We start from the raw sequence: 112,484 nt of genomic DNA on the forward strand, positions 1-112,484 counted from the left end.
CTCACCCTGCTTACGGAAGGCGAAGGTCGCCTGGGCGAAGGAGCTCCCCGGCACCGTGGAGACCAGCTCGGCGCGGCCGTCCTGGGTGGTGGTGTTGCCCAGGCTCAGAGTCGGCTTGGGGCCGCTGGCATCGGCGGGGAGGGCGGTCCGGCTGCGGTAGACCATGGCGCTCAGCGGCGGCAGAGTGAGCTTGACGGTGGCGTCAGTGCTCGTCACCTGCGTGATACCGGCCGTCTGCAAGGCGGGACGGATCCGCTCGTACTGTGCACCCGAAGCGCCTACCGGTACGTCGACGGTCTTCGCCGCCGTGGATGCGTTGGCGACCACGAGGAACTCGCGACCCGTCGTACGGTCGATCCGGCTGTAGGCGAGCACGTCGCCGGAGGCGAGGCGCAGTACCTGGTTGCCGCGTTTCCACACCGGATCCGACGCGGTGAAGTCGGCCAGCGAACGCAGCTGGCGGTAGAGCGGGTGCGTGGGGTCGCAGTTGTCGTCGGCCGGCGTCTTGTCGGTGCCGAGCATGTCCTGACCGACGTGGTCGGCGACCTGCGTCGGGAACATGTCCTGCCGCGTCTCGGCGTCCCCACCGGTACCGATGAAGCCCTGCTCGTCGCCGTAGTAGACGACCGGGTTGCCGCGCCACAGGAACAGCAGCTCGTTGCTGAGCTTCACCCGGGCCAGCAGCTCCTGTTCGCTGATCTCCGGGTGGTCCTGCTTCAGCATCATCGCGACGCGGCCCATGTCGTGGTTGCCCGTGAAGGTGGCCAGCGAGTAGGCGTTCGAGTCGGCATCGGTGTAGAGGTCGTCGGAGTCGAGCACTTGGCCGAGCAGCGACGAGCCCTTGCCGGAGACGAAGTCCCGGGCCGCGCCCTGGTACGGGAAGTCCAGCACCGACTGCATCTTCGCCACCGTGCTGTAGTGCGACGTCAGCTCCGGGTCACCGCTGTAGACCTCGCCGAAGATGAAGAAGTCCTTCTTGCCGCGAGCAACGGCATGGGCCCGGACGGCGGGCGCGAACGCCTGCCAGAACTCGTCGTTCACGTGCTTGGTGGTGTCGACCCGGTAGCCGTCGATGTTCATCTGGTCGATCCACGACGAGTAGACCTGCTCCATCCCGGCGACCACGCGCGGATGCTCGGTCATCAGGTCGTCCAGGCCGAAGAAGTCGCCGTACAGCAACTGCTCGCCCTCGTAGACGGTCGCGTCGCCGCGGTTGTGGTAGAGCGTCGGGTCGTTCAGCCAGGCCGGCTTCTTCAGCTTGGCCGCCTCCGGTGAGGCCAAGACCGGCTTGTACGGAAAGGATTTGTCGACAGAGAGCTTCGGGAAGTCCGCCCGCCCGGCCATCGCCGCGAGGTCGAAAGGCTTGCCGTCGGCATCCTTGTACGGGGCCTCAAGCAACGACTTGTACGGGTGCTCGCCGGCGAAGGTGATCACGTCCGCCGTGTACTGCGCGGTGATGTCGAAGAACACCTTGATCCCGCGGGCGTGCGCCTTGTCGACCAGCGCGCGCATCTCCTTCGCCGTCCCGAAGTGCGGGTCGAAGCTGGTGAAGTCGGTGATCGCGTAGCCGTGGTACGCCGCGAACGCGCCGGCCGGACCGAGGTCGACGACCCAGCGGTTGCGGAACGGCGGGTTGACCCACAGGGCCTTTACGCCGAGCCCGGCCAGGTAGTCCACCTTCGACGACAGCCCGGTCAGGTCGCCGCCGTGGAAGAACTGCTTGTCCGTCGGGTCGAACCCGTTCTGCAGCCTGGTCCCGGAGTCCAGGCCACCGCGGTCGTTGCGCTTGTCGCCGTTCGCGTAGCGGTCGATCATCGCCAGGTAGAACGGCACGCCGGTCAGGTCCGAGCGCAGCGAGTCGCGCGCCAGGGCGGCGTCACCAGGCTCGGTGGCTGCCGCAGTACCGGCCAGACCCAGGATGAGTGTGCTTGCGGTGAGCAACGAGACCACTACAGAGCGCTTCACCTGAGCAGGTTATCCCGGGCCGGGACCACTTCCGGCAGGATGACCAGCACAGGACACCACTGAAGGAGCGGAATGCAGCCTACGATCGTCGACCGCAAGGACCACGCCGGCCAGCCCGAACTTCGCGGCTGATCGGGTTGCCGACGATCCTGGCCGGGGTGAGCCGGCTCGATCCGGAGCGGATCCGGCACGTCGCCTCGCCGCTGATCGAGCTCGGTTGCGCCCTGCACGTCCTCGCCGAGCCACGCCACCACGACCGTACCGAGTGGGCCGAGCAGGTCCGCGCCGCGATGCCCGCAGTACTGCGGGACGAGCTAGCCGCCTGGGCCTGGACGGTCCGCGCCGTCCGGGCCCGGTTCTTCGCGACCAGCCCGGCGACCGGGCTGCCGTCCTTCACCGACGAGCTCGCCGTACTGCGCTCCCGCCCGCCGGAAGACCTGGCGGCCGAGCTGATCAGGCCGCTGCGTGGGCGGCCGCTGGCCACGCAGAACACCGACCTCGACGCCGTACGCCGCTGGGCCCTGAGCCGGGGAAGGCCGATCGCCGAGCTGGTCGAGTCGCTGCTCACGTCGCCGGCCGAGCCTGTCGAGCGGTTCCTCGACTTCCTCGACGCGTGCTGGCAAGGCTGGTTCGGTGAGATCTGGGTGGCGTCGCGGGACCAGTTGGCCGCGCGGGGCCGGCAGGACCGGGACCTGGCCAAGCGCGACGGCCTGAGCGTGATGCTGTGTTCCCTGGACGGATCGGTCGCGGCCAGAGACCCCGACAACCTGGTCGTGCAGAAGATCCAGAACAAGCGGATCGACCTGGCCCAGCACTCGCTGCTGCTGGTGCCGAGCAACTTCATCGCTCCGCACCTGTTCCTCGGCGAGGTTCCGGGGGAGCCGCTGACGATCATCTATCCCGCGGCAGGTCGCGGGCAGTCCGCAGTACCGACAGCGCAGGCGATCCGGCATCGGCTGGAGGCGCTGGCGGTCCCCGACCGACTGCAGGTCTGCCGGGCCGTCGCGAGCGAGTCGCGGACCGCGGGGGAGATCGCGACCCTCTGGAATCTCAACCCGACCCAGGTCACCAGGCACCTGCGGGCACTGACCAGGGCGGGACTGGTGACGGCCGAGCGGCAGGGCAGGTTCGTCGCCTATCGGCTGGACGAGCAGGTGATGCGCAGTATCGGCACAGATTTGCTCGACCTCGTGATGCGCTGACGACTTCCGTCAATCCAAGGGCGGCACCGCTGGGCGGGCTGTTGGCTGGTGGCCATGAGTTCCTCCCTCCCGCCCGAGGTGCGCCGGCTGGTCGCCGCGACCCTGGTCAACACCTTCGGCAACGGCGTCTACGCCGCGGTCGGCGCGCTGTACCTGACCCGGATGGCCGGCCTTTCGGTCGGGCACGTCGGGATCGGCCTGACGATCGCCGGCCTGGCCGGTCTGATCGTGAGTACGCCGCTCGGCGTCGTCGCCGACCGCCTCGGCCCCAACCGTGCGTACATCGCCTTCCTGCTGCTCCAGGCGGTCATGATGGCGACGCTGACCCAGGTGCGCTCCTTCCCCCTGTACGTCGGTGTCGCGGCGCTGACCGCGATCGCTGACTCCGGCCAGCGCGGGGCGAAGGGCGCCCTGATCGCCGGCCTGGTTCCGTCCGACCAGCGGGTTCGCACCCTGGCGATGCTGCGGGTGACGACGAATATCGGGATGGGCGTCGGGATGGGCCTGGCCGGGATCGTGCTCGCCGTCGACCGGCGGGAGGTCTACATCGTCGCGCTGCTCGCCAACGCGGCGACGTACCTGATCACGGCCGGGCTCGTGCGCTGGGGCATGCCCAGGCTGGCGCCGGTGCCGTCGGCAACAGGCCCGTCCGGATTCACCGCGCTGAAGGACCGGGCGTTCCTGATCTTCGTCGGGCTCGACGGCCTGCTCAGCATGCACAACGCGATGGCCCAGATCGCCATCCCGCTCTGGGTGGCGACCGCGACCGATGCTCCGACCTGGTTGATCTCGGTCCTGCTGGTGACGAACTCGGTGGCGGTGATCCTGCTGCAGGTCAGAGTTGCCCGCGGCACCGAACACCTGGCCGGTGCCGCCCGAGCCGGCCGCCGGGCGGGACTTCTGCTCGCCCTGGCCTGTGGCGTTCTGGCCGTGACCGACGTGACTTCGGGCGCGGTGACGATCGTGCTTCTGCTGGTGGCCGCGGTGGTCCACGTGCTGGGGGAGATGTTGCAGTCGGCCGGCGGCTGGGGGATCAGCTTCGGCCTGGCGCCTGCCGGCGCGCAGGGGCAGTACCAAGGTGCCTACGCGATGGGTCATCAATTCGGCGACCTGATCGCGCCGTTCGTCCTGACGGTGGTCGCGGTCAGCTGGGGCTGGCCAGGATGGTTGCTGACGGCCACGATCTTCCTGCTGGCCGGAGCCTTCATCCCAGTCGTCGTCGGCCGGCGCAGCTCAGACCGGGACGGGCTGCAAGAGGTCGCGGAGCTGGCGGGCGGCTGCGAAGCCCGCCCGGTTGCCGCCGATCGTGCTGGCTGACGGGCCGTAGCCGACCAGGTGCACGCGGGGCTCGAGGACCGTATGGGTGCCGTCCATCCGGATTCCGCCGGAGGGCTCGCGCAGGTGCAACCGCGCGAGGTGCGCCAGGTCGGCGCGGAAACCGGTCGCCCAGAGGATCGCATCGACGGACTCGGTGCGGCCGTCCGCCCACTCGACGCCCGCCGGCGTGATCCGGCTGAACATCGGCAGTCGCGTGTACACACCCTTGCGGTACGCCGCCTGCTCCTGCTCGCGCAACTGCAGACCCGTCACCGCGACCACACTCTTGGGCGGCAACCCGGCCCGGACGCGTTCCTCCACCTTGGCGATGATCTGCCGCCCGATCTCCGGCCCGAACTCCTCGCCCGGCGTCCGCCACTCCGGCGGCCTCCGCGTCACCCACGTCGTCGTCGCGACCTCGGAGATCTCGGCGAGCAACTGCACGGCCGACGCGCCGCCGCCCACCACGAGCACATGCTTCCCGGCGAACTCGCCGGCGCCGTTGTAGTCGGCGGTATGGAGCTGCCGCCCCTTGAACGTCTCGATCCCCGGATACCAGGGGATGAAGGGACGGTTCCAGGTGCCGGTCGCGTTGACGATCGCCTCGGCCCGGTACGTGTCGTGGTCGGTCGTCAGCTCGAACAGCTCACCGTCGTGCCGCACGCTCTCCACGATCACCGGCCGTACCACCGGGAGCTCGAATCGCGTTTCGTAGTCCGCGAAGTACTGCGGGACGAACGCGTTGGCACGCTCGTCGCCGGCGCTCTCCGGTACCGCGACGCCGGGCAGGTTGGCGATGCCGTGCACGTCATGCATGGAGAGCGAGTCCCAGCGGTGCTGCCAGGCGCCACCCGGTGCCGGGTTGCGGTCGAGCACCACCACCCCGTCGTACCGGCTGAACCCCATCCTGACCAGGTGATATGCCGCCGACAGCCCGGCCTGCCCGGCTCCGATCACCGCCACCTGGGTTCTCTTCACACCAGGTGCAACAGCCGGGCAGCCCGGGTTTACTCCCAGCTGTTGTCGATCCGCTTGTGGTAGCGCTGGCCGGCCTTGCCACCGATCACCGCGGCCAGCAGGCTGACCACCAGCACCATGGCCGCCAGGATCAGGCTGCCCGTGGTCAGGTCCTCGTCCGCGATCGGGATGGACGGCAGGTCCACGCGGTCCAGTACGTCGTACTGCGACCCCGCCAGCGCGCCGATTCCGGCGACGACGAGCGTCACGATCAGCCCGATACCCCAGACGCCGAACCCCTGCCGCGCTCCGTCGAAGCGCGCGAGCCGGCCGGCGACGTACCCGCCGTTGTAGTAGGCGATCGCCATCATCACGACGAGCAGGACGGCGGAGACGATACCGATGGTGCCGGCGTTGTCCTCGGCCATCGACCGGTCGATGGTGATCGCGTAGTCGACCGCGGCCGCGATCGCGCCGATCACCCCGGTCAACAGCACCGTCAGACCGATCGCGATCAGCCAGCCGAAGAACGCGGCGCCGGACTTGAAGCCCCGGTACGCCGGATCGACCTCGGCCGCGGTGGAGGTCTTGACGTCGGCACGGTGGGTCGCCGACGTCCGCTCGACCGCCGTGTCCTCGGTGAACTGCTTGGCCGGGCCGGTGAACTGCTGGGTGTCAGGGTCGTCCCGATATTGCTGAACCATCTCGCCGTCTCCTTACCTCGACAGCCCCGTCTCCGTACCCCGTACCCGTGCGTATTCGCCTCAACCCAGAAGGTGGTCGATCTTGTCGTGATAGCGCTGGCCCGTCTTGCCGCCGAGCAGCGCGGCGAGCAGCGGGAGCATCAGCAGCGCGGCGGCCGTGATGAGCCCACCGGTCAGCAGGTGGTCGTTCGTGATCGGTACGTCGGGGCGCTCGATCCGGCCGGTCAGGTCGTACTGGCTGTTCAGGAACGCACCGATGGACGACGCGAAGATGATCAGCAGCAAGGTGATCATCCAGACGCCGAACCCCTGCCGGACGCCGTCGAAGCGCGCGAGCCGGCCCGCGACGTACCCGCCGGTGTAGAAGGCGAGGCTCAGCATCAGGACCAGAACGGCCGCCGCGGTGATGGCCGCGGTGCCGGCCTGCCGTTCGGCGTCGGCTCTGGTGTAGTCCAGAACGTACGTCGTACCGGCGGCGGCGCCGGTGACGAGAGCGGTCAGCAGGACGACCATCGAGCCCATGATCAGCCAGCCGAAGAACGCGGCGCCGAACTTGAAACCCCGGTACGACAGGCGCTCGGGCTCCGTCTCGGCCACGGGCTTGTCGGGGACCAGTTTGACGCTGGTCATCGCCTGGTGAGCGGCCGCGCGGGCCTGTTCGTACCGCTGGGTCGTCGTCTCGACCTCAGGCTGACTCAAGATGCTCTGTTCCACTGCCGTTTCCCCTCACGAATCTGCCCTGCTGCGAGCCTCTACCCGGGGAATACCGCTTTACTCCTTCACCCGGAGGAATTAACCCTTCTCTGCGTTCGGGTAGCGACGGGGAGTGAAGACCAGGGGACCGGCTGGGCGGTCGACTGTCAGGGTCTGCGAGGAGCCGATCAGCAGGAGGCAGCGCATGTCCACCTGCTCGGGGTCCAGGTCCGCCAGCGTCGTGACGGTGACGGACTCGTTCACACCGCCGACATCGCGTCCGACGATCACAGGGGTCGTTGGTGCACGGTGTCCGAGCAGGAGGTCGCGGGTAGCGCCGACCTGCCAGGTGCGCGACTTCGAGGCCGGGTTGTAGATAGCGATGGCGAGGTCGGCCGCAGCTGCCGCTGTCAGGCGGGCAGCGATCACATCCCATGGCTTGAGCCGGTCGGAGAGCGACAGCACGCAGTAGTCGTGGCCGAGCGGCGCACCGACGCGGCTCGCCACCGCCTGCGCCGCGGTCATCCCGGGCAGCACGGTGACGGCGATGTCGGCGTACTCGGGCTCGGAGGCGACCTCGGTGACCGCGCTCGCCATGGCGAACACACCGGGGTCGCCCGACGACACTACGACGACCCGCGAGCCCTTGCGGGCCAGGTCGAGGGCGAAGGCGGCTCGCTCGGACTCCACCTTGTTGTCCGACCCGTGCTTGCGCTGGCGGGCACGGTCGGGCAGCCGGTCGACGTACGGGCCGTAGCCGATCAGGTCGTCGGCCTCGGCGATCGCGGATCGCACCTCCGGCGTCATCCACTCCGGCCCGGCCGGTCCTAGCCCAACCACGGTGACTGAGCCTTCAGTGCTTTCACTGAGCACCTTGGGCTCCGGGGCCTGGTTGTTGATCGGGCTGGGGAGCAGGGCCAGCGAGAAGTACGGCACAGAGTCCGGGTCAACGTCGGCCAGGGGAGCGGTGCGCTGGGCGTCGGTGGTCGCGCGTTCGACGTACCAGGCCTCGTCTGCCCGGCCGGCGAGCTCGAAAGCCTCGCGTACGTTGGCGAAAGTCCTGCCGAGCTTCATCACTGCCGCAGCATCGGTCGTACGAAGCCGCTCGGCCAGTACGTCGGTCGGCAGCGTGCCCGGGAGGATGGTGAGGATCTCGTCGCGCTCACACAGCGGCCGGCCGAGCACTGCGGCTGCAGCGTTCACAGAGGTCACACCTGGCACGACCTCGCAGTCGTAGCGGTCAGTGAGCCGCTTGTGCATGTGCATGTAGGAGCCGTAGAACAGTGGGTCGCCCTCAGCCAGTACTACGACGTTGCGCCCGGCATCGAGATGCGCGGCCAGCCGGGCGGCGCACTCGGCGTAGAAGTCGTCCATCGCACCCTGGTAGCCACCGGGGTGATCGGTGGTCTCCGTGGTCAGCGGGTACATCAGGAGCTCTTCGACCTGGCCTTCGCGCAGGTACGGTGCTGCCACCGAGCGCGCGATGCTCCGGCCGTGGCGGGCGCTGTGGTACGCGATGACGTCCGCCTCGCCGATCAGCCGGGCCGCCTTCACGGTCACGAGTTCGGGGTCGCCCGGGCCGAGCCCGACACCCCAGAGCCGTCCGGTCATTCTTCCTCGCTCGCGATCGCGTTGACGGCGGCAGCGGTGATCGCGCTGCCGCCCCGGCGGCCGCGCACGACGAGGAACTCCAGCCCCAGGTCGTTGGCGGCCAAAGCTTCCTTGGACTCCGCGGCGCCGATGAACCCGACCGGAATCCCCAGTACCGCGGCCGGCCGCGGCGCACCGTCGCGGATCAGCTCGAGCAACCGGAACAACGCGGTCGGAGCGTTGCCGATAGCAACCACTGAGCCGGCCAGCCGGTCGCCCCAAAGGTCGATCGCCGCCGCGCTCCTGGTCGTTTCGAGCCGCTTGGCCAGCTCGGGCACCGACGGGTCGCTCAATGTGCAGACGACCTCGTTGTCCGCCGGCAGCCGCTTGCGGGTGATGCCGGCCGCGACCATCGCCGCGTCGCAGAAGATCGGTGCTCCACCCTGCAACGCCGCCCGCGCTGCCTTCACCACTGAGTCGGACCAGGCAAGGTCCTTGACGAGATCGGTCATCCCGCAGGCGTGGATCATCCGCACGGCAACCTGTGCCACGTCACCCGGTAACCCGTCCAGCGCGGCTTCGGCGCGAATCGTCGCGAACGACCGGCGGTAGATCTCCGCGCCCTCGGTCACGTACTCGTACTGCTCACTCATCGCGCCCTCACCTCGTCAACCTCCATCACAACCCCGTCGACCGCATACCCGCCGCCCGCCAGCGCCAGCACATCCACAAACTCCCCACCAGGCCGCCCGCACCGCCGCTCACACCCCGACCAGTGCACCACCCGGCCGCCACCGCCCCACCCCGGCACCACTCGCCGGGCATCCCCCCGCACATCAGCCAACGCCTTTCCACACCCAGGCCGCCCCGCACAGGAAGTAACCCCATTCCAAGGCGACCCTGCCTCCAACACCAGCCCCACACCGGTCAGCCGTTCGACCGCCGCGTCAGCATCCACCACCCGCACCACTACCGACCGCCAAGGCGTAACCCGCAGTTGCCCGCCAGCCCCGCCCGGAGCCGCCACCTGCGATCGCCCAGCGGGCTCGCCCAGAGTCGCCGCCTGCGGATGCTCAGCAAGCTCGAGTAGGGCTGCGGCCTGCTCAGCAGTCAGCACACCGAGCGGGACTGCCACAACCAGCGACACCTTCCCGTCGGGCCCCTCATAGCGCCCCGCTCGCGCCCTCGGGCCGCTGGCCGCCCGCAGTTCCAGCACTTCGCGTGTCTGTACGAGTCCCAGCCGTGCCAGCACATGCTGCGGACCCTCCAGCAGCTCCCCGAGCCGCCACGCCTCGGACTCCTGCACAGCCCGCTCCGCCAGGAACGCCTCAGCTGCAGCAACCATGACCTCAGGGGCCCGCTCCGCCTCCAGCAGCACTCCGGTGGGGGCTCCGGCGAGGAGTAGCTCGGCTTGTGAGTTGTCGACCATCTGTACGGCGACATCCGCCTTCGCTGAGGCGAGGTCGCCGCGCCCGTCGTCCAGGGCGAACAGGAAGCGTCCGGGCAGCTCGGCCAGCCCGGGACGTGCACACAGCAACCGGTCCAGCTCGGCCGCCAGTGGCAGTACGTCGTACCGGCCGTGTTGGTCGAGTCCGGAGAGAGGTGAAGCGAGGATGTTGCGGACGCGCTCATGGCTGATCGATGGCAGTAGTCCCGCCGCGTACAGCCGGTCAGACAACTCCACCGGCGCACCGGGCTGCAGCGCCCGGATCTGTACGTTCGCGCGCGACGTCAGCTCCAGATGCCCGTCCCCGAGGTCGACAGCCGCCGCAACCAGCACCCGAAGCTGCTCCGCGCTCAGCACCCCGCCAGGCAGCCGCACCCGCGCCAGCCCGCCGTCGGCCGCCTCATGCACAGCCAGCACCCCCGGACACCGATCCGGCTGCCTCCGCCCACCACGAACCTCCACGGCCGTGATGCTACTTCCCGCCTCCGCCCTGTGTTCCGCACCACCATCCCCCTCAAGCTCACCGCTTGGCGCGGGATGGGCACCACCTTGTGCACGACGTGAGCGTCCAGGCGGCGCCAGAACGCTCACGTCGTGCACAAAGTGGCTGCCTGGCTGCTTGGCGCGGAGCCAAGTCAGCGGAGCGGTGTGCCCGTCAGAGGTGGGCGTGCGGGTGCTCGGGGGAGCGGTGCTGGAAGGTGAGGATGCCCGGGTTGCGGATCTTGCCGGCCTCGATCTCGATGGCGCGCTGGATCGTGGTGTCGGCGTGCCAGGCCTCGGGGCCGTCGAGGACCGTCCGCAGGTAGGGGAGCAGGGCCTCGCTGATCTCCCAGGTCGCCGAGTTCCACAGGTACGACGGGGTGTGGTCGACGCCGTAGTACGTGATGTTGTCCCCGACGATGAAGGTCGGCTCGGCGAAGCCGGTCGGCCGGGCCCAGCTGAACCCCATCCCGAGGTCGCAGGAGACGTCGATGATCAGGCTGCCGGACGCGAACTGGTCCAGGTCGTCCTCGATCAGGAACGTCAGCGGCGCGTCCGGGTCCTGCAGGACGCAGTTCACGATGATGTCGTGCTCGGCCAGGAATCCGGCGAGCGGGATCCGGCCCGGGTCTGTCAGCGCGTAGCTGCGCCGGGGGTCGGAGGTGTCGTCCGCGTCGTCGTGGTCGAACTGGATCATCCGCGCCGAGTGGATCGGCGCGCTGACCGCCGTCACGCCGCGTCCGGTCAGGATGTCGACGTCGTGGATCCCGTGCGCCGCCAGCGCGGTCACCGCACCACGTGCGGTCGCACCGAAGCCGATCACCGCGGCGTTGAGCCGGCGGCCGTAGTCACCGGTCGAGCCGATCAGCTCCAGCGCGTGCAGGACGGAGCAGTACCCGGCCAGCTCGTTGTTCTTGTGGAAGACGTGCAGGTTGAACCGGCCGTCGGCGGTCCAGTGGTTCATCGCCTCGAAGGCGATCAGGGTGAGCTCGCGGTCGATCGCGAGCTGGGTCACCTTGTCGTCCTGGACGCAGTGCGGCCACCCCCAGAGCACCTGGCCGTTGCGGAGCTCGGCGAGGTCCTCGTGCTGGGGCTTGGGCAGTAGTACGACGTCGGTCCTGGCGATCAGCTGTTCCCGGTCGAGGACGCCGGCTACGGACTGGGACAGCTGAACGTCGGAGACGCCGAACTGTTCGCCGTACCCGGACTCGAGGAAGATGCGCTGCCGCAGGTCCTCGTCGATCTTGTCGAAGTGGTGCGGATGAATCGGCAGCCGATGCTCGTTCTCTTTACGGGAACGGCCGATGACGCCGAGGGTTAATTGGTCCACGATGGGGCCCCTTTGGTTACCGCCTGTTTAGCACAGGCGGCCGATAGTTCGTTAGCGGGATCATCCGGAAGTAGATGATCCCGCGCTAGAATGAACGTATGGCTGAGACACCGTTGCGGACCGTGCCGGATCTGACCGGCATGCTGAAACACGCCGGGCACGTGCTGGAGACCCAGCTGACCGCCGCCCTGGCCGAGATCGGCCTGTCGCCGCGGATGCAGTGCGTGCTCGTCTACGCGCTCGAGGAGGAGCGGACGCAGATCCAGCTCGCCGAGCTCGCCTACCTCGACAAGACGACCATGGTCGGCACCGTGGACGCCTTGGAGAAGGCCGGTTTCGCCGAACGGAAGCCCTCGGAGACCGACCGTCGCGCCCGGATCATCGCCGTCACCCCCGAAGGCGTGAAGGCCGCCGTCGACGGCCAGCGGATCGTCGACCAGGTCCACGGCGACGCCCTGGCCGCCCTCGCCGCCTCCCAGCGCAAGCTGTTCGCGGACTCCCTGGCCGAGCTGGTCGGCGGCCAGCTCGCGACGCCGGTCGAGGCGCAGCCGGTCAGACGGACCCGTCAGCGGTCATAATCCGCTAAAAGATCGTCTACTACGGAACTATCTGCTAACGTCTTACTTGTCCTGCCTCGCAGCCAAGGAGACGACCGATGACCGCGACGATCGAGCCGACCAGCTCAAGCCCCACCCGCCGGCCGGGACAGCCGGGCCGCGCGAAAGCACTCGCCGTGCTGTGCGTGATGCAGCTGATGATCATCCTCGACGGCACCGTCGTGACGGTGGCGTTGCCGACCATCCAGGGCGACCTCGGCTTCTCCCAGGCCGGCCTCGCCTGGGTGATGAACTCCTACCTGATCGCCTTCGCCGGTCTGCTCCTGCTCGCCGGCCGGATCGGCGACCTGGTCGGCAGCAAGCGGGTCTTCCTCGCCGGCCTGGGCGTCTTCACCGCCGCCTCCCTGCTCTGCGGGGTCGCCACCAGCTCCGAAGTGCTGATCGCAGGCCGTTTCCTGCAAGGTGTCGGCGGCGCACTCGCCTCCGCGGTGATCCTCGGCATGATCGTCGGCCTCTACCCGGCGGCGGGCGAGCAGGCGCGCGCGATGGGCGTCTACGGCTTCACCTCCGCCGGTGGCGCGTCGATCGGCCTCATCCTCGGCGGGGTGATCACCCAGACCGTCGGCTGGCACTGGTCGTTCCTGATCAACGTGCCCATCGGCCTAGTCGCACTGGTGCTCGCCTCACGCCTGCTGACCAAGCAACGCGGGCTAGGCCTCGGAAGAGGCGCCGACGTACTAGGCGCACTCCTGGTCACCGCAGGCCTCTCACTGGCCGTCTACACAATCGTCCAGACCGCTGAGCCGACGGCAGCCCTGTCGCGGACGCTAGTGCTGGCAGCCGTCTCGATAGTCCTCCTTGCAGGCTTCGTACTACGCCAGGCCCGCGCCACGCAGCCCCTGCTCTCCCTGCACATCTTCCGCAACCGCCAGGTGACTCTGTCCAACCTGGTTGTCGTACTACTCTTCGCAGCCGGCTTCGGCTTCCAGTTCATGACCGCCCTCTACCTGCAGCGAGTACTGGGCTTCGACTCGCTCCACACCGGCCTGGCGTTCCTCCCGGCGCCGATCGTGGGCGCAGTGATGTCCCTGTTCATCGGCCCGCGGCTGATGGCGCGCTTCGGCAGCCGCGCTCTCCTGCTAGCCGGCCTGACGGCCCTCCTCGCAGCACTCCTGGTGATGAGCCAGGCGCCCGTCCACGGCTCGTACGTCGTCAACGTGGTCACCCCACTGCTCCTGGTGGGCGCCGGTACAGGCGTGGCGATCCCGGCGGCGATCATGCTCGCCATGTCCGGCGCCGAGCCGAGTGACGCCGGGTTGGCCTCCGGCCTGAACAACACGGCCCAGCAGGCAGGAGCAGCAATCGGTACTGCGGTATTGGCGACGCTGGCCGCCTCGCGGACCGCAGTACGGGTCGCTGATGGGGCGAACCCGGTCACTGCGCTGCGGGACGGGTACAGCGTGGCGTTCGTTGCCGCGTCGGCCTTTGTCCTCGCCGCACTGGTCGTCGGTACGACGTTGTTGCTGCGCTACCGTGGTCGCCCGTGAGCATGACGAGGAACCCCGACCGGCTGGTGCTCTTCACCGACGCGGTGGTGGCGATCGCGGTCACGCTGCTGATCCTGCCGCTGGTCGAGGTGGTGACCGAGTCCAGGGGCGAGGGTCTGGACGCGCAGGCGGTGATCACCGACCACCAGGCTCAGATCTTTGGTTTCCTGCTGAGTTTCGTGGTGATCTCGCGGTTCTGGCTGACCCACCACAAGATGTTCGAGCACGTGAAGGCCTACAACTCACGCCTGGTCCAGCTGAACATGCTCTGGCTGCTCACCATCGTGGTGATGCCGTTCCCCACCGAGATCGTCGGCACCTACCCGAGCACGAAGTTCACCGCCGGCCTCTACATCGGCAACCTGCTTGCCCTGAGCATCGTCCAGCTGGCCTTGACGCTGCTGATCCGCAACCACCAGGAACTCGAGCAGGAGGCGAACCCGATCACCCGTCGTGAGGTGATCGGGGCCGCCATCTTCACGATCCTCGCCGCGGTGTCCTTCCTGCTCGCGGCCTTCGTACCGGGAGTGAAGTTCTACGCACTCCTGCTGCTGATCCTGACCGGGTTCGACGGCGTGGTCGACCGCCTCACCAAAAACCTCTTCACCAAGAACGCAAGCTAGGTCTCAGCAGTAGAGGTTGCTGCCGGGGGAGACCCCCAGGATGCCGGTGATCCGGTTGTAGGCGTCGACCCGGCTCTGGACCTGGGCGGGGTTGCCGCCGTTGCACTCGATCGAGCCGTTGATGCTGCGGATGGTCTCGCCGAAGCCGGCGCCGTTCACCATCGCGTTGTGCGGCGTCATCGTGCCCGGCCCGGTCTGGGTGTTCCAGTACCAGAGCCCGGTCTTCCAGGCGATCGCCGAGTTCTGCTCGACCTGCCACGGGTTGCCGAGCAGGTCGATGCCGAGGGCGTCACCCGCGGCCTTGTAGTTGAAGTTCCAGCTCAGCTGGATCGGGCCGCGGCCGTAGTACGCCGCCTGACCGGCCGGGCAGCCGTACGGCTGACCCCAGTCGCAGTAGTGCGGGTAGTTCGCCTCGTTGATCTCCTTGATGTAGACCAGCCCGCCGGTCTCGTGGTTCACGTTCGCCAGGAACGCGGCGGCCTCGCGCTTCTTGGTGGTGTCGTCACCGGTGTTCGCGAACCCCGGGTAGGCACCGAGCGCGGCGACCAGGCCGGAGTAGCTGTAGAACGAGTTCCGGTTCGGGAACATCGAGTTGAACTGCGACTCGCTGACCGGGAATCCGCCGGCCGGCGGATTCGGGCCGCCGCTGCAGGTGTAGGGATCCCAGTACCAGGTGCTGACCGTGGGGTCGTAGCCCGGGTTGTCGTGTTCGGCGATGTAGTACAGGCCGTTGGTGTACTTGACGATGTTGCCGGTGACGTAGTTCGCGCCCGCGACCCAGTTCGGGTAGCTACAGGCCGGCGGCGCGGGATCCCCGCTGCAGCTGAACGGATCCCAGAACCAGGTGCTGACGATCGGGTCGTAGCCGGGGTTGTCGTGTTCGGCGATGTAGTACAGGCCGTTGCTGTACTTCGCGACGTTTCCGGTGACGTAGTTGGCGCCCGCGACCCAGTTCGGGTAGTTGCAGGCCTGGGTTGCGGTCGGCGCTTGCTCGCGGGCGTCGGCCGGTGCTGTGACCAGCATCGACAAGACGACGCCGAGGGCGGCGAGGAGGGGGAGAACGCGGACGGCACGGGGCATCTTCATGACGGAACTCCTCTGTCCTGACCGTGGCGCAGTGGGGGCGCGCGCAACGGTCGTGGGGGCGGTGGACAAATGGCGTCGTCAGGTTAGAGCCGCCGAAGCGGAGAGCAGAAGAGCGTGCGCTCTGGACTTTCTAAAGATCCTTTGGTAATTATTTCCGGTAGCGGCGCAAAAGATACGTATCCATGATCCAGCCTTTGCGCCGGCGCGCTTCCGCGCGCTTTTCGATGATCTCGCCGGCCACCTCGGCCAGTGGTCCGGCGACCAGGATCTCGTCCGGCGTGCCGAGGTAGGCGCCCCAGAAGATGTCGGCATCCTGGTCGGTGTGCTCGGTGAAAGCGGTCTGCGCGTCGAGCATCACCACGACGTCGTCGACGTCGGCGGGCCAGCTCTTGGCCAACTGCCGCCCGGTGGTGATCTGGATCGGCCGGCCCACCTGGTTGAGCCCGACCCGATGCCGGGCCGCGAGCGCAGAGACGCTGCTGATACCGGGGATGACGTCGATCTCGAAGCTCAGCTGCCCACGCTCGAGGATGTCGTCGAGGATCGCCAGCGTGCTGTCGTACAGGGATGGGTCGCCCCAGACCAGGAAGGCGCCGACCTGGCCGTCCTTCAGCTCGGTCGCGATCAGCTCGGCGCAGACGTCCGCGCGACGCCGGCGCCAGTCGTCGACCGACTCGACGTAGGCGTCACTACCGCGGTCGCGCTCCGGATCCTGCCCGAAGACGACCCGGTACTCGCGCTCGCCGGCGTGCGTCCGGAGGATCTCCGCCCGGAGGTCGACCAACTGCTGTTTGACCTCGCCCTTGTCGAGCACGAAGAACACGTCGACCTGGTTCAGCGCCTTCACGGCCTGAATCGTCACGTGATCCGGATCGCCGGCTCCGACCCCGATCACCTTCATCTCCATCATGGCGCCGAGGGTAGTTGGGGTCGGGGTTTGGCTGTCCGGTCGGTGACTGCTAATTTGAAAGTAACTTCGTCGAGAGGTCTTCGTGCCCACTGCGGAAGAAATGCTCAGTACTGCGTCTGTGGTCGCCCTCGGCGCCTGCCTGAGCGCGGTGGCTCCGGAGCTGGAGCTGACGGAGACCCGCGCGGCGCCGTCACAGCTGGCCGGCCTGGCGTTCAGCGAGCGCGGTCGGCTGGTCCGCGACGCGCTGCTGGCCGACCTGCCCCCGGGGTACGGGCCGATCGAGAAGATCTTCCGCGCGGCCCTCGACGATCCCGCCTTCACCGGCTGGATGATCTGGCCGGTCACCGAGGCGGTCGCCGTCCGAGCCGTTGAGAGCGACGAATTCGAGGCCGGTCTGGACCTGCTGGCGGAGCTCACGTCGAGGCTCACCGGGGAGTTCGCCTTGCGAACCTTCCTGACGGCGGACCTGGATCGCACGCTGGCCGTCGTCGCCGGCTGGACCGGGAGTGCTGACGAGCACGTCCGTCGGCTCGCGAGCGAAGGCACCCGGGCGCGGTTGCCCTGGGCGAAGCGCGTGCCCGGGCTGATCGAGCGACCCGCTGTCACGCGGTCGATCCTCGAAGCGCTGCGACGCGACGATTCGGAGTACGTGCGCCGCTCGGTCGCGAACCATCTCAACGACCTGAGCCGGCTCGATCCGGCGCTGGCCGTCGCGATCGCGGGCGAATGGCTGGCATCCCCCGCGCCGACGACCGAGCGGTTGGTGCGGCACGCTTTGCGCACCTTGATCAAGGCGGCGGACCCGGGAGCCCTTGCGTTACTGGGGTTCGAGCCGCCCGCCGGGTTGGTGGTCGACGGGCCGCTGCTCGCAGTACCGGCTGTTGCGGTGGGGGAGTCGCTGGCTTTCGAGTTCAGTGCGCACAACAGGGGCGCCGACGAGTTGCGGCTGGCGATCGACTACGTCGTCCACCACGTCAAGGCGAACGGCACGCTCGCGCCGAAGGTCTTCAAGCTCACCACCCGCACGCTCGCGCCGGGGGAGTCGGCGACGATCGGCAAACAACACTCGTTCAAGCCGATCTCGACCCGCCGGTACTACCCGGGCGAGCACGTGCTCGAACTCCAGATCAACGGCCGTACCTTCGGCCGCTCCACCTTCATCCTGTCGACGGAAGGCACCTCATGACCATCCCCACGCCGCCCGACCCCACTGCCGCCGAGGCCGCGAAGCATCTGCCGCACTCGATCACCACGTACCTCCGCGAGGCGGACCCGGCCCACCGCGCCAACGCCCACGACCTCCTCTCGGCCTTCGCCCCCGACGCCGTGGTCATCGACGAAGACAAGACCTACACCGGCCACGACGAGATCCACCGCTGGCGCGAGACAGCCGCTACCGAGTACACCTACACCGTCGAGCTGACCCACGTAGAAAAGCTCGACGACATCCACTACGTCCTCACCAATCACCTGGAAGGCAACTTCCCCGGCGGCGTAGTGGACCTCATCTACCGCTTCACCCTGAACGCGGACAGCCTCATCACCAACCTCGAAATCGCCCCCTGATGCGGGCACGCACCTGACTTATCCGGCGATGACCGCGACGCCCAGGCGGCCGCCGTCCACGTCCAGGACGGTGCCGTGGATGAAGGAAGCGTCGTCGCTGGCCAGGTAGACGGCTGCTTGGGCGATGGAGTCCGGGGCGCCGATCCGGCCGTACGGTGTGCCGGCCATCATCGCGGTCGCCGGGTGGTTCGGGTCGGTATGGACGACGCCGGGGGAGATGGCGTTGACGCGGACGCCGGACGGGCCGAACTCGGCCGACCAGGCGCGCGTCAGCGTCTCGAGCGCACCCTTGCTCGCGGCGTACACGGCGCCGATCGGGATGGCCAGCCGCGCCACCCACGAACCGAGGTTGATGATCACGCCGCCGCCGGCCGCCGCCATCGCCGGGGCGATCGCCGCGGTCAGGAAGTACGGCGACTTCACGTTCACCGCGAAGACCTCGTCGAAGGTCGCTTCATCGGTCTCGGCGGTCGTCCCGCCGTCGATCGCACCCGCGTTGTTCACCAGTACGTCGATCCGGCCACCGAGCAACCGCGTCGCCTCGTCCGCCAAGGCTCCGGCGGACACCTTGCTGCCGTCGAGGTCGACCGCGACGAAGTCCGCCTGACCGCCGGCCGCACGGATCTCCGCGACCACCTCGTCACCGCGCTCCTTGTTGCGCCCGGCAACGACGACCTGCGCGCCCTGCGCAGCCAGCGCGATGGCGATCGCGCGACCGATGTTGCTGGTGGCACCGGTGACCAGTGCCGTCTTGCCTGCCAACCGCATGAGTTTCTCCTCAACCAAAGAATGGACCGTTGAGTCCAGAGTAGCATCCAGAATGGACCGCCCAGTCCATACGGTCAACCACGCTAGGCTGGCAGGCATGGAGCGAGTTCTGACCGCGAAAGGCGCGGCGACCCGGCAACGGATCGTCGAGGGCGCCGCGGGGCTGATCCGTGAGCGCGGGGTCTCGACCGTCGGGCTCGACGACATCCGCGCGAGCACCGCGACGAGCAAGAGCCAGCTCTTCCACTACTTCCCCGACGGCAAGGCCGACCTGATGCTCGCCGTCGCCAGATACGAGGCAGAGCAGGTGATCGCCGACCAGCTACCGCAGCTCGGCGACCTCACGACCTGGCGCAAGTGGCAGGCCTGGCGGCGCCGGGTGATCCAGATCTACGACGCGCAACGACAGGCCTGCCCGCTCTCATCGCTGACCGCCCAGCTCGGTCCGGCCACCGCGGAGATCGTCAACGGGCTCACCAGCGAATGGGTCGGCTACCTGGCGGCCGGCGTACAGGCTCTGAAGGACTCCGGCGAGATCGACGGCAGCGTCGACGTGCAGCGAACCGCCAACTCGATCCTGGCCGCCGTCACCGGCGGCGCGACCCTGCTCCAGTCGACCGACAGCCTCACCTACCTGGAAGACGGCCTGACCGAAGCACTGGAGAACATGCGCCGCACTCGCCGCTAGCGCCCTAGTCCTCCTCGGCGGCCGGCTTGCCCTCGCGCCATTCGCGCTCGAACGGAAGCCGCCAGGCGTGCGGTGCGATCAGCTGGTGGATGGCGTTGGGGCCCCAGGTGCCCGGCGCGTAGGTCTTGACCGGCGGCGGGTCCTCCAGCAGGAGGGTGGAGTTCTCCCAGAGCGACTCGATGCCCTCGGCGGTCGTGAACAGCGTGTGGTCGCCGCGCATCGCGTCCAGGATCAGCCGCTCGTACGCCTCCAGTACGTCGCCCGCCGTCTCGGTCTCCTGGGTCGAGAACTGCATCGACAGCTTCTCCAGCCGCATCCCGGGGCCGGGGCGCTTGCCGTAGAAGGACAGCGACACCCGCGAGGAGTCGGCCAGGTCGAAGGTCAGGTGGTCCGGGCCCTGCGACCCGACGCCGGAGCCGACCGGGAACATCGTCTTCGGCGCCTCCTTGAAGGCGATCGAGATGATCCGCATCCCCTCCGCCATCTTCTTGCCGGTGCGTAGGTAGAACGGCACTCCGGCCCAGCGCCAGTTGTCGATCCCGACCTTCATCGCGATGAACGTCTCGGTGTCGGAGTCCGGCGCGACCCCCTCCTCGCTGCGGTAGCCGCCGTACTGGCCGCGGACCACATCGCTCGGCTGGATCATCAGCATCGAGCGGAAGACCTTGTTCTTCTCCTCGGAGATGGCCCGTGGCTCCAGTGCCGTCGGCGGCTCCATCGCGACGAACGCGAGCACCTGCAGGACGTGCGTGACGACCATGTCCTTGAACGCGCCGGTCGGTTCGTAGAAGGTGGCCCGCTGGTCCAGGCCGAGCGACTCGGGGATGTCGATCTGGATGTGGTCGATGAAGTTGCGGTTCCAGATCGGTTCGAACAGCCCGTTGGCGAACCGGAAGGCGAGGATGTTCTGCGCCGCCTCCTTGCCGAGGAAGTGGTCGATCCGGAAGATCTGCGACTCGTCGAAGGTCTCGTGCACGAAGTCGTTCAGCTCGATCGCGCTCTGCAGGTCGTCACCGAACGGCTTCTCCATCACCACCCGCGACCGATCGACGAGGTCGGCGTCGCGCAACATCTGGATCACCGACCGCGCAGCCTTCGGCGGCACCGACAAGTAGTGCAGCCGGCGGGCGTCCGGCCCCAGCGCCAACTCGGCCGTCTTCACCGCGGCGGCGAGCGCGTCCGGCCCGGCGACGGTCGAGACATACTCGAGTCGCTCGGAGAACTGCGCCCACTCCTCCTCGGTGATCGTGTGCGTCCCGTAGGTGTCCACCGCAAGCCGCGCCCGGGCCCGGAACTCGTCCGACGTGAGCTCCTCCATCGCCGTACCGATGATCCGTAGGTCGGGCGCGAACCGGTTCTGTTGCAGATAGGCCAGACCAGGCAGCAGCTTGCGCTTGGCCAGGTCACCGGTCGCCCCGAACAACACGATCACGTGCGGCGCCAACGGCTCAGGATCACGCCGCGACGGCCGCGAGCCGGGCGCCGGATAGGCGATCGTCTGAGTACGCGAATCGGGCATTTCAGAGTCCTCCTACGGACGACCGGCCATACGACGATGTCAGTGTAGGCGGGCCGCCTGGAAGATCGCCTGCACGAACGCCTGTGGCTTTTCCTGCGGCAGGTTGTGACCGGCACCCTGTACTACGTGGTGCACCCGGGGGCCGGTGAAGTGGAAGGCGGACGGCTTGCCGTCGGTCCAGGGGAAGTTGCCGTCGTCCTTGCCGTCGAGCGTCACGGTGGGGACGGTGATCGGCGGCTGCTTGCGGAGCAGAGCCTCCAGGCGGTCGTACCGGGGGTCGCCCGGCTCGGTGAGGCGGCGGTGGCGGTAGACGTGGAGCACGACGGCGACGTAGTCCGGGTTGGTCATCAGCGAGGCCGCGCGGTCCAGGTCGGCTTCGGTGTAGCGCCAGGTGGGGGAGTTCTTGGTCCAGACGACCCGGGCGATCTCCTTGCGGTTCTGGGTCAGGCCGTTCTTGCCGCGCTCAGTGGTGAGGTAGTCGAAGTACCACTGGGCGGCCTCGACCGCCGGTGCCGCCGGGTTCACGGCGAGCTTGGGATCCAGGTTCTGGACCAGGTAGCTGTTCACCGAGACCAGTGCGGCGCAGCGCTCGGGCCAGAGGGCAGCAGCGACGCACAGGCCGCGACCGCCCCAGTCGTAGCCGGCGAAAACCGCGCGCGGGATCTTCAGCGCGTCCATAAAAGCGATCCAGTCCGAGCCGAGCGCTGCCTGCTGCCCGGAGCGGAACGTGTCCGCCGACAGGAAGATGGTCTGCCCGTGACCGCGCAGGAAGGGCGTCAGTACGCGGTACCCACGGCGTACCAGCTCGGGTACGACCTCGACGAAGGCGTACGGGCTGTATGGCCAGCCGTGTCCCAGCAGTACCACGGGACCGGTCGCGGGCCCGGCTTCGTAGTACGCGATCTCCAGCAGCTCGGTACGGACCTTCTTGAGCTGTCCGAGCCCGTGCACGTACGACCCACCGGAGCCGGAGGCCGACGCGGAGGTGGTGGTCATCCCGGCCAGTGACGCGGTCGCCGCTGTGGCGCCGACCGCTTTACCGAATGTTCTTCTGGTGATCATGAAAACGGTCCTCTCGGTCAGCGCAAGGAGCGGAAGGCGGCGCGGATTTCGCGGCTGAACAGCTCGGGTTCTTCCCAGGCGGCGAAGTGGCCGCCCTTGTCGACCTCGTTGAAGTAGATGAGGTCGTGGTAGGCGCGGTCGGCCCAGCTGCGCGGGGTCTGGTAGATCTCGCCCGGGAAGACGGTGATCGCCGCCGGGATCGAGATGTCGACGGCGTTGAAGTTGTTCTCGCCGTTCTCCAGGTAGAGCTGGGACGACGAGACCTCGGAGTTAGTGACCCAGTACAGCGTGATGTCGTCGAGCATCTCGTCCTTGGTCAGCGACCGCTCCGGGTCACCACCGCTGTAGGTCCACTGCGCGAACTTGTCGTACATCCACGCGGCGAGGCCGGCCGGCGAGTCGGTCAGGCCGTAGCCGAGCGTCTGCGGGCGGGTCGCCATCATCTGCGAGTAGCCCGCGTTCAGGGTGTAGAAGGTCTTCAGGGTGTCGAAGGCCTTCTTCTCCACCGGCCCCAGCCCGGCGGGTGCGGGATCGCCATCGTTGAGCGCCTTCGCCACGTCCGCCGGCACGGTCGCGGGCATGTTGACGTGGATGCCGAGCAGCCCCGGGAAGGCGCGGCGCGCCATCTTGTCCGAGACGACCGCACCCCAGTCGCCGCCCTGCGAGACGTACTTCGAGTAGCCCAGCCGCTTCATCAGCACGTCCCAGGCCAGGCCGATCCGGTCGGCGTTCCAGCCCTTCGCCTTCGGCTGCTCGGAGAAGCCGTAGCCGGGCATCGACGGGATGACCAGGTGGAACGCGTCGGCCGCGCGGCCGCCGTACGAGGTGGGATCGGTGAGGGGGCCGATCACCTTCTGCAGTTCGAGGATCGAGCCGGGCCAGCCGTGCGTGATGATGAGCGGCAGCGCGTTCGCGTGCTTGGAGCGGATGTGGGTGAAGTGGATGTCCAGACCGTCGATCCTGGTCACGAACTGCGGCTGCGCGTTGAGCTTGCGCTCGATCTTGCGCCAGTCGTAGCGCGAGCCCCAGTAGTGCACGAGCTCCTGCAGTTTGGCGAGCTGGACGCCTTGGGCCTGGTCGTTGACGGTCTCCTTGGCGGGCCAGCGGGTGGCCTTGATCCGGTGCCGCAGATCGGTGAGCACGGAGTCGGGGACGTTCACCCGGAACTTCCGGATCGCCGCGTCGCCGCCGCTGGTCGTGGCGGCTGCTTCGGAGCTGGAAAGGACGCCGGAGGACGCCGCGGTGACGGCGGCGGCAGCGGCTGACGTGGCGAGGAAGGTCCGCCGCGATGGTTCAGGCATGGTGGTCTCCTACGAGGGTTCAGCGCGTTCAGAAGCACAAACGCTTGAAACCTAGGCTGGCCCGGGCAGCCACCGCGCCCGTCAGGTGACGCTGACGGTGTACGTCAAGCGGGGGAGTTCCGCAGTACTGCGGGGAGATCCGCGCGCGACGTGATGCCGAGCTTGGGGAAGATCCGGTGCAGGTGGGTGCTGACCGTCCGGTGCGACAGGTAGAGGCGCTGGCCGATCTCGCGGTTGGTCAGGCCCTCGGCGGCGAGCTGGGCGATGCTCAGCTCGTGCGGAGTGAGCTGCTCGCGGGCATCCGGCGTACGGCGGGGGCTGGTCTCGCCGGCCGCCCGCAGCTCACTGCGGGCGCGTTCGCTCCACGGGATCAGGCCGAGCGCGTCGAATGTCTCGCGTGCTGCTCGCAGGTGCACGCGCGACTCCGCCGCTTGCCGGTGCCGTCGCAGCCACTCGCCGTAGGCGAGCTGCAGCCGCCCGCGCTCCAGCGGCCAGCCGGTCAGGTCGGCGGCCAGCGCGGTCTGGAAGAGCTTCTCCGCCTCGTCGTCGTTCGCGAGCACCGCGCGGACGTAGCGCAGCCCGATGTGCAGTGAGGGCGACGCGGACTGTTGTGCGTCCTTCTCCAGCCTCTTCACGATCTTGCGGACCGCGTCCTCCTGCCCGCAGCGGATCGCCGCCTCGGCGAGCTCGGCGATCACGTAGCAGCGCAGCGCGAGCTGGTACGACGGCTCGGCGGGATCGAAGATGCGGTGCAGATCGGCGAAAGCGTCGGCATGCCGGCCTTCGCCGAGGGCGACCAGGCCGCGGGCCAGCTGGACGGTGGCGAGCACGGGCCGGGCGCCTGCCGCAAGGCCGACCTGCTCGGCTTCGGCGATGAGCTCCGCGGCTTCGGCGTACTGGCCACGGAGGGCCGCCACCTCGGCCTGGGCAGAGACGGCGAAGCCGTACATGAAGGTCTGGTTGGTTTCCTTGGCGAGCCGGGCGGCCTCCTCGGCCGCGGGCATCGCGATGTCGAGGTTGCCCAGGCGCACCGCGCTGCAGGCGTGCACCGCGAGCGCGCGGGCGAGCAGGCCGAGCCGGCCCTGCTCGCGCAGCCCGGCCGCGGCGGACGACGAGAACCGCGCCGACAGTTCGAAGGCGCCGATCTGCAGTGCCGCGCTGCCGAGGAACCGCTCGACCATCGGATTGCCACCGGTCTGCCCGGCCAGGTCCATCAGGCCGGCCGCGACCACCTTGCCGCGCTCGATCGGCGCGACATAGGCGAGGATCGCGATCAGCCGCGGATCGCCGTCGTCCAGCGGCAGGCTGTCCGCGACGTCGAGCAGGTGCTGGCGCCCCTCGGCACCGGGCTCGGACCAGAAGCAGCGCATCCCCGCGCCCCACAGGATCCGCATCGCCAGGTCGAGATCGCCGTCCTCGTAGACCGATCGCGCGAGCTTGGCCAGCTCGGTCGGCCCCGCGGTGTCGTCGACCAGCCCGTCGTCGAAACTGCTGCGGACCCAGGTCGCGCGCGCCTGATCCTGCTGGGAGAGGTCACCTTGGGAGGCTTCGATCAGCAGCCGCTTGACGACGTCGGGCCGGCCGGCCTCGACGCCGAGATCCGCCGCCCGCAGCAGCCGGTCGGCGCGCAGGTCAGCGGTCTCGCTGAGCCTGGCGGCCTCCTCCAGCGACGCGATGGCCGCTTCGACACCACCCCTGTACTGTGCTCGCTCGGCCGCCTTGACCAGGGCGCTCGCGATGTTCTCGTCAGGCGTCGGAGTCGCTGCGGCGAGGTGCCAGACCTGTCGCTCGGGCTCCTGGTGCAAGGCGTCGGCCAATGCGCGGTGGGCTGCCTGGCGCTCGGTGGCCGTCGAGGTCTGGACGATCGCGGATCGCATCAACGGATGCCGGAAGGTCAGCCTGCCGGCCTCCAGCTCGATCAGGCGGGCTTCCGTGGCCGGAGTGAGCGCGTCCGCGTCGACCGGCACGCCGAGCGCGGCCGCCGCGGCGTCGAGAGTTTCGGCGAGCGAGCCACGGTCGTTGAGGGAGGCAACCAACAGGCACATCCGGGTCGCCGCCGGCAGGGCCGAGGTCCTTGCCCCGAAGGCCTGTTCGAGCCGGGTGTTCAACGGCACGGTTGCCTTCAGCAATGAATCTGCCGAGAGCGTGCCGGGGAGCTCGGTCAGCGCGAGCGGGTTACCGGCCGACTCGCTCAGCAGCCGCTCCCGGACCGACTGCTCCAGTTTCGGGGCGACCTCGTCGAGCAAGGTGGCCGACACCTCGTCGGTGAGCGGCTCGACCTGCAGGGATGGCAGGGCAGCAGCGTCCAGTTGGGAGGGAACGCCGTCGCGCACGGTGGCGAGCAGCACGATCGGCTCGGACTCCAGCCGGCGGGCCACGAAGGCGAGCACGTCGGCGCTCGCCTGGTCGAGCCAGTGCGCATCCTCGGCCAGCAGCAGCAGCGGCGTACCGGTGTCGGACAGGAGGTTGAGCGTTGCGAGGGCGACCACGTAGAGATCCGGGATATCGCCGTCGGCGAGGCACAGTGCGACTCGGAGCGCGTCGCGTTGCCGGCCGGGGAGCGCGTCGATGTCCTTGCGAAGTGGGTGCAGGAGCTGATGCAACCCGGCGTACGGGAAGTTCTGTTCGGACTCGGCGCCGGTGACCGAAAGAACTTTCAGCCCGGCTGCCCTGGCCTGCGCGGCCGCCTCGCTGAGCAGAGCGGACTTCCCGATCCCTGCCTGGCCACGGATCAGGAGCGCTCCGCCGACCTCGGTGACTCCGGCAACGAGCGTGGCCAAGCGCTGCTGTTCTGGTCCCCGTCCGAGGAGCGTCGTTGTCCGCACCCTGCCGAGTGTGGCATGCCAAAACAATGCCGCGCGACGTTACGTAAGGCCTTCATAAGTTGCCAACAAGATGCCCAGCCCCCGGTCGTCCCCGAGCGGACCTTCCTCCAGCATCTGGTTCATCACGTAGGCCACCGTGAGCTGCTTTTCCAGGTCGACCAGCACCAGCGAGCCGCCCCAGCCACCCCAGCTACAGGTCCGCGCCTGCATCAGGCCGTAGCCCATCCCGTACCGAATCGTCCGGCCCAGCACCGCGTCCTCACCGAAGAACTGCTGCTCCAGCACGCGCTCGCACCCGGCCTCCGACAGCAGCCGCACTCCACGAGCCTCTCCACCACAGGCCAGCACCGACTGCACGGCAGCCACCGACCGAGCGTTCCCGAACCCGCCGGCCGACGGAATGTCCGCCCGCCGCCATGCCTCGGTATTGGCGAGCTCGGCCGGAATCTCAGGGTTCCCGGCACCCAGCGCCGCCAACTTCGCCGCTCTGGTCGTGGCCGGGATCACCGGCGCGACCCGATGATCGTGCTCAGGCGCCAACTCCAGATGGAAGTCAGCCTCCAGCGGCCCCGCAACCTCCTCGGCGAAGAAGGCACCCAGGCTGCGCCCGGTGGTCCGCCGAACGACCTCACCGATCAGATACCCCTGCGTGATCGAGTGATAGGCCCCCACCACACCAGGCTCCGAACCCAACTCCTGCTCAGCCAGCAACCTCGTCATCAACGGCCAGTCGAAAAGCTGCTCGGCTCGCAGTTTCTCCTGCCAGGTCGGCAACCCGGCCGTATGCCCGAGCACATGCCGGACCAACACCTTGTCCTTGCCCAAGGCCCCGAACTCCGGCCAGTACTCCACCACCGGCGCATCCAGATCGACCACCCCGCGATCAGCCAGGATCAGCGCACACAGAGCGGCCATCGTCTTCGTCGTGGAGAAGACGCAGGTGATCGTGTCGCTTTCCCAGGACCTGGTGCGCGCCGCATCGGAGTACCCACCCCAGAGATCGACCACCGGCTCGTCACCCAGATAGACGGCGACAGAAGCCCCGACGTCCTTGTCGTCCAAAGACGCCGCCAGCACGTCCCGCACGGCCTCGAACCGCGCGTCGCAGATCCCCTGAACCTCAGCCATCAGGTCATCAAACCCGGCTTCCGCGCCCGCACCAACCGATTTGTCAGGAAGGCACCAGGATTTCATCACTGTGACAGCAGGTGCTGCTACAACCAGTGAATGCGCAAACTGGGGATCGTCTTCGCGGCGGCGCTGACCGCCCTGCTCATACCTCTTCAAGCCCAGGCCGTCACCGGCTGGCGAATCGTCGGATCCGACAACGCCCGGCCACTCGACGAAGGCCAGGGACTGGCCACCGTGACCCGTGGTGGCGCCACGACGTACCGCTACACCGGTGCCACGACCATTCCACTCGATCTGCTGCTCGGTGGCTGGAACCACGTCGGCGATCCGGGTGCCGCCGGCGGTTGGTACGTGGAGCCCTACCAGCGTGACGACCGTGGCGCGAAGCTGTACCGGGTGCAGTCGCCGGCCGGTAAGTGGGCCAACTACAAGCACGCGCTGGAGTCCTGGGAGGCCAGCAACAACAGCTTCGCCGCGGTGTCGCCGGATCTGCGCTGGATGGTGACCGGCGAGTGGGGAACGATGGACCGGCTGCTGGTGCTGCCGATGCCCGGGGTCGCCGCCACCAACCCGGCGCAGAACCTGCCGTATGCCTCGGCGATCCGGCTGAACCATCAGGTCCGGGACATCCAGGGCTGCGACTTCGTCACCGCGACCCAACTGCTCTGCTCTTCAGACGACCCCGACGGAACACTCTTCGGTACTACGAAGCCGCTGCTGCAGGTCGATCTGTCCGGCCCGGTCGGAAGTGCCGACGTCACCGGAACAGTCACGTCACTCGGCCAACTCCCGTTGCAGAGCGGCTGTACCGGCGCATTCGAGGTCGAAGGCATCGACTACCACGAGCCCGACGGCACCCTCCGCGTCATCGTCCTGTCCCCAGGCCTCTGCCTAGCAATAGACAGCAAGACCTACCGCTTCCAGCGCTGACAGCAGCACCGGCAACCGCTGGGGGGCCGGGGGGCGAAGCCCCTCCGGGTGGGGTGTGGGGGCTTCGCCCCCACAAAACGGCGGGCGATCCAAACTCGCGCTTTCCGCGAGTATGAATCGCCCAGATCGTCCGCGCCCCCGGCAGGATTCGAACCTGCGCACCCGCCTCCGGAGGGCGGTGCTCTATCCCCTGAGCTACGGGGGCTCAGGAACGAGCAGAACCCTAGCAGGAAATTCGGGTGGGGTTTGCACCGGGGAGACCCTGACGGGCCCCTGGGTCTTCCGCGTGGCGGGATCCCAGCGTGCGGACGAGTCGTCATAGTGGTCGTAAGCCCAACCACCGAAAGGAAAAGTGAACTCATGGCCAGCTCTTTGGTCCGACCGTCCGGCAACCGATGGATCGGTGGTGTGTGCGCCGGTCTCGCGCGCCGGTTCGGGATGTCCGCGAACACGATGCGGCTGCTCTTCGTGATCAGCTGCGTGCTGCCCGGTCCGCAGTTCCTGATCTACATCGTGCTCTGGGTGCTGATGCCGTCCGAGGACTGACGTGAAACCCTGCTCCCCATGAGAGCGGGTCTGCTGGTGGTCGCCGTGGCGCTGAGCCTGGTCCCCGTGGTGAGCGGCTGCCAGGTCGGCCCCGCGCAACCGGGGCCGGCGGAGCTGAGAACCAGTGCGCCGCCGTGGACCGCGCCGCGGGACGCGGTCTCGTACGTCGACAAGGCCGGGTTCGAGCGGTTGCCGCTCGACTTCAGCGGCCCGGCGCCGTACACGCTGAAGCTGTCCGTCTCGATCGACGGGAAGCCGGTGCAGATCCCAGCGGATATCGGCGTCGACCGGATCCGCGCCGAGCAGGCGGCGGTGCACACGCACGGTACCGACGGGGTGCTCTGGGTCGAGGCGAAGACGAAGGCCGAGCGGCCGACGCTGAACCAGTTCTTCACCCTCTGGGGAGTCCGGTACGACGACCGCTGCCTGGCGGACGCCTGTGGCTCGCTGACCGTCGTCGTCAACGGCGAGCCGGCCTCCTGGGACACCAAACTGCCGCGCGAGAGCGTGATCCAGGTGGAAGCCAAGCACTGACGGCGGGCTGGTTCGATGGCAGGAAGGTGGCAAGCCACCCGCGAGAGCCCTCAAGGCGCGGTTGACTGCTGTGATGAACAGCAAGCTCGCACTCGTGGCAACCGCGATCGCAGCGCTCACCTTGACCGGCTGCGGCGGCGGCCAGGACGACAAGGGCACTTCGAACCCCGCCCCGACCTCGAACCCCACGTCTCAGAGCCCCCCAGCCACGCCAACCGCAGCCCCCGGCGACACCCCAACCCCAGGTACGACGCCGTCAAGCCCGCCCGTCGCCCCGCCGACCACCGCGCCGCCGAAGCCGACCAAACCGGCTCCCACCGCGGCCGACGGCACCAACTACAAGTCGTGCACCGACGGCCGCTGTGAGGTCTCGGTCCGCACCGGCACCCGGATCCCGGCCAAACAGAGCCTGCTGGGCTTCAAGACCCTCACCATCACCAGAGTCAGCGCCGGCACCGTCGACTTCGCCGCCAAAAGCGGCTGCTGCAGCCTCAGCGGCGGCGGCCAGAGCCCCGGCAGCGTCTTCCACATGAACAACCTCAAGATCGTCACCATCGCCGTCGCCGGCAAAACCGCCATCCTCCGCCTCAGCCCCGCCTGATAGCACTGCCGCTAGTGCTATCATTGATGGCAACATTCGTGGAGGAGGAATTCATGGCTGCGATCACCGTCCGTAACTTAGACGACCACACGAAGCACAGGCTGCGGGTCCGGGCCGCGCGCAACGGCCGCTCGATGGAGGCGGAGGCGCGGTTGATTCTGCTCGACGCGGTGAGCGACGAGGAGGAGCCGAAGAACTTCTTCCTGATGCTGCACGAGCAGTTCGCGGCGATCGGTGGAGTGGAGCTCGACCTGCCGGAGCGGACCGGCACGCATCGGGTGATCGAGTTCGAGTGATGATCGTTCTCGACACCAACCTCGTCTCGGAGCTGATGAAGGCCGCACCGGACGAAACCGTCTGGTCCTGGTTCCAGCAGCAGCTGCGGCAGGACCTCCATACGACGGCGATCACCGTGGCCGAGGTCCACACCGGGCTCCAGCGACTGCCTTACGGCCGGCGCCGGGAGGAGATCCGGGCGACGGTCGACACGGTGTTCGGAGCCGTGACCGACGAAGTGTTGTCGTTCACGGCAGAAGCAGCGATGGCCTATTCAGTTGTGGTGGACCGCCGGATGCGGGCAGGTCTGCCGATTGAGCCGCTCGACGCTCAGATCGCGGCGATCTGTCTGGTCGAGCAGGCGACGCTGGCGACCCGGAACACGAAGGATTTCGTCGAGACCGGCGTGCAGCTCGTCAATCCCTGGGAGTGAGTCCGTACCGGGCTGTGGATACTGAGTCAAGGGTTTGGGCCGGGGGCCATTAGGCTGGGCCGGTGACTCCGGAACAGCTCGCTGAGAAGATTTTGTTGGCTTTGACCGCGCTCGTGGACGACGAGACGATCACGGTCGAGGGTGGCCTGCCTGGCGAGCTCAAGGTGGAGCGACCCAAGAACCCCGAGCACGGGGACTACGCGACCAATATCGCGATGCAGCTGGGCAAGCGCTCCAGCCTGGGCAATCCGCGCAAGCTGGCCGAGCTGCTGGCGGCCAGACTGCAGGACGACGACGCCATCACGGCGGTCGAGATCGCCGGGCCGGGGTTCATCAACATCCGGGTCGCGGCCGATGCCCAGGGCAGGATCGCCGCCCAGATCCTGGAGGCCGGCGCGGCGTACGGGGCGAGCGACTCGCTCCAGGGCCAGCCGATCAACCTGGAGTTCATCTCCGCCAACCCGACCGGCCCGCTGCACCTGGGGCACACCCGCTGGGCCGCCGTCGGCGACGCGCTGGCCCGGGTGCTGATCGCGGCCGGCGCCAAGGTGACGCGCGAGTTCTACGTCAACGACCGTGGCGCCCAGATGGACAAGTTCGGCGCCTCGCTGATGGCCTCCGCGAACGGCGTACCGGTGCCCGAGGACGGGTATCACGGGGAGTACATCAACGACCTCGCCGCGCGGATCGTCGCCGAGGAGCCGGGGATCAAGGAGCTGCCCGAGGCCGAGCAGTCGGTCGCGTTCCGCGAGGCCGGTTACGTCCGGCAACTCAAGGAGCAGCAGGACCAGCTCGCGCACTTCCGGACCGAGTTCGACGTCTGGATGTCGGAGCGCAGCCTGCACGGGCAGAACGGCGTCGGCCACGCGATCGACAAGCTCCGCGAGCAGGGCCACCTGTATGAGGCCGACGACGCGCTCTGGATGCGCACCACCGACTTCACCGACGACAAGGACCGGGTGCTGATCCGGACCAACGGCGAGCCGACCTACTTCGCCTCCGACGCCGCGTACTACGTGAACAAGCGCGACCGTGGCTTCGAGGTCTGTATCTACCTGCTCGGCGCCGACCACCACGGCTACGTGAACCGGCTGAAGGCGATCGCGGCCTGCGCCGGCGACGACCCCGAGCACAACATCGAGATCCTGATCGGCCAGCTCGTCAAGATCCTCAAGAACGGTGAGGAGATGAAGCTGTCCAAGCGCGCGGGCACGATCGTCACCCTCGCCGAGCTGGTCGAGGAGAGCGGCGTCGACCCGCTGCGGTACACGCTGTGCCGCTACCCGGTCGACTCGCCGCTGACGCTGGACATCGAGGAGATGACCCGCCAGGTCAGCGAGAACCCGGTGTACTACGTGCAGTACGCGCACGCCCGGCTGGCCTCGATCCTGCGCAACGCCGACGAGCTCGGGATCAAGCTGGACGAGTTCGAGCCCGGTCTGCTCAGCCACGAGAAGGAGGGCGACCTGCTCCGCGCGCTCGCCGACTTCCCGCGCGTGGTCGCCACCTCGGCCGAGCTGCGCGAGCCGCACCGGGTCGCCCGCTACCTCGAGGACACCGCTTCGGCGTTCCACAAGTTCTACGACGTCTGCCGGGTGCTCCCGCGCGGCGACGAGGAGCTGGAGCCGGTGCACAAGGCCCGCCTGACCCTGGTCGGCGCGACCAAGACCGTGCTCGCCAACGGGCTCGACCTGCTCGGCGTCTCCGCCCCGGAGCGGATGTGAGGGCGCACGAGGCGGGCACGCTGCACGCCGACCTCGGCCACAACTCACCGCCGTGGCTGCGCGCGCCGGGTGACCCCAACGACCTGGTCACTTCGCTGTGGTCGACCACGGCGAAGAAGAACGGCGACGGCGCCCTCGAGGTCGGCGGGGTCGACCTGCGCGAGCTCGTCGCCGAGCACGGCAGCCCGGCGTACGTGCTGGACGAGGACGACTTCCGGGCCCGGGCGCGCGCGTTCAAACTCGGCTTCAAGGACTTCGACGTCTACTACGCGGGCAAGGCCTTCCTCTGTACGACGGTCGTCCGCTGGGTGATGGAGGAGGGGCTCAACCTGGACATCTGTTCGGGTGGCGAGCTCGCTGTCGCACTCCGGGCCGGCGCCGATCCGAAGCGGCTCGGGTTCCATGGCAACAACAAGTCCGAGCAGGAGCTGGCCCGCGCGCTGGACGCCGGGGTCGGCCGGATCATCGTCGACTCCGAGTACGAGATCTCCCGGCTGATCGAGCTGGCCAAGGAGCGCGGCGTCGTCGCGCCGGTGATGGTCCGGGTCACCGCGGGCGTCGAGGCGCACACCCACGCCTACATCGCGACCGCGCACGAGGACCAGAAGTTCGGCTTCTCGATCACCTCGGGAGCGGCGTACGAGGCCGTTGCCCGGATCAACGAAGCGGCCGAGCTGGAGCTGCTCGGCCTGCACTCGCACATCGGCTCGCAGATCTTCGACTCGTCCGGCTTCGAGGTCGCGGCCAAGCGGGTGATCGCCTTGCACGCAAGGGTTTCCGACGAGCTCGGCGTCGATATGCCGGAGCTCGACCTGGGCGGCGGTTTCGGCATCGCCTACACCACCCAGGACGACCCGTCCGACCCCGCGCAACTGGCCACCGAGATGGGCAAGATCGTCGAGCACGAGTGCCGCGGGCACGGCATCGACGTCCCCCGGGTCTCGATCGAGCCCGGCCGGGCGATCGTCGGCCCGGCGATGTGCACGATCTACTCGGTCGGCACCGTCAAGGAGGTGTCGCTCGACGCGGACGCCTACCGCACCTACGTCTCGGTCGACGGCGGGATGAGCGACAACATCCGCACCGCGCTGTACGACGCCGACTACTCCTGCACCCTCGCCAACCGGTACTCCGACGCCGGCCCGACGCTGGCCCGGGTGGTCGGCAAACACTGCGAGTCGGGCGACATCGTGGTGAAGGACGAGTTCCTGCCGGCCGACGTCACGCCGGGCGACCTGGTCGCCGTACCGGGTACCGGCGCGTACTGCCGGTCGATGGCGAGCAACTACAACCACGTACCGCGGCCACCGGTGATCGCGGTCAAGGACGGGCAGACGCGGGTCGTGCTCCGTCGCGAGACCGAGGACGACATGCTTGCACTGGACATGGGGGCCGAGTGAAACCGTCAGGCAAACCCTTGAAGGTGGCGCTGCTGGGTTGCGGCGTCGTCGGGACCGAGGTGGTCCGCATCCTCACCGAGCGGGCCGACGACCTCGCCGCCCGCGTCGGGGCTCCGCTGGAGATCGCCGGCATCGCCGTCCGCCGGGCCGGCCGGGCGCGCGACATCGCGGTCGACCCCGCCCTCGTCACGACCGACGCCCAGGCGCTCGTCTCCCGCGGCGACCTGGACCTGGTGATCGAGGTGATCGGCGGGATCGAGCCGGCCCGCAGCCTGATCCTGACCGCGCTCGAGCACGGCGCCTCGGTCATCACGGCCAACAAGGCGCTGCTCGCCGAAGACGGCCCGACGCTGTTCGCCGCCGCCGAGAAGTACGAGCGCGACCTGTACTTCGAGGCGGCCGTGGCCGGGGCGATCCCGATCCTGCGGCCGCTGCGCGAGTCGCTGGCCGGTGACGACGTGACCCGGGTGATGGGCATCGTCAACGGCACCACGAACTACATCCTCGACAAGATGGACTCCACCGGCGCCGGTTTCGACGAGGCGCTCGAGGAGGCCCAGGCTCTCGGGTACGCCGAGGCCGACCCGACCGCCGACATCGAGGGTTTCGACGCTGCGGCCAAGGCTGCACTGCTGGCCAGTTTGGCCTTCCACACCAGGGTTTCCATCACCGACGTGCACCGCGAGGGCATCACCGAGGTGTCCGCGACGGACATCGCCTCGGCCCGCGAGATGGGCTGCGTGGTGAAGTTCCTGGCGATCTGTGAGCTGGACGAGGTGAACGACTCGGTCAGCGCCCGGGTCTATCCGGCGATGATCCCGCTGAGCCACCCGCTGGCCTCGGTCCGGGACGCGTACAACGCCGTCTTCGTGGAATCCAAAGCGGCCGGCCAGCTGATGTTCTATGGTCGTGGTGCCGGCGGTGCCCCGACGGCCAGCGCTGTCCTCGGGGATCTGGTAACCGCTGCGCGCAACCGGCTCAAGGGCGTGCCGGGGGTCGGCGAGTCGTCGTACACCCAGCGGGCCGCTCGTCCGATGGGTGCCACCCGGACTCGCTATCACGTGTCGCTGGACGTGGCCGACAAGGCCGGCGTGCTGGCGGCGGTGGCCCTGGCCTTCTCCGATCACGGCGTGTCGATCCAGACCGTCCGGCAGGAAGGCCGCGGCGGTGAGGCGCAACTGGTCGTCGTCACCCACACCGCCACCGACGCCGCACTCTCCGCGACCGTGGAAGCCCTGCGCGAGATGGACATCGTGCGTGAAGTCAGCAGTGTGATGCGGGTAGAAGGAGATTGAGCCATGGCTCAGCAGCGGCGGCCTCATCAATGGCGAGGCGTGATCGAGGAATACCGCGACCGGTTGCCGGTCTCGGCGGACACTCCGGTGGTCACCCTCGGCGAGGGCGGTACGCCGCTGGTGGCCGCGCAGTGGCTGAGCGAGCAGACCAACTGCGAGGTCTGGCTCAAGGTCGAGGGCAACAACCCGACCGGCTCGTTCAAGGACCGAGGGATGACGGTGGCGATCTCGCTGGCCGCGCAGGCCGGTGACAAGGCGGTCGTCTGCGCGTCGACGGGCAACACGTCGGCGTCAGCCGCGGCGTACGCCGTCCGGGCGGGCATGCTGCCGCTCGTGCTGATCCCCGCCGGGCGGATCGCGAAGGGCAAGCTCGCGCAGGCGATCGTGCACGGCGCGAAGCTCGTCTCGATCGACGGCGGCTTCGACGACTGCCTGCGGATCGTGCGCGAGCTGGGCAAGCACTACCCGGTCGCGCTGGTGAACTCGGTCAACCCGGTCCGGCTGGAAGGCCAGAAGACCGCGGCGTTCGAGGTGGTCGACGCGCTCGGCGACGCACCCGACCTGCACCTGCTCCCGGTCGGCAACGCGGGCAACATCGCGGCGTACTGGAAGGGCTACCTGGAATACAAGAAGGACAAGATCTCCTCGAAGGCCCCACAGATGTGGGGGTTCCAGGCCGAGGGGGCCGCGCCGATCGTGACCGGCCGGATCGTCGAGAAGCCGGACACGCAGGCGACCGCGATCCGGGTCGGCAACCCGGCGTCCTGGACACTCGCCGAGGCCGCGCGGGACGAGTCGGGCGGCCGGATCGAGGCCGTCAGCGATGACCAGATCCTGTCCGCACAGCGCGATCTCGCCGCGCGCGAAGGAGTTTTCGTCGAGCCTGCCTCGGCCGCCGGTGTGGCCGGGCTGCTCGCGACCAAGGCCGCGGGCCGCCTCGACGGAGGCCAGACGATCGTGATTACCGTCACGGGCCACGGACTCAAGGACATCGACACCGCACTGGCGTACGCGACCGTCACCGAGTCTCCCGTGACCCCGGCCGACACCGACGCGGTCGCCCGCGTCGCCGGGTTGGTGTGAGTTGAGCCCGGCCAGCGACGGGCCGGCCGTGGACGGGCCGGTCCACGGCGGATCCGGGCGGGGTGGACCGGTTCGGGTGCGGGTCCCGGCGACCAGTGCGAATCTGGGCCCGGGGTTCGACGCGTTCGGGCTGGCGCTGACCCGGTACGACGAACTGATGGTGATCCCCGGCGGTTCCGGGGTGACCGTGGAGGTGACCGGGCCAGGGGAGGGCGAGGTTGCGCTGGACGAGTCGCACCTGGTGGTGCGGTCGATCCAGGCCGGCCTGGATGCGCTCGGTGTCTCGGTTTCCGGCTTCACCTTGCGCTGCGAGAACCGGATCCCGCACGGTCGCGGACTGGGATCCTCATCGGCCGCGATCGTCGGCGGTATCGCCGCGGCGTACGGGCTGGCGGGGGAGCCGCTGGACCGCGATCACGTGCTGCAGCTCGCGAACGAGATCGAGGGCCACCCGGACAACGTGGCTGCCTGCGCGTTGGGTGGGTTCACGATCGCGTGGACCGATGGCGAGACCGGCCGCGCGATCCGGCTGGAGCCACTGGCCGAGTTGTCGGTGGTGGCCTACGTGCCGTCGACGCGAGTGCTGACCAAGGAGGCTCGCGGGTTGCTGCCTGCCGCAGTACCGCATGCGGATGCGTCGGCGAACGCAGGAAGAGCAGCGTTGCTCGTTGCCGCGTTGACCTCGCGACCCGAGTTGCTGATGACGGCGACCGAGGACTGGCTGCACCAGGAGTACAGGCAGCCTGCGATGCCCGAGAGTCTTGCCCTTGTGCACAAGCTCCGGGGAAGTGGTCTGGCCGCAGTGGTGAGTGGTGCCGGTCCGACGGTGCTGGTGCTGGGTGAGGAGCCCGAAGGGGCCGGCGAGGCGCCGGACGGCTGGCACCGGTACGAACTCGGGATCGATCCACTCGGCGTACAGGTCTGGCCGGGGGATGCGGAAGAACTGCTCGCGGAGGGCGGGAATGAACGATCCCGGACACGCGTTGAACACCTCGAGGCAGCAGACTGACCCTGAGGGGTGCTAGTCTCGACTCACCCGATCCCCTCCAGGTGATCGGCGAACTCTCGCCGCATCGGGCTTTGTTCCCGGCACCCCAGGTGTACGTGGCGATCTCCCAGAGAAGAACTTGCGCCGCCTGCGCCGGAGATTTCCGGGAGACCCCAGATTCAGCGAGAGCCGCCTCTTTGTTACCCCGCGTCGCCGTTTCGTCGGTCGCGGGAGATGATTCCGGGCGATGAGCCTCTCAGGACATCGTCCATCCGTGTGGGAAGGACCTCACGTGACAGAAACTGTTGAAGCCTCCAGCGGAGCCGGTACTTCGGCCCCGGGCGCCGACGCGACGGCTACCGCCGGAACGCGGCGCCGCAAGACCGGAGGCGGCCTCGAAGGCATGCTGCTCCCCGAGCTCAAGCAGCTCGCCGGGACGCTTGGCATCAAGGGCACCGGCGCGCTGCGCAAGGGCCAGCTGATCGAGGCGATCAAGGCGACCCAGAAGGGTGTTGGCCCGGCGGGCGGTTCCCGTTCGCGCTCGAGTCAGCCGACCCTGGACGAGGCCGCCGCGGAGCCCGTGGCCGTCAGGACCAAGGCGAAGACCGAGGTCAAGGCCGAGGCTCCCGCTCAGGACGCACCGCAGCGGGCCGGCAGTCGCCGGACGCGCGCCGCCGCCACTCAGAACGGCGCGGAGACGGCCGAGCAGAACGGCGCCGCCACCAGCGGCGCGAGCAGCGTGGCCGAGCCGAGCCCGGTCGCGGCGCAGAACGGCGCAGCGACGGCCGAGGCCGTCCAGGCGCCGGAGAAGACCCGCGAGGCCGACAGCGCGCCGGCTGAGCAGACCGCTGACCGTGGCGACAGCCGCAACGAGGGCACCCGCGACCGCAACCGTGGCCGCGACAACCAGCGCGACACCCAGGCCCGCGACGGCCAGGCTCGTGATGGCCAAGCCCGCGACAGCCAGGCTCGCGACAGTCAGGCCCGTGATGGCCAGGCTCGTGACGGTCAGCAGAACCGCGGCGAGAGCCAGCGCGACGGCAACCGTGACGGTCAGCGCACCGATCGCGACCGGCAGAACCAGGTCGACCGGGGCGAGGAGGGCGACGGTCGTCGTCGTCGCCGTCGGGGCCGCGATCGTGACCGCGTCACCACCGATCGCCCCACCAACGACCGGAACGATCGCACCGACCGTACCGATCGCAATGACCGTGGCGGCCGGGACAACCAGCGCAACCGCGGCCGCAACGACCGCTTCGAGCCGGAGCCGACCATCAACGAGGACGACGTCCTCGTGCCGGCGGCCGGCATCCTCGACGTGCTCGACAACTACGCCTTCGTCCGGACCAGCGGCTACCTGCCGGGCCCGAACGACGTGTACGTCGCGCTGTCGATGGTGAAGCGCTACGGCCTGCGCAAGGGTGACGCGATCACCGGCGCGGTGAAGCAGCCGTCGGACGGCGAGCGCAAGGAGAAGTTCAACCCGCTGGTCCGGATCGACACCGTCAACGGGTCGGACCCGGAGGTCGCCAAGCAGCGTCCGGACTTCAACAAGCTGACCCCGCTGTACGCGACCGAGCGGCTCCGCCTCGAGACCGAGCCGAACATCCTCACCACCCGGATCGTCGACATCGTCAGCCCGATCGGCAAGGGCCAGCGCGGCCTGATCGTCTCGCCGCCGAAGGCCGGTAAGACGATGGTGCTGCAGGCGCTGGCGAACGCGATCACCACGAACAACCCCGAAGTACACCTGATGGTCGTGCTGGTGGACGAGCGGCCCGAAGAGGTCACCGACATGCAGCGCACGGTCAAGGGTGAGGTCATCGCCTCGACCTTCGACCGGCCGGCCGACGACCACACCACGGTCGCGGAGCTGGCGATCGAGCGCGCCAAGCGGCTGGTCGAGCTGGGTCACGACGTGGTCGTGCTGCTCGACTCGATCACCCGGCTCGGCCGGGCGTACAACATCGCGGCACCGGCCAGCGGCCGGATCCTGTCCGGTGGGGTCGACTCGTCGGCGCTCTACCCGCCGAAGCGGTTCTTCGGCGCGGCCCGCAACATCGAGGACGGCGGTTCGCTGACCATCCTCGCGACGGCGCTGATCGAGACCGGCTCCAAGATGGACGAGGTCATCTTCGAGGAGTTCAAGGGCACCGGCAACATGGAGCTGCGGCTGCGCCGCGAGTTCGCCGACCGGCGGATCTTCCCGGCCATCGACGTCGTCGCCTCCGGCACCCGCCGCGAGGAGTTGCTGATGTCGAAGGACGAGACCGCGGTCGTCTGGAAGCTCCGCCGGGTGCTGTCGGCCCTGGACGGACAGGCGGCGCTGGAGCTGCTGCTCGGCAAGCTCAAGGAGAGCAAGTCGAACATCGAGTTCCTGCTCCAGGTCAACAAGACCACCCCGTCGACGGGCGGCAACGGCCGCAGTACCGACGACGGCAGCTGAGTAGGTAGTACCCGCTGAACTGACTGGATCGCCCCGGAATACCGGGGCGATTCGTCAGGTTGGGGGGTGTAATGGCAAACTTGTCTGTTGGTTCCGGTTCACGTCCGCCACCTGGCGGTCGACCCGGAGCGCCTTACATGAGGAGATCCATGAAGAGCGACATCCACCCGAACTATGTGGCGACCAAGGTGACCTGTGCTTGCGGCGCCTCGTTCGACACGCACTCGACCTCCGAGAGTGGCTCCATCCACTCCGACGTGTGCTCGCAGTGCCACCCCTTCTACACCGGTAAGCAGAAGATTCTCGACACCGGTGGCCGCGTCGCCCGCTTCGAGAAGCGGTACGCGAAGAAGTAGCGACTTTCCGGCGCCGGTCCGCGGATCCCTCAGGGGTTCCGGGACCGGCGCCGTTGCGTTGTCCAGACTGTCTGGCTAGGAAGGAGTGCGGGCATGTTCGAAGCAGTACAGACGCTGAAGGCGGAGTACGCCGAGCTGGAGCGACGGATGTCGGATCCCGAGCTGCACTCCGACCAGGCGGTCGCACGGCAGGTCGGCAAGCGGTACGCCGCGCTGGCGCCCGTGGTCCGGACGTACGCCGAGTGGCTGCAGACGGCCGACGACATCGAGGCCGCTCGCGAGCTGGCCCACGAGGACGCGAGCTTCGCCGAGGAGGCGACCAGGCTCGAGCACCGGCGCGACGAGCTGGCCGAGAAGCTGCAGGTGCTGCTCGTCCCGCGCGACCCGAGCGACGACAAGGACGCGATCCTCGAGATCAAGGCCGGTGAGGGTGGCGACGAGTCCGCGCTGTTCGCCGGCGACCTGCTGAAGATGTACCTGAAGTACGCCGAGTCGCAGAACTGGAAGACCGAGGTGCTCGACTCGGCCGAGTCCGACCTGGGTGGCTACAAGTCGATCACCGTCGCGGTGAAGGCGAAGGGCACGCCCGAGCCCGGCGAGGCGCCGTACGCGAAGCTGAAGTTCGAAGGTGGCGTGCACCGCGTCCAGCGGGTCCCCGTGACCGAGTCGCAAGGCCGGATCCACACGAGCGCGGCCGGCGTACTGGTACTTCCCGAGGCCGAGGACGTCGATGTCGAGATCGACCTGAACGACCTGCGGATCGACGTCTTCCGGTCGTCCGGCCCGGGTGGCCAGAGCGTCAACACGACCGACTCGGCGGTCCGGATCACCCACCTGCCGACCGGTATCGTCGTCTCGATGCAGAACGAGAAGTCCCAGCTGCAGAACCGCGAGCAGGCGATGCGGGTGCTGCGGTCCCGGCTGCTCGCCGCCGCGCAGGAGACCGCCAACCAGGAGGCGTCCGACGCCCGCCGGCTGCAGATCCGGACGGTCGACCGCTCGGAGCGCGTCCGCACCTACAACTTCCCGGAGAACCGCTTCTCCGACCACCGGGTCGGCTACAAGGCGCACAACCTGGACCAGGTGCTCAACGGCGAGCTCGCCCCGGTGATCCTGGCCCTGACCGAGGCGGACCTGACCGCGCGCCTAGAGGCCGTCGACTCCAAGTGAGCGTCCGTACTCTGCTGGCCGAGGCCACTACCCAGCTGGCCGAGGCAGGTGTCGCGTCACCCGACTACGACGCTGCCGAGCTCCTCGCCCACGTCACCGGCGTGCGCCGCATGCAGCTGGGGCTCGTGAAGCCGACAGCCGACCAGGAGGCGCAGTACGCCGCACTGCTGGCCCGTCGTGCGCAGCGCGAGCCACTGCAACACCTGACCGGTACTGCGGCCTTCCGCTACCGAGACCTCGCCGTCGGCCCCGGGGTATTCGTGCCGAGGCCCGAGACCGAGGTGCTCGTCGGCTGGATCCTCGACCGGATCGCCGACGTGGAGAACCCACTGGTGGTCGACCTCTGCAGCGGCTCGGGAGCAATCGCCGGCGCCGTCGCCACCGAGCGACCCGACAGCACTGTGCACGCGGTCGAGCTCTCGGCCGAGGCGTGTGTCTGGGCCCGGCGCAACCTGGCCGGAACTGGGGCGACTCTGCACGAGGGCGACATCGACGGCTGCCTGCCTGAGCTGGACGGCCAGGTCGACGCGGTGATCTCCAACCCGCCGTACATCCCTTTGACTGCTTGGGAATCCGTCACGGCCGAGGTGCGCGACCACGACCCCGCGCTGGCGCTGTGGTCGGGTGACGACGGGCTCGACGAGATCAAGGTGGTCGCTGCGACGGCCGGGCGGTTGCTCAAGTCTGGTGGCTGGTTCGGCTGCGAGCATGCCGATCTGCAGGGGGAGTCGGCGCCGGCCGTGTTCGCCGCGACCGGGTTGTTCACCGAGGTCCGCGACCAGCTCGACCTGGCCGGCCGGCATCGTTTCGCGACCGGCCGCAGGGTCTGAGCCCCACCCCCGCCTTTCTTCCCTTCACCGTCGTCTGACTCACTCGTAGACCACGAACTCCGGCCGGGGTTTGAGTGCCATCACCTGAGCCGGCGTCATCAGCGGACCATGCCGAGCGTCCTCTTGGTAGAAGAGCTTGAAGCCCGCGTGCACGCCGGTCGCCCTCGTCGGGGTCAGCTTGCGCCAGGTGGATTCCTTGGCCGAGCGGCTGCCGATGCCGTCGACCGACTTGATCGCGACCACGCCCGGGTGTTGCTTCAGAGCTTTCTCGTTGCTGACGATCCGTGCCGACAACTGGTGGAAGACGAAGGCCTTCTCCGGTAGGCCGAACTGCTCGACCAGCCCCGACAGGTACTTCGCGATGCCGTCCAGCTCGGCGCCACTCGTATGCCCGAAGACCCTGCCCGGCACCTGGCTCGGCCCGACCGCCCACTCGGGGTCGAAGGCGAGACCGACGTCGGGCTCCTTCAGCCAGCGCTCCTGCCGTTTCACCTCGTCGAGGATCTTCGCCCGGCCGGGCTGGATGTCGAGCAGCAACAGCATCTTGTGCTCGCGGGCGACCTTCAGATAGTTCGCGATCTTCTCGTCGGACAGCCGGTTGCGGTACTTGCCATCCTTGCCGGGGCTGCCGTTCGCGACGACCACGATGAGTTCGAGCACCGGCAACGGCGTCCGCCCGAGGGCATACGACTTGGCCAGCGCCTCCAGCTTGTCCGCCTTCGCGTCCAGGTCCTTGTCGAGCGGCCCGAGCGCAGGCGAGCCCGGCAGACCGACGTACCCGACGAGCTGGTACTTCGGGAAGAGTTGCCTCCCACCACGAGGCAGCTGGCCGTCAGCCGCGGGAGCGGGCATCGAGGCGGCCGGCCTCGGCACTGGCTTGAGACTCGGCGTCGAGCCCGCGTCAGCCTTGCCGTCGCTGCAACCCGCCGCCAGCAGCAGCATCAAACCCGCAAGCACCCCAGCCGTCCTACGCACCCGCCCAACACAACCACACACCGCCGACACCCGCCCCCTCCGGCATTTCGGCGGTTAACCGCCGAAATGCCGTAGTGGGTCAGGCGTTCGCGACGTAGTCGTCGATCTCGGTGAGCAGCGTGGTCTTGGTGGTGTCGTCGGCGAAGGAGACCTGGACCGCAGTACGGGCCAGGTCGGCCGCGCCCTGGTTGTCCAGGGCCAGCAGGTCGGCGGCGATGGCGTACTCGTTGACCAGGTCGGTGCCGAACATCGGCGGGTCGTCGGAGTTGATGGTGACGACCAGACCGGCCTCGACCATGCCGCGCAGCGGGTGCTCGTCGTACGACGAGACCACGCGGGTGGCGAGGTTGGAGGTCGGGCTGACCTCGAGCGGGATCCGGTGCTCACCCAGGTAGTCGACCAGGGCCGGGTCCTGCAGGGCAGTGGTGCCGTGACCGATCCGCTCGGCCTTCAGCACCCGCAGCGCGTCCCAGATCGTCTCCGGGCCGGTCGACTCACCCGCGTGCGGGACGCTGTGCAGCCCGGCCGCGCGGGCAGCATCGAAGTACGGGGCGAACTGCGGCCGCGGTACGCCGATCTCCGGGCCGCCGAGGCCGAAGCCGACCAGGCCGTCGGGGCGGATCTCGGTGGCGATCCGCAGCGTCTCCGCGGCCGCCGCGAGACCGGACTCGCCGGGGATGTCGAAGATCCAGCGCAGGACGACGCCGAACTCCTTCTCCGCCGCGGTCCGGGCGTCCTCGATCGCCTCGCAGAACGCCTCCGGGGCGATCCCGCGCAGTACCGACGTGTACGGCGTGACGGTGAGCTCGGAGTACCGGATGTTCTGGCCGGCCATTTCGCGGGCGACCTCGTAGGTGAGCAGCCGGACGTCCTCAGGCGTGCTGATCAGGTCCACCACGGACAGGTAGATCTCGATGAACTTGGCGAAGTCGGTGAAGACGAAGTACTCCGCGAGCGCGGCCGCGTCGGCCGGGACCCGCGTGTCGGGGTGCCGGGCGGCGAGCTCGGCGACGATCCGCGGCGAGGCGGAGCCGACGTGGTGGACATGCAGCTCGGCCTTCGGCAGGCCGGCGAGGAAGTCGCGCGTCACGGTCATGGCGGGGATCTTATGCACGCCCGCGGGTGGTGTGGCGGGAAGCTGACAACGGTTTGTCAGGAGTGCGCTGAGTGAACCCGGCTGGAGTGTCGGGGCGGGTGGGTGGCACGATGCACTCCGTGAGCGAGCGCTTTGAATTCACCGGTGACGAGCTGGCACCGGCCTACCGCGCGGCCGTGGATGCCATCGAGGCCGGCGACCTGGTCGTACTGCCGACCGACACCGTGTACGGGATTGCCGCGGACGCCTTCAAGGCGGACGCCGTGCAACGACTCCTGGATGCCAAGGGGCGCGGCCGCGATATGCCGCCACCCGTGCTGATCTCGGTGGTCGAGTCGCTGGACGCGCTGGCGACCGATATCTCGGATGACGGGCGCAAGCTGTGCGAGGCGTTCTGGCCGGGGCCGCTGACGGTGATCTGCCACGCGCAGGCCTCGCTGATGTGGGACCTGGGGGAGACCCAGGGGACGGTCGCGCTGCGCGTGCCCGACCACGAGAACACCCGTGAGTTGCTGTCGCGCACCGGACCGCTCGCGGTCAGCTCGGCGAACCTGAGCGGCCAGCCGGCGGCCCTGGACGTGTACGACGCCGAGGCGCAGCTGCTCGACACGGTCGCCGTCTACCTCGACGGCGGCGTCGCGACCGGCGGGCAGCCGTCGACGATCGTGGACCTCACCGGCGAGATACCGCACATCGTCCGGATCGGCGCGCTGACGGTCCAGCAGATCCGCGACCTCGTCCCCACGGTCACCACCGACCTCGAACCGGACGAGAAGCCAACTGAAACCACCATCGAAGCGTCTGAAGAAGAGACAGACGACAAGCCTGGTGACGAGAAGGCGGCTGATGTGAGGCCAGCGGACTAGTGCGTGAGTATCTGCTGGTCCTCTTCGTGGCGATGGCCACCACCTTCCTGCTGACCGGTGTGGCCCGGCAGATCGCGTTGCGCTACGGCGCCGTCGCGAAGGTCCGGAACCGCGACGTGCACAAGGTCCCGATCCCGTACTTCGGCGGCATCTCGATCCTCGGCGGCCTGATCGCCGGGTTCGCGGTCGCCTCCAGCCTGCCGTTCCTCGGCGACAGCCTGCAGGTCGCGCACGACGCCCGGGCGATCCTGATCGGCGGCGTGGTGATCTGCGCGGTCGGCGTCGTCGACGACCTGTACGAGCTGGACGCGATCACCAAGCTGGCCGGCGAGGTCCTCGCGGTCGGCGTGATGGTTGTCCAAGGCATCCAGCTCTACTGGCTCCCACTGCCCGGCGGCATCTTCTCGCCGCCGCCGGCCCAGCTCGCTGTCCTGACCGCCGGCATCCTGCTCGTCTCCACCAACGCGGTGAACTTCGTCGACGGCCTGGACGGTCTGGCCGCCGGCGTCACCGCGATCGGGGCCGGCGCCTTCTTCACCTACTCGTACCTGCTGAACGTCGAGCAGAACCTCGACCGCGCCACCACCTCGACCCTGATCACGGTCGCGCTGGCCGGTGCCTGTCTGGGCTTCCTGCCGCACAACTTCTTCCCGGCAAGGGTCTTCATGGGCGACTCGGGCGCCCTGCTGATCGGGTTGATGCTCGCCGCGTCGACGATCAGCCTGACCGGCCAGATGGACCCCAACGCCGTCCCGTACGAGGTCGGCGGCTCCAGCCTGCTGCCTGCGCTGCTCCCGCTGATCCTGCCGATCGCGGTGCTCGCGATCCCGGCCCTCGACCTGACGATGGCCTACATCCGCCGGACGAAGGCGGGCCGCTCCCCGTTCGCGGCCGACAAGCTGCACCTGCACCACCGGCTCATGCAACGCGGTCACTCGCACCGGCGCGCGGTGCTGCTGATGTACCTGTGGACGTTCCTGATCGCGTTCGGCGTCGTGGTCCTCGGGCTGCAGCTGAAGTGGTGGACGGCCCTGCTCGTACTGGCCGTCGCCGTCACCGCGATCCTGCTCACCACAGGCCTGCCGAGACGTTCCGGCACGACGCTTTCCAAGGTGTGACAGGGACCAGACCAGTAGGCGTTGTGGCCTACCGATAAGGTGTGCCTGTACAGCGGCAGGGGCCGCTCGTTTGCTGACCTTTTGCTAGCGCAGGAGACTTTGTGCTAGTTTTCACAAGCACCAGCAATCAACAGCTTCACCCCTGACCCCGCCCACCAGACGACCGAGGGCAGCAATCCCGGCCGCCAGCAGGACGGAACCACCAGATGCCATCCAAAGATGACACCGTCCAGGTAAGTAGCCCCAAAGAAGCCGGCCAAGCGACAAAGCACCCGGCTCTGGCGATGTTGCGCGGCGCAGTGGTCGCCGCCGTCGTCGTCGGCGTGAACGCGGCCGCGGTCTCCGCGGTGGCCGCCGGAGTCGAGGGTCTGTGGGGTGCACTGCTCGGCCTGCTGATGGTGATGATCTTCTCCGGCGCCGGTCTGTTCGCGTTGCACCTGGCCCGGCACACCAGCCCGACCGTGCAGCTCGGTGTCGCGATGGCCTCCTATACCGGCCGGATCGCGATCTTCGGTGGTCTGCTCGCGCTCGCGCTGAACTCGGACTCCCTGGCCCGCAACGTCAACCTGACCGCGCTCGGGGTCTCCGCGATGGTGGTCGTGATGGGCTGGCTGGCCGGCGAGATCTGGGCCTGGTCCCGGCTGCGGATCCCGATCTACGACCTCGACCACGAGGTGAACCCGTGAGCACGCTGGGTGAGGTCTCGGAGAGCCGTTTCCAAGCTGTGACCAAGGGTGTGGCGAAGGGCACTTGGCAGCCCGCTCAGGTCGATGTGACCGGGCGTGTCGCGGGCTGGTACCTTTCGGGTGCCAATGAGCCAGAACGAGGATCCGAAGCCGACGCCGAATACATCCGGCGATGGCTGGCGGGTCCTGTCCTACTTGATCGGCGGAATCCTCGTCTACGGGGGAATCGGCTTCGGGTTGGATCGCTGGCTCGGCACCCAGTTTCTGCTTCCAGTGGGCATCGTTCTCGGTGCCGGTCTCACCATCTTGATGTTGCACTTCCGGTACGGGCTGCGGTCCTGAGCCCTGCCGGGTCTGACGTAGTTGACCGCCTTGCCCTGAGCCGCCCTGCCCTTAGCCCTATGGCGAACGACTTGAGCACGACGCGAGAGGAGACCCGGTGAGCGCCGGCGTTCCGACCGAGTTCATTCCACCCGGTCCACAAAGCTTCGACACCCCGCCGATCATCGACGGCGTCGACTGGTTCACCAAGCCGGTGCTGGTCGCCGCGCTGTCGGTGATCCTGATCGTCTGGTTCTTCTGGGGTGCGTCCCGTAAGGCCGCCGTGGTCCCGAGCAAGCTGCAGTTCGCCGGCGAGTTGGGCTACAACTTCGTCCGCAACTCGATGGTGCGCGACGCGATCGGCAGCAAGGAGTACATGAAGTACGTGCCGTACCTGTGCGGCCTGTTCTTCTTCATCCTGTTCAACAACGTCGCCGCGACGATCCCGCTGGTCCAGTTCCCGACCTTCAGCCACATCGGCTGGGCGTACGTGGCCGCGATCATGAGCTGGGTCATCTACAACGCGGTCGGGATCAAGAAGAAGGGCCTCTGGGGCTACTTCAAGCACCAGACGATGCCCGCCGGCGTGCCGGTCTGGCTGATGCCGCTGATGATCCCGATCGAGTTCATCTCGAACATCCTGGTCCGGCCGGTGTCGCTGAGCCTGCGGTTGTTCGCCAACATGTTCGCCGGTCACATCCTGTTGCTGGTGTTCGTCCTCGGTGGCGAGTACATGGTCTTCGAGACCGGCAGCATCGCCCTCGGCGGCGTCGGAATCCTCACCTTCCTGATGGGCTTGGCGATCGCCGGGCTGGAGCTGTTCGTCCAGTGCATCCAGGCCTATATCTTCGTCGTGCTGACCGCGCAGTACAGCGGCAGCGCCATCGCCGACGAACACTGATCCGTACCACCCCGCAGTACTCCTGACCCGTAGCAACGGAAATCCGGATAGTCCCTATCCGTACCGAAAGGAACACACCGCAATGAGCATGGCTCTCGAAATCACCGGTGACATCGCCGTCCTCGGCTACGGTCTCGCCGCGATCGGCCCGGGCGTGGGCGTCGGTCTGATCTTCGCCGCCGTCATCAACGGCACCGCGCGTCAGCCCGAGGCGCAGAGCAAGCTGCAGTCGATCGCGTGGATCGGCTTCGGTGTCACCGAGGTTCTGGCGATCATCGGTATCGCCCTGGCCTTCGTCTTCAAGGCCCCGGCGAACTGATCTTCCACCCCTGACTGACAGGACTGAGACATGTTGACGACGCTTCTCCCGCTGACAGAAGCGGCCGCTGAGGAGACCCCCAGCCCGCTGCTGCCGCACACGGCTGAGATCATCTTCGGCTTCGTGTTCCTGGTCCTCTTGGCCATCGCCTTCGCCAAGGTCGTAGTTCCGAAGTTCGAGAAGGCTTATGCCGACCGGACCGCGGCGATCGAAGGCGGAATGAACGAGGCCAAGGCGGCCCAGGCCGAGGCGAAGGCGGCCCTCGACAAGTACAACGCGCAGCTGGCGGAAGCACGCCAGGAAGCCGCGAAGATCCGCGAGGACGCGCGTGAGCAAGGCGCGCTCATCATCGCGGAGCTGCGTGAACAGGCCAACACCGAGGCCGAGCGGATCGTGACGCACGCGCGGGCCCAGATCGACGCCGAGCGCGCCCAGGCCGTCGCCTCGCTGCGCAGCGAGGTCGGCACCATGGCGACCACGCTGGCGGGCCGGATCGTCGGTGAGTCGCTCGAGGACGAGGCGCGTCAGCGCCGGACCGTCGAGCGCTTCCTGGCCGATCTGGAGGCCTCGGAGTCGGCCCGGCAGGCCGTCGGAACGGACGGCTGATGCGCGGCACATCGAGGGAGTCACTCGCCAAGGCCCAGGAGGCCCTGGCGAGTGTCACCGTCACCGAAGGCCTCGGCGCCGAGCTGTTCTCGGTGGCCAAGCTGCTCGACGGCAACGGCTCGCTCCGGCGCGCCCTGACCGACCCGGCCCGCCCCTCGGCGACCCGGACCGGTCTGGCCCAGCAGTTGCTCGGCGGCAAGATCTCCGCCCAGGCGCTGGAGGTCCTGACCGCCGCGGTGGCCGGCCGCTGGGTCAGCGGACGTGACCTCGGCGACTCGCTCGACGAGCTGAGCGTGCAGGCCGATGTGGCCTACGCCGACGGCCAGCGCAAGCTGGACGACGTCGAGGACGAGCTCTTCCGGCTCGACCGGATCGTCACCGCCGAGCGGGCGCTGAGCGACAAGCTGAGTGACCGCAACATCCCGGTGGCAACCCGCCAGGAGCTGATCCACGGACTGCTGCAGGGCAAGGCAACCGACGTCACCGTGCGGCTGGCCGAGCGCGCAGTGGACGGTCGGGGCCGCAACTTCGCGGGCTCGATGCGGTCCTACCAGGTTGCTGCCGCCGCCCGGCGCAGCGCCAGCATCGCGACCGTTCGCGTCGCCGCCGACCTGTCCGAGGCCGACCGCACCCGGCTCGCCGCGGCGCTCGGCCGGCAGTACGGGCGCGACATCCAGCTGAACGTGATCGTCGACCCCAAGGTCGTCGGTGGCGTCCGGGTGGACATCGGTGACGAAGTGATCGACGGAACCATCGCGGCCCGGCTCGACGAGGCGCAACGGCGCATCGCGGGCTGACCTCTAACGACATAGCGGCGCTAGTGGTCAGCAAGCCTCTAGAGCCATCATCAGGCCAGAAGGTCAAGGAAGCAGGGACGGAAGATAATGGCTGAGCTCACGATCAGGCCGGAGGAGATCCGGGACGCCCTGGATCAGTTCGTCCAAAACTACGAGCCGGACGAGGCCGCCCGCGAAGAGGTCGGCACCGTGATCGACGCGGGTGACGGCATCGCGCACGTCGAGGGTCTGCCCTCGGCGATGACGAACGAGCTGCTCGAGTTCGAGGACGGCACCCAGGGCATCGCACTGAACCTCGACGTCCGCAACATCGGCGTCGTCGTCCTCGGTGACTTCGGTGGCATCGAGGAGGGCCAGCAGGTACGTCGTACCGGCTCCGTCCTCTCGGTCCCGGTCGGCGAGGGCTACCTGGGTCGCGTCGTCGACCCGCTGGGCAAGCCGATCGACGGCCTCGGTGAGATCACCGGCCTCGAGGGCACCCGCGCGCTGGAGCTGCAGGCGGCCGGCGTGATGGACCGCCAGGAGGTCCGCGAGCCGCTGCAGACCGGTATCAAGGCGATCGACGGGATGATCCCGATCGGCCGCGGCCAGCGTCAGCTGATCATCGGCGACCGCAAGACCGGCAAGACCGCGATCGCGATCGACACGATCATCAACCAGAAGGCCAACTGGGAGTCCGGCGACCCGAAGAAGCAGGTTCGCTGCATCTACGTCGCGATCGGCCAGAAGGGCTCGACGATCGCCGCCGTCCGCGGCGCGCTCGAAGAGGCCGGCGCGATGGAGTACACCACCATCGTCGCCTCCCCGGCGTCCGACGCGGCCGGCTTCAAGTACGTCGCGCCGTACACCGGCTCGGCCATCGGTCAGCACTGGATGTACCAGGGCAAGCACGTCCTGATCGTCTTCGACGACCTGACCAAGCAGGCCGAGGCCTACCGCTCGATGTCGCTGCTGCTGCGCCGCCCGCCGGGTCGTGAGGCCTACCCGGGTGACGTCTTCTACCTGCACAGCCGGCTGCTCGAGCGCTGCGCGAAGCTGAGTGACGCGCTCGGCGCCGGTTCGATGACGGGTCTGCCGGTGATCGAGACGAAGGCCAACGACGTCTCGGCCTTCATTCCGACCAACGTCATCTCCATCACCGACGGCCAGATCTTCCTCCAGTCGGACCTGTTCAACGCGAACATCCGCCCGGCCATCGACGTCGGCATCTCGGTGTCGCGAGTCGGCGGCGCCGCGCAGGTCAAGGGCATGAAGAACGTCTCCGGCACGCTGAAGCTCGACCTCGCGCAGTTCCGCGCAATGGAGGCGTTCGCGATGTTCGCCTCCGACCTCGACGCCACCTCGCGCCGCCAGCTGGACCGCGGTCAGCGTCTGGTCGAGCTGCTGCGTCAGCCGCAGTACTCGCCGTACCCGGTCGAGGACCAGACCGTCTCGATCTGGGCTGGTACCACCGGCAAGTTCGACGACGTGCCGGTCAACGACGTGCTCCGGTTCGAGCGTGAGTTCCTGGACTACCTGCGCCGGGAGAGCAAGGTTCTCGACGCCGTCCGCGAGTCGGGCAAGTTCGAGGACGAGTCGGCCGCCGCGGTCACCGACGCTCTGACGAAGTTCAAGCCGACCTTCCAGACCTCCGACGGCCAGTTGCTCGTCGGCAAGGAAGAGACCGCGGCGATGGACTCCGCGGATGTCGAGCAGGAAAAGATCACCAAGCAGAAGCGGGGCTGATCGTCCATGCCCGCAACCCAACGTGAGCTGAAGGATCGGCGGAGCTCCGTCTCCACGATCAAGAAGCTCACCCGCGCGATGGAGCTGATCGCGGCGTCCCGGATCGTCAAGGCGCAGCAACGCGCCAAGGCGGCCGGTCCGTACGCGCGTGAGCTCACCCGAGCGGTGTCGGCGGTGGCGACGTTCTCGAACGTCGACCACCCGCTGACCACCGAGAAGCCGAACCCGAAGCGGGCCGCGGTTCTCCTGATCACCTCCGACCGCGGCCAGGCCGGCGCGTACTCCTCCTCGGTCATCCGGGAAGGTGAGCGGCTGAACCAGCTGCTGCGCGAGGACGAGAAGGAGATCGTTCCGTTCCTCAGCGGGCGCAAGGGAATCGCCTACTACACCTTCCGGCAGCGCGAGGTCGCGCAGTCGTGGAGCGGTGACTCCGACGCGCCGTCGTTCGCCCGGGCCCGAGAGGTCGCCGACGCGTTGATCGAGTCCTTCCTCAAGCCCACCGAGGAGGGCGGCGTGGACGAGATCCACATCGTCTTCACCCGGTTCGTCTCGATGCTGACCCAGAAGCCGGACGTGATCCGGTTGCTGCCGTTGGAGGTCGTCGAGGGCGAAGAGGCGCCGGCCGCGGAAGATGTACTGCCGCTGTACGAGTTCGAGCCGTCCGCCGAGGACGTGCTCGACGGGCTGCTGCCGAAGTACGTCGCGAGCCGGATCCACTACTGCATGCTGCAGGCGGCGGCCTCCGAGCTCGCCAGCCGGCAACGCGCGATGAAGTCCGCGACGGACAATGCGCAAGATCTGATCGAACGACTGACCCGCGAGTACAACCAGGTGCGGCAGTCGGCCATTACCCAGGAAATCAGCGAGATCGTCGGTGGCGCCAACGCGCTGGCCGATGCCAACGCCGGGAGCGAGTGAGAGAGATGACTGCCACGGTTACCGAGAAAGACAACAGCGGCGCGGCAGGCGCCGTTGGTCGCGTCGCCCGGGTCATCGGCCCGGTCGTCGACATCGAGTTCCCCGCGGACGCGATGCCCGACATCTACAACGCGCTCGAGGTGGACATCACCTTGGCCGACGTCACCACCACGATCACCCTCGAGGTCGCGCTGCACGTCGGCGACAACATCGTCCGGGCGATCTCGATGAAGCCCACCGACGGCCTGGTCCGCGGTACCGAGGTACGCGACACCGGTGCGGCGATCTCCGTGCCGGTCGGCGACGTCACCAAGGGCCGGGTCTGGTCCGTCACGGGCAAGTGCCTGAGCCAGGACGAGTCCGAGTTCGAGATCACCGAGCGCTGGCCGATCCACCGCAAGGCGCCGGCCTTCGACCAGCTCGAGTCCAAGACCGAGATGCTGGAGACCGGCATCAAGGTGCTGGACCTGCTCACCCCGTACGTGCAGGGCGGCAAGATCGGCCTGTTCGGCGGTGCGGGCGTCGGCAAGACCGTGATGATCCAGGAGATGATCTACCGGATCGCGCACAACTTCGGTGGCACCTCGGTGTTCGCCGGTGTCGGTGAGCGCACCCGTGAGGGCAACGACCTGATCGGTGAGATGGAAGACGCGGGCGTCTTCAAGGACACCGCGCTGGTCTTCGGCCAGATGGACGAGCCACCGGGCACGCGTCTTCGCGTCGCGCTGTCGGCGCTGACGATGGCGGAGTACTTCCGCGACGTCGCCGGCCAGGACGTGCTGTTGTTCATCGACAACATCTTCCGCTTCACCCAGGCCGGTTCCGAGGTCTCCACGCTGCTCGGCCGGATGCCGTCCGCGGTGGGTTACCAGCCGAACCTGGCCGACGAGATGGGCGTTCTGCAGGAGCGGATCACCTCGACCCGGGGTCACTCGATCACCTCGATGCAGGCGATCTACGTACCGGCCGACGACTACACCGACCCGGCGCCGGCCACCACGTTCGCGCACCTGGACGCGACCACCGAGCTGTCGCGAGTGATCGCGTCGCGTGGTCTGTACCCGGCCGTCGACCCGCTGACCTCCACGTCGCGGATCCTCGACCCGCAGTACATCGGCCAGGAGCACTACGACGTGGCCGTCCGGGTGAAGCAGATCCTGCAGAAGAACAAGGAACTGCAGGACATCATCGCCATCCTGGGTGTCGACGAGCTCTCCGAAGAGGACAAGATCACCGTCGCCCGCGCGCGCCGGATCGAGCAGTTCCTCTCGCAGAACACGTACATGGCGGAGAAGTTCACCAACACGCCGGGTTCGACGGTGCCGCTGAAGGACACCATCGAGTCGTTCAAGAAGATCACCGAGGGCGAGTGCGACCACATCGCCGAGCAGGCCTTCTTCAACGTCGGTTCGCTCGACGACGTCGAGCGGCGTTGGGCTGAGCTCCAGAAGGAACTCTGATGGCGGAAGACACCGGTAGGCACCTCGAGGTCGCGCTGGTCGCGGCCGAGCGGGTGGTCTGGGAGGGGCAGGCGAAGATCGTCATCGCCCGTACCACCGACGGCGACGTCGGTATCCTCCCCGGCCACGCGCCGCTGCTGGGTCTCCTGCAAGGTGGCACCGTCCAGGTGCGGACGATCGACGACGAGTACTTCGTCGCGGCCGCGCCGGACGGCTTCATCTCGGTGGCGAACGACCGGGTCTCGATCCTGGCCGAGAACGCCGAGATGGGGCACGACATCGACCTCGAAGAGGCCAAGCGGGCGCTCGAGCAGGCTCAGTCGACCGGGACCGACGGCGAGGACGAGCAGGAGCAGGTGCGCGTCGCCGAGGCCAGGGTGAGGGCCGCCGAGAAGGCGTCCTGAACCCACCTGCAATAATTGAACAGAGTCACAGTCAGTACGGTTCGGGGATGGTGTCACCACAGCGAGGGCACCAGGAATGAGGTTGGCAACTTATGAGCACAGTCCTCGAATTGGTCGGGGTCTGTTGCCTTGCTGCCGTACTGCTGATCATCGCTTTCGCGTGCCGTCGTCGCTGGTTGTCCAGGGACGGCGGCACGTTCGATTGCAGCCTGCAACTCGCTGAGAAGGACCACGGCCGCGGCTGGGCCCTCGGCCTGGCCCGCTACGTAGGCGACGACCTCCAATGGTTCCGCGTCTTCAGCCTCGCCTGGTGGCCCAAACTGACCGTCAACCGCCGCCAGCTGGAAGGCGTCACCACCCGCCGCCCGATGGGCAACGAGCCCCTCGTGACGTATGCCGGCCACGTAATAGTCGACGCTGCCCTCCGCGACCGCACAGTCCACTTCGCCATGACCGAAGAAGCCCTCACCGGCGTCCTGGCCTGGATGGAATCCGCACCCCCCAGCACCCAGACCTATCTGTAGGTCCCAGCCTCCCGATTCTGTCGGTGACCTTGGCTAACGTGATCGCGTGAATTCGGTACGGCTGACCGGCCTCAGTGCTGTTGAGGTGAAGAACGCTGTGGGGATGGCCGCCTATGCGCGGGGGCTTGGTTATGCCCACAGTGGGGCTGTTCGGTCGGCCTGGTGGGATTCGTCGGCGAGTGCGCTGCGTGGTCGGGTGCGGGGGCAGTTGGAGAACCTCTACGAGGTGGCGGTCTTCGTCTCGTTCGGCGATGACGGCCAGGCGAGCTATCTCGACGGAGAGTGCAGTTGCCCGGTCGGGCTCGACTGCAAGCACGTCGCCGCAGTAGCACTGAAAGCCATCCTGTCCTCATCGGAGTCAGGCGAGTCGGGCCTGTCGGCTGCCACGGCGGCGCCTGCGCAACCGGAGCCTGCGCCCGTCGGCCGGGCGGTTGGCTGGGAGACGTCGCTGGATTCTCTGGTCGGCCGGGAGACGCCTACCCTCCGCGACCGAGCGGGGTCAGCGCCGCTCGCGATCGAGCTGTCCCTGGTGATTCCGGCCCCGTACTCGACGAAGCGCCGGTCTGGATCGGGTGAGCCTGTGCTCATCGCCCGAGTGATGAAGCAGGGGAAGAACGGCTGGATCAGGGGCAACCTGACCTGGGCCGCGCTGGACAACCCCTACGGTGAGCTGCTCAGGGCGCACTCGCAGGCGCTCCAGGAGTTGTACGCGTCCTACACCTCGCGCCGGGCCAGGGCGTATCACCACGGCGACGAGAAGACGCTCGAGCTGTCGGCCTTCGACAGCCGGCAACTGTGGCCCCTGCTGGACCAGGCGCTGGCAGTCGGCGTGCGCCTCGTCTACAGCAAGAAGCGATCCGGGGATCTCGATCCGTACGGCGTCGCCGAGTTCTGCCTGGACATCACGACCGACCAGCTATCCGGCGCTCTCCTCATCCGGCCGGTCATCCGAGTAGATCCGCCCTCGGACGTGGTCCCCGTCGAGTTCATCGGCGCCGAGGGGCACGGGCTGGTCTGGGTGGACCGGCCGGATCTCGGTCCATCCGCTGACATCGAGGGGTTGCGCTTCCGGCTGGCCAGGTTCACCCGGCCGGTACCGCCGGAGCTCCAGCAGGTCGCCCTGGCCGCGCAGGAGCTGCGGATCCCAACGGCGGACGGCGCCCGCTTCCGCGCGGAGTACTACCCGAAGCTTCGGCAGGTGGCCACGGTCATCTCCTCCGACGGCTCGTTCACCCCGCCGTCGATCTCCGGCCCGGAGCTGAGCCTGCAGGCCAGCTACGGTGCTGACCACGCGCTGGACCTCAGCTGGAGCTGGCTGTACCAGGTCGACGACTCGCAACTGCGGGTGCCGCTGGGGCCGGCGCCGTCTGATGGCGAGGTCTACCGCGATCTGGAGCAGGAACGCGAGATCCTGGCCGGGCTCGACCTGCCGAAGGACTACCCGGCGCTAGCGGGCCAGGGCGAGGGTGAGCTGCGGCCCACATCCTCACTCCAGGGCTTCGACACCGTGCGGTTCAGCACCGAACTGCTGCCCCAGTTGGCCGCGCAGCCGCTGGTGGACGTCGAGGTGAGTGGCACCCCGGCCAACTACCGCGAGGTCGGCGACTCGCTGTCCGTCGAGGTCTCGACCTCGGCCGAGGCCGGTGAGACGGACTGGTTCGATCTCGGGATCACGATCAGGGTCGAGGGGCAGCGGATTCCGTTCGTCAACGTCTTCCGCGCCCTGACGGCCGGCAAGTCGTCCGTGCTGATGACCAGCGGCGCCTATTTCAGCCTGCAGAAGCCAGAACTGCGAGCGTTGCGGCACCTGATCGAGGAGGCGCAAGCCCTCCAGGACATTCCCAACGAGAGCCTCAAGATCAGCCGGTACCAGGTCGGCCTGTGGGATGAGCTGGAAGCGCTCGGCGTCGTGGGAAGTCAGGCCGAGGTCTGGCAGCACCAGCTGACCGCGCTGCGATCGGTGGACCAGGCCGACCAGACCGAGCTCCCGGCGATGATCGATGCCTCGCTGCGGCCGTACCAGCTGGAGGGATTCCGCTGGCTGGCCTTCCTCTGGAAGTTCGGGCTGGGCGGCATCCTGGCCGACGACATGGGACTCGGCAAAACCCTGCAGACACTGGCCTTGATCGCCCACGCCAAGGAGACCGATCCCGGCACCGGACCCTTCCTGATCGTCGCTCCCACCAGCGTCGTGTCGAACTGGCCGGCCGAGGCGGCCCGGTTCGCTCCCGGGCTGAAGGTGGTGGTGGTCTCCGACACCCTGCGCCGCCGTGGCCAGACTCTCGACGAGGTGATCGGCGACGCCGACGTGGTGGTCACGACGTACACGTTGTTCCGTCTCGACATCGACGCGTACGCCGACCGGTCGTGGGCCGGGCTGGTTCTCGACGAAGCGCAGTTCGCCAAGAACCATCAGTCGAAGCTCTACCAGTGCTGCCGGCGCCTTCCCGCGCCCTTCAAGCTGGCCATCACCGGTACGCCGATGGAGAACAACCTGATGGAGCTCTGGTCGCTCCTTTCGATCACCTCGCCCGGTCTGTTCCCCAGCCCGACCCGTTTCGATCAGTACTACGCCCGCCCGATCGAGAAGCAGGGAGACTTCGAGCGGCTGGCCCAGTTGCGTCGCCGGATCAAGCCGCTGGTCAAGCGCAGGACCAAGGAGCAGGTGGCTGCAGACCTTCCTGCCAAGCAAGAGCAGGTGATCGAGGTGGAGCTCTCCCCGCGGCACCGCAAGATCTACCAGACCCAACTGCAGCGCGAGCGTCAGAAGGTTCTCGGGCTGGTCGAGGACTTCGACAAGAACCGGTTCACCATCTTCCGGTCGCTCACCATTCTGCGGCAGCTGAGCCTGCACGCGGGCCTGGTCGACGAGGTGCACAGCGAGCTGCCGAGTGCGAAGATCGACGCCCTTCTCGAGCAGATCCCCGACATCATCGGCAGCGGTCACCGGGCTCTGGTTTTCAGCCAGTTCACTGGTTTCCTCGATCTGGTCCGGCAGCGTCTGGACGCGGACGGGATCGAGTACTGCTATCTCGACGGCAGCACCCACGACCGGCCGGCAGTCCTGAAGAAGTTCAAGGAGGGCAGCGCGCCGCTGTTCCTGATCAGCCTCAAAGCCGGCGGCGTCGGCCTGAACCTGACCGAGGCGGACTACTGCTTCCTGCTCGATCCGTGGTGGAACCCGGCGACCGAGGCCCAGGCTGTGGACCGCATCCACCGGATCGGACAGAGCAAGACGGTGATGGTGTATCGCTTGATCGCCAAGGACACCATCGAGCAGAAGGTGATGGAGCTCAAGGAACGCAAGGCGGCTCTGTTCGCCAGCGTGATGGACGAGGGCAACGCCTTCGGTGCCGGCCTCAGCCCTGACGACATCCGGGGCTTGTTCAGTTGAGCGGTCTGTCTAGAGTCGACTTATGACGGGCATTCTGCTGGAGCTGGATCTGACGCGTGGGGTTCTCGAGACGCAGCCGGGGTCGCCGTTGGCGGCTTTTCGGGCGCGGCATCTGCCGACCATGCGCGAGTTGGTGCGGGCCTTGCGCAAGGGCGCGAAGGACGACCAGGTGGTCGGGCTGGTCGCACATCTGGGTGGGCCCGCGTTGTCGTTGGCTCAGGTGCAGGATCTGCGCGAGGCCGTCGCTGACTTCCGGGCGTCGGGGAAGGGTGCGGTCGCCTGGACCGAGTCGTTCGGCGAGGTCGGCGGCGGGACTGTGCCGTACTACCTGGCGACCGCGTTCGACGAGATCTGGGTGCAGCCGTCGGGGGATCTCGCGATCACGGGTGTCTCCATCCAGGCCACCTTCATCAAGGGCGCGCTGGACAAGGCGGGCGTGATTCCGCAATTCGGGAAGCGTCGGGAGTACAAGTCGGCCGTCGAGACCTTCACCGAGAAGGAGATGTCGGGGCCGGCCCGCGAGATGGCGTCGCGGCTGGCCGAGTCGGCGTACGAGCAGATCGTCGAAGGCATCGCCGTACGGCGCCGGCTGGAGCCCGCGAAGGTGCGGGAGCTCGTGGACGATGCGCCGCTGTCGGCGGAGGCCGGTCGTGACGCAGGGCTGGTCGACCAGCTCGGCTACCGGTCGGACGTGTACGACGCGTTGGACAAGAGGCTGGGGGAGAACACGCTGCTGCTGGCCGAGCGCTACATCCGCCGCGGGCCCAGGACTCTCCAGGAAGTGCGCAAGAACCTCCCATGGCCGCAGAAGCCTGTGGTGGCAGTGATCCGGGTCAGCGGCGGGATCAGTGTCGGCCGCAACTCAGGCGGTGGCCCGATCGGCGGTCCCGGCTCGGGCTCGGACACCATCGGCGCCGCTCTGCGCGCTGTAGCCGAGGACGACAAGGTCAAGGCCGTCGTACTGCGCATCGACAGCCCCGGCGGCTCGTACGTGGCGTCTGACGCCATCAGGCACGAGGTACTGCGCCTGCGAGCCACCGGTCGCCCAGTGATCGCCTCCATGGGCAGTGTGGCCGCCTCAGGCGGGTACTTCGTGGCGATGCCCGCCGATGTCATCGTGGCGCAACCGGGCACCATCACCGGCTCCATCGGCGTCTTCTCCGGCAAGGGCGTAGTACGGGATGCCCTTGGCCGTATCGGCATCTCCCAAGAGGCCGTCTCCCAAGGCCAGAACGCCCGGATGTACTCCGCCCAGGAGGAGTTCACCACCGAGCAGTGGGAGCGCCTGGAAGAGAGCCTCGACCGCATCTACGAGGACTTCGTCGCCAAGGCAGCCCAAGACCGAGGCCTCCCGGTACCAGACCTGGAAGCCCTGGCCAGAGGCCGGGTCTGGACCGGCGCCGACGCCCACGAACGCAAACTCGTCGACGAACTGGGCGGCTTCGAACGCGCCCTCCACATCGCCTGCGAGCGAGCCGGCCTCGACCGGGACAACATCACCCTCACCGCGGCCCCCCACCGCTCCTTCCTGGAGCGGCTGCGCCCACCGGAGTCCACCGAAGACCTGGCAGCCACCGCGAAGTCATGGACCGCAGACGGCATCACCAGCACCATCTACGCAGCCCTAGGCCTCCCACCCACCGGCGTCCTCACCATGCCGATGGACTGGCGCCTTACCTAGGCTTGCGGCTTGGGGTCGCGGTCGCCGCCAGGGATCCACAGGACGTCGCCGCCGGAGGAGAGGTTGGCTACTCGACCGAGGATGAAGAGTAGGTCCGACAGGCGGTTCAGGTAGGTGAGAGCCAGCAGGTTGACGGTGGGGCCGTGGGTTTCCACGGCGGTCCAGCCGGAGCGTTCTGCTCGGCGGGTGACTGTGCGGGCGACGTTGAGGTAGGCCGCGCCGGGAGTGCCGCCGGGGAGGATGAAGGAGCGGAGTTTGGTGAGGCGGTTGTTGTACTCGTCGCACCAGCCTTCGAGCCGGTCGATGTAGTCCTGGGTGATCCGCAGCGGCGGGTACTCCGGGTCGGGCGTGATCGGGTTGCACAGGTCCGCGCCGACGTCGAAGAGGTCGTTCTGGATCCTGGTCAGCAGCAGCACCAGGGAGCTGTTCAGATGCCCGGCGGCGATCGCGACGCCGATCGAGGAGTTCGCTTCATCCACGTCGCCGTACGCCACCACCCGCGCATCGGTCTTGGATGCCTTGCTCATGTCGCCAAGGCGGGTCTCGCCGGCGTCTCCGGTCCGGGTATAGATCCGCGTCAAGTTCACAGCCATGTCACGGCACTCTACGCAAGGCTGGAATCCCGAGCCGATACAGTCAGCAGGTGGAACGGTTTCGGATCGCAGGTGAGGCACGGCTCGAGGGCAGCGTCGAAGTGGCAGGCGCGAAGAACAGCGTCCTGAAGCTGATGGCGGCGGCACTGCTGGCAGAGGGTACGACGACGCTGCGGCAGGTGCCGAGCATTCTCGACGTCACTTTCATGGCCCAGTTGCTGGACACCCTCGGGTGCTCGGTCAAGGTCGACCCGGAGACGGCCAGCGCGACCATCGCCGTACCGGCCGAGATCGGCCATCAGTGCGACTACGAGCTGGTCCGCAAGCTGCGGGCCTCCATCTCTGTACTGGGCCCGCTGCTCGGCCGTTGCGGGCGCGCCGAGGTGGCGCTGCCGGGTGGTGACAACATCGGCTCTCGCGGGCTCAACATGCACGTGGCCGGACTCGAGGCGATGGGCGCGAAAGTCCATATCGAGCACGGTTTCGTGATCGCCGAGGCGCCGCAGGGCCTGCACGGGGCCGAGGTCTGGCTGGACTTCCCGAGCGTCGGCGCGACCGAGACGATCATGATGGCCGCGGTGCTCGCCAAGGGCACCACGGTGATCGAAAACGCCGCCCGCGAGCCGGAGATCCAGGACATCGCGGCGATGCTGGTCGAGATGGGCGCCCAGATCGACGGCGCCGGCTCGCCGCGGATCGAGGTGACCGGGGTGGACGGGCTGCTGAAGCCGGTCGACCACGTCACCATTCCGGACCGGATCGTGTCCGGCAGCTGGGCGTTCGCGGCCGCCATCACCAAGGGTGACATCACCATCTCGAACGGTCATGCCGAGCACCTGGAACTGCCGCTGGACAAGCTGCACAAGGCCGGCGCCGAGATCACCGTGCTGAACCCCGGCTTCCGGGTGCAGATGCACGACCGCCCGAAGCCGGTCGACGTCGTCACGCTGCCCTACCCGGGCTTCGCGACCGACCTGCAGGCGTTCGTGATCGCGATGAACGCGCTCAGCGACGGCGCCGCAATGGTCACCGAGAACCTCTTCGAGGGCCGCTTCACCTTCGCCCAGGAGCTCACCCGCCTCGGCGCCCACATCCAGACCGACGGCCACCACGCCGTCGTCCGGGGCGTACCGCGACTGTCCGGCGCCCCGGTGGTCGCCAGCGACATCCGCGCCGGCGCCGCACTGGTGATCGCCGGCCTCGCGGCCGAGGGCGAGACATTGGTCTCAGCCGCCCACCACGTGCACCGCGGCTACACCGACTTCGCGGGCAACCTACGCCGCCTAGGCGCCGACGTAACCGTCGAACCAGACGACGCCGAGCTCTACTGGAACTAACCGCCGAAATGCCGTGGGGTGGGGTGGGCGGGTTAGGGTCGGTCGCATGACTGAGCGAGTGATCAAGCCCGTCGGCCGTGGGTTCCTCTTTCTCGACTCGCATCCAGCTGGGTGTGAGTCGATCGTGCGGGGGCTGACGGAGCAGATCGAGGCCCGGACGCCGGACACCCGTCCGGTCGCGCTCGTGATCGGTTCCAGCTCGGGCTACGGCCTCGCGGCGACGATCGCCGGGCTGGCGCGGTACGGGATCGACGGCATCGGCATCTCCTTCGAGAAGGCGCCGGCCCGGCGTACGGCGACCGCGGGCTGGTACCGGACCGCCGCCACCGCCGCGTACGCCGAGAGCGTGGGCAGCGACTTCCACTTCCTCAACGCCGACGCGTTCGCCGACACCACCAAGAGCGACGTGCTCGACCTGCTGCAGGAGAAGTTCGGGGGAGTCGACTACCTGATCTACAGCGTCGCGGCGCCTCGCCGGGTCGACCCGCGCACCGAGACGACGTACCAGTCGGCCATCAAGGCGATCGGCGAGCCGGCCCAAACCAAGAGCCTCGCGTACGACGACGGCGAGCCGGTCCTGCAGGAGGTCGGCATCGAGGTCGCCACCGACGAGGAGGTGGCCGAGACCGTAGCCGTCATGGGCGGTGAGGACTGGTCCCGCTGGATCGACGCCCTGGAGGAACGCAAGCTGCTCAAGGACGGCTTCAGCACCGTCGCGCTGACCTACATCGGGTCCGAGCTCACCGGCCCGATCTACCGGCAGGGCTCGATCGGCGCCGCCAAGGCCCACCTGGAAGCCACTGCAAGCGAGCTGCGCCAGCGAGACGGCGTAGAGGCCCGTACGTCGGTCAACGGCGCCGCGGTCACGCAGGCGTCATCCGCGATCCCCGGCATCGGTCTGTACGTGAGCCTGCTGCACAAGGTGCTCGGCGACGCCCTGCAGACGCCCATGCAGCAGTCGATCGCCCTGTGGGACCAGTTGACTGGCGAGAAGCCCCTGGACCTCGACGAGGACGGCCGCATCCGCCTGGACCGCTGGGAGCTGGCCGACGAAGTACAGGCCGCCGTCCGAGCCCAATGGGACGCCGCGACCCAGGACAACATCGCAGAGGTCGCCGACACGGTCTGGTTCTACGAAGAGGTCCGCCGCCTCTACGGCTTCGACGTAGCCGGCGTCGACTACGCCCAAGAGGTAGAGGTCGACGTGGAGTGGCCAGCTAAGTCCTAGCCCTGTACTGCCGCATCTTGTTCCGGCTGCCGCAGATCGCCATCGTGCACCAGCGACTGCGGCCGGCCGGGCTGCGGTCGTAGTAGACCCAGCGACACGTGTCCGCCCCGCACGCCTTGAGACGCGGCCAGGTGCCGTCAACGACGGCTGCCGCGATGTCCGCAGCCATTCGTGCCGTCAAGGCGCTGACCCCAATGAGCTCTGCCGCCGGCTGGACAACTGCGCTGCCGTCTGTGCCTAGAACGAGCCGCAGCGGCGCCTGAGCGAGCAGGCGGTCCAGTACTACGCCTGACGCCGCCGGGACCTCCACACCCGTGTGGGCCTGGCAGACATCTCGTAGTGCCTCACGGAACTCCAATATCTCCACCAGGTCTTCGGCGGTGAACGTCAACCGCAGGCGGTGGACGGCCGCGAAGTCGGCCAGGTCCCCGGGCGAGCGCAGCTGATCGCGCTCCATCTCCAGGTCGACCGTGTTCGCCAGATCCTGCACAAGCACCAGCGGCTCGGGTGCCGGCGTGCGTGCTCCTGGCTGAATCACAGTTGCAAGGTTACCGCTTTCCCGGCATGATTCGGTAACGGTGTTACCGGATGAGGCCAAGATAGAGGTAACGATGCTGAGCAAGGATCAAGACTTCCGGCGTTTCTGGGCGGGGCACACCGTGTCGGCTGTTGGCACCCAGGTGACGGCGGTCGCCCTTCCGCTGACGGCGGCACTCACGCTCGACGCGGGCGCAGTCGGTGTCAGTGCCATCGCCACGGCGACCTACCTGCCGAGCGCTGCGCTCCCACTGCTCGTCGGCCACTGGCTGGAAGGCCGCCGCAAGCGCGGGGTGATGGTGGCCGCAGATGTGGTCAGGGCACTGGCGCTCGTAGTGGTGCCGGTCGCGTGGGCCTTGGACGGTCTGAGCCTGCCGCTGCTGGTGGCGGTCGGGTTCTTGGTCGGCGCGGCAAGCGTGGTGTTCGACATCGCCTCCTTCGCCTACCTCCCAGACTTCGTAGACGAGCAGGACTTACCCGCCGCCAACCGTGCATTGCAGGGCTCAGCAACAGCAGCCCAGGTGGGTGGTCCCGGCCTGTCCGGCCTCCTGGTGCAGCTCTTCGGACCGGCGCTCGCACTGGTCGTGGATGCGTGCTCCTACCTAGCCAGCGCGCTAGGTGTTGCCAGTGCCCGCCGACCGGAGCTCCGCGCGGCGGTAGCGGAGGAGAGGCCGAGCTTGTGGGAGGGAGTGCGGCAGATCAAGGTCAGTCCGTTTCTGCGCGGGCTGACTGCTCATGCGGCGCTCTACAATGCGTCGGCCCAGATTCTCGTCGTCAACCTAGTGGTGATGGCGGTGAAGGAGCGCGGACTTTCTGCTGGTGGGTATGGGCTTGCGCTGAGTGCTGGGGGAGCGGGTGCCTTCGTGGGGGCGATGCTGGGACTGCGGTTGGCCAAGCGACTCGGCTACGGGCGAGCCTTCGGCGCATCGCTCATCTTGTCGACCGGTCTACCGCTCCTGCTGGCGCTGCTCCCCGGCCACGGGATCCTGTACGGCGTACTGCTCGGTGCCGTCCAGTTCGGCTCGGGGATCGGTCTCGGTAGCGCCAATGTGTTGTCCGTGACGATTCGGCAGTTGCTGATCCCGCGCAGCACGCTTGCCAGGAGCAACGGTGCCTACCGCACCTTCACCTTCGGCGTACTCCCGATCGGAGCCGCTCTCGGCGGCGTGCTCGGCGCCAGCTTCGGTACGACGGCAGCGGTAGCCGTCGGGAGTGCAGGAATCGCGCTCTCCTCATTGCCGATGATGGCAAGGGAGATCCGCACCCTGCAGACCCCCGTGCCTACAGCGGCTTGAACGACACCATCTCGAGTACGAGGTCGCCGGCTTCGTCGGAGGCCTCGAGGTCGACGGTGGCGGTGATTCGCCAGTCGTGGTTGCCCTCTGGGTCGTCGATGATCTGCTGGACCTCCCAGTAGCCCGGGTACTCCTCGACCATGAAGAGTGCCGGCCCACGCGCGGCCGGGCCGGTCGGCAGGCTGGTGTGCTCGGCGTAGTACTCAGTGCCGGCTTCTGCCCAGCGGCCTGCATCCCAGCCGGATGCGGTGTCCAGCTGGCCCAGCTCGGCCCAGCGGTGCAGTGAGACGAGCTCCACCCGGCGGAACATCGCGTTGCGGACCAGCACCCGGAAAGCCCTGCTGTTCAAGGTGATCCGGCGCGGGCCGAGCGGGACCGGGGCGACGGCCTCCGCGGTGGTCGGATTGGTCAGCTCCTCCCACTCGTCGAGCAGGCTGGAGTCGGTCTGCCGGACCACTTCGCCGAGCCACTCGATCAGGTCGGTGAGGTCCTCGTTCGCCTTGTCCGGTGGAACGGTCTGGCGCAGCGCCTTGTACGCGTCGCTCAGGTACCGCAGGACGATGCCCTCCGAGCGCGCCAGGCCGTAGTACTGGATGTACTCGCCGAATGTCATCGCCCGCTCGAACATGTCCCGGACCACGGCCTTCGGCGACAGCCCGGCCTCGGCGATCCACGGGTGTGTCTGGCGGTAGATGTCCAAGGTTGCCTCGAGCAACTCTTCGAGCGGCTTCGGCCAGCTGATCTCCTCGAGCAGCTCCATCCGCTCGTCGTACTCGATCCCGTCCGCCTTCATCCCCTGGACGGCCTCGCCCTTGGCGTGGTGGAGCTGCGCCATCAGGATCGCGCGCGGATCCTCCAGGGTCGCCTCGACCACCGACACCACGTCGAGCGCGTACGTCGGCTCCTCGGGGTCGAGCAGGTCGAGCGCGGCGAGCGCGAAGGTGGACAGCGGCTGGTTGAGCGAGAAGTCCTTCTGTAGGTCGACCGTCAGCCGCAGCGTCCGGCCGAACTCGTCGGGCTCGTCGAGTCGCTCGACGACACCGGCCGTCAGCAGCGTGCGGTAGATCTGGATCGCGCGCCGGATCAGCCGGATCTGCGCCTTGGAGTCCTCGTGGTTGTCCTGCAGCAGGTGCCGCATGCTCGCGAACGCGTCGCCGTCGCGGGCGATCACGTTCAGCAGCATCGCGTGGCTGACCCGCATCCGCGACTGCAGCGGTTCGGGCTCGGCGGCGACGAGCCGGTCGAAGGTGTCCTCGCCCCAGGTGACGAAACCCTCCGGCGGCTTCTTGCGCTGGACCCGGCGCTGCTTCTTCGGGTCGTCACCGGCCTTCGCGAGCAACCTGACGTTCTCCACGACGTGATCCGGCGCCTGGACGACGACCGTGCCGGACGTGTCGTACCCGGCGCGGCCCGCGCGGCCGGCGATCTGGTGGAACTCGCGCGCCTTGAGGATGCGCTGCCGGCGTCCGTCGTACTTGCTCAGCGCCGTCAGCAGAACGGTGCGGATCGGTACGTTGATGCCGACGCCGAGGGTGTCGGTGCCGCAGATGACCTTCAGCAACCCGGCCTGCGCGAGCTGCTCGACCAACCGCCGGTACTTCGGCAGCATGCCCGCGTGGTGGACGCCGATGCCGTGCATGATGAGCCGCTGCAGCGTCTTGCCGAAGCCCGAGCTGAAGCGGAAGTGCCCGATCAGCTCCTTGATCTTGTCTTTCTCTTCCTTCGTGCAGACGTTGATGCTGGTCAGCGCCTGGGCGCGCTCCAGGGCGGAGGCCTGGGTGAAGTGGACGACGTACACGGGGGACTGGTGGGTGACCAGGAGCTCGGTGAGCGTCTCGTGCAGCGGCGAGGTGACGTACTTGTAGATCAGCGGCACCGGTCGCTCGGCCGACGACACGATCGAGGTCGGCCGGCCGGTTCGCCGGGCCAGGTCGATCTTGAAGCGCTCGACGTCGCCGAGGGTCGCGGACATCAAGATGAACTGCGCCTTCGGCAGCTCCAGCAGCGGGACCTGCCAGGCCCAGCCGCGATCGGGCTCGGAGTAGAAGTGGAACTCGTCCATCACAACCTGGCCGACGTCGGCCTCGGAGCCTTCGCGCAGCGCGATGTTCGCGAGCACCTCGGCGGTGCAGCAGATGATCGGGGCGCCGGCGTTGACGGACGCGTCACCGGTCAGCATGCCGACCTTGTCGGCGCCGAAGACGTCACACAGCGCGAAGAACTTCTCCGAGACGAGCGCCTTGATCGGCGCGGTGTAGAAAGTGCGGGTCCCGTTCGCGAGCGCGGCGAAGTGCGACCCGGTGGCGACCAGGCTCTTCCCGGAGCCGGTCGGGGTGGACAGGATCACGTTCGATCCGGTCATCACCTCGATCAGCGCCTCCTCCTGCGCCGGATACAGCGAGATCCCCTGCTCGCCCACCCAGGTGGCGAAGGCGTCGTACAGGGCATCGGCGTCGGTGGTCCCGGGCAGCTTCTCGGTCAGCGTCATCGGTTCCATTGTCCCTTGCGTCCGAAGAAGTGAAGGTGACGCCCCTCCAGTTGTTCGGACGCAAGGTTTCAGAAGAGGGCTGCGAGGAGGTCGGCGGGGTGGTGGGACGTGGGCCAGTCGCTGATCTGGCCGTCGGTGAGCCCGGCGATTCGCCAGGCGCCGTCGGTACGGCGTACCAGGTCGACGGTCACGAAGGGGAGCGCCAGATCGGTGACGAGCGGCTCGATCTCGACCAGGTCCGGCGTGTCGGGAAGCTGGCCGGGCGTGTCGGGGTGGGGCGTCGTCAGGGTGCAACGCCCGCCGATCCACCAGGTCCGCACGACCGGGCCGGAGGACTGCTCCAGTACTACGGCCCGCAGCGCATCAGACCAGCGGGAGCGGTCCTGAGCAATCGAAAAGTCGTCGGGACTCGTCCGCAGGGTCACCCGGCGAGCATCGAGCACCTTGGCGAAGGCGGTGTACTCAGCCGGCGTCATCGCCCACCCGCGGTAGACGGCGTCATCGGCAGCCGGTACGGCCGCCACCACGTCTTCCCAATGCTCCCGTGCACTGTGATCGACGACGGCCACCGGTACTCCGAGGGTGCGCGCGGCGCTCGCCTCGGCCGCGAAGCGTGGATCCACGCTTCGCGGGTCGAGCGGGTCCCCCGGTAGCAGCAGCATGAATCGAATTGTCCCTGGCCGGGCTGTTCTTCGCTTGCTCCTTGCGCGCGGCAGGCCGAAGACTTCGACTTGTAACGAGCGGAAACACAACCGGTCATTGCGCCTTGTAGCTTCGCCGGTGTGACAGTTTCGTCGTCCCGGCGCCGGGTTCGCCTGTGGTTCGGTCAACATCAGATCGGTGACTACATCGGTGACGCGGCGCACGCCGATCGCTATGAGGCCGCCATGCGCCGCCGCTTCCCAGGGCTGGAGATCACCAATGAAGCCCTGGCGGCTCGGAGCCCCTCAGCCGCGAGCCGCCAGGTGTTCGAGGGAGTTACCTCAGCTCGTACGCCCGTTTGATGGTCTGGGTGACCTTGTTGCCTGCGGCATCGATGGCGACGGAGCGCAGGGTGACGAAGCCGCTCGAGGGCTGGTCGACGGTGGCCTTGAAGGTGTTGATGCCAGCACGGCGTACCGGCACCTGGTGCCACGAGCCGCCGTCGTCGAAGGAGGCTGAGACCTGCAGGGAGACGATCGGCTTGGCGGGGGCCAGGAAGGCCGTCTGTACGGTCACCGGGAACTCGAACTTGCCACCGGCCGCACGGTTGCGATCGTCCAGCGGAGGCGTGTAGCGCACGTTCAGCAGCGGCAGCGCGGTGTCGACACCGTCCGGCGTCCGCTTGGACCGGAAGGTCCACTCCGAGGAGATCTCCGTCGACAGCTTGGTCCACACAGCACCCGGCTTGACCACCTTCGCCAACCGGTACGTCGCCTCGTCGGCCGGTAGCGCGAAGGTCTGGATGGCCACCGAATCCGACGAGCCGAGCTGCTGCCCGTTGCGGAACAGCGTGGTCTGCTCGGAGGTACTGCTCACGTCACCGAGCCGACTGGGTGCGCCGTCGGAGAAGGTCGGCACGTAGACGCTCAGGCTGTCGCCATCGCGCGCCACCCACGGCAGCGCCGGGCGCCCCGGGTTACCGATCCGCGGGTCAGGCAGGCTCGGCCCGAAGACACCACGCTCCCAGTCGAGTTTCGTGGTCTTCCCGGCCCGGAAGTTGTAGACCTCGGAGTCGACCAGCGAGTGGTACTCATAGCCGTTCTCCTCGCTGAAGCTGAAGACCTCGTTGCTGAAGGCCCACGCCACCCCCTTCGTCGAGTAGTACTCGTCCCGCCGGAACGGCAGGCTCATGCTGATCGTCGGCGTGAACACGAACAGCGGCAGGCGCGTGCCGTCGGCGGCCGGATGCGGATCGGTCGGGAAGCCGTAGTTGTCGGCGTAGAAGCCCGGCTCACCGGCGTACGAGGCGTCGATGTGCGCGAAGTCGCGGGGGTTGGTGATGACCGACGGGTGCGCCGGGATCCGGCCAGGCCAGACGGACACATCGTGGTAGAGGTACGGGCTGTTCAGGAAGGAGCCGACGCCGGGGACCGGGCCGTCGGGCGCGCCGGCCCAGGCCACGTGCGCGTAGGCCGTGTAGTTCTTCGCTGTGCCGGTCTTGTTCGGTACGACGTAGAGCTCAGGCTCCGCGTTGGGAACGCCGCTCCCGTCGAGGCCGACACCGCCGACGTAGGTCCCGGTGGCGAGTGTCCGGTTCATCCCGATCCCGCCGGTCGCCGCGGTGGCACCAGTGACCGGAGCCTTGAAGGCGACCTTCGCTGCCCTGCGCCCGTCCAGCACAACCGGCCCGGTCTTGCCGATCACCAGGTCACCCTCGGTGTAGTAGGTGATCTCCTGGAAGCCCGGCGCACCGGACCTGAGGGTGGCGGCATATCCGTCGACCAGGTAGTGCCCGGCCGGGAGCTTGACGGTCTGGCCGGCCGCGACCGAATACGCCTGCCGGCGCTCGACATCGATCAAGTAGGTGCCGGCCAGATGCAGGTCGTCGTTGGTGGCGGGCGCACCGGTGCGATCCGTCATCTGCAGGGTGTGAGAGTAGGTGGACACCTCTTTGCCGACGCCGATCGTGCTGCGGATCGTCGATCCGTTGCCGCTGGCAACAAGCCAGGCAGCATAGGCGCCCTCGGCCTCCGGGCCGGAGGTGGTCGCGGTGACGTTGACGATCGCGCTGCCATTGGCGGGCACGGTGACGGCGGTCCGGTCGAGGCGGAACAGCTTGGCGCCTTCGAGACGGAGTGTCAGGCGGACGGGGCGGTTGCCCTTGTTTACATAGGTCACCGGCTTCGTGACCGGCTTGTCGTCGTTGTGCGGTGCTGCCTGGAGCCCGAGGTTGAGGTTGCTCGGCATCGCCAGCACTTGCTGCTTGATCGCCTGCGCGACATCGACCCGCCCGGCGCCCTGGGTGTAGATCCCTTGGCCGCCCAGCTCGAGCGACGAGCCCATCAGCGCCGACTTCAGCTCCGGGGCCTTCCAGTCCGGGTGCTGCTGGGCGATCAGGGCGGCTGCGCCGGTAACGTGCGGCGCGGCCATCGAAGTACCGGACAGTTCGGCGTACGAGTCGTTGATCGCGAAGGGCGCCAGCGGGGTGTTGGCGGCGCGGGCTGCGACGATCTTGCTGCCCGGTGCGGAGATCTCGGGCTTCACCGACAGGTCGCCGACGCGTGGGCCCTGGCTGGAGAAGTCGCTGTGGGTGTCGGACTTGGTCACCGACGCGACGGCGAGGGCGGCATCCGCGGCGGCCGGCGTCGACACGCTCTGCTCAGCGCCGAAGTTGCCGGCCGAGATGACGAAAAGCGTCCCGGTACTAGCGGTCAGCTCGTTGACGGTCTCGGACAGGATGTCCGTGCCATCGGTGGGTCCGCCGCCGATGCTCATATTGACCACCCGGGCGCCGGAGCCGGCCGCCCACTGCATGCCGGCGATCATCGCGGACGACTCGCAGTTGCGGTCGCCGCACACCTTGCCGATCATCAGGTCGGCATCCGGAGCGACGCCCTTGTACTTGCCATCCGACGCGGCTCCGGTACCAGCCACCGTCGAGGCGGTGTGGGTGCCATGGCCGACCCGGTCGACGACGTCGTTCTCGTCGACGTGGCCCTCATCGTCGGCGGTGAATCCCTTGGTCGCGATCACCCGGCCCTTGAAGTCCGGGTGCGTCGCGTCGTAGCCGGAGTCGAGGACGGCGACCTTCACGCCCTTGCCGGTGAAGCCGGCCTGCCAGGCGGCCGGGGCGCCGATCTGCGGGACGCTGCGGTCCACGTTCGGGGTGACGCCGCCGTCCAGCCAGACCTTCTTCACGCTGCCGGCCAGGCCGGTCTTGCGCCTGGCCTGTGGGCTGTTCAGCCAGTTGAACCACAGGTCACCGGCCTGCGAACGCTCCTGGCCGATCGCGACGGCGTCGATGATCGGCAGTTCGCGCTTGACCGTGGTGCCCTCCGGCAGGGCGGAGCGGACGGTACGGGCAGCGCCGCCGGCGGCGTACTGGACCAGGAGGGGGAGACGGGGTGACGACTTGTCGTCCAGGCCGAGGTTGGCGAGCAGGCTGACGTCGAACAGCCGCTCGTCGACCACGCCCGAGGTCACCAGTGCGAAGGCGTCCAGCGGGACGACGAGTTGCTTGTCCTTGAAGGAGACCTTGTGGAAGGCCATTGTTTCGCGACCGGAGCCGGGCTGGACGTTGACGGGTACGTAACCGCCGGCGGTTCGCCGTACGGTCACCTTGTCGCCGGTCACGAGCGTGATGGTCAGCGGTGCGACGGACGTACCGGCCGGCCCAGCGTCGGCCCCGTCAGTGCCGGCGCTGGGCAGGCTGGTCGGTGGTGGGCTCTGGAGACCGGCGGCAGGGACCGCCAAAGCTGCAATGGCCGCGAGGGACAGCGCGGTGGCCGCCGCCAGCTTTTTGGATCGGGACAAGGGTTCACCTCTCAGAATGGGCGTTTCCGGGCAGGGTGAAGCGCGGTGGCGGCGTGTTGGCCGGCACCGGAACGAGCGAGGGGCTCTAGCGGGGCTCCGCGGCGGGGGAGGGTCTAGCGGATGGCGCGCGAGGGCGGCGTGGGCTTCTCGTCGGTCCAGCCGGATTCGAGGACGACGATGGCACCGCTCTTGGCGCGGCTCTCGGAGCCGTCGAAACTCTGGCTCAGCAGCCGGCCGGTGGACGGATCGACGATGAAGTCGGTGCGGCCGTCGTACAACCTCGTCGGGCTGCCGGAGGGCCGGCCGCGCTTCACCCAGTCCATGCTGATCTGGGTGCCGACCCGGCCGATCGGGTCCTTGACGTTCTCCTGGAGCCGGACCCCCGGCAGCATCGACAGCACCCGCAGCGCGGCGCCCCGCAGTTTCGGCGGCGACGGCATCTCGAACAGCAGCCGGCCGGCCGCGCTGAAGACCTGGTAGTTGAGGTCGTCGGCCGTCAGATCGTGGTCAGGATCCGCCGCGAGAACTGCGCGGAGCTTCTCGGGATCGGTCGGCAGCGCCTGGATCTGCTGGGCGGTCACCGGCTTCACGCCGCTGAGGTAGTAGCCCGGCGGCACCTCGTCGAACGTCATCTTGTTGACGACCGGCTCACCCGGCGCCATCGTGACCGGATCCGTCTCGGTCATCGGCCACTGCGTGGGCGAGCCCTGGGCCTGCCATTTGGCGGTGTCCGCACGAGTCACCGGCCGGGCGCCGAGGTCGACCCAGCCGAACCAGGACTCGACCCCTTGGCGCATCGGCATCCAGCTCTCGGTGATGCTCTTCTGCTCGATCTTGTACTTCGGTGAGCCGACCTCCATCAGACCGCGGATCTGCAGGTTGCGGACCCGGAAGTACTTGCCGGACACCTTCTCGTTGCTCTCCTGCTTGATGGCGAGCTGGACCAGGACCTGGCTGGCCGTGATCAGCCGGGGCGTCGCCGGCGTGACCGTGCTCGGCACGGGTCCCGCGTCCCCGGCACCGGAGCCGGGCGAGAGGATGAGCGGCGTCGCGAGCGCGGCGAGTGCCACGGTGGCGGCCGTCGCGGTCAGCACGACTCCCACCCGGCCGGACTTCGCGGCGGCGTACCAGCGGTCGCGGCGGCGGGCGGTCTGCGCCTCGTTCTGGGCCTCGCGGATCAGCGCCTGGACCTGCCGGCGGGCCTTGACGGTCGCGTCCGTGGACGGGCCCGGCTGCTCGGGGAAGGCTTTGCGGATCTTGTCGAACTCGTTCATCTCAGACCTCGTCACGAGTTGCGGTGGGATCGGTGTTGCCGAGGTGTTCGCGGACCACCCGGCGGGCGCGGGACAGGCGTGAGCACACGGTCCCGTAGGCGATGCCGAGAGCGGCCGCGACCTCGTCGTAGGTGAGTTCGCCGAGAGCCACGAGCATGAGTACCTCGCGGTCCTTGGTGGACACCTTTGCCAGCGCTGCGGCCAGCTCGCGGCTGGCGCCCTGCGCGGTCACCTGGGCGGCGACCCGCTCCTCGTGCCCGCTCGACGGCGACGGCAGCGGCAACTTGGCCGTCGCCCGCCACGCCCGTACCTCGTCGCGGCGGTGGCGCCGGATCAGGTTGGTCGCGATCCCGTACAGCCAGGCACGCACGACGCCGTTGCGGCTGTCGAACTTGGCCCGCTGCCGGAACGCGATCAGGAACGTCTCCGCTGACAGGTCGTCGGCCAGATCGGTGCCCAGCCGGCGGGCGACGTACGAGTGCACCTGCGGGAAGTACCGGTCGAAGATCAGCGTGAACCGGTCGGGTTCGCGTGCCGACGACTCGAGGATCCGGGCGTCCTCGTCCGGGACCACCTCGATCCGGCTGGACACCAGCGGCCGGCCGGGCAACGCGAGCGTCGCCAGGGCGAGGTCGGGCGTCATCGAACTCCTCGTGCCGTCGGCCGGACGTACGCCGGGACCTGTCGATCCCGTGGCAGCGCTGGTGCTGCCGTCCGGCTCACCCTGTTCTTGTCCGATGTCCCCGATACCCTTCTCGACCCCTCTGACAGTCCGCGATCATGACGCGCTGAGGGGCGATCCGGATGACAACGAGGGTCAGAAGGAGTTGAGGAATCCTCGGGCGGCCTGCTCGTCGGCGGGCCAGACGTAGACACTCCAGCCCTGGCCGGTGCCCTGTTTGGTGCGGGCGGCGGTCGCCTTGATCCCGAAATCCTTCAGCATCGAGACTTTCACCCGCGCCTCGTTGTACGTCTGGACGCTGCCGACGTCGACCAACAGTCCGAAACTGTCCTTTTCGGCGGCCGAATAGTCAGTACGGCGCACCAGGGATCCGCCTTTGGCCTTGGAGAAGGCCCATCGGGTGAGCAGCACCATGACCCCGGCCAGCGCTATCGCCACGACCGGGAAGAGAAAATAGTGCTCCGCGAACACGGACACCATTGTCTCGCGAAATGGAAGGTCTCGAAGTCTTGGCAACCTAACGTGTCGCCAGGGAGTCTTTACCAACACACGCTGCAAGCGCGGCCGATTCTCGGGGGCCGCCGGAAGAGCGGAGGGCACGGACATGCTCGCACCGACCCCTGTGATCTATCTGACCGGACTATTGGACGTTCGCTCGGTGGGCGAAGTACGGCAACAGCTCAACCAGCTGATCGACAACTCCGAAGGCGACGTCATCGTCGACCTGGAGTCGCTGGACGCTCTGGACGCGACCGGCCTCGGGTTGCTGGTGGCAACCCACCGCCGGACCCAACTCCTCGGCCGCCAACTGGTACTACGCCACCCACTCCCGGCGGTGATCCGCATCCTCGCGGTCACCCGCCTCCACCGAATCCTCCACGTAGAACGGACCCCCCTCCCGATCTCGGCCTGAGTACCCCCTCGCACTAAGCGGCGGTGAACAACGCGGCGTTGAGGAAGTCGGCGCCGAATAGTCCCTCACGGTCCGGCCGGACGGCACGCAGTTCGACCGGGTTCAGTGGGGAGAAGATCCCTCGGAGGTCGTCGAGTGTGAAGGCCAGCCCGCCGTCGGTGTCACCCGTCAGTACGATCTCGGCGTCGGTTGGGGTCTTCATTCGCTCGGCGGCGAAGGTGACGATGCCGAAGCGGCCTCCGGTGCAGATGGCTGGGAGGACGCGTTCGAGGTAGGTGAGTCGCCGGTGCGGGGCGATGTGGTGGAAGCAGCCTGAGTCGTAGACGAGGTCGAACTGTCCGGCGGGCAGCGGCTCGCGCAGGACGTCGAGCGCCGTGAGGGTCACCGTTGCCGGCATCGTCGGTCGAATGCTGTCCAGCAACGGTGCTGCCAGGTCGATGCCCTCGACCGTGGCACCTTGCTGGGCGAACCAATTGGTGTTGCGCCCACCGCCGCACCCGATGTCCAGCACGCGGGCGCCGGTCAGGTCGCCGAGGAGTCCACGCTCATGCCAGTCGGCCAGCGCCTCGTCCGGCAGTTGCGTCGCCAGCGGATGGCCGGGCCTCGTCAGCATCTCGGTCCAGAACTCGGCGGAGGTCTTCTGCGACCGATCTCCCCGGGCGCTGGCCGCCACCACTTGGTCGAGGACGTCGAGCAGTTGATCGACAGTATGAATCCGGGGACCGCTTTCGCCGTTCACCACCGAATTTTACCGTCCGAACCGGTCAGTTCACCGGCTCCAGGAGCTGCCCCGGCCGGGTCAGGGCTGGAACAGTTTCCATTGGCCCTCGGAGACGATCTCGACCGTGCCGTCGACCACCTTGATGGCGGTCTGGTCGTCGATCGCGTAGGTCGGGGCAGGAATCCGGGCTGCCCACTTCTCGGCGTTGGCCAGGGAAGCGTCTGGGTGGTGCTCGTGCTCCAGGTGCGGGATGACCGCGAAGTCGACGAGCCCCGCTCCCTGTCCGGTGACCAGGGTTCTGTTGACGTCACCGTCGGGTGTGGTGAAGACGATGTCCTCCGACTTCACCGCTCCATGGTTCCCGCGGGGCGGTTCGGTGTAGGTCTCGACGAAGGTGGAGGTGACAGCCATGCTCCCGGCGCTTACCCCCACGTAGACCGCCTCGGAGCGCAGCGTCGGCAGGAGATCGGCCAACCCGGAGCGCCGCATCCAGTCAGCGAGGAACAGCGGGTCGCCGCCCCATACCAGCAACGCGTCGGCGTCCCGGACCGCCGGCACCCAGGCGTCCTCCTCGATGCTCGGCAACACCGACAACTCCAAGAGCCCCAACGATTTCCAGCCCAGGTTGCCCAACGCCGACGGCCCGGTGATCGACTGCCACGCCATCCCGGCCCCGCCGGGAAAGGGGTAGATGCCGGTCGGTATGAAGAGGGCGCTGGACTCGGCGATCGGCTTGCCCAGCAGTTCGACCAGCGCATCGCGGATGCTGTCGTTCTTGATCCCGCTCGACGTGAGAAGAGCTCTCATCTTCCGACCCTTCTGAGTGGCCACCTGACGGCGGGATGCTGGTCCGTGCCGTAGTTCCTACCAGCACGGTGGGTCAGGTGCTCTCGGGGTGTGACCTAGTCCGCTTATGACACCAGTCACGGGAGGGGGACTCACAAGGGCACATAGTCCTACTCTCGGGTACATGACGACCGAGAAGGACCGGGGCGGTGCGGCGGGGAAGGCGATCGACCGCCCGTGGGTGATGCGGACGTATGCCGGCCACTCGTCGGCCGCGGAGTCGAATGCCTTGTTCCGGCGCAATCTGGCCAAGGGGCAGACGGGGTTGTCGGTCGCCTTCGACCTGCCGACGCAGACCGGGTACGACGCGGATCACCCGCTGGCGAAGGGTGAGGTCGGCAAGGTCGGCGTACCGGTGGCTCATCTCGGCGATGTCCGGGCGTTGTTCGAGCAGATCCCGCTCGCGCAGATGAACACCTCGATGACGATCAACGCGACCGCGATGTGGCTGCTCGCGCTCTACCAGGTCGCCGCGCAGGAGCAGGGCGCGTTGCCGGACGAGCTGACCGGCACCACCCAGAACGACATCGTCAAGGAGTACCTCTCCCGCGGCACGTACGCCTTCCCGCCCGAGGCGTCGCTGCGGCTCAGTACGGATCTGATCGCGTACACGGTCTCCAACGTCCCCAAGTGGAACCCGATCAACATCTGCAGCTACCACCTCCAGGAGGCCGGCGCGACTCCCGTGCAGGAGTTGGCGTTCGCGTTGTCGACGGCGATCGCGGTACTGGATCGCGTCCGCGACGGCGGCCAGGTTCCCGCCGACCGGTTCGGTGACGTCGTCCAGCGGATCTCCTTCTTCGTCAACGCCGGCGTGCGGTTCATCGAGGAGACCTGCAAGATGCGCGCGTTCGTGCGCCTGTGGGACGAGATCTGCCTCAACCGGTACGGCGTCACTGACGCCAAGGCGCGCCGGCTGCGGTACGGCGTCCAGGTGAACTCGCTCGGCCTGACCGAAGCGCAACCCGAGAACAACGTGCAGCGGATCGTGCTCGAGATGCTCGGCGTCACGCTCTCGAAGAACGCGCGGGCCCGGGCCGTCCAGTTGCCCGCCTGGAACGAGGCGCTCGGCCTGCCCCGACCGTGGGACCAACAGTGGTCGCTCCGGATGCAGCAGGTGCTCGCGTATGAGTCGGACCTGCTCGAGTACGAGGACATCTTCGACGGCTCGTACGTGATCGAGGCCAAGGTGAACGAGTTGGTCGCCGGGGCGCAGGAGGAGATCGACCGCGTGCAGGCGATGGGCGGTGCCGTCGTTGCGGTGGAGAGTGGTTATCTCAAGCAGGCGCTCGTCGCCTCGCACGCCGAGCGCAGGCAGCGGATCGAGTCGGGGGAGCAGGTCGTTGTCGGCGTCAACAAGTTCGAGAACACCGACCCGTCACCGCTGACCGCTGACCTCGACGGCGCGATCCAGACGGCGGACCCGCAGGCCGAGGCCGCCGCGCTGAAGTCCTTGCAGGAGTGGCGCGACCACCGGGACGCGAAGGCGGTCGAGGATGCGCTCGCCAGACTGCGCGAGGCGGCGAAGGGCACCGAGAACCTCATGCAAGCCACCCTCAGCTGCGTCCGCGCGGGCGCGACGACGGGGGAGTGGTCGGGCGTACTGCGGGAGATGTTCGGCGAGTACCGCGCTCCCACCGGTGTCTCCGGATCGGTCGGCGTCTCGGGCGGAGGCGAGGCGATCGCCGCCGTCCGGGCGAAGGTCGCGAAGACTTCGGAGGAACTCGGCGGCCGGCTGCGGTTCCTGGTCGGCAAACCCGGGCTGGACGGCCACTCGAACGGCGCCGAGCAGGTCGCGGTACGGGCTCGCGACGTCGGGTTCGAGGTGATCTACCAGGGGATCCGCCTTACCCCCGAGCAGATCGTCGCCGCCGCCGTCGCCGAGGACGTGCACTGCGTCGGCCTGTCGATCCTGTCCGGCTCCCACATGGAACTCGTCCCCCAGGTCGTCAAAGGCCTGCGCGAGGCGGGCCTCGAAGACGTCCCGGTCGTCGTCGGCGGCATCGTCCCCGACGCCGACGCCCGAGCCCTCCAGTCGCAGGGCGTAGCCGCCGTCTACACCCCGAAGGACTACGACCTGACGGGAATGATGTCGAACGTGGTGGACGTCATCCGCCGCGCGAACCACCTTTAAAAGCAGGGGTGGGCTTCAGCCTTCTTGCTGCTTGGCCGCGATCAGGTCTTCGACGGCCTTGGGGATGGTGGTTTCGAAGTCGAGGAGTTTGGCCCAGGTGAGGGTGACGGTGATGACGGCCATCTCGGTGTAGAGGGCCTTCACGCCTTCGAGCCAGTCGCCGTACTGGTCCTCGGTCATCACCTTGCGGCCGGCCACCAGGTAGCCCTCGGGGATGCCCTGGAGCAGCTCGACCTCGGCGGTGCCGCGCAGCAGCAGCACCTTCGGCGGGAAGGCGCCGGTGTCGATGGTGAGCGCGACCTTCGGGTTCTTGCGCAGCGCCGCGACCTTCGCCGCCTTCGGGACGGTGGCCATCAGGAGCTGGTCGCCCTCGATCCAGAACCCGATCGGGATCACCCGCGGGTCGCCGTCCAGGCCGTCGTACGCGAACCGGGCCGGCTCCGGGCCGTTCAGGAGCTGCTGGGCGTACGGCTTGGCGAGGATCTCGGCGATCTCGGTCTTGTTCATGATGATGTCCTTTCAAAAGGGGGCTCTCAGTCAGGGGACGAAGCTGCCGCGACCTTCTCTACCTCGCTAGGTTGGGAAAATGCGGGAAACCTTCGACTTCGGGGCCGGGCAGGTCGAGCTGAGCGAGGACGGGGCGGTTGCAGCGGTGCTGCACCCCACCCGGAAGCAGTCCGTGCTGCTCACCGACGGACCTGTGCACGACCCTGCGCACTACTGGGGCAAGGGCTTCGTGATCTCCAGCAAAGGCAGCCACCGCTTCGATGCGCCCGAGTTCGCCCGCTGGCGGCAGACCGGGATCGACCTCCTGTACCGCCTGGGCGACCTCGAATTGCGGGTCGGCCGACGGTTCGGGGAGCACTGGACCGAGACGTACGAAGTACGGAACACGGCCGGCGAAGCCATCGAGATCGGGTCACTAGCGACCAGTACCCCGTATCGCGACGTCTACAGCTCCAGCCGCGAGAGCCTCAGCAGCGCGGTCCACGCGCACGTCTGGACGGGCGGCGCCGACTCGTGGGTCTGGGCGCAGCCGATGGACGGCAGCGGCCCCGGTCTCGGGCTGCAACTCACCGAAGGCGAGCTCTGGGCGTACTCGGTCGAGTCGCGCGACGCCGACACCGGCAGCAACATCCGCGGCCACCTGTACCTCCACCTCACCGACCACGCCCGCGCGCCGCACGCGATGGGTGGTCAACCCCGCCTCGTCCTCAACCCCGGCGAGTCCCACCGCTGGACGTGGCAACTCGCCTGGCACGACACGCTCGCGGCCTTCCACGCCACCCGCAGTCCACTGATCGACGCGACCACTCTGGTCGCCGAGGTCGGCGAGTCGATCCCCATCCGGCTGGCCGACCACGCGACCGGCCCGGCGACGGTCACTTCGGAGGCCGCCGGAACGCAGTACGTCGAGGCAACCGACGGTACGGTGAAATCCCGGATCAACGTGCTCTTCCACGAACCCCTGCGCGAGATCGTCGAGCGACGGGTGCGCTTCGTGCTCGACCACCAGCGGCCGGTCGAGCTGACGGACAGCCGCCGCTTCGCCTTCGTGCCCTACGACAACGAGACCGGCCTCCGCGTCCTCTCGGCTGCCTGGCGCGACTGGTCGGACGCGCGGGAACGGATCGGCACCGCATTGTTGCTCCAGGCAACCAGGGACCGCGGCTGGGGCGATCGCGCCGAGCTGGACGAGGCACTGACCGGCTACCAGCAGTTCGTCACGGAGTACCTGGTCGCTGTTGACGGTACGGTCGCCGACGACAGCCTGCACGAGAGCCGGGTCCGCCTCTACAACTTCCCGTGGTTCGCCCGCTTCTTCCTCAGCCAGGGTGATACCGAGCTGGCGATCCGCATCATCGACCGGTACTACGAGCTCGGCGGCGACCACTTCCTGGCGTTCGACCTGGGACCGCTCCTGCGCGAGTTGGCCCTGCTCCCCGAGGTGGGCCAAAGGATGCGCGGCCACCTGGCCAAGCACGCGCAAGCCTTCCTCGACTACGGGGACGACCTGCCGCCGCACGAGGTCAACTACGAGCAGTCGATGGTCGCGCCGCTCCTGGAGCTGCTGATAGCGGCGTACGCCGAAGCGCCCGACTCCTTCGACCCGGCAGAACTCACCCGCCGTCTACCGTGGCTGACCGCCTTCGCCGCGGACCAGCCCGACGTACGCCTGCGACACGTTCCCATCCGCCACTGGGACGGCTACTGGTTCGGCCTGCTGCGCCTCTGGGGCGACGTCTTCCCGCACTACTGGTCGATCCTCAGCGCCGCCGTCTACCTCACCTGGCCGCGCGACCTCGTCACCCCGACGGAAGCCGACCGGCTCACCACAGCCGGCCACGCAATCCTCCGAGCCAACCTGGTCAACTTCAACCCGGACGGCTCGGCAACCTGCGCCTTCGTCTACCCCAGCGCCGTCAACAATCGCCCCGCCCACACAGCAGACCCCCTGGCCAATGACCAGGACTGGGCGCTCGTCTACGCGCTCCGCTACAGCTGACTTGGCTAGCCGACCTTGGCGTAGGCGCGTACCGGGAAGGTACCGAGCCCGGCGATGCGTGGGGCGGTGGCGGTGAAGGTCGCGCCGGTGGGTGGGACCTGTGCCAGGCTGGTGAGATGTTCGACGATCCCGATGCCCGCCCCGAGCAGAAGGGTGTGGGCGGGACGCGTTCCGTCGGTCATGTCGTCGATGTTGGCCGCGTCGATCCCGACCAGCACCGCACCGTTGGCGATCAGCCACTCGGCGCCGTCACGGGTCAGGAAGTGCGCCTCTTCGACGTACTGCGGGGTGTTGAAGCGGGCATCGTCGCCGGTGTGCAGCAGCACCGCCTTGCCGCGAACGTCGTATGTCGCCAGGGCGGCCGCGTCGATCCCGAGGCTCCCGCTGTCTTCCAGGCGGACGACGACCGCGGGCAGGTCGGCGGTGCGGTCGAGGGTGTAGCCGGTCAGGTCGTGCCCGTCGGGGTAGCGGTGGTACGGGCTGTCGAGGTAGGTGCCCGTGTTCGTCACCATCGTGATCAACCCGATCTCGAACTCCGTGCCCGGTGCGTAGATCTCCCGCGACGCTTCCCGGGTCAGCTGTTTGCCGAGCACGGGCCCAGGCAGGTTCGGCAGCGTCACCATCCCATCGCGGATCACATGATTGAGCTCCACGTACTTCGCCTGCCCACCGCTCGCGGGGCCGTCGGCCGCAGGGCCTCCGCGGGTGCCCTTGTGAGCCGCCTCGACGATCTCCAGGTTGGCGAGTTGGACCTCTCCGGCCATCAGCAGCCCGAGCGAGTCGAGGAAGAGTTCGCCGACCTGTACGGACGTCACCTCCGCCGAGGGGACGTCGACGAGGAACCCGTGGACCTGCAGGCCGCCCCCGTTCGTGAAGGTGACGGTGGCATCGAAGCGCGCGCGATAACTGGGCATACCCACCATCCTCACCCATCCCGGTGGCCCGCTGCGCCGAACCCCTTCTCATGATCACTCGACGGAAGATCCTGCTCGCCGGAGCCGGTGGCATCGCGTCCGCCGGACTGGCCGGCTGCGGCCCGGGCTCCAGCTCGGGCTCGGGCTCGGCCTCGGGGGAGTCACCGTCGAAGAAGGGCAAGCCAGTGACGATCTCGTATGGCGCCGACGAGTCGCAGGTCGCGGAGCTCTACCTTCCCGAGGGCGACGGCAAGGTGCCGGTCGCCGTCGTGATCCATGGCGGGTTCTGGATGAGCAGCTACGGCCGCGAGCTGGCCACGCCGCTGGCCGAGGATCTCGCCGCACAGGGGATCGCCGGGTACGCGATCGAGTACCGGCGGGTGGGCAACGGCGGCGGTTGGCCGACGACCTTCGAGGACGTCGCGGCGGCGATCGACAAGCTGGCCGACCAGCCGCGCCTGGACCTCACCAAAGTGGTTGCCGTCGGCCACTCAGCGGGCGGGCATCTCGCCGTCTGGGCCGCGAGTCGCCCTGGTCTGCCGCCAGGCGCTCCAGGCGCCGCGCCGCGCGTAGTACTGACTGGGGCCGTTTCGCAGGCCGGGGTGCTGGATCTGGTCAACGCATACGACGAGAAGGTCGGTGGCGACGCCGTTCCAGCCTTCGTCGGTACGACGCCGGCCAAGGATCGTGCGCGCTACCAGCTGGCGTCGCCGTACGAGCGGTTGCCGCTGAAGGTGCCGGTCGCGCTCGTGCACGGCACCCGCGACGGGCAGGTCCCGATCGAGCAGAGCCGCCGCTACCGTGATGCCGCGATCAAAGCCGGCGACCAGGTCAAGCTGACCGAGCTGGAGCATGTCGGCCACTTCGAGCTGATCGACCCGCAGGACAAGGCCTGGCTAACCTGTCGCTCGGAAGCCCAGCGTTTGCTGACCTGAGGAGCCGAGATGCCCGACCGCGTCGCCATTGCCCGCAAGCTGATCACCGATAGCCTCTACCTGTCGCTCGGCACAGCAGACGCAGCCGGTACTCCGTGGGTGACCCCGGTCTTCTTCACACCGGACGGCTACACGGACTTCTACTGGGTCTCCTCACCCGAGACCCAGCACTCACGCAACCTCGGCGAACGCGCGGAGGCCGCCATCGCGATCTTCGACACCCACGCCGTGATCGGCGCTGCTGAGGCCGTCTACCTGAAGGCCACAGCGGGCCAGGTCTCCGACGCTGACCTGGAGCCCGCTCTCGCGATCTTCAACGGCAAGCTGCCCGAGTCGAAACACTTCGAGCTTGCGGAGCTGGTCGCGCCGGCCGCCTTCCGCCTCTACCGTGCGACGGCCGTGGAGCAGTCCGTGCTGATCCGCGGCGGCGACCCGGAGTACGGCAAAGGCGCCGACTCCAGGCTCGTCGTCACCCTCTGATCAGGTCAGCTCGGGCAGCAGCTCCCGCAGCGCGTCGGTGGTGAAGTTGTGCAGGCTGGTGCCGTAGGAGATGCGGGTGGCGCCGAGGGCGATCAACGCTGACGCGGCTGGGCCGTTCGGCTTGGCGTGCGCATTGAGCGGGCCGCCGATCTCGGTCGCCAGCGTTTGCAGGATGTCGAGCGGCGCGAAGATCGGGTAGACGCAGTCGACTCCGGCGCGGCGGTAGGCGCGGCCCCGGGCGATCACGTCCTCGACGGTCTTGCCCTCCTCGCACCCGCTCGCGAAGAAGCCGTCGATGCGGGCGTTGATGACCAGGTCGGCGCCGGCGGCAGCTCGTACCGCGCACAGGTAGTCGGCCTGCTGCTGGACGTCGACCAGCTTGTCGTCGAGCGAGTCCTCCAGGTTGCAGCCGACCGCGCCGGTCGCCAGGAGCCGCTCGGCGAACTCGGCCGGGTCGAGCCCGTAGCCGGCCTCCATGTCGGCCGTCACCGGTACGTCGACCGCGCGGGCGATCCGGGCGACCGCCTCGAACATCTCGGCCGGCGGGGTCAGCTGGCCGTCGTCGTACCCGAGCACCCGGGCGACCGCACCACTGCTGGTGGCGATCGCCGGATACCCGGCCCCGGCGACGGCGCGGGCGCTGACCGGGTCCCACGCGTTCGGCAGGATCAGCGGCGTCGGCCCGTGGTGCAGGGCGCGGAAGGCTTCCGCCGTACGCCGGTCCGCGTGGCTGCGGTCGGCCTGGTTGCGGTCGGTCTGGCTGGGGGTAGTCATCTCGCGTCAGCTCGGGTTGTAGTGGCCGGGCTCGATGCGGCAGGTGACGCCGACCCGGTTCCACGCGTTGATCATGATGATCAGCCCGATCAGCTGCGCGAGCTCCTTCTCGTCGAACGCGTTCGCGGCGATCTCGTAGACGTCGTCCGGAACGTGGTCGACGCTGATCAGGGTGATCGCCTCGGTCAGCGCGAGGGCCGCCTGCTCCTGCTCGGTGTAGAACTTGGGCGCCTCGTGCCAGGTGGCGACCACGTTGACCCGCTGCGCGGTGTCGCCCTCGTGCAGGGCGTCCAGCGTGTGCATGTCGAGGCAGTAGGCGCACCCGTTCAGCTGGGAAGCGCGAATCCGCACCAGGTGCGCGAGCTTCGGGTCCAGCCCGAGTGCGGACACCTCGTCCAGCGCGATCAACGCCTGGTAGAACTCCGGCGCGTGAGTGGGGATCTTGACCCTACGGCGTGTGTTTGTGCTCATGCCGACAACGCTAGTCCCCGACCGGCCCAGGTGTATGGTCCACTTCCATGGAAGATCCAAGGGCCAATTCACCCGCCGGTGCAGACCTGCACCTGGATCTCGGCGGCACCCGAGGCCGCAGCGACCTCGTCCACGCACTCCACGAGTCGATCCGCACCGGCCGCCTCCCAGCCGGCACCCGCCTCCCCTCATCCCGCTCCCTGGCCAAGGACCTAGGCATCGCCCGCAACACCGTCGCCGACGCCTACGGCCAACTAGTAGCCGAAGGCTGGCTAACGGCCCGCCAGGGCTCCGGCACCGTCGTCGCCGACCGAATCCTCCCCGTCCACCGCCCCACCACCCCCATCCCCGGAGCCCCGCACTCCGCCAACCCCGCCGCCCGCGCCGGAGCTCCTCACCCCACCGACCCCACCGCCCGCGCCTTCGCCTCTTCGTCCGGAATTTCCTTGCTGGAGGCAAGGAAATTCCGGTACGACCTGACCCCGGGGTCACCGGATGTCTCGACTTTCCCGCGGAGCGAGTGGTTGGCGGCTGCCAGGAAAGCCTTGCCCGCGGCACCCAACGACGCCTTCGGATACGGCGATCCGCGGCGCCGGATCGAGTTGCGGGAGAATCTGGCCGACTACCTCGCGCGGGCGCGCGGCGTCTGGGCCGACCCTGACCGCATCCTCATCTGCTCCGGCTACGTCCAGGCCCTCAACCTCCTGACCGACGTACTCCGCCTGCAAGGCGCGCAGACCATGTCCGTCGAGGAGTTCGGCTACAACCTCCACTGGGACGTGATCCGCTCCCGCGGCCTCCAGCCAACCCCAGTACCGGTAGACGAGCACGGCGTCCGCTCCGACCTCCTCGAAGGCCAGGCGGCCCTCCTGACCCCCGCACACCAGATGCCGTTGGGAGTACCGCTCGCGCCAGACCGGCGTACCAAAGCAGTCGAGTGGGCGCGCGAATCGGGTGCGATCCTCATCGAGGACGACTACGACGGCGAGTTCCGCTACGACCGCCAGCCCGTGGGCGCCCTCCAAGCCCTCGACCCGGACCGGGTCGTCTACACCGGTACTGCGAGCAAAAGCCTCGCGCCCGGCCTGCGACTCGCCTGGATGGTGTTGCCGGAGCACCTGATGGAGCCGGTCCTCGAGGTCAAACGCACCACCGACCTACTGACCGCGACCCTCGACCAGCTGATCCTCGCGGAGTTCATCGCCTCCGGACACTACGACCGCCACGTACGCCGTACTCGCCAGCACTACCGTCGTCGCCGCGACCACCTGGTGGAGTTGCTGGCCGTCCGAGCCCCAGGCGTCACCGTGGCCGGCATCTCGGCCGGCCTCCACGTGCTCGTCGATGTACCAGGCGACGCCGCCGAGCTGGTCGCCCGGGCCAAGCGCCAGGGGCTGCTCATCGCGTCCCTCGACAGGTACGCCTTCACTCCCGACCCAGCCGCTCGCCAAGCCCTGATCGTCGGCTACGGCACCCCGCCCGACCACTCCTACAACGGCGCCCTCGACCTGCTCTGCCAGATCCTCGCCGTCTAGGCATGTCTCAGCGGCGGAGCTTGCGAAGGATGCCGGCCAGCTCGGCCCGCTCCGCTTCGCTGAGGATGCTGAAGTAGGCCTCGGCCTCGGCGTCGCGGGAGGCGCGGATCGCCTCGCCGACCCGGGTCCCTTCGCCGGTCGGCGCTACCAGCGTCGCCCGCCGGTCCTGAGGGTCGGGACGCCGTTCGACCAGCCCGCGATCCTGCAGGGCGTCGACCACTTCGGTGGTCGAGCGCGCCGCGATGCGCAGGTGCTCGGAGAGCTCGTTGAGCCGTAGCGGGCCCTGGCGCGTGAGGACACCGAGGGCGCGCGCGTGGGACGGCGCGATATCCCACGGGGCCAGGGTCTCCTTCCGCAGGTGCCGCAGCTGATGAGCGACTCCCCAGAACGTCTCGGGGAGGGTCTCCTCTTCGTCATCGGCCATGGGAATAGCGTACCAACCAATCGTGTTGTAACCTCATTATGAGGTAACCTCAGTATATTCGTCCCCGACAGAACGGTGTTTGCCTTGGAACACGAAAATCTGGAGCGAGGTCGCCGAGGCGGCCCGAAGTCAGCCACAGCCGCCGAGAAGGCGCAGGCCCGCGAGGTATCGCTGGCCCGCATCGGACGGCTCTTCACCCCCCACAAACTCTCCCTCGCCGTCGTCACGGCGATCATCGTCGCATCATCCGTGGTGGCCATGGCGTCACCCTTCCTGCTGCGCGCCGTCATCGACACGGCGCTGCCACGCCAGGACCTCAAGCTCCTCATCTGGCTGGTGATCGGCATGGTCGCCGTCGCCGCCATCACCTCAGCCCTGGGCGTCGTCCAGACCTGGATCAGTACCACGGTCGGCCAGCAGATCATGCACCGGCTGCGGACCGACGTCTTCGCCCACCTGCAGCGCCAGTCGATCGCCTTCTTCACCCGGACCCGCACCGGCGAGGTGCAGTCGCGGATCACCAACGACATCGGCGGCATGGAGCCCGTCGTCACGTCGACGGCCACGTCGATCGCCTCCAACCTCACCACGGCGATCGCCACCATCGTGGCCATGCTCGCGTTGTCGTGGCAGCTCTCGCTCATCTCGCTGGTGGTGATGCCGCCGTCCATCTACCTGACCCGCAAGGTCGCCCGGATGCGCCGGGCCATCACCGCGCAACGACAGCGCGAACTGGCCGATCTCAACGTCACGGTCGAGGAAGGCCTGTCGATCAGCGGTATCCAGCTCAGCAAGACCATGGGCACCGCCGCGACCCTGATCGAGCGCTTCACCGCATCGTCGGCCCGGTTGATCGATCTGGAGCTCCGCTCGGAGCTGGCCGGCCGGTGGCGGATGGCCTCGATGAGCGTCATCTTCGCGGCCATCCCGGCGATCATCTACCTGAGCGCCGGTCTGCCGATCACTGCCGGAACCCTGTCCATCGGCACCCTGATCGCCTTCACCACCCTGCAGGCCGGGCTGTTCCGGCCGCTGATGGGGCTGCTCAACGTCGGCGTCGCACTGACCAGCTCGCTGGCCCTGTTCGCGCGGATCTTCGAGTACCTCGACCTGCCGATCGACGTGAACGACCCGGCCGACCCGGTCGAGATCGACCCGTCCCGGATCGAGGGCCACGTGCGCTTCGAGGACGTCACCTTCGTCTACCCGGGTAGCGAGACGGCCGCGGTGGCCGGCGTCAGCCTGGACGTGCCGGCCGGTACGACGCTGGCGCTGGTCGGTGAGACCGGCTCGGGTAAGAGCACCCTCGCCTCGTTGGTCGCGCGGCTCTACGACCCGACCAGCGGACGCGTCACCATCGACGGCATCGACCTGCGCGACCTGCGGCTGGCCGATCTTGCCGGCGTGGTCGGCGTCGTCAGCCAGGAGACCTATCTGCTGCACACCACGGTGCGCGAGAACCTCCGCTACGCCAAGCCCGACGCCACCGACGCGGAGATCGAGGACGCAGCCCGGGCCGCCCAGGTGCATGAGTTGATCGCCGGGCTCCCGGACGGCTACGACACCATGGTCGGGTCTCGGGGGCACCGCTTCTCCGGAGGGGAGAAGCAGCGGATCGCGATCGCCCGGACGCTCCTGCGCAACCCTCGTGTCCTGGTACTGGACGAGGCCACCAGTGCGCTGGACACCGAGACCGAGCGGGCGGTCCAGCAGGCGTTCGACCGGCTCGCCGAAGGCCGTACCACCATCACCATCGCCCACCGGCTGTCGACGGTGCGCGACGCCGACCAGCTCGTCGTGGTCGACCACGGACGGGTGATCGAGTCAGGAACCCACACCAGCCTGGTCGAGAGCAACGGCCGCTACGCCCGCCTGGCCACCTGAGGCCGCCGTCCGATAGCAGTACGACGTACGCAAGGCCTGCTCATCGCGGTCCGAACCGTGCTAGACGGTCGTGATCGTGAGCACAGCAGTGGTGTGAGCCAGTGCGGCGACCTTGATCGTCGTCACCGCCCCGAACTTACGATCGCCGAGCCGCGCCGAACTCCCCACCGACCGCAGCAGATTGATCCCGCTGCCGTTGCCGCCAAAGCGATCCCGGATCGCCACCGATCCCGCCACCACCGTGATGGACAGGGTGTGAGTCCCGGCCATGAACAGCTCCGTCTTACCGACGAGGACCTGACAGGTACCGTCCTGACAGGCGGCGAAATTGCTCTTGTCCTTCGCGGGCGGCAGCGTCGCACCCGGCGTCGGCTTGGCCACGGCCGGATCGCACTGCGGCGCCAGCTGATAGGCAGTCGTCAGCCGTGGATCGGTCTTCGCCGCGTCGGCCAGCGCGGACGCCGGTGGCTCGACGGTCTTCATCAGCGCCAGCACCTGCTTCATCCGCTGCACGTCCGCCGGCGACGGCTCGGTCATGTTCGCGCTGGGGTTGCTCAGTGTCGACACCTCCGGGCGGACCTTGTGCAGCCGCTCGACGATGCCAGTCACCACTTTGTCGCCGGCCGCCACCCCCGACGGCTCCAGCTGGCCGAAGACCTCCGAGTAGCGCTCCACCATGTCCGCGGCACCCTGCAGATAGGTGCTGATCGCGATGCCCGTGTACGGCGAGACGGCTGCCGCCTGGAGAGCGTCCGTCGGCAGGTCGTGGTCGCGCTGGAGCGCCTTGATCGCTCCGCAGACGGTGTCGGCCCAGACGACCAGCTCGCGCGTCGTGTCCTTGACCTCCACGGCCTTCCCATCTGGCCCAGCCAGAGGCGTCGTCTCGGCCTGTGGCTCCGGATCCGAAGTACAAGCCGTCAGGAGGACTGCCAGTACTGCCGTCAGCGCGGCCAGTCGCTTCATCTCAGATCGCCTGGTTGACCATGCTGAGGACCTCGTCGGCGCAACCCCAGGACAGGGTGATGCCGGAGCCGCCGTGGCCGTAGCAGTGGATGACGTGGCGGTCGCCGGTGCGGACGCTCTCGCAACGGACGGAAGGGCGGGCCGGTCGCAGCCCGACGCGATGCTTGATGACTTTCGCCTTGCGCAGTTGGGGAATCAGCGCGGCGCAGCGGTCGAGGATGTTCCCAGCGGTCTTGTCGTCGACCGTGAGATCCCAGTTGCCCGGCTGGCCGGTGCCGCCGACCACGATGTCGTTCGACCGCGGTACGACGTACGCGAGATCTTCCGGGCCGTTGTCGGCCAGCAGCCACTCGGTCAGGCCGAATTGCTCGACGGTGAAGACCTGCCCGCGAATCGGCGTGACAGTCGGGTCCTGAGCGGTCAGCCGGGCGCCGAGGCCGGTGCAGTTCACCACGATCCCGGCGGTGTTCGGCAAGGCCGACAGCGCGGCCCGGTTGAGCGTGCCGCCGGCCGCTTCGAGCCGTTTCACCAAGTACTGCAGGTACATCGGCATCTCCACGATCGGTGTCGTGAACGACCAGCCGTCGCGGAATCCCGGCGGCGGTGACCCGACGCGCTGCAGGTCGGGGAGTACGTCGGCCCAGACCGGATCCGGTGTCGGCTCGAGCAGATACTCCTTGCCGTGCCGCAGCCGCACCGACGGCTCGCTCTCGGCCAGCTTGACGAACTCGTGGTACGACGAACGCGCCCAGCCGGTGACCCGATCACCCGCCGACAGGAACGGGTACCAGATCGCCGCGGCGACCGCGGAGGTCGTCTCCAACGGCAGATCCCTGGCGAACACCGCCACGTCGTACCCGGACTCAGCCAGCCGAACAGCACAACTGAGCCCGATCACACCGGCTCCCACCACAATGACGCGCATTCACGCATTGTGTCTGCCTTCAGCCACCCCCGCTACCCGTGCTGTGGTTTGCGGGGTACTGCGGTGAGGACGACGGTAGAGCCCCGTTGCGGAATGGGACAGTGTGCATAACGGCAGGAAGTAGTGCCCGTACTGCGGCCGGGCGCCGCCTCCGTGAGCGTGGCGCCCGGCCGAACGCCCGACTACTTCCTGCCCTTGTGTACAGCCACCCCGGATCCCGGGCCTTTCCGCAGCCCCCGCCACCTGAACGAGAGTGGCTAGAGGCAACGACCAGTGCAGGTATCAGTGCAGGTTGACGGCGAGCGAGTAGAGCCGGGTGATCTGGGTGGCGCCGTTGTTGTCGTCTGACAGCAGGTAGAGCTGCCGGCGGCCGTCTGCGAGGAAACCGCCGAGGGCGAGGCCTTCGACGTTGTCCAGCAGCGGGTTCGGCTGCGGCTGCTTGGCGACCGCGCCCGACGGCGGGCAGTTCACCAGGTCGAAGAGCAGCTTCTTCTTGAGGAACACCGTGTCCGGAGCGTCCGCGAGCGAGGCCTGCGTGCTCACGTCCTTCGCCCCGCTCAGCGAGACGCTGAAGACCCGGATCGTGTTGCCGACGCCTGGTGTGAAGGTGCGCTCCATCGAGACGAGTTGGTCGCGGTGGACGTAGGCGAGCTCGACCAGCGCGAGCCCCGGGTCGGGCTTGTAGGCCAACTGCCTCGCGACGGCGTACGCGCCGCCGGGGCGACCGGCGTACTGGAGGATGCGGTTGCGGGTGCGGCCCTGCGCATCGGTGCCGTCCGAGGCGAGCGGGCCTTCCATTCCGGCGTACAGGGTGTTGCCGTTGGTGCTGATCGCGAGCGACTCGAAGGTCGCATTGGTGCTCGCCTCGCCGGCAGGCGCGACCTGGAACCGCGACGGCACCGGCAGCGACGCGAGCTGCTTGCCGTCGGCGAGGCTGAAGCGCCGGATCGACGGCTCGCGCTCGGAGGTGGCGAGAACGGTTGTGCCGCCGAGCTCCGTGACGAGACCTTCGCCGTCGAAGTCCTGCCCGGTGTACGGCGTGCCGTCCGGCCGGCGCAGGATCGTCACGCTGTCCACGGCCACCTCGGGCTTGCCGTGATCGTCGCCCAGCTGCAGCCCGAAGACCCGGGCCGGCGTCGTACCGACGTTGTCGACCAACGCGAGCGCGTGCTTCGGTCCGTTGAGGCTGATGGCCGACAATCCGCCGACCGACAACCCGTCGTACGTCGTCTTGTCCAGGCTGTCGCTGAAGCCGAGGAACCGCGCGTCCGGCGAGCACTTGCCCGCAGAATCGCCAGAGCCGCCGTCCGCACCGGTGGGGACCGGCGCAGCGGCGGCTGCGGAGAGCGAAGTGGTCAACGCGGCCAGTACGGCGGCCGCGGCGAGAGGTGTCTGCCAGCGCATCAGGGATCCTCCGGGTTTCGATGTCTGTCGCCCATCGAAACCCATCCCACGAAACGCCAGGTGAACGGGTCTACTCGACGGTGACCGACTTGGCCAGGTTGCGGGGCTTGTCGACGTCGTGGCCGAGGGCGACCGCGGCGTAGTACGCGATGATCTGCAGCGGGATGGTGAGCAGGATCGGGTCGAGCTCCGGCTCGTTCTTCGGCACCTCGATCACCGCGGCGGCGCCGGCCGGGACGTCGACGCCCGGGTGGGTGACGACGTACAGCGGGCCGGAGCGGGCGGCGATCTCGTGCAGGGCGCCGATGTTGCGGTCGAGCAGCTCGTCCCTCGGGACGATCGCGACGCTCGGCACGTCCGGCGAGATGAGCGCCAGCGGGCCGTGCTTCAGCTCGGAGGTCTGGTACGCCTCGGCGTGCCGGTAGGAGATCTCCTTGAGCTTCTGCGCGCCTTCGCGGGCGACCGGGTAGCCGCGGGTGCGGCCGACGAAGAAGATGCTCTCGTGCTGGGACAGCCGGCCGGCGATCTTGGCCAGCTCCTCCTCCTGCTCCACGATCGACTGGATCTGGTCGGGGATCTTCTTCAGGCCCTCGATCAGCCGCCGGCCGTCGGCCGGCGAGACGTCGCGGATCCGGCCGAGGTGGATCCCGAGCATCGCGAACGCGACGGCCATGTTGGTGAGCGCCTTGGTGGACGCGACCGAGACCTCCGGGCCGGCGTGCAGGTAGACGCCGCCGTCGACCTCACGGGCGATGCTGGAGCCGACCGCGTTGACCAGGCCGATCACCCGGCCGCCCTTGCGCTTCAGCTCCTGTACTGCGACCAGGGTGTCCAGCGTCTCGCCGGACTGGCTCACCGCGATGTACAGCGTGTCGCGCTCGACCACCGGGTTGCGGTAGCGGAACTCGGACGCGGGCTCGGCGTCGGCGGGGATCCGGGCGACCTCCTCGATGAACTGGGCGCCCATCTGGCCGGCGTAGTACGCGGAACCACAACCGAGGATCTTGACCCGCTTGATCTCGCGGGCCTCGCGGGCATCCATGTTGAGACCGCCCAGGTGGACGGTGTGGAAGCGCTCGTCCAGGCGGCCGCGCAGGGCCCGCTGGACGGCCTCCGGCTGCTCGTGGATCTCCTTCATCATGAAGTGCTCGTGCAGGCCGCGCTCGTACTCGTCGGCGCTCCACTCGACCGTCGTGGGGGTGTTCGTGGTGGCCCGGGCGTCCTGGGTGAAGGTGCGGTAGCCGTCGGCGCGGACGGTGGCCAGCTCGCCGTCGTCCAGGTAGACGACCTGGCGGGTGTAGCGGATCAGCGCGGCCGCGTCGGAGGCGACGTGCATCTCGCCGTCGCCGACGCCGAGGATCAGCGGGCTGCCGTTGCGGGCGACGACGATCCGGTCGGGGAAGTCCAGGTCGACCACGGCGATGCCGTAGGTGCCCTCGATCCGGCGCAGGGCGGCCATCACCTTCTCCTCGAGGGTGTCGCCGTCGGCCTGCTCGATCAGGTGCGCGAGAACCTCGGTGTCGGTCTCGGAGCGCAGCTTGACGCCGGCGTCTTCCAGCTGGGAGCGCAGCGCGCCGGCGTTGTCGAAGATGCCGTTGTGGACGACGGCGATCCGCTCGCTGCCGCTGGCGTGCGGGTGCGCGTTGTCCTTGCTCGGGCCGCCATGGGTGGCCCAGCGGGTGTGGCCGATGCCGACCTTGCCGCCGAAGCGCTTCGGCAGCGAGGCCTCCAGCTCACGAACCCGGCCGGCGTCCTTGTGCACCTTCAGCTCGCTGGATCCGATCACGGCGACTCCGGCCGAGTCGTAGCCGCGGTACTCCAGCCTGGCCAGGCCGTCCACCAGGATCGGCGCGGCCGGCTTGGTGCCGACATATCCGACGATTCCGCACATGGGGAGGGTGTTCCTTTCGCGTGGTTTCTTTGATCGGGGTGGTGGGGTGGGGAAGGTATCGAGCTAGCCGTAGACGATGCGCCGCAGTTGACGGGCCGACAGCTCTGGTGAGCGGACCGGCCAGTGCCGTAGTTCGGTTCCGAGCCGGGCGAAGATCTCGTCGTTGCGGGCGCCGTAGGTCTGCAGTTCGCGATGCCGGCGCCGGACGTACTGCTCGGTCGTCTCGGTGAAGTAGGCCAGGACGTCGGCGACCACCCGGCGGGCATCGTCCGGCGTCAGGCCGGTGGTGCGGCTGACCTGGTCAACGAGGTCCTCGCTGGGATCCGCCGCCTCACTCATCACTCGGCCCACTTTGCAGTGAAACGGGGGGCAATGCCAAAGATCTGCCCGAAATCGGGCAGGCTTTACCTAGATCACACACTGTACTCGGGTCAGAACAGGCGGAGTACGTCGGATTCCATCCCGCGGAGGAGGTCGTAGTCGACGGTGACGCACTCCAGGCCGCGGTCGGTGGCGAGGAACTGGGCCTGGGGCTTGATCAGCTGGGCGGCGAAGATGCCGCGGACCGGGGTCAGCAGCGGGTCGCGGTTCAGCAGCTCGACGTACCGGGTGAGCTGTTCGACGCCGTCGATCTCGCCCCGGCGCTTGATCTCGACGGCGACGTGCTTGCCCTCGGCGTCGCGGCAGAGCAGGTCGACCGGGCCGATCGCGGTCGGGTACTCCCGGCGGACCAGGGTGAAGCCCTCGCCGAAGGTGTGCACGTGCTCGGCGAGCAGCTCCTGCAGGTGCGCCTCGACGCCGTCCTTGATCAGCCCGGGATCCAGGCCGAGCTCGTACGACGAGTCGCTGAGCACCTCCTCGAAGGTGATCCGCAACTCCTCGCCGGCCTTGTTGGTGACGCTCCAGACGCCCTCTTCCTCCGTCAACTTGCACGGGGGAGACATCCAGTTCAGCGGCTTGTACGACCCGCCGTCGGCGTGGATCAGGACGGAGCCGTCCGCCTTCACCATCAGCAGCCGCGGCGCCATCGGAAGATGGGCGGTCAGCCGGCCGGAGTAGTCCACTGAGCAACGAGCAATCACCAGGCGCACGAGAAAGCACCGTAGTCCACTCGCGACGGTTCCTGCATGGCGCCCGGCGGCGTGGCGGTGAGAGGCTGGCGGAATGAAGCCGAAGATCAGCCTGAAGACGCGGTTGGAGTATGACGCGGTCGCCAAGGGGCTTGCCGACGCCGGGGTGGTCGAGGGCAGCATGTTCGGCATGCCGGCCCTGAAGATCGAGAAGAAGATGCTGGCCGGTCTCTACGGCGACGCGATGACGTTCAAACTCCCGCCGGAGCCCCGCGAGGAAGCCCTGAAACTGACCGGCGCAGAGCCCTTCGACCCCGGCATGGGCAGCCCGATGAAGGAATGGGTCGTAGTCCCCCTGGAACACTCCTCCACCTGGCCTACCTACGCCGAACAAGCCCTGGCTTTCGTCCGCCCGTGAACCTCATCTGCCCGGCCCGCCTGAGCCGGGCGAGCATCAGCCCGCCGGGCCGCAGGTGATCCGCGCCGGAGTCGTCCTGCTGACCGGCAGCGGTCTCGCCGCGATCGAGCGGGTGCGGGACGGTATGACGTACTACACCCTTCCAGGCGGGGGAGTCGAGGAAGGCGAGAGCCCGCAAGAGGCTGCGCGGCGCGAGTCGTACGAGGAGCTCGGGCTGATCGTGCGTGTCGACGGTCTGGTCGCGGTGGTCAACTTCCGGGGGAGCACGCAGTACTACTACCGGGCCGAGGCGCTCGGCGGGGAGTTCGGCACGGGAACCGGGGAGGAACTGGCGAGCCCGGCCCACTCGAAGGCGGGCAGCTACCGAGCCGTCTGGATCGAGCCGCGGCAGCTCGCAGTACGGGACGTCAGGCCGGTCTCGATCGCGGAGGCACTGGCAGCAACCCCGGAGCACGAACGACTCCTCGACGACTGGACCAGGACACCTTTGGTCGTCGACGAGGTGTGAGGTTTCCGACGCTCGTGACACAGCTCATGTGCGGACCAGTGTGGTGACTGGCACACTTCGAGCCATGGCGCGCGAACTGAAGACGGTCGGAGTGGTCGGTCTCGGCACGATGGGTGCCGGTATCGCGGAGGTGTTCGCCCGGCACGGGCTGACCGTCGTCGGCGTGGAGCGTGATCAGGCTGCGGTCGATCGCGGTCGTGGGCACATCCAGCACTCGACCGATCGCGCGGTCAAGCGCGGCAAACTCTCGACCCAGGACCAGCAGGCGCTGTTCGACCGGGTCACCTTCGCGACCGAGATCGAGGCGCTGGCCGACTGCGACCTGGTGATCGAGGCCGTGATCGAGCGGCTGGAGCTCAAGCGCGAGATCTTCTCCGCGCTCGACAAGGTGGTCCGCGAGGACGCGATCCTCGCCACGAACACGTCGAGCCTGTCGGTCACCGAGATCTCCGTGGCCACCCAGCGCCCGCGCCGGGTGGTCGGCATGCACTTCTTCAACCCCGCCCCCGTGCAGGAGTTCGTCGAGGTGATCAAGACCGTCGTGACCGAGCCGGACGTCGTCGAGGACGTGCTCGAGCTCGCCCGCCGGCTCGACAAGGTCCCGGTCGTCGCGGCCGACCGCGCGGGCTTCATCGCCAACGCGCTGCTGTTCGGCTACCTGAACCACGCGGTCTCGATGGTCGAGTCGCACTACGCCACCCGCGAGGACGTCGACGCGGCGATGCGGCTGGGCTGTGGCTACCCGATGGGTCCGCTCGCGCTGCTCGACCTGATCGGCCTCGATACGGCGTACGAGATCCTCGACACGATGTACAAGCAGGGCCGCAACCGGCTGCACGCGCCGGCGCCGATCCTCAAGCAGATGGTCACGGCCGGGCTGCTCGGCCGCAAGACGGGTCGCGGCTTCTACACCTACGAGTCGGCTGACTCGCCGGTCGTCGTCGATGACGACCTCACCCCGTCGACCTCGGACGGCGCGCCCGCCATCCGCCGGGTCGAGCAGGTCGGCGTGGTCGGCTCCGGCACGATGGCCGTCGGCATCATCGAGGTCTGCGCCAAGGCCGGGTACGACGTCCTGTACGTGGCCCGCGGCACGGAGAAGGTCGACCGCGTCCGCGCGGCGCTCGAACGCTCGCTGGAGAAGGGCGTCCAGCGCGGCAAGCTCTCCTCGGAGGAGCGCGACGCGGCGCTGACCCGGATCACCGGTACGGCGAAGCTCGACGACCTCGCGACCGCTGACCTGGTGATCGAGGCGGTGGTCGAGGAGCTCAGCGTCAAGCAGGCGCTGTTCGAGACGTTCGACGAGATCTGCAAGCCGGGCGCGATCCTCGCGACCACCACGTCCAGCCTGCCGGTGATCGATCTCGCGATGGCGACCAAGCGGCCCGCGGACGTCGTCGGCCTGCACTTCTTCAACCCCGCGCCGGTGATGCGGCTGGTCGAGGTGGTCAGCACGGTAAGCACCGCGCAGGACGTCGCCGACACGGTCGCCGCGGTGGCAGTTGCCGCAGGCAAGCATCCGGTACGGTGCGGCGACCGGGCCGGGTTCATCGTCAACGGCCTGCTCTTCCCGTACCTGAACGACGCGGTCCGGATGCTCGAGGCGCACTACGCCGGTGTCGACGACATCGACGCCGCGATGAAGCTGGGCTGCCGGTTGCCGATGGGCCCGTTCGAGTTGCTCGACGTGGTCGGCCTGGACGTCTCGCTGGCGATCCAGCGCACCCTGTACCTCGAGTTCCGCGAGCCCGGGTTCGCCCCGGCCCCGCTCCTCGAGCACCTGGTCACCGCGGGCTACCTCGGCCGCAAGACCTCGCGCGGATTCCGCGACTACTCCAGCTGATCCTGCTCCGCCGGCTGCCCGTCAGGTTTACGGCTCGGCGTTGGCGTAGTCGCCACACGGACCGCCGCCGATGGCCTCGGCGATGACGGTGGTCCGCCGGTCGGGACGGACGAGCGGGTTGTAGAAGCCCGCGATCTCGATGCTCTCCTCGGGGATGTAGTGGAAGATCAGTGAGCGGCGGAAGCGTTCGGTGCTGGTGTTCGGCCGGGAGCCGTGGACGACGCTGCCGTGGAAGAACAGCACGTCACCCGCTTTCATCCGGGTCTGCACCTTGCCGAGACCGTCGGGAATCGGTACTTCGGCATTGGTGAACGACACGGTCAGGTCGGCCGCCTCGGGGCAGACCAGCTCGACCTCGTGCGACCCGGGAACCACCGCTAGCCCGCCGTTCTCCGCGTCCACGTCGTCGATCGCGATCCAGGCGGCCAGGCAGGTCTCCGGGTGTGCCCGCAGGAACGTGTTGTCCTGGTGCATCGCCTGCCCGCGCGCGCCTGGCGGCTTGAAGTAGAACATCGACTGCGCACCGAGCGCGGGCCCGATCAGGGTCTCGACGACATCGAGGATCCGGCTGTCTAGCATCCACTCCAGCGCCAGCCGGCCGGCCTCCACCTCGGTCCGCCGATGCGGGTGGACGAACCGTGGGTACTGCGCGAGCGGGTCCTCTGCTGGTACGCCGTCGTCGATCGCCAGCGAGTGATCCACCGCGACCTGGGTCATGTATGCAGCCTTGATCTGCTCGACTTCGGCCGGACTGAGCAACCCGGGGACCTGGGCGATCCCGTCCCGCGCGTATACCTCTGCAACTGTGCTGGTCATGTCTCCAGGATCCGCCGTGGTGGCGTCCGTGGGGATAACCTATCGAACTGTGAACCTTCGAGATCCTGCTAAACCGGACTCCTTCACGCCGACCGTCCGTCGGCTCCTGGCCGGTGAGTTCGACGAAGGCCCGGCGTACTCCACCTACCGCCGTCGCGGTACGACGGACTGGCTGCTGATCCACACGCTCGATGGCCGGGGCAGCTTCGGCAGCGGGATCTCCGCCGATCCCGGCGTCACCACGCTGATCAGCCCAGGCACCTTGCAGGACTACGGCACGGCTCGCGACCGCTGGCACTTCCTCTTCGCCCATTTCCACCCCAGGCCGGACTGGCTACCGCTCCTCGACTGGCCTTCCGTTGCCCCCGGCATCCTCCAGTTGCAGCCGAGCCCGACTGCTGCGGAGCGGATCACCAGCGCCTTGTCCGAGGCAGTCCGCCACCAGGACAGCGTCCTACCCCAAGGCGAGCTCCTCAGCTTCAACGCCCTCGAAGCCGCCCTGCTCTGGTGCGACACCCAGAACCCCAAGGCAGCCCAGCTCGACGACCGCCTGCTCCGCGCCATCGAGTGCGTCGACCGCAATCTGCGCGCCGACCTCTCGGTCGCAGTACTGGCGCGGACGAGCACCCTCTCGGTCTCCCGCTTCGCCCACCTCTTCCGCACCCAACTCGGAGTCACGCCCCAGCAATTCGTCGAACGCCGCCGCCTCGACGCCGCCGCCCGCCTCCTCGAACTCACCACCCGCCCCATCTCCGCGATCGCCACCGACGTCGGTTTCGCCAACCCGCTCTACTTCTCCACCCGCTTCCACACCCACACCGGCCACAGCCCCACGCAGTACAGACGGCAGTTGGGCTCTACGCTTCTGCCATGACTGCTCGTTCAGCAATGGTTGTTGTGGCCGCGCTCGCTGTCGTCGGGCTTGCCGCCTGTGCGCCGGAAGACAGCACGGCCGGTAGCGCGTCGCCGTCGTCGGCCGATACCTGTGGCAAGGATCAGCTCGCGGTGAAGACCGCCGGGACGTTCTCGGTCGGCACCGACAAACCGGCGTACGAGCCGTGGTTCTCGGGCGACGACCCGGCGAACGGCAAGGGGTACGAGTCGGCCGTCACCTATGCGGTGGCCAAGAAGCTCGGGTTCGAGGCGAGCGAGGTGAAGTGGCAGACGGTGCAGTTCAACGCCGCCTTCGCGCCGGGGCCGAAAAAATTCGACCTGGACGTCAACCAGGTGTCGATCTCCGCGTCTCGCGCCAAGGCCGTCGACTTCTCCACCGGGTACTACGACGTACGGCAGACGGTGATCACCACCGCCGGGAGCAAGATCGCCGGCGCCACCACGATCGCCCAGCTGGCGGACGCGAAGCTCGGGGCGCAGGTGGGGACGACGAGCTACACCTCGCTGCGGGACGTGATCAAGCCGAAGCAGCAGCCGGCCGTCTACGACTCCAACGATCTGGCCGTGCAGGCGCTGAAGAACAAGCAGATCGACGGCATCGTGGTCGACCTGCCGACCGGGTTCTACATGACCGCCGCGCAGCTCGACGATGGCAAGATCGTCGGCCAGTTGCCGGCGACCGAGAAGCCGGAGCAGTTCGGCTTCGTCCTGGAGAAGGGCTCGAAGCTCACCGGGTGTGTGTCGCAGGCAGTGGACGCACTACGGGCTGACGGCACGCTGGCCAACCTGCAGAAGCAGTGGCTGACCTCGGAAGGCGCACCGGAACTCTCGTGAGCGACCGGCGGCAGCTCGGGAGTCAGGCGTGAGCGAGTCGGGCGTGAGCGAGCCGGGATCGGCGGACGGCTGGCGGCCGTCCGCGCTCCAGCTCGAGCGGCTGGCCTATCGCCGGCAGCGGACCGTTCGGTCCGGCCTGATCGCCGGCATCAGCACAGTGGTGCTGCTGGCATTGGTGGTGTTCGGGGTCGGGTCGACGCCGGGGTGGCCGCGGGTGCGGGCGACGTTCTTCGACTTCCACCGTGGGTGGGAGGCGTTGCCGGTCGTTGCCCAGGGCCTCTGGCTGAACGTCCGGGTGATGCTGGTCTGCGCGGTGCTGATCGTGATCTTCGGGTTGACGCTGGCGATCATGCGGACATTGCGTGGGCCGATCTTCTTCCCGTTGCGGATCTTCGCCGCCGCTTACACCGACGTCTTCCGCGGTTTGCCGTTGCTCCTGGTGATCTTCCTGCTGGGCTTCGGCGTACCGGCGCTGCAGTTGCGCGGATTGCCCAACCAGGCGGTCGTCTGGGGCGGCGCCGCGCTGGTGCTCACCTACTCGTCGTACGTCGCCGAGGTCTTCCGCGCCGGCATCGAGTCGATCCACCCCTCCCAGCGAGCTGCGGCGCGGTCCCTTGGGCTTTCCCACCAGCAGACGCTGCGCTTCGTAGTACTGCCTCAGGCGGTACGCCGGGTGCTCCCGCCGCTGCTCAACGATTTCGTCTCGCTGCAGAAGGATTCCGGGCTGATCGCAGTACTGGGTGTCATCGACGCGATCCGCGCGGCGCAACTGGAGACGGCGGAGGACTTCAACTTCACCCCGTACGTCGTGGCCGGGCTACTCTTCGTCGCGCTGACGATCCCGCTGACCCGGCTGACCGACTGGGTGGCGCGGCGGCAGGGCTGGTACGGCGCCGGGGGAGGTGTGGTGTGAGCCTGCTGTCCATCCGCGGCGTGCGGAAGTCGTTCGGAAGCAACCTCGTGCTGGACGACTTCAGCCTGGAGGTCGAGGCGGGGGAGTGCGTGGTCCTGATCGGCGCCTCCGGCTCCGGCAAGTCCACCTTGCTGCGCTGCGTGAACCTGCTCGAGACAGTCGACGACGGCGTGATCGAACTCGACGGCACCGACATCACCGACCCCCGCATCGACACCGACCGGGTCCGCTCGGGCATCGGCATCGTCTTCCAGTCCTACAACCTCTTTCCCCACCTCTCGGTCCTGGACAACGTCACCCTCGCCCCGATCCGAGTCCACCGCGTACCCAAAGCCGTCGCCCGCACCCGGGCGCTGGAGATGCTCGACCGAGTAGGCCTGGCCGCCAAGGCCTCCGCCAAACCCGACGAACTCTCCGGCGGCCAGCAACAACGAGCCGCCATCGCCCGAGCCCTGGTCAACTCCCCAAAACTCATGCTCCTCGACGAGATCACCTCGGCCCTCGACCCAGAACTGGTCGGCGAAGTCCTTGACCTCCTCGGCGAGCTGAGCTCGGAGGGCATGACCATGCTCCTCTGCACCCACGAAATGACCTTCGCCCGCCAGGTCGCCGACAAAATCTGCTTCCTCGACCAAGGCCGCCTACTGGAGCTGGGCCCACCCGAGCAGGTCCTGGAGCACCCGGCAGAGCCCCGCACCCAGGAGTTCCTCCGCCGCATCCGGTTGTGACCTGTCCCGACGGACAGGACATAGTCGCCGGCCAGCCTGCTCGCCGCGCTCAGGGAGGCCGCGACTCGGCGCGATATGGGGACTATGTCCTGTCCGTCGGGACGCCACACCTCTGCGCAAGCGCCTCCCGAATGGTGGCGATCACCCAATCCGGCTCATTCAGCACCTGGTGATAGGTGAATCTCAGCACCAGCCAGCCTTCCGCGACCAGTTCGTCGTAGCGGCGGCAATCGGCAGCGAAGTCCTGACTCGATCCGTGGAACTCGTATCCCTCGGCCTCCAGCGCGATCTTGGCCTGCCGATGCCCGAGATCCACTCGCGCGCGGAACCACCCTCTCTCGATCACGACCTGCGGTTCGAAACCCTCGATGCCGTTCTGGATCAGCAACGCACGCAGCATCGACTCGAGAAAGCTCTCGCCCGCTGCGGTGGCCAGCGCGGCTACCTGACGGGCCTTGGTGCAGCCGGATCCACGCATCGCCGTGGTCGCCGCGATCAGTTCTCGGCGGGTCAGCCCACGGTTCAAGCTGGAGTCGACGACCGCGAGCGCCTCGCCGAAGGGCAGGATCCGGGCGCAATCAGTCACCGATCGAAGCATTGAGGTCAGACGACTCGACTGGTCCTCCGCAGAGGTTGAGGCCCAGTGCAGCACCGCGGGCGGTCCGGAGCGAGGGCGGCGCTTCTTCGGCAAGGTGATGTGCGGCTTCTGGGGTGGCGCGAGCAGTGGCAGTTTCCACGCGAGTGCTGCGCTCAAGTGGGACACGACTCCGTCGTAGGCGACGGCAATGAGTTGATCAGTCGACGGACCAGGCAGGCCGTAGACACCACGCGCCAGCCGCTGGACGCAACCATCCCGCACGGCTGCCGCGAGTTCTCGTTTCGAGGCGACGTGGGTCAACTCGGCGAAGGTGGCTCGACCACCCAGCCGGGCCAGTACCTCAGGCAGGGATTCCACCGGCAGATTCTGCCGCCTGGTGCCCTGCCCGCGCTGAAGTTCATCCACAGGCTGTCCCGACCGACAGGACATAGTCGCCAGACAGCCTGCTCGCCACGCTCACGGAGGCGGTGGGCGGGCGCGCTGACGGCACTATGTCCTGTCGGTCGGGACGGACCCCTACCCAACGCTGGGTGAGCTACGCTCGAATAGTGAGTAACTCCTCAGTCACGTACGAGGCGTACATGCACGACTGTCCCGCGGTGGCGTTGCTGTCGACGATCAGCAACCGGTGGGTCAGCCTGACGATGTGCACCCTCGGGTCGTTCGGCGAGCCGATGCGCTACAGCCACGTCAGCCGGGAGATCCCCGGCGTCAGCCAGAAGATGCTCACCCAGACCCTGCGCATGCTCGAGCGGGACGGAATGGTGCAACGGACGGTCACCCCGACTGTGCCGGTCCGCGTCGACTACGAGCTGACCCCGCTCGGGAAAGGCCTGTACGGCTTGCTGGCCCAGGTGCGCGACTGGGCCGCCGACAAGACCGACGAGGTCGATGGGGCGCGAGCGCACTATGACACTCAGAAGACCGGCAAAGTAACGCACTAAAAAGTGCCTACTTACTAATCGATCGTAACTCCCCTAGCGTTCATAGCGTTCACAACGTTCGAACAGCAAAGGGAAGAGTGAAGATCATGCGCGCAGCAGTCGTGCGGAAGACCGGTGGACCCGAGGCCGTCGAGGTCCTGGAGGTCCCCCTCCCGGAACCAGGTCCCTTCGAGGTCCGCATCAAGGTAGCTGCGGCGGCGCTCAATCCCGCCGACGCCGCTGTCTGGGCCGGGTTCTTCAGTCCGTTGGAGGAGGTCGACCACACCGGTCTCGGGCTGGACGCCGCCGGGACGATCGACGCGGTTGGCGTGGGTGTCTCCCTGAAGGTCGGCACCCCGGTGATCGTGTTCGACGCCCCGGTACTGCGCCCGACGAAGGCCCAGGCCGAGTACGTGGTGACGGATCTCAACTCCATCGCCCCGGCCCCCGATGGGATGGACCTGACGCTCGCGGCGACGATCCCTCTCAACGCGATGACCGCCTCACTGGCCCTGGATCAGCTCCCGCTCCGCCCCCGCGACACTCTGCTTGTCACCGGCGCGGCGGGGGCCGTTGGCGGCTATGCCGTCGAGTTGGCTCGGACGCGGGGCGTGCGGATCGTCGCGCAGGGGCGGCCCGAGGACGAGGAGTTCCTTCGCGGTCTTGGCGCCACTTGGTTCGTGTCGCGCGACGAGGAGCTGAGTGAGGCGGTCCGCCGGTTCGTGCCGGAAGGTGTGGACGGCGTGCTCGACGCGGCGGCGTTGGGCGCGCCGGCATTGGCGGCTGTTCGCGACGGCGGCATCTTTGTGAGCGTGAGGGCTGACGTGCTGCCGGAGCCGCAGCGGGGCGTGGCGGTGCGGCTCACCACCGCCGGTCCCGAAGCGACCCGGCTCTCGTACCTGTCCGCGCTCGCCGAGGTTGGCGTGCTGACGCCTCGCGTGGCGCAGATCTACCCCCTGTCGCAGGCTGCCGAAGCCCATGCTCAGCTGGCCCGGGGCGGCCAGCGCGGCCGGATCGTGCTGGTGCCGTGAACGCCGGGAGCGACACTGGGGAAGGCCCTGTAGCCACCGCGGTAACCAGGATCTCCGCTCCGGTGGAGGACGTGTGGCGCGTGCTCGTGGCCGTCGACCAGTACGCGCAGTGGCACCCGGTCCTGTCCCTCGACGCGAAGCCCGAACAGGTCGTGACCGGGGCGGAGATTCCGGGTCGCCGCTCGGGCGGCGGCGCCGCTGAGCAGGACGTCATCCTGAGGATCCTCGAGGTGGAGGCTCCCCGCCGGCTGGTCTGGGAGGGCGGATCGTTGGACGCGATCCTCGGCAGACACTCGTTCGTGCTCACCGCGCAGCCGGACGGCACCACCGAGTTCACCGACTCGGAGGAGTTCTTCGGCGCCGCTGCTGCCGAACTCATCCCGGCACTCGACCAGCTCAGCGAGGAGTACTCCCGCTACGGAGCCGCTCTGCGGGCACGCGTGGAGGACGGGCTCACCCCAGCGGGTTGATCTCCTCGAAGTCGGCGTCCTCCATCACCCGGCGGACGCCGATCGGTTGCTGGATCGGCACGCCGCCGGGGCCTGGCACCTGCGAGACCAGGGCCGCGATCTCGAGCGCGCGCTCCAGCGACTCGACATCGACCATCTGGAAGCCGGCCAGCATCTCCTTGGACTCCACGAACGGCCCGTCCGTCACCACCGGCGCCGACTTCCCATCGGAGACCACCGTCTTGGCCTCCTCCGGCCAGCTCAGCGCGAGGTGCTCGACCAGCTCCCCGCTGGCCCGCAACTCGTCGTTCAACGCCCCGTAGTACGCCATATGCGCCTTCACATCCTCCGGCGCCCACTCGGTCATCGGCGTCTCGATCACGCCGGGCTGGTAGTCCACGATCAGCAAGAACTTCGTCATCGCTCAAATCTCCCATCGCATCAGGTGCTTACACCCGGGGGACGAAGCCACGGAGGCGTTCTCTACATCACCGGGATGACAAATAAGTGAGGACCGCCATCACGCGACGGTTGTCGTCCTCTGATGGGGGGAGGTCGAGTTTGGCGAAGATGTTGTTGGTGTGTTTGGAGACGGCTTTCTCGGTGACGAAGAGGGCGGCGGCGATGGCTGCGTTGGAGCGGCCTTCGGCCATCAGGCCCAGTACTTCGGACTCGCGCGGGGTGAGCCGGCTGATGGGCTCGTCGCGGGTGTTGCGAGCGAGGAGCTGGCCGATCACATCCGGGTCCATCGCCGTACCACCGCCCGCGACCCGGCGGACCGAGTCGAGGAAGTCCGCGACGTTCGAGACCCGGTCCTTGAGCAGGTAGCCGACCGCGCCGCCGCCTCCGGTGAGGAGTTCGCGGGCGTAGAGCTGTTCGACGTACTGCGACAGCACCAGCACCGGCAGCCCGGGCACCTGCCGTCGCGCCTCGATGGCTGCCTTCAGACCCTCGTCGGTGAAAGTCGGGGGCAGCCGGACGTCGACGACGGCCACGTCCGGCCGGTGTTCGACGAGCGCCGGGACCAGCCGGGGGCCGTTGTCGACGGCTTCCAGGACTTCGAAGTCGTGGGCTTCCAGCAGCCGGATCAGGCCGTCCCGGAGGAGGGCGTGATCTTCAGCGATGACGACTCGCAAGGCAACTCCATGATCACAGTGGTCGGCCCGCCGGTCGGGCTGGCCACGGTCAACGTACCGTCGAAGGCGGCCAACCGCCTTTCGATACCGTACAGACCGCCGCCGGGCCGGACCGTCGCGCCACCGACTCCGTCGTCACCGACCAGGATGTGCAGGCGTTCGTGCTCGTGGGTGATCTGGACCCAGGCCGTGGTCGCCGCCGAGTGCTTGAGCGCGTTCGCGAACGCCTCGGCGACCGCGAAGTACGCCGCGGACTCCACCGGCGCCGGCGGCCGGCCGGGCAGGTCGATCGTCACGTCGACCTTGAACGGCAGGCTCAGGGCGAGCGCCTTGACCGCGCCTTCCAGCCCACGGTCGGCCAGGACCGGCGGGTGGATGCCACGGACGAGGTCGCGCAACTCGGAGAGCGCAGTACTGGCGGACTCGCGGGCCTCGGTGAGCAGCGCTGCCGCCTGGGCGGGGTCGCGGGCCACCATCTCCTCGGCCATCCCGAGGCTCATGCTCAACGCCGCCAGCCGGGCCTGCGCGCCGTCGTGCAGATCACGCTCGATCCGGCGCAGCTCGGCCGCCTGGGTGTCGACGGTCTCGGCGCGGGACTCGGACAGCTCGCGGACCCGGATCGCCAGTTGCGCGCTCTCGGTCGGGCCGAGCAGCGACTTGCCGATGTACGCGGTCGCCTTGAGCAGCCGTTCACCCGAGCCGAGCCAGATCAGGAACGCGATCAGACCGACCGGGACCACCAGGAAGCTGGTCCACACGTTGACGGTGTACAGCCCGCCGAACGGCTCGGTGAAGACGCCGTCCGGGGTGACCCAGACGAGGAACGGGTAGATCAGGTAGAAGACTCCGGTCAGGAACAGTACGGCCGAGAGCAGCGTCAGGGTGAAGCCGATGACCGCGTTCACCAGCAGCCAGGCGATGTCGCGCCAGGTCGCCGGGTCCGTCAGCGTCGTCCGCAGCCACATCAGGATGCCCGGCATCGGGGGCTTCTTGTACGGCTTGGGGATCACGGATCCGGTGAAGCCGGCGTACAGGACGCGGTGGCAGTTCGCGAACCAGCGGGTGCACGGCACGAACACGAGCAGTAGCGGGATCCCGACCCAGACCGCGATCAGCGGCACGGCGACGACGTTCAGGACGAAGAAGGCGATCCCGACCTGGGCGAGGATCGCCAGTGCGAGCGCGATGAAAGGCTGCGCCAGCGGAGGGAACCGCATCGGTACCTTCGGCGCCTGCTGAGTGATCGTCATGGGAACCATCATGACGGAGAGTCAGGCCGGGCTCAGGGGTGCTAGCTCCACTGTCGCCCGGGCGGCAGCACCCCGCCGTACTGAGGTAGTAGCACTCATGATTTCGGAGGATCCAGCGACCAGGCTGAATGCACTACGCTGGCCCGCGGCTGAACGCCTAGGCCTCCCCACCGCTCTGAGATGAGGACTCAATGGCACAGCCCATTGCGCTCGCCCGTACCCGGGAACGAACAGCCACGAAGGGCAGCGATTTCGCGCCGTTGCTTCGCGAAGTGAAGGAAGCAGGGCTGCTGGAACGCCGTACTGCGTCCTACGTGATCGCGATCTCCTTGAACGTGGCCCTGATGGCGGCGACCTGGGCCGGGGTCGTCCTGCTCGGCAACTCCTGGTTGCAGTTGCTGCTCGCGATCCCGCTGGCGATCTTCACCACCCGCGCGGCCTTCTTCGGGCACGACGCCGGCCACCAGCAGGTCGGCAGCTCGCGCAAGCTGCACGACGTACTGGGCATGCTGCACGGCAACTTCGTCTGCGGGATGTCGTATGGCTGGTGGAATGACAAGCACAACCGGCACCACGCCAACCCGAACCACACCGACAAGGACCCCGATGTCGGCGAGGGCGTCCTGGTCTGGACGCTGGAGCAGGCCGAGGGCCGTACCGGCCTGTACGGCTGGCTGACCCGCCACCAGGCGAAGATCTTCTTCCCGCTGCTCACCCTCGAAGGCCTGAACCTGAAGGTGTCGAGCGTGCTCTTCCTGTGGGCCCGCCGCAACAAGCACGAGGCCCGCGTCGAGCTCGGCCTGATGGCCGCCCACCTCACCCTGTACTTCGGTGCGCTGTTCCTCATCATGTCGCCCGGTAAGGCGATCGCCTTCGCCGCGCTGCACCACGCGCTCTTCGGCCTGCACCTGGGCAGCGTCTTCGCCCCGAACCACAAGGGCATGGAGATGCCGGACGCCGCCACGAACTGGGGTCACCTGGAGAAGCAGGTGCTGACGTCGCGCAACGTGAAGGGCGGCCTCGTCACCGACTGGCTGATGGGCGGCCTGAACTACCAGATCGAGCACCACCTCTTCCCGAGCATGCCGCGCGCCAACCTGCGCTTCGCCCAGCCGCTGGTCGAGGCGTACTGCGGCAAGATCGGGATGCCGTACGTGAGCACCGGCGTGGTCGAGTCGTACCGGATGGGCCTCGGCCACATGCACGAAGTAGGCAGCGAACTGCGCGACCTGAGCAAAGAGCCGAGCAAAACAGCCTGAGGCACTCCGCGTAGGCGAGCGGCCCCGGACGGTATCGACTACGGTCGATCCTCTCGGGGCCGATCTCGTGAGGAGACCCTGCATGACCGAAACGTCCGGTATGAGTCGTCGCGGCCTGCTTGCCGGTGTTACCGCGGCTGCTGCGGCCACCGCGTTGCCCGCCGCCCCCGCCTGGGGTGTCGACGACCAGCGGCCAGGCGCGGTACGAGCCCCGGCGCTGGACCGGGACGACCGGCACATCGTCGGCCGGCTGTCGTCCGAGCGGGCGCTGCGTCATCTCGAGGTGCTGTCCGAGGAGATCGGGCCACGGATCGGCGGTACTGCGAGCGAGAAGCGCGCGGCCGACTATCTCGAGGGGCAACTGCGCAGCTTCGGGTACCAGACGCGGTACGAGCCGTTCCCGGTCGCAGACAAGTTCCTGGCGCAGATCGGTGACCCGCGCAACCTTCTGCCCGACGACATCTGCTGGCAGGCGGGTGCGGCGGCCGGCGGCAAGCTCGATGTGACCGTGACGGGTCCGGCTCGCGATGTCGGGCCGGCGACGGCGCCGGTCTGGCCGGCTGATGTCGCGGGTGCTGTCGTACTGGCGGATGACACGGCGGCCGCGCGACCTGGGTTTGTCGCTGAGGCGGCTGCTCGGGGTGCGGTGGCCGTCGTACTGTTGCCGGCCGATCAGGTGTTCCCGCGACGTGCTTCGGCGTTCTCGCCCAGTGGGCTGACTGCGGCGCCGATCCCGGTCATCGGGGTTGCACAGGTGCAGAAGCGGTTGTTGCGGGAGGCATTGGCCGTTGTCACGTCGTTGCCTTTGACAATCAGTACTGCGGCGCATCGCGGGCTGGTCTCCAACAACGTGATCGGCGAGCGGCCGGGCAAGGACGCTGATGCGCCGATCGTGATGGTGAGTGGGCACTACGACACGGTGATCGGGGCGCCGGGCGCCAATGACGACGGCTCCGGTACGGCGCTGACGCTGGAGGTCGCGCGGGTGATGAGCAAGTATCCGACGGAGGCGACGCTGCGGTTCGCGTTCTGGGGGTCGGAGGAGCAGGGCATCATCGGGTCGCGGTATCACGTGAAGCAGCTGACGCAGGACCAGCGCGATCGGTACCGGGCGGTGTTCCAGAACGACATGGTGGCGACGAGTTGGGATCCGGCGATCGTCTACTGGCTGCTGTCCTTCGACGGGCTGGCGAACGCGGCGACGTCGGCGGTACGGGCCTCGAGCCAGCGGCTTGGGTACGAGCCTCAGCTGGTCGGCCCGGTACTGCGGGGATCGAGCGATCACCAAGCGTTCCAGGAGGTGGGGATCGCGGCCGCCAACTTCTCCTGGCGGGGCGAGTCGTCGCCCGCCTTGCTGGAGCCGCCGTACCACTCGCCGGAGGACACGATTGCGAAGAACGTGTCACTGGAACGGTTGCAGGTCTCGATGGAACTCATCGGTACGGCGGCCTACAAGCTGGCCAAGGAGATCTAGCGCTCCGCGAGCGACCTAACTCGAGGGCGAACTGTCCGTAGAGGCGTGGGCGAAGCGCGCCGCTGGCTGCCAGGGAGGCTGCCTCGCGCAAGATCTCGCCGGAGTGGCCGATACTCTTGGACTTGTCATGGTCTCCCGCAAAAAGAAGCCCTCGAAGCACACGCGACCGGTCAGCGACCGGCCGCTGCTCGGTGGGCACCAGGCGCGGGAGTCGCGCTCCGACGGCGAGTGGATGGTCCGCCATGTCACCGGCTCCGCGGCAGGCAAGTCGTACCGCTGCCCCGGCTGCGACCAGACCATCCTTCCCGCCACACCGCACGTGGTCGTCTGGCCCGAGACCCCGAGCCTGCTCGCCGCGATCGGCGGCGGCCAATCCCTCGACGAGCGCCGCCACTGGCACAAAGCCTGCTGGCAGCGCCACCGCTGACCCCGGCTGACCTACTCCACGCCGGCTTGCTCACCTTGCCCGGTCAACTCCGCCCGGCGGAACCTCGCGCGGTATGTCCTGTCCCGAGCGACAGGACATAGTCGCCGATCGGCCTACCGTCCACGCTCACGGAGGCGGTGAATCGGCGGGATAGAGGGACTATGTCCTGTCGGTCGGGACGCGACCACCCTCACCATGCCCCGGTCGGCGGGGAGTACGGGGTCCCGGCGGAGTGGGTGGTGAGTGGTTCGGGAGAATGGGGTGGTTAGGTCGTGGGTTCGGGCGAGAGGGTGTTGATGAAGCTTCCTGTTACGGCGTACGGCGAGAGTGGGTCGCCGGTTGTCGTCATGCACGGGTTGTTCGGGTCGGGGCGGAACTGGATGACGGCTGCGCGGCGGTTGGCGTCGGCGCATCGGGTGTACGCGTTCGATCTGCGGAACCACGGAAGCTCGCCGCACACCGACACGATGAGCTATCCCGAGATGGCGCAGGACGTGGTCGAGACGATCACCGACCTCGGCGTCGGCCCGGTCGGCCTGGTCGGCCACTCGATGGGCGGCAAGACCGCAATGCTGACCGCTCTGCGCCACCCCGAGGTGGTCGACCGCCTCGTCGTAGTCGACGCAGCGCCGGTCACCTACCCACCGGCATTCGTCGCCTACGCCCAGGCGATGCGCAACGCGGACCTCTCGAACGTCCAACGCCGAGCCGACGTCGACGCGCAGCTGGTCGACGCCGTCGACTCGCCTGGCACCCGCGCTTTCCTGCTGCAGAACCTGGTCCTCGACGACGAGGGCGCCCGCTGGAAGCCGAATCTCCCCGTCATCGAAGCAGCCCTGCCGGCAATCTCGGGTTGGCCGGACGACGAGAACGGCTCGTACGACGGACCTACGCTCTTCGTCTTCGGCGGCAAATCCGACTACGTGCAGCCGCAGTACCGCGACACCATCAAGCGCTACTTCCCCCACGTCCAATACACCGAAATCCCCGAAGCCGGCCACTGGGTCCACGCCGAACGCCTAGACGACTTCCTAGCCGCCGTCACCCCGTTCCTCGCGTAAACCCCACGCCTGCCACCCACCCCAGGCGCGGACTCCTCCGTCGCCCGCTTGTTGAAAGCATCAACTGGCGCCGCCACTCGCATTGCTGGGGCTCGTGCGAGTCGGCGGTTGGTGGTGGCCAGTCCCGAGCCGAACGGTGAGACCGCTGAGTCGGTCTGGACGCCGATTGCCGAGATCGCCGGGCTGTCGCGGTCCGCGGTGGTCGATGTGGGGGTCGACCTGGCGCTGACCACTCCGGCCACCGGTCATGCTGCCGGGGTCCCCGTAGGCGGCCTGATCAGGCACTGAGGCCGGGCGATCGGGTACGTTCCGCGGCCGCCCACCCCGATCGACGGGCCCTCCCTCGACAATCCGTTCAACGCAGATCACACTCCGGCCACCGATCCGCCGGACGGGTGGTCACGAATGGCCTGAAGAGGGGCTACGTGCGAGGGATCACGTAGTACCGAGGATGGATTAATCGAGAGAATGCTCCTGCTGGGGAAGTAAGGTGAGACTTACTCATGGTCAGCCCGACCGAAAGTGATCCGAGGCCTGGGGGTGGGTGGACATCATCCAGATGAAGGGTTGTGACAACGGTAGTCAGCGGCGGGTCCCGATGGCCGCGGTGACTCGATCATGACTGCGGACAAGCCGGTACCACGGGGCGAGCGCGGCCGTCGCAGGCCGTTCTCTGTCGAGGGGCGGCTGGCCGAGCATGTCGACCGGCTGGCCGAGGAGCATCCGCCGATCCCGGTGGACAGTGCGGACTACACGATGGTGCGGCCGGAGTTGCTCGCCGAGCAGTTCGGGCCGGTACTGACGTACATGTCCCGCGTCGAGCTGGAAGTCGAGCGGAACGTGCTCGAGCTCAACCTCCTGCTCCCGGATCCGCCACCCGTGGATCAGCATTTCTACGCCGACGTGTGGCTCCCGCAGGAGGTCCATCACGGGCTGCTGCTGGACCGCTTGCAGCAGCTGGCCGGCCTGCCGGAGTCGGAGCCGAACCTCGACAAGATCGCCTTCAACTTCAAGGTGCTCGGCGCACTCGGGCGCTTCGGCGCGGTCGAGGATGTGAGCCGGATGCTCTACTACCTCACCGGTGTCGCGACGGAGCAGTCGGCGATCCTTGCCTACAACAAGCTTCACCAAGGTCTCCTGGACCTGGGGGAGAAGGCCGTCGCCTCGACGATCGTCGCGCCGATCCGCCGCCAGGAGCCGGGCCACTTCGCGTACTACAAGATCGCGGCCCAAGGCTTGTGGAGCGAGCTGGTCCCGTGGCAGAAGTGGCTGGTCAGGACGCTGCGCCGCTACACCTTCGAGCCGGTCGGTGCGTACACGAAGAAGCAGTGGGCCCAGTTCGGTGACGTGATGACCCACCTGGGCATCACCACGAAGGGCAACGAGGTCGAGCTGGACCGCTACGCCCAGCAGATCGGCCGCTTCGAACTGGAGCTCCTGTACGCCCACCGCGAGGGCCTCCGCGTCCCGACGTACGTCATCGACTCCCTCCACCGCGCCGCTCGGCTCGCCGACCGCCGCCGCCGCAAGTAGTTCCCTGCGTCCGATGGTCCTCGACGTGGAGAAAGAACG

General features: G+C 68.2%; 108 protein-coding genes, 1 tRNA gene and 1 pseudogene (1 of these 110 only partly in view). 65 read left to right on the forward strand and 45 right to left on the reverse strand.

All coding sequences use genetic code 11. From position 1 onward, the window contains the following. On the reverse strand, positions 1–1,965 hold the 5' portion of the coding sequence (locus G3I17_RS23610; protein WP_164599753.1) for an alpha-amylase family glycosyl hydrolase. Its footprint begins 135 nt before the window's first position; 1,965 of the gene's 2,100 nt are visible here — the first part of the coding sequence; it begins with the start codon at positions 1,963–1,965; its stop codon lies off the left edge, out of view. Between the two features lie 158 nt (positions 1,966–2,123). Between G3I17_RS23610 and G3I17_RS23615 the strand changes: the two genes are divergently transcribed. Both G3I17_RS23615 and G3I17_RS23620 read left to right on the forward strand, forming a co-directional pair. Then, complete coding sequence (locus G3I17_RS23615) at positions 2,124–3,167, forward strand: DUF5937 family protein (RefSeq protein ID WP_203590645.1); 1,044 nt, start codon at positions 2,124–2,126, stop codon at positions 3,165–3,167. Positions 3,168–3,221: 54 nt separating this feature from the next. Continuing rightward, positions 3,222–4,484, forward strand: coding sequence for an MFS transporter (locus G3I17_RS23620; RefSeq protein ID WP_164599755.1), 1,263 nt, complete (start codon positions 3,222–3,224; stop codon positions 4,482–4,484). Here the strand turns inward: G3I17_RS23620 and G3I17_RS23625 are convergent. The 7 genes from G3I17_RS23625 to G3I17_RS23655 all read right to left on the reverse strand — a co-directional run bounded on the left by G3I17_RS23625 (position 4,401) and on the right by G3I17_RS23655 (position 11,685). Next, positions 4,401–5,447: an NAD(P)-binding domain-containing protein gene (locus G3I17_RS23625; protein WP_343238389.1), complete on the reverse strand. Its 1,047-nt coding sequence runs from the start codon at positions 5,445–5,447 to the stop codon at positions 4,401–4,403. The genes G3I17_RS23620 and G3I17_RS23625 overlap by 84 nt on opposite strands. A 44-nt stretch (positions 5,448–5,491) precedes the next feature. Then, on the reverse strand, positions 5,492–6,145 hold the full coding sequence (locus tag G3I17_RS23630; RefSeq protein ID WP_164599757.1) for a hypothetical protein: 654 nt from the start codon (positions 6,143–6,145) through the stop codon (positions 5,492–5,494). Between the two features lie 60 nt (positions 6,146–6,205). Then, positions 6,206–6,859 carry a hypothetical protein gene (locus G3I17_RS23635; RefSeq protein WP_164599758.1) on the reverse strand — a complete coding sequence of 218 codons (654 nt, stop codon included), beginning with the start codon at positions 6,857–6,859 and terminating at the stop codon, positions 6,206–6,208. A gap of 78 nt (positions 6,860–6,937) precedes the next feature. After that, entirely contained in the window at positions 6,938–8,449 is a 1,512-nt protein-coding gene (locus tag G3I17_RS23640; RefSeq protein ID WP_164599759.1) for a precorrin-2 C(20)-methyltransferase, read from the reverse strand. Beyond that, positions 8,446–9,081 carry a precorrin-8X methylmutase gene (locus tag G3I17_RS23645; RefSeq protein WP_164599760.1) on the reverse strand — a complete coding sequence of 212 codons (636 nt, stop codon included), beginning with the start codon at positions 9,079–9,081 and terminating at the stop codon, positions 8,446–8,448. Before G3I17_RS23645 ends, G3I17_RS23640 begins: the two co-directional genes overlap by 4 nt. Then, on the reverse strand, positions 9,078–10,292 hold the full coding sequence (locus tag G3I17_RS23650) for a hypothetical protein (protein WP_203590646.1): 1,215 nt from the start codon (positions 10,290–10,292) through the stop codon (positions 9,078–9,080). Before G3I17_RS23650 ends, G3I17_RS23645 begins: the two co-directional genes overlap by 4 nt. A gap of 238 nt (positions 10,293–10,530) precedes the next feature. Continuing rightward, entirely contained in the window at positions 10,531–11,685 is a 1,155-nt protein-coding gene (locus G3I17_RS23655) for a N(5)-(carboxyethyl)ornithine synthase (protein WP_164599761.1), read from the reverse strand. A gap of 98 nt (positions 11,686–11,783) precedes the next feature. On the opposite strand from G3I17_RS23655, the gene G3I17_RS23660 reads away from it, so the two are divergent. The 3 genes from G3I17_RS23660 (at position 11,784) to G3I17_RS23670 (ending at position 14,412) form a co-directional block, all read left to right on the forward strand. Beyond that, positions 11,784–12,263, forward strand: coding sequence for a MarR family transcriptional regulator (locus G3I17_RS23660; RefSeq protein ID WP_164599762.1), 480 nt, complete (start codon positions 11,784–11,786; stop codon positions 12,261–12,263). 77 nt (positions 12,264–12,340) lie between these two features. Continuing rightward, the gene (locus tag G3I17_RS23665; protein WP_164599763.1) at positions 12,341–13,789 is read left to right on the forward strand and encodes an MFS transporter; all 1,449 of its coding nucleotides are present in this window, start codon (positions 12,341–12,343) and stop codon (positions 13,787–13,789) included. Between the two features lie 2 nt (positions 13,790–13,791). Beyond that, positions 13,792–14,412, forward strand: coding sequence for a TMEM175 family protein (locus tag G3I17_RS23670; protein WP_239062846.1), 621 nt, complete (start codon positions 13,792–13,794; stop codon positions 14,410–14,412). A 3-nt stretch (positions 14,413–14,415) separates the two neighbouring features. Here G3I17_RS23670 and G3I17_RS23675 read toward each other — a convergent pair whose 3' ends face one another. Then, a complete protein-coding gene (locus G3I17_RS23675; RefSeq protein ID WP_239062823.1) occupies positions 14,416–15,498 on the reverse strand; it encodes a chitinase in 1,083 nt (360 codons plus the stop codon). 148 nt (positions 15,499–15,646) lie between these two features. Next, complete coding sequence (cobF, locus tag G3I17_RS23680) at positions 15,647–16,408, reverse strand: precorrin-6A synthase (deacetylating) (RefSeq protein WP_164599765.1); 762 nt, start codon at positions 16,406–16,408, stop codon at positions 15,647–15,649. An 82-nt stretch (positions 16,409–16,490) separates the two neighbouring features. Between cobF and G3I17_RS23685 the strand changes: the two genes are divergently transcribed. Beyond that, positions 16,491–17,594 (forward strand): DNA alkylation repair protein, encoded by a 1,104-nt coding sequence (locus G3I17_RS23685; protein ID WP_343238390.1) that lies wholly within the window; start codon positions 16,491–16,493, stop codon positions 17,592–17,594. Next, positions 17,591–17,974 (forward strand): nuclear transport factor 2 family protein, encoded by a 384-nt coding sequence (locus G3I17_RS23690; protein WP_164599766.1) that lies wholly within the window; start codon positions 17,591–17,593, stop codon positions 17,972–17,974. The genes G3I17_RS23685 and G3I17_RS23690 overlap by 4 nt, the downstream gene beginning before the upstream one ends. Positions 17,975–17,992: 18 nt before the next feature. Here the strand turns inward: G3I17_RS23690 and G3I17_RS23695 are convergent, their stop codons facing one another. Next, positions 17,993–18,742 (reverse strand): glucose 1-dehydrogenase, encoded by a 750-nt coding sequence (locus G3I17_RS23695; RefSeq protein ID WP_239062824.1) that lies wholly within the window; start codon positions 18,740–18,742, stop codon positions 17,993–17,995. A 97-nt stretch (positions 18,743–18,839) separates the two neighbouring features. Between G3I17_RS23695 and G3I17_RS23700 the strand changes: the two genes are divergently transcribed. After that, positions 18,840–19,430 carry a TetR/AcrR family transcriptional regulator gene (locus G3I17_RS23700; RefSeq protein ID WP_164599768.1) on the forward strand — a complete coding sequence of 197 codons (591 nt, stop codon included), beginning with the start codon at positions 18,840–18,842 and terminating at the stop codon, positions 19,428–19,430. Between the two features lie 4 nt (positions 19,431–19,434). Here G3I17_RS23700 and zwf read toward each other — a convergent pair whose 3' ends face one another. The 5 genes from zwf to G3I17_RS23725 form a co-directional block, all read right to left on the reverse strand. Then, complete coding sequence (gene zwf, locus G3I17_RS23705; protein ID WP_164599769.1) at positions 19,435–20,949, reverse strand: glucose-6-phosphate dehydrogenase; 1,515 nt, start codon at positions 20,947–20,949, stop codon at positions 19,435–19,437. Between the two features lie 39 nt (positions 20,950–20,988). Continuing rightward, on the reverse strand, positions 20,989–22,011 hold the full coding sequence (locus G3I17_RS23710) for an alpha/beta hydrolase (protein ID WP_164599770.1): 1,023 nt from the start codon (positions 22,009–22,011) through the stop codon (positions 20,989–20,991). Positions 22,012–22,028: 17 nt separating this feature from the next. Beyond that, on the reverse strand, positions 22,029–23,312 hold the full coding sequence (locus G3I17_RS23715) for an epoxide hydrolase family protein (protein WP_164599771.1): 1,284 nt from the start codon (positions 23,310–23,312) through the stop codon (positions 22,029–22,031). 104 nt (positions 23,313–23,416) lie between these two features. Continuing rightward, a complete protein-coding gene (locus G3I17_RS23720; protein ID WP_164599772.1) occupies positions 23,417–26,137 on the reverse strand; it encodes a LuxR family transcriptional regulator in 2,721 nt (906 codons plus the stop codon). Positions 26,138–26,176: 39 nt separating this feature from the next. Next, positions 26,177–27,265 carry a serine hydrolase domain-containing protein gene (locus G3I17_RS23725; RefSeq protein ID WP_164599773.1) on the reverse strand — a complete coding sequence of 363 codons (1,089 nt, stop codon included), beginning with the start codon at positions 27,263–27,265 and terminating at the stop codon, positions 26,177–26,179. Positions 27,266–27,364: 99 nt separating this feature from the next. Here G3I17_RS23725 and G3I17_RS23730 point away from each other — a divergent pair, with 99 nt between their 5' ends. After that, positions 27,365–28,198 (forward strand): hypothetical protein, encoded by an 834-nt coding sequence (locus tag G3I17_RS23730; RefSeq protein WP_164599774.1) that lies wholly within the window; start codon positions 27,365–27,367, stop codon positions 28,196–28,198. 133 nt (positions 28,199–28,331) lie between these two features. Here the strand turns inward: G3I17_RS23730 and G3I17_RS23735 are convergent. After that, positions 28,332–28,403: transfer RNA gene (locus tag G3I17_RS23735), tRNA-Arg, on the reverse strand. 155 nt (positions 28,404–28,558) lie between these two features. On the opposite strand from G3I17_RS23735, the gene G3I17_RS23740 reads away from it, so the two are divergent. The 14 genes from G3I17_RS23740 (at position 28,559) to prmC (ending at position 41,880) form a co-directional block, all read left to right on the forward strand. After that, positions 28,559–28,744, forward strand: coding sequence for a PspC domain-containing protein (locus G3I17_RS23740; protein ID WP_164599775.1), 186 nt, complete (start codon positions 28,559–28,561; stop codon positions 28,742–28,744). An 18-nt stretch (positions 28,745–28,762) separates the two neighbouring features. Further along, positions 28,763–29,278, forward strand: coding sequence for a hypothetical protein (locus G3I17_RS23745; RefSeq protein ID WP_164599776.1), 516 nt, complete (start codon positions 28,763–28,765; stop codon positions 29,276–29,278). Between the two features lie 73 nt (positions 29,279–29,351). Then, on the forward strand, positions 29,352–29,879 hold the full coding sequence (locus G3I17_RS23750; protein ID WP_164599777.1) for a hypothetical protein: 528 nt from the start codon (positions 29,352–29,354) through the stop codon (positions 29,877–29,879). A gap of 53 nt (positions 29,880–29,932) precedes the next feature. Then, entirely contained in the window at positions 29,933–30,175 is a 243-nt protein-coding gene (locus G3I17_RS23755) for a TraY domain-containing protein (protein WP_164599778.1), read from the forward strand. Beyond that, a complete protein-coding gene (locus G3I17_RS23760) occupies positions 30,175–30,588 on the forward strand; it encodes a type II toxin-antitoxin system VapC family toxin (protein WP_164599779.1) in 414 nt (137 codons plus the stop codon). The genes G3I17_RS23755 and G3I17_RS23760 overlap by 1 nt, the downstream gene beginning before the upstream one ends. 62 nt (positions 30,589–30,650) lie before the next feature. Beyond that, positions 30,651–32,312 carry an arginine--tRNA ligase gene (gene argS / locus G3I17_RS23765; RefSeq protein WP_164599780.1) on the forward strand — a complete coding sequence of 554 codons (1,662 nt, stop codon included), beginning with the start codon at positions 30,651–30,653 and terminating at the stop codon, positions 32,310–32,312. After that, positions 32,309–33,712 (forward strand): diaminopimelate decarboxylase, encoded by a 1,404-nt coding sequence (lysA, locus tag G3I17_RS23770; RefSeq protein WP_164599781.1) that lies wholly within the window; start codon positions 32,309–32,311, stop codon positions 33,710–33,712. Before argS ends, lysA begins: the two co-directional genes overlap by 4 nt. Continuing rightward, complete coding sequence (locus G3I17_RS23775; RefSeq protein WP_164599782.1) at positions 33,709–35,007, forward strand: homoserine dehydrogenase; 1,299 nt, start codon at positions 33,709–33,711, stop codon at positions 35,005–35,007. Before lysA ends, G3I17_RS23775 begins: the two co-directional genes overlap by 4 nt. A 3-nt stretch (positions 35,008–35,010) precedes the next feature. After that, a complete protein-coding gene (gene thrC, locus G3I17_RS23780; protein WP_164599783.1) occupies positions 35,011–36,090 on the forward strand; it encodes a threonine synthase in 1,080 nt (359 codons plus the stop codon). A 28-nt stretch (positions 36,091–36,118) separates the two neighbouring features. Next, the gene (gene thrB, locus G3I17_RS23785) at positions 36,119–37,099 is read left to right on the forward strand and encodes a homoserine kinase (RefSeq protein WP_164599961.1); all 981 of its coding nucleotides are present in this window, start codon (positions 36,119–36,121) and stop codon (positions 37,097–37,099) included. A 271-nt stretch (positions 37,100–37,370) separates the two neighbouring features. Next, on the forward strand, positions 37,371–39,524 hold the full coding sequence (gene rho / locus G3I17_RS23790) for a transcription termination factor Rho (RefSeq protein WP_164599784.1): 2,154 nt from the start codon (positions 37,371–37,373) through the stop codon (positions 39,522–39,524). A 149-nt stretch (positions 39,525–39,673) separates the two neighbouring features. Continuing rightward, on the forward strand, positions 39,674–39,880 hold the full coding sequence (rpmE, locus tag G3I17_RS23795; protein WP_164599785.1) for a 50S ribosomal protein L31: 207 nt from the start codon (positions 39,674–39,676) through the stop codon (positions 39,878–39,880). 93 nt (positions 39,881–39,973) lie between these two features. Continuing rightward, a complete protein-coding gene (gene prfA, locus G3I17_RS23800) occupies positions 39,974–41,050 on the forward strand; it encodes a peptide chain release factor 1 (protein ID WP_164599786.1) in 1,077 nt (358 codons plus the stop codon). Continuing rightward, a complete protein-coding gene (prmC, locus tag G3I17_RS23805) occupies positions 41,047–41,880 on the forward strand; it encodes a peptide chain release factor N(5)-glutamine methyltransferase (RefSeq protein ID WP_164599787.1) in 834 nt (277 codons plus the stop codon). The genes prfA and prmC overlap by 4 nt, the downstream gene beginning before the upstream one ends. Before the next feature lie 39 nt (positions 41,881–41,919). Here the strand turns inward: prmC and G3I17_RS23810 are convergent, their stop codons facing one another. After that, on the reverse strand, positions 41,920–42,837 hold the full coding sequence (locus G3I17_RS23810; RefSeq protein ID WP_343238391.1) for a hypothetical protein: 918 nt from the start codon (positions 42,835–42,837) through the stop codon (positions 41,920–41,922). A 97-nt stretch (positions 42,838–42,934) separates the two neighbouring features. After that, the gene (locus tag G3I17_RS23815) at positions 42,935–43,951 is read right to left on the reverse strand and encodes an adenosine deaminase (RefSeq protein WP_164599788.1); all 1,017 of its coding nucleotides are present in this window, start codon (positions 43,949–43,951) and stop codon (positions 42,935–42,937) included. A 119-nt stretch (positions 43,952–44,070) separates the two neighbouring features. Between G3I17_RS23815 and G3I17_RS23820 the strand changes: the two genes are divergently transcribed. The 15 genes from G3I17_RS23820 (at position 44,071) to sppA (ending at position 59,671) form a co-directional block, all read left to right on the forward strand. Continuing rightward, a complete protein-coding gene (locus G3I17_RS23820) occupies positions 44,071–44,817 on the forward strand; it encodes an L-threonylcarbamoyladenylate synthase (RefSeq protein WP_343238392.1) in 747 nt (248 codons plus the stop codon). Beyond that, the gene (locus G3I17_RS23825; RefSeq protein ID WP_164599790.1) at positions 44,817–45,935 is read left to right on the forward strand and encodes an MraY family glycosyltransferase; all 1,119 of its coding nucleotides are present in this window, start codon (positions 44,817–44,819) and stop codon (positions 45,933–45,935) included. Before G3I17_RS23820 ends, G3I17_RS23825 begins: the two co-directional genes overlap by 1 nt. A gap of 206 nt (positions 45,936–46,141) precedes the next feature. Next, a complete protein-coding gene (locus G3I17_RS23830; RefSeq protein ID WP_164599791.1) occupies positions 46,142–46,621 on the forward strand; it encodes a hypothetical protein in 480 nt (159 codons plus the stop codon). A gap of 126 nt (positions 46,622–46,747) precedes the next feature. Continuing rightward, positions 46,748–46,963 (forward strand): hypothetical protein, encoded by a 216-nt coding sequence (locus G3I17_RS23835; protein ID WP_164599792.1) that lies wholly within the window; start codon positions 46,748–46,750, stop codon positions 46,961–46,963. Between the two features lie 97 nt (positions 46,964–47,060). Continuing rightward, positions 47,061–47,843: a F0F1 ATP synthase subunit A gene (atpB, locus tag G3I17_RS23840; protein WP_164599793.1), complete on the forward strand. Its 783-nt coding sequence runs from the start codon at positions 47,061–47,063 to the stop codon at positions 47,841–47,843. 82 nt (positions 47,844–47,925) lie between these two features. Continuing rightward, positions 47,926–48,162, forward strand: coding sequence for an ATP synthase F0 subunit C (atpE, locus tag G3I17_RS23845; protein ID WP_164599794.1), 237 nt, complete (start codon positions 47,926–47,928; stop codon positions 48,160–48,162). 30 nt (positions 48,163–48,192) lie between these two features. Further along, positions 48,193–48,768 (forward strand): F0F1 ATP synthase subunit B, encoded by a 576-nt coding sequence (locus G3I17_RS23850; RefSeq protein WP_164599795.1) that lies wholly within the window; start codon positions 48,193–48,195, stop codon positions 48,766–48,768. After that, complete coding sequence (locus G3I17_RS23855) at positions 48,768–49,565, forward strand: F0F1 ATP synthase subunit delta (protein ID WP_087503441.1); 798 nt, start codon at positions 48,768–48,770, stop codon at positions 49,563–49,565. The genes G3I17_RS23850 and G3I17_RS23855 overlap by 1 nt, the downstream gene beginning before the upstream one ends. A gap of 87 nt (positions 49,566–49,652) precedes the next feature. Next, positions 49,653–51,290 (forward strand): F0F1 ATP synthase subunit alpha, encoded by a 1,638-nt coding sequence (gene atpA, locus G3I17_RS23860; protein ID WP_164599796.1) that lies wholly within the window; start codon positions 49,653–49,655, stop codon positions 51,288–51,290. A gap of 6 nt (positions 51,291–51,296) precedes the next feature. Beyond that, positions 51,297–52,208, forward strand: a complete 912-nt coding sequence (locus G3I17_RS23865; RefSeq protein WP_164599797.1) for a F0F1 ATP synthase subunit gamma — start codon at positions 51,297–51,299, stop codon at positions 52,206–52,208. A 5-nt stretch (positions 52,209–52,213) separates the two neighbouring features. Beyond that, positions 52,214–53,668, forward strand: coding sequence for a F0F1 ATP synthase subunit beta (gene atpD, locus G3I17_RS23870; protein ID WP_164599798.1), 1,455 nt, complete (start codon positions 52,214–52,216; stop codon positions 53,666–53,668). Next, a complete protein-coding gene (locus tag G3I17_RS23875) occupies positions 53,668–54,072 on the forward strand; it encodes a F0F1 ATP synthase subunit epsilon (protein WP_164599799.1) in 405 nt (134 codons plus the stop codon). Before atpD ends, G3I17_RS23875 begins: the two co-directional genes overlap by 1 nt. Positions 54,073–54,164: 92 nt before the next feature. Continuing rightward, positions 54,165–54,596: a DUF2550 domain-containing protein gene (locus G3I17_RS23880; protein WP_164599800.1), complete on the forward strand. Its 432-nt coding sequence runs from the start codon at positions 54,165–54,167 to the stop codon at positions 54,594–54,596. A gap of 46 nt (positions 54,597–54,642) precedes the next feature. Beyond that, complete coding sequence (locus G3I17_RS23885) at positions 54,643–57,990, forward strand: DEAD/DEAH box helicase (RefSeq protein ID WP_203590649.1); 3,348 nt, start codon at positions 54,643–54,645, stop codon at positions 57,988–57,990. Positions 57,991–58,012: 22 nt separating this feature from the next. After that, the gene (sppA, locus tag G3I17_RS23890; protein WP_164599801.1) at positions 58,013–59,671 is read left to right on the forward strand and encodes a signal peptide peptidase SppA; all 1,659 of its coding nucleotides are present in this window, start codon (positions 58,013–58,015) and stop codon (positions 59,669–59,671) included. On the opposite strand, the gene G3I17_RS23895 is transcribed toward sppA, so the two are convergent. Next, on the reverse strand, positions 59,668–60,264 hold the full coding sequence (locus tag G3I17_RS23895; RefSeq protein WP_164599802.1) for a cob(I)yrinic acid a,c-diamide adenosyltransferase: 597 nt from the start codon (positions 60,262–60,264) through the stop codon (positions 59,668–59,670). The two genes, sppA and G3I17_RS23895, sit on opposite strands and share 4 nt — an antisense overlap. A 50-nt stretch (positions 60,265–60,314) precedes the next feature. On the opposite strand from G3I17_RS23895, the gene murA reads away from it, so the two are divergent. Together murA and fabV are read left to right on the forward strand one after the other, a co-directional pair. Beyond that, on the forward strand, positions 60,315–61,601 hold the full coding sequence (gene murA / locus G3I17_RS23900; protein WP_164599803.1) for a UDP-N-acetylglucosamine 1-carboxyvinyltransferase: 1,287 nt from the start codon (positions 60,315–60,317) through the stop codon (positions 61,599–61,601). 46 nt (positions 61,602–61,647) lie between these two features. Then, entirely contained in the window at positions 61,648–62,829 is a 1,182-nt protein-coding gene (gene fabV, locus G3I17_RS23905; protein ID WP_164599804.1) for an enoyl-[acyl-carrier-protein] reductase FabV, read from the forward strand. On the opposite strand, the gene G3I17_RS23910 is transcribed toward fabV, so the two are convergent. Further along, positions 62,819–63,364, reverse strand: coding sequence for a CGNR zinc finger domain-containing protein (locus tag G3I17_RS23910; RefSeq protein WP_343238400.1), 546 nt, complete (start codon positions 63,362–63,364; stop codon positions 62,819–62,821). The two genes, fabV and G3I17_RS23910, sit on opposite strands and share 11 nt — an antisense overlap. Before the next feature lie 76 nt (positions 63,365–63,440). On the opposite strand from G3I17_RS23910, the gene G3I17_RS23915 reads away from it, so the two are divergent. Continuing rightward, the gene (locus G3I17_RS23915) at positions 63,441–64,661 is read left to right on the forward strand and encodes an MFS transporter (RefSeq protein WP_164599805.1); all 1,221 of its coding nucleotides are present in this window, start codon (positions 63,441–63,443) and stop codon (positions 64,659–64,661) included. Here G3I17_RS23915 and G3I17_RS23920 read toward each other — a convergent pair. Together G3I17_RS23920 and G3I17_RS23925 are read right to left on the reverse strand one after the other, a co-directional pair. After that, complete coding sequence (locus tag G3I17_RS23920) at positions 64,648–67,149, reverse strand: DEAD/DEAH box helicase (protein ID WP_164599806.1); 2,502 nt, start codon at positions 67,147–67,149, stop codon at positions 64,648–64,650. The genes G3I17_RS23915 and G3I17_RS23920 overlap by 14 nt on opposite strands. A gap of 68 nt (positions 67,150–67,217) precedes the next feature. Next, positions 67,218–67,811 carry an ATP-grasp domain-containing protein gene (locus G3I17_RS23925; protein WP_164599807.1) on the reverse strand — a complete coding sequence of 198 codons (594 nt, stop codon included), beginning with the start codon at positions 67,809–67,811 and terminating at the stop codon, positions 67,218–67,220. Between the two features lie 120 nt (positions 67,812–67,931). On the opposite strand from G3I17_RS23925, the gene G3I17_RS23930 reads away from it, so the two are divergent. Continuing rightward, complete coding sequence (locus tag G3I17_RS23930) at positions 67,932–68,153, forward strand: hypothetical protein (RefSeq protein WP_164599808.1); 222 nt, start codon at positions 67,932–67,934, stop codon at positions 68,151–68,153. Here G3I17_RS23930 and G3I17_RS23935 read toward each other — a convergent pair. The 4 genes from G3I17_RS23935 to G3I17_RS23950 form a co-directional block, all read right to left on the reverse strand. Next, a complete protein-coding gene (locus G3I17_RS23935) occupies positions 68,128–71,604 on the reverse strand; it encodes a S8 family serine peptidase (RefSeq protein ID WP_164599809.1) in 3,477 nt (1,158 codons plus the stop codon). The two genes, G3I17_RS23930 and G3I17_RS23935, sit on opposite strands and share 26 nt — an antisense overlap. A 113-nt stretch (positions 71,605–71,717) precedes the next feature. After that, positions 71,718–72,878, reverse strand: coding sequence for a CU044_5270 family protein (locus G3I17_RS23940; protein WP_164599810.1), 1,161 nt, complete (start codon positions 72,876–72,878; stop codon positions 71,718–71,720). Position 72,879: 1 nt separating this feature from the next. Continuing rightward, positions 72,880–73,521 carry an RNA polymerase sigma factor gene (locus G3I17_RS23945; protein WP_164599811.1) on the reverse strand — a complete coding sequence of 214 codons (642 nt, stop codon included), beginning with the start codon at positions 73,519–73,521 and terminating at the stop codon, positions 72,880–72,882. 174 nt (positions 73,522–73,695) lie between these two features. Then, complete coding sequence (locus tag G3I17_RS23950; protein ID WP_203590651.1) at positions 73,696–74,031, reverse strand: hypothetical protein; 336 nt, start codon at positions 74,029–74,031, stop codon at positions 73,696–73,698. A 133-nt stretch (positions 74,032–74,164) separates the two neighbouring features. On the opposite strand from G3I17_RS23950, the gene G3I17_RS23955 reads away from it, so the two are divergent. Beyond that, the gene (locus G3I17_RS23955; protein WP_164599813.1) at positions 74,165–74,473 is read left to right on the forward strand and encodes an STAS domain-containing protein; all 309 of its coding nucleotides are present in this window, start codon (positions 74,165–74,167) and stop codon (positions 74,471–74,473) included. Positions 74,474–74,486: 13 nt separating this feature from the next. Here the strand turns inward: G3I17_RS23955 and G3I17_RS23960 are convergent, their stop codons facing one another. Together G3I17_RS23960 and G3I17_RS23965 are read right to left on the reverse strand one after the other, a co-directional pair. Then, the gene (locus tag G3I17_RS23960) at positions 74,487–75,212 is read right to left on the reverse strand and encodes a class I SAM-dependent methyltransferase (RefSeq protein ID WP_164599814.1); all 726 of its coding nucleotides are present in this window, start codon (positions 75,210–75,212) and stop codon (positions 74,487–74,489) included. A 60-nt stretch (positions 75,213–75,272) separates the two neighbouring features. Then, complete coding sequence (locus G3I17_RS23965) at positions 75,273–76,001, reverse strand: Type 1 glutamine amidotransferase-like domain-containing protein (RefSeq protein WP_164599815.1); 729 nt, start codon at positions 75,999–76,001, stop codon at positions 75,273–75,275. A gap of 163 nt (positions 76,002–76,164) precedes the next feature. On the opposite strand from G3I17_RS23965, the gene G3I17_RS23970 reads away from it, so the two are divergent. Further along, a complete protein-coding gene (locus tag G3I17_RS23970; protein ID WP_164599816.1) occupies positions 76,165–78,174 on the forward strand; it encodes a protein meaA in 2,010 nt (669 codons plus the stop codon). 15 nt (positions 78,175–78,189) lie between these two features. Here the strand turns inward: G3I17_RS23970 and G3I17_RS23975 are convergent, their stop codons facing one another. Continuing rightward, positions 78,190–78,681, reverse strand: coding sequence for a pyridoxamine 5'-phosphate oxidase family protein (locus G3I17_RS23975; RefSeq protein ID WP_164599817.1), 492 nt, complete (start codon positions 78,679–78,681; stop codon positions 78,190–78,192). 79 nt (positions 78,682–78,760) lie between these two features. On the opposite strand from G3I17_RS23975, the gene G3I17_RS23980 reads away from it, so the two are divergent. After that, on the forward strand, positions 78,761–80,680 hold the full coding sequence (locus tag G3I17_RS23980) for a hypothetical protein (protein ID WP_164599818.1): 1,920 nt from the start codon (positions 78,761–78,763) through the stop codon (positions 80,678–80,680). Positions 80,681–80,685: 5 nt separating this feature from the next. Here G3I17_RS23980 and G3I17_RS23985 read toward each other — a convergent pair whose 3' ends face one another. Then, positions 80,686–81,594, reverse strand: coding sequence for a cyclase family protein (locus G3I17_RS23985; protein ID WP_164599819.1), 909 nt, complete (start codon positions 81,592–81,594; stop codon positions 80,686–80,688). A gap of 50 nt (positions 81,595–81,644) precedes the next feature. Here G3I17_RS23985 and G3I17_RS23990 point away from each other — a divergent pair, with 50 nt between their 5' ends. Next, on the forward strand, positions 81,645–82,529 hold the full coding sequence (locus tag G3I17_RS23990; protein ID WP_164599820.1) for an alpha/beta fold hydrolase: 885 nt from the start codon (positions 81,645–81,647) through the stop codon (positions 82,527–82,529). A 9-nt stretch (positions 82,530–82,538) separates the two neighbouring features. After that, positions 82,539–83,009 carry a pyridoxamine 5'-phosphate oxidase family protein gene (locus tag G3I17_RS23995; RefSeq protein WP_164599821.1) on the forward strand — a complete coding sequence of 157 codons (471 nt, stop codon included), beginning with the start codon at positions 82,539–82,541 and terminating at the stop codon, positions 83,007–83,009. On the opposite strand, the gene G3I17_RS24000 is transcribed toward G3I17_RS23995, so the two are convergent. Both G3I17_RS24000 and G3I17_RS24005 read right to left on the reverse strand, forming a co-directional pair. Further along, a complete protein-coding gene (locus G3I17_RS24000) occupies positions 83,010–83,783 on the reverse strand; it encodes an isocitrate lyase/phosphoenolpyruvate mutase family protein (protein WP_164599822.1) in 774 nt (257 codons plus the stop codon). Positions 83,784–83,789: 6 nt separating this feature from the next. Further along, on the reverse strand, positions 83,790–84,254 hold the full coding sequence (locus G3I17_RS24005) for a carboxymuconolactone decarboxylase family protein (RefSeq protein ID WP_164599823.1): 465 nt from the start codon (positions 84,252–84,254) through the stop codon (positions 83,790–83,792). 47 nt (positions 84,255–84,301) lie between these two features. Between G3I17_RS24005 and G3I17_RS24010 the strand changes: the two genes are divergently transcribed. After that, positions 84,302–85,789 (forward strand): PLP-dependent aminotransferase family protein, encoded by a 1,488-nt coding sequence (locus tag G3I17_RS24010; protein ID WP_164599824.1) that lies wholly within the window; start codon positions 84,302–84,304, stop codon positions 85,787–85,789. A gap of 7 nt (positions 85,790–85,796) precedes the next feature. On the opposite strand, the gene G3I17_RS24015 is transcribed toward G3I17_RS24010, so the two are convergent. Continuing rightward, positions 85,797–86,213 (reverse strand): MarR family transcriptional regulator, encoded by a 417-nt coding sequence (locus G3I17_RS24015; RefSeq protein WP_164599825.1) that lies wholly within the window; start codon positions 86,211–86,213, stop codon positions 85,797–85,799. A gap of 99 nt (positions 86,214–86,312) precedes the next feature. Here G3I17_RS24015 and G3I17_RS24020 point away from each other — a divergent pair, with 99 nt between their 5' ends. Next, complete coding sequence (locus G3I17_RS24020) at positions 86,313–88,097, forward strand: ABC transporter ATP-binding protein (RefSeq protein ID WP_164599966.1); 1,785 nt, start codon at positions 86,313–86,315, stop codon at positions 88,095–88,097. Positions 88,098–88,157: 60 nt separating this feature from the next. Here the strand turns inward: G3I17_RS24020 and G3I17_RS24025 are convergent, their stop codons facing one another. The 6 genes from G3I17_RS24025 to nucS form a co-directional block, all read right to left on the reverse strand. Beyond that, positions 88,158–89,060: a hypothetical protein gene (locus tag G3I17_RS24025; protein WP_164599826.1), complete on the reverse strand. Its 903-nt coding sequence runs from the start codon at positions 89,058–89,060 to the stop codon at positions 88,158–88,160. A 1-nt stretch (position 89,061) separates the two neighbouring features. Continuing rightward, positions 89,062–89,985, reverse strand: coding sequence for an FAD-dependent oxidoreductase (locus G3I17_RS24030; RefSeq protein WP_164599827.1), 924 nt, complete (start codon positions 89,983–89,985; stop codon positions 89,062–89,064). A 282-nt stretch (positions 89,986–90,267) separates the two neighbouring features. Continuing rightward, the gene (locus G3I17_RS24035; RefSeq protein WP_164599828.1) at positions 90,268–91,389 is read right to left on the reverse strand and encodes an esterase-like activity of phytase family protein; all 1,122 of its coding nucleotides are present in this window, start codon (positions 91,387–91,389) and stop codon (positions 90,268–90,270) included. Positions 91,390–91,459: 70 nt separating this feature from the next. Next, positions 91,460–93,280 carry a glutamine--fructose-6-phosphate transaminase (isomerizing) gene (gene glmS, locus G3I17_RS24040; RefSeq protein WP_164599829.1) on the reverse strand — a complete coding sequence of 607 codons (1,821 nt, stop codon included), beginning with the start codon at positions 93,278–93,280 and terminating at the stop codon, positions 91,460–91,462. Positions 93,281–93,343: 63 nt separating this feature from the next. Further along, on the reverse strand, positions 93,344–93,619 hold the full coding sequence (locus tag G3I17_RS24045) for a hypothetical protein (RefSeq protein ID WP_164599830.1): 276 nt from the start codon (positions 93,617–93,619) through the stop codon (positions 93,344–93,346). 92 nt (positions 93,620–93,711) lie between these two features. Beyond that, positions 93,712–94,371 carry an endonuclease NucS gene (gene nucS / locus G3I17_RS24050; protein ID WP_164599831.1) on the reverse strand — a complete coding sequence of 220 codons (660 nt, stop codon included), beginning with the start codon at positions 94,369–94,371 and terminating at the stop codon, positions 93,712–93,714. Positions 94,372–94,444: 73 nt separating this feature from the next. On the opposite strand from nucS, the gene G3I17_RS24055 reads away from it, so the two are divergent. The 3 genes from G3I17_RS24055 to G3I17_RS24065 all read left to right on the forward strand — a co-directional run bounded on the left by G3I17_RS24055 (position 94,445) and on the right by G3I17_RS24065 (position 97,119). Then, positions 94,445–94,768, forward strand: a complete 324-nt coding sequence (locus G3I17_RS24055) for a hypothetical protein (protein WP_203590705.1) — start codon at positions 94,445–94,447, stop codon at positions 94,766–94,768. Between the two features lie 55 nt (positions 94,769–94,823). Next, positions 94,824–95,276 (forward strand): NUDIX domain-containing protein, encoded by a 453-nt coding sequence (locus G3I17_RS24060; RefSeq protein WP_164599832.1) that lies wholly within the window; start codon positions 94,824–94,826, stop codon positions 95,274–95,276. A gap of 64 nt (positions 95,277–95,340) precedes the next feature. After that, a complete protein-coding gene (locus tag G3I17_RS24065; protein WP_164599833.1) occupies positions 95,341–97,119 on the forward strand; it encodes a 3-hydroxybutyryl-CoA dehydrogenase in 1,779 nt (592 codons plus the stop codon). 27 nt (positions 97,120–97,146) lie between these two features. On the opposite strand, the gene G3I17_RS24070 is transcribed toward G3I17_RS24065, so the two are convergent. After that, a complete protein-coding gene (locus tag G3I17_RS24070; protein WP_164599834.1) occupies positions 97,147–97,935 on the reverse strand; it encodes a phytanoyl-CoA dioxygenase family protein in 789 nt (262 codons plus the stop codon). Between the two features lie 49 nt (positions 97,936–97,984). On the opposite strand from G3I17_RS24070, the gene G3I17_RS24075 reads away from it, so the two are divergent. Genes G3I17_RS24075 through G3I17_RS24090 form a run of 4 tightly spaced genes read left to right on the forward strand, consistent with a single transcriptional unit; the run spans position 97,985 to position 101,304 of the window. Next, entirely contained in the window at positions 97,985–98,809 is an 825-nt protein-coding gene (locus G3I17_RS24075) for a helix-turn-helix domain-containing protein (protein WP_164599835.1), read from the forward strand. Between the two features lie 14 nt (positions 98,810–98,823). Further along, complete coding sequence (locus tag G3I17_RS24080; RefSeq protein ID WP_239062859.1) at positions 98,824–99,663, forward strand: ABC transporter substrate-binding protein; 840 nt, start codon at positions 98,824–98,826, stop codon at positions 99,661–99,663. 28 nt (positions 99,664–99,691) lie between these two features. Continuing rightward, positions 99,692–100,576 carry an amino acid ABC transporter permease gene (locus G3I17_RS24085; RefSeq protein WP_343238393.1) on the forward strand — a complete coding sequence of 295 codons (885 nt, stop codon included), beginning with the start codon at positions 99,692–99,694 and terminating at the stop codon, positions 100,574–100,576. Further along, positions 100,573–101,304: an amino acid ABC transporter ATP-binding protein gene (locus G3I17_RS24090; protein WP_164599837.1), complete on the forward strand. Its 732-nt coding sequence runs from the start codon at positions 100,573–100,575 to the stop codon at positions 101,302–101,304. The genes G3I17_RS24085 and G3I17_RS24090 overlap by 4 nt, the downstream gene beginning before the upstream one ends. A gap of 82 nt (positions 101,305–101,386) precedes the next feature. Here the strand turns inward: G3I17_RS24090 and G3I17_RS24095 are convergent, their stop codons facing one another. Then, positions 101,387–102,259, reverse strand: coding sequence for a DUF559 domain-containing protein (locus G3I17_RS24095; RefSeq protein ID WP_164599838.1), 873 nt, complete (start codon positions 102,257–102,259; stop codon positions 101,387–101,389). A gap of 224 nt (positions 102,260–102,483) precedes the next feature. Between G3I17_RS24095 and G3I17_RS24100 the strand changes: the two genes are divergently transcribed. From G3I17_RS24100 to G3I17_RS24110, 3 genes are all read left to right on the forward strand, one after another. Next, positions 102,484–102,846 (forward strand): helix-turn-helix domain-containing protein, encoded by a 363-nt coding sequence (locus G3I17_RS24100; protein WP_164599968.1) that lies wholly within the window; start codon positions 102,484–102,486, stop codon positions 102,844–102,846. An 86-nt stretch (positions 102,847–102,932) separates the two neighbouring features. After that, entirely contained in the window at positions 102,933–103,856 is a 924-nt protein-coding gene (locus G3I17_RS24105; RefSeq protein ID WP_164599839.1) for a zinc-binding dehydrogenase, read from the forward strand. Further along, positions 103,853–104,326, forward strand: coding sequence for an SRPBCC domain-containing protein (locus tag G3I17_RS24110; RefSeq protein WP_203590652.1), 474 nt, complete (start codon positions 103,853–103,855; stop codon positions 104,324–104,326). Before G3I17_RS24105 ends, G3I17_RS24110 begins: the two co-directional genes overlap by 4 nt. Here G3I17_RS24110 and G3I17_RS24115 read toward each other — a convergent pair. The 3 genes from G3I17_RS24115 to G3I17_RS24125 form a co-directional block, all read right to left on the reverse strand. After that, positions 104,310–104,726, reverse strand: coding sequence for a YciI family protein (locus tag G3I17_RS24115; protein WP_164599841.1), 417 nt, complete (start codon positions 104,724–104,726; stop codon positions 104,310–104,312). The two genes, G3I17_RS24110 and G3I17_RS24115, sit on opposite strands and share 17 nt — an antisense overlap. Positions 104,727–104,793: 67 nt before the next feature. After that, positions 104,794–105,441 (reverse strand): response regulator transcription factor, encoded by a 648-nt coding sequence (locus G3I17_RS24120; RefSeq protein WP_164599842.1) that lies wholly within the window; start codon positions 105,439–105,441, stop codon positions 104,794–104,796. Next, positions 105,393–106,691 carry a sensor histidine kinase gene (locus tag G3I17_RS24125; protein WP_164599843.1) on the reverse strand — a complete coding sequence of 433 codons (1,299 nt, stop codon included), beginning with the start codon at positions 106,689–106,691 and terminating at the stop codon, positions 105,393–105,395. The genes G3I17_RS24120 and G3I17_RS24125 overlap by 49 nt, the downstream gene beginning before the upstream one ends. Before the next feature lie 191 nt (positions 106,692–106,882). On the opposite strand from G3I17_RS24125, the gene G3I17_RS24130 reads away from it, so the two are divergent. The 6 genes and pseudogenes from G3I17_RS24130 to G3I17_RS24155 all read left to right on the forward strand — a co-directional run bounded on the left by G3I17_RS24130 (position 106,883) and on the right by G3I17_RS24155 (position 112,445). After that, the gene (locus tag G3I17_RS24130) at positions 106,883–107,950 is read left to right on the forward strand and encodes an acyl-CoA desaturase (protein ID WP_164599844.1); all 1,068 of its coding nucleotides are present in this window, start codon (positions 106,883–106,885) and stop codon (positions 107,948–107,950) included. Positions 107,951–108,032: 82 nt separating this feature from the next. After that, positions 108,033–109,424, forward strand: a complete 1,392-nt coding sequence (locus tag G3I17_RS24135) for a M20/M25/M40 family metallo-hydrolase (RefSeq protein WP_203590653.1) — start codon at positions 108,033–108,035, stop codon at positions 109,422–109,424. Between the two features lie 127 nt (positions 109,425–109,551). Then, positions 109,552–109,851 (forward strand): hypothetical protein, encoded by a 300-nt coding sequence (locus G3I17_RS24140; RefSeq protein ID WP_164599845.1) that lies wholly within the window; start codon positions 109,552–109,554, stop codon positions 109,849–109,851. 296 nt (positions 109,852–110,147) lie between these two features. Then, positions 110,148–110,912 (forward strand): alpha/beta fold hydrolase, encoded by a 765-nt coding sequence (locus G3I17_RS24145; RefSeq protein WP_164599846.1) that lies wholly within the window; start codon positions 110,148–110,150, stop codon positions 110,910–110,912. 123 nt (positions 110,913–111,035) lie between these two features. After that, a pseudogene (locus tag G3I17_RS24150) lies at positions 111,036–111,200 on the forward strand (NUDIX hydrolase); the annotation flags it as partial. 330 nt (positions 111,201–111,530) lie between these two features. Continuing rightward, positions 111,531–112,445 (forward strand): hypothetical protein, encoded by a 915-nt coding sequence (locus G3I17_RS24155; protein ID WP_203590654.1) that lies wholly within the window; start codon positions 111,531–111,533, stop codon positions 112,443–112,445. The last annotated feature ends 39 nt before the right edge of the window (positions 112,446–112,484 follow it).

The sequence above is a fragment of the Streptomyces sp. SID13031 genome, from assembly GCF_010548305.1.
Taxonomy (GTDB): domain Bacteria; phylum Actinomycetota; class Actinomycetes; order Propionibacteriales; family Kribbellaceae; genus Kribbella.

Coding starts and splice junctions, on each gene's coding strand:
- G3I17_RS23995 (WP_164599821.1), top strand. CDS start 82,539: ATGCCCGACCGCGTCGCCATTGCCCGCAAGCTGATCACCGATAGCCTC.
- G3I17_RS23645 (WP_164599760.1), bottom strand. CDS start 9,081: ATGAGTGAGCAGTACGAGTACGTGACCGAGGGCGCGGAGATCTACCGC.
- G3I17_RS23915 (WP_164599805.1), top strand. CDS start 63,441: ATGCTGAGCAAGGATCAAGACTTCCGGCGTTTCTGGGCGGGGCACACC.
- G3I17_RS23975 (WP_164599817.1), bottom strand. CDS start 78,681: ATGAACAAGACCGAGATCGCCGAGATCCTCGCCAAGCCGTACGCCCAG.
- rpmE (WP_164599785.1), top strand. CDS start 39,674: ATGAAGAGCGACATCCACCCGAACTATGTGGCGACCAAGGTGACCTGT.
- G3I17_RS24130 (WP_164599844.1), top strand. CDS start 106,883: ATGGCACAGCCCATTGCGCTCGCCCGTACCCGGGAACGAACAGCCACG.
- G3I17_RS23880 (WP_164599800.1), top strand. CDS start 54,165: ATGAGCACAGTCCTCGAATTGGTCGGGGTCTGTTGCCTTGCTGCCGTA.
- G3I17_RS23850 (WP_164599795.1), top strand. CDS start 48,193: ATGTTGACGACGCTTCTCCCGCTGACAGAAGCGGCCGCTGAGGAGACC.
- thrC (WP_164599783.1), top strand. CDS start 35,011: ATGGCTCAGCAGCGGCGGCCTCATCAATGGCGAGGCGTGATCGAGGAA.
- G3I17_RS24080 (WP_239062859.1), top strand. CDS start 98,824: ATGGTTGTTGTGGCCGCGCTCGCTGTCGTCGGGCTTGCCGCCTGTGCG.
- G3I17_RS23715 (WP_164599771.1), bottom strand. CDS start 23,312: ATGCCTGAACCATCGCGGCGGACCTTCCTCGCCACGTCAGCCGCTGCC.
- atpE (WP_164599794.1), top strand. CDS start 47,926: ATGAGCATGGCTCTCGAAATCACCGGTGACATCGCCGTCCTCGGCTAC.
- G3I17_RS23830 (WP_164599791.1), top strand. CDS start 46,142: ATGCCATCCAAAGATGACACCGTCCAGGTAAGTAGCCCCAAAGAAGCC.
- G3I17_RS23990 (WP_164599820.1), top strand. CDS start 81,645: ATGATCACTCGACGGAAGATCCTGCTCGCCGGAGCCGGTGGCATCGCG.
- G3I17_RS23695 (WP_239062824.1), bottom strand. CDS start 18,742: ATGCGGTTGGCAGGCAAGACGGCACTGGTCACCGGTGCCACCAGCAAC.
- G3I17_RS24145 (WP_164599846.1), top strand. CDS start 110,148: ATGAAGCTTCCTGTTACGGCGTACGGCGAGAGTGGGTCGCCGGTTGTC.
- atpD (WP_164599798.1), top strand. CDS start 52,214: ATGACTGCCACGGTTACCGAGAAAGACAACAGCGGCGCGGCAGGCGCC.
- G3I17_RS23745 (WP_164599776.1), top strand. CDS start 28,763: ATGAGAGCGGGTCTGCTGGTGGTCGCCGTGGCGCTGAGCCTGGTCCCC.
- G3I17_RS23760 (WP_164599779.1), top strand. CDS start 30,175: ATGATCGTTCTCGACACCAACCTCGTCTCGGAGCTGATGAAGGCCGCA.
- cobF (WP_164599765.1), bottom strand. CDS start 16,408: ATGATGGAGATGAAGGTGATCGGGGTCGGAGCCGGCGATCCGGATCAC.
- G3I17_RS24045 (WP_164599830.1), bottom strand. CDS start 93,619: ATGAGTGAGGCGGCGGATCCCAGCGAGGACCTCGTTGACCAGGTCAGC.
- G3I17_RS24100 (WP_164599968.1), top strand. CDS start 102,484: ATGCACGACTGTCCCGCGGTGGCGTTGCTGTCGACGATCAGCAACCGG.
- G3I17_RS24070 (WP_164599834.1), bottom strand. CDS start 97,935: ATGACCAGCACAGTTGCAGAGGTATACGCGCGGGACGGGATCGCCCAG.
- G3I17_RS24125 (WP_164599843.1), bottom strand. CDS start 106,691: ATGACGATCACTCAGCAGGCGCCGAAGGTACCGATGCGGTTCCCTCCG.
- G3I17_RS23725 (WP_164599773.1), bottom strand. CDS start 27,265: ATGGCTGAGGTTCAGGGGATCTGCGACGCGCGGTTCGAGGCCGTGCGG.
- G3I17_RS23980 (WP_164599818.1), top strand. CDS start 78,761: ATGCGGGAAACCTTCGACTTCGGGGCCGGGCAGGTCGAGCTGAGCGAG.
- G3I17_RS23710 (WP_164599770.1), bottom strand. CDS start 22,011: ATGATCACCAGAAGAACATTCGGTAAAGCGGTCGGCGCCACAGCGGCG.
- G3I17_RS23675 (WP_239062823.1), bottom strand. CDS start 15,498: ATGAAGATGCCCCGTGCCGTCCGCGTTCTCCCCCTCCTCGCCGCCCTC.
- G3I17_RS24010 (WP_164599824.1), top strand. CDS start 84,302: ATGGAAGATCCAAGGGCCAATTCACCCGCCGGTGCAGACCTGCACCTG.
- G3I17_RS23670 (WP_239062846.1), top strand. CDS start 13,792: ATGACGAGGAACCCCGACCGGCTGGTGCTCTTCACCGACGCGGTGGTG.
- G3I17_RS23985 (WP_164599819.1), bottom strand. CDS start 81,594: ATGCCCAGTTATCGCGCGCGCTTCGATGCCACCGTCACCTTCACGAAC.
- G3I17_RS23660 (WP_164599762.1), top strand. CDS start 11,784: ATGGCTGAGACACCGTTGCGGACCGTGCCGGATCTGACCGGCATGCTG.
- G3I17_RS23875 (WP_164599799.1), top strand. CDS start 53,668: ATGGCGGAAGACACCGGTAGGCACCTCGAGGTCGCGCTGGTCGCGGCC.
- G3I17_RS23640 (WP_164599759.1), bottom strand. CDS start 8,449: ATGACCGGACGGCTCTGGGGTGTCGGGCTCGGCCCGGGCGACCCCGAA.
- G3I17_RS23730 (WP_164599774.1), top strand. CDS start 27,365: ATGCGCAAACTGGGGATCGTCTTCGCGGCGGCGCTGACCGCCCTGCTC.
- G3I17_RS23940 (WP_164599810.1), bottom strand. CDS start 72,878: ATGAACGAGTTCGACAAGATCCGCAAAGCCTTCCCCGAGCAGCCGGGC.
- G3I17_RS24015 (WP_164599825.1), bottom strand. CDS start 86,213: ATGGCCGATGACGAAGAGGAGACCCTCCCCGAGACGTTCTGGGGAGTC.
- G3I17_RS23665 (WP_164599763.1), top strand. CDS start 12,341: ATGACCGCGACGATCGAGCCGACCAGCTCAAGCCCCACCCGCCGGCCG.
- G3I17_RS24135 (WP_203590653.1), top strand. CDS start 108,033: ATGACCGAAACGTCCGGTATGAGTCGTCGCGGCCTGCTTGCCGGTGTT.
- G3I17_RS23620 (WP_164599755.1), top strand. CDS start 3,222: ATGAGTTCCTCCCTCCCGCCCGAGGTGCGCCGGCTGGTCGCCGCGACC.
- prfA (WP_164599786.1), top strand. CDS start 39,974: ATGTTCGAAGCAGTACAGACGCTGAAGGCGGAGTACGCCGAGCTGGAG.
- G3I17_RS23865 (WP_164599797.1), top strand. CDS start 51,297: ATGCCCGCAACCCAACGTGAGCTGAAGGATCGGCGGAGCTCCGTCTCC.
- G3I17_RS23965 (WP_164599815.1), bottom strand. CDS start 76,001: ATGAGAGCTCTTCTCACGTCGAGCGGGATCAAGAACGACAGCATCCGC.
- G3I17_RS24030 (WP_164599827.1), bottom strand. CDS start 89,985: ATGCGCGTCATTGTGGTGGGAGCCGGTGTGATCGGGCTCAGTTGTGCT.
- G3I17_RS24065 (WP_164599833.1), top strand. CDS start 95,341: ATGGCGCGCGAACTGAAGACGGTCGGAGTGGTCGGTCTCGGCACGATG.
- G3I17_RS23855 (WP_087503441.1), top strand. CDS start 48,768: ATGCGCGGCACATCGAGGGAGTCACTCGCCAAGGCCCAGGAGGCCCTG.
- G3I17_RS24115 (WP_164599841.1), bottom strand. CDS start 104,726: ATGACGAAGTTCTTGCTGATCGTGGACTACCAGCCCGGCGTGATCGAG.
- G3I17_RS23700 (WP_164599768.1), top strand. CDS start 18,840: ATGGAGCGAGTTCTGACCGCGAAAGGCGCGGCGACCCGGCAACGGATC.
- G3I17_RS23955 (WP_164599813.1), top strand. CDS start 74,165: ATGCTCGCACCGACCCCTGTGATCTATCTGACCGGACTATTGGACGTT.
- atpA (WP_164599796.1), top strand. CDS start 49,653: ATGGCTGAGCTCACGATCAGGCCGGAGGAGATCCGGGACGCCCTGGAT.
- glmS (WP_164599829.1), bottom strand. CDS start 93,280: ATGTGCGGAATCGTCGGATATGTCGGCACCAAGCCGGCCGCGCCGATC.
- fabV (WP_164599804.1), top strand. CDS start 61,648: ATGACTGAGCGAGTGATCAAGCCCGTCGGCCGTGGGTTCCTCTTTCTC.
- G3I17_RS23750 (WP_164599777.1), top strand. CDS start 29,352: ATGAACAGCAAGCTCGCACTCGTGGCAACCGCGATCGCAGCGCTCACC.
- sppA (WP_164599801.1), top strand. CDS start 58,013: ATGACGGGCATTCTGCTGGAGCTGGATCTGACGCGTGGGGTTCTCGAG.
- G3I17_RS24055 (WP_203590705.1), top strand. CDS start 94,445: ATGAAGCCGAAGATCAGCCTGAAGACGCGGTTGGAGTATGACGCGGTC.
- G3I17_RS24000 (WP_164599822.1), bottom strand. CDS start 83,783: ATGACTACCCCCAGCCAGACCGACCGCAACCAGGCCGACCGCAGCCAC.
- G3I17_RS23920 (WP_164599806.1), bottom strand. CDS start 67,149: ATGACGCTGACCGAGAAGCTGCCCGGGACCACCGACGCCGATGCCCTG.
- G3I17_RS23925 (WP_164599807.1), bottom strand. CDS start 67,811: ATGCTGCTGCTACCGGGGGACCCGCTCGACCCGCGAAGCGTGGATCCA.
- G3I17_RS23740 (WP_164599775.1), top strand. CDS start 28,559: ATGGCCAGCTCTTTGGTCCGACCGTCCGGCAACCGATGGATCGGTGGT.
- zwf (WP_164599769.1), bottom strand. CDS start 20,949: ATGCCCGATTCGCGTACTCAGACGATCGCCTATCCGGCGCCCGGCTCG.
- G3I17_RS23755 (WP_164599778.1), top strand. CDS start 29,933: ATGGCTGCGATCACCGTCCGTAACTTAGACGACCACACGAAGCACAGG.
- G3I17_RS24105 (WP_164599839.1), top strand. CDS start 102,933: ATGCGCGCAGCAGTCGTGCGGAAGACCGGTGGACCCGAGGCCGTCGAG.
- G3I17_RS23945 (WP_164599811.1), bottom strand. CDS start 73,521: ATGACGCCCGACCTCGCCCTGGCGACGCTCGCGTTGCCCGGCCGGCCG.
- G3I17_RS24140 (WP_164599845.1), top strand. CDS start 109,552: ATGGTCTCCCGCAAAAAGAAGCCCTCGAAGCACACGCGACCGGTCAGC.
- G3I17_RS23970 (WP_164599816.1), top strand. CDS start 76,165: ATGACGACCGAGAAGGACCGGGGCGGTGCGGCGGGGAAGGCGATCGAC.
- G3I17_RS24155 (WP_203590654.1), top strand. CDS start 111,531: ATGACTGCGGACAAGCCGGTACCACGGGGCGAGCGCGGCCGTCGCAGG.
- G3I17_RS24035 (WP_164599828.1), bottom strand. CDS start 91,389: ATGCGCTGGCAGACACCTCTCGCCGCGGCCGCCGTACTGGCCGCGTTG.
- G3I17_RS23895 (WP_164599802.1), bottom strand. CDS start 60,264: ATGGCTGTGAACTTGACGCGGATCTATACCCGGACCGGAGACGCCGGC.
- G3I17_RS23835 (WP_164599792.1), top strand. CDS start 46,748: ATGAGCCAGAACGAGGATCCGAAGCCGACGCCGAATACATCCGGCGAT.
- G3I17_RS23690 (WP_164599766.1), top strand. CDS start 17,591: ATGACCATCCCCACGCCGCCCGACCCCACTGCCGCCGAGGCCGCGAAG.
- G3I17_RS24005 (WP_164599823.1), bottom strand. CDS start 84,254: ATGAGCACAAACACACGCCGTAGGGTCAAGATCCCCACTCACGCGCCG.
- G3I17_RS24025 (WP_164599826.1), bottom strand. CDS start 89,060: ATGAAGCGACTGGCCGCGCTGACGGCAGTACTGGCAGTCCTCCTGACG.
- G3I17_RS23630 (WP_164599757.1), bottom strand. CDS start 6,145: ATGGTTCAGCAATATCGGGACGACCCTGACACCCAGCAGTTCACCGGC.
- G3I17_RS23815 (WP_164599788.1), bottom strand. CDS start 43,951: ATGACCGTGACGCGCGACTTCCTCGCCGGCCTGCCGAAGGCCGAGCTG.